The organism is Curtobacterium sp. JUb34, from assembly GCF_003755065.1.
Lineage (GTDB): Bacteria > Actinomycetota > Actinomycetes > Actinomycetales > Microbacteriaceae > Curtobacterium.
Window position 1 is genome coordinate 690673 of record NZ_RJVH01000002.1, and the last position, 112910, is coordinate 803582.

Annotated in this window: 110 protein-coding genes, 3 tRNA genes and 1 pseudogene (2 of these 114 only partly in view); 41 read left to right on the plus strand and 73 right to left on the minus strand. The window is 71.6% G+C overall.

The window, feature by feature from the left end; genetic code table 11:
* The 4 genes in view from EDF63_RS09735 to EDF63_RS09750 are tightly spaced (at most 52 nt apart) and all read left to right on the plus strand, a layout consistent with a single transcriptional unit that may run on beyond the window.
* Positions 1-94 carry the 3' portion of a carbohydrate ABC transporter permease gene (locus EDF63_RS09735; RefSeq protein ID WP_123312821.1) on the plus strand. Its footprint begins 851 nt before the window's first position, so only the last 94 of its 945 coding nucleotides appear in the window; the start codon falls outside the window, past its left edge; the stop codon is at positions 92-94.
* Positions 91-1482 (plus strand): ABC transporter substrate-binding protein, encoded by a 1392-nt coding sequence (locus EDF63_RS09740; RefSeq protein ID WP_185021359.1) that lies wholly within the window; start codon positions 91-93, stop codon positions 1480-1482. The genes EDF63_RS09735 and EDF63_RS09740 overlap by 4 nt, the downstream gene beginning before the upstream one ends.
* 43 nt (positions 1483-1525) lie before the next feature.
* Positions 1526-2542 carry a Gfo/Idh/MocA family protein gene (locus tag EDF63_RS09745; RefSeq protein WP_123312823.1) on the plus strand — a complete coding sequence of 339 codons (1017 nt, stop codon included), beginning with the start codon at positions 1526-1528 and terminating at the stop codon, positions 2540-2542.
* A 52-nt stretch (positions 2543-2594) separates the two neighbouring features.
* A complete protein-coding gene (locus EDF63_RS09750; protein WP_123312824.1) occupies positions 2595-3617 on the plus strand; it encodes a Gfo/Idh/MocA family protein in 1023 nt (340 codons plus the stop codon).
* A gap of 81 nt (positions 3618-3698) precedes the next feature.
* On the opposite strand, the gene EDF63_RS09755 is transcribed toward EDF63_RS09750, so the two are convergent.
* Positions 3699-4706: a transporter gene (locus EDF63_RS09755; protein WP_123312825.1), complete on the minus strand. Its 1008-nt coding sequence runs from the start codon at positions 4704-4706 to the stop codon at positions 3699-3701.
* A gap of 79 nt (positions 4707-4785) precedes the next feature.
* On the opposite strand from EDF63_RS09755, the gene EDF63_RS09760 reads away from it, so the two are divergent.
* Positions 4786-6012, plus strand: coding sequence for a cobalamin-independent methionine synthase II family protein (locus EDF63_RS09760; RefSeq protein ID WP_123312826.1), 1227 nt, complete (start codon positions 4786-4788; stop codon positions 6010-6012).
* A gap of 101 nt (positions 6013-6113) precedes the next feature.
* Here the strand turns inward: EDF63_RS09760 and EDF63_RS09765 are convergent, their stop codons facing one another.
* Positions 6114-7076 (minus strand): SDR family oxidoreductase, encoded by a 963-nt coding sequence (locus tag EDF63_RS09765; protein WP_123312827.1) that lies wholly within the window; start codon positions 7074-7076, stop codon positions 6114-6116.
* Between the two features lie 75 nt (positions 7077-7151).
* On the opposite strand from EDF63_RS09765, the gene EDF63_RS09770 reads away from it, so the two are divergent.
* Positions 7152-7415 (plus strand): hypothetical protein, encoded by a 264-nt coding sequence (locus EDF63_RS09770; RefSeq protein WP_123312828.1) that lies wholly within the window; start codon positions 7152-7154, stop codon positions 7413-7415.
* A 29-nt stretch (positions 7416-7444) separates the two neighbouring features.
* Here the strand turns inward: EDF63_RS09770 and EDF63_RS09775 are convergent, their stop codons facing one another.
* Positions 7445-7648 carry a hypothetical protein gene (locus EDF63_RS09775; RefSeq protein ID WP_123312829.1) on the minus strand — a complete coding sequence of 68 codons (204 nt, stop codon included), beginning with the start codon at positions 7646-7648 and terminating at the stop codon, positions 7445-7447.
* Positions 7649-7792: 144 nt separating this feature from the next.
* Here EDF63_RS09775 and EDF63_RS09780 point away from each other — a divergent pair, with 144 nt between their 5' ends.
* Positions 7793-8794, plus strand: a complete 1002-nt coding sequence (locus tag EDF63_RS09780) for an alpha/beta fold hydrolase (protein ID WP_123312830.1) — start codon at positions 7793-7795, stop codon at positions 8792-8794.
* Here the strand turns inward: EDF63_RS09780 and EDF63_RS09785 are convergent.
* Positions 8788-9042, minus strand: a complete 255-nt coding sequence (locus EDF63_RS09785) for a Rho termination factor N-terminal domain-containing protein (RefSeq protein WP_123312831.1) — start codon at positions 9040-9042, stop codon at positions 8788-8790. The genes EDF63_RS09780 and EDF63_RS09785 overlap by 7 nt on opposite strands.
* Before the next feature lie 52 nt (positions 9043-9094).
* Complete coding sequence (locus tag EDF63_RS09790; RefSeq protein ID WP_123312832.1) at positions 9095-9433, minus strand: DUF3140 domain-containing protein; 339 nt, start codon at positions 9431-9433, stop codon at positions 9095-9097.
* A 108-nt stretch (positions 9434-9541) separates the two neighbouring features.
* Here EDF63_RS09790 and EDF63_RS09795 point away from each other — a divergent pair, with 108 nt between their 5' ends.
* From EDF63_RS09795 to EDF63_RS09805, 3 genes are all read left to right on the plus strand, one after another.
* The gene (locus EDF63_RS09795) at positions 9542-10441 is read left to right on the plus strand and encodes an SDR family oxidoreductase (protein WP_123312833.1); all 900 of its coding nucleotides are present in this window, start codon (positions 9542-9544) and stop codon (positions 10439-10441) included.
* 100 nt (positions 10442-10541) lie between these two features.
* Positions 10542-10679, plus strand: a complete 138-nt coding sequence (locus tag EDF63_RS18655; RefSeq protein WP_185021360.1) for a hypothetical protein — start codon at positions 10542-10544, stop codon at positions 10677-10679.
* A gap of 42 nt (positions 10680-10721) precedes the next feature.
* Complete coding sequence (locus tag EDF63_RS09805; protein WP_123312835.1) at positions 10722-11687, plus strand: isoprenylcysteine carboxylmethyltransferase family protein; 966 nt, start codon at positions 10722-10724, stop codon at positions 11685-11687.
* Here the strand turns inward: EDF63_RS09805 and EDF63_RS09810 are convergent.
* The 3 genes from EDF63_RS09810 to EDF63_RS09820 all read right to left on the minus strand — a co-directional run bounded on the left by EDF63_RS09810 (position 11668) and on the right by EDF63_RS09820 (position 13875).
* Positions 11668-12084 (minus strand): VOC family protein, encoded by a 417-nt coding sequence (locus tag EDF63_RS09810; RefSeq protein WP_123313136.1) that lies wholly within the window; start codon positions 12082-12084, stop codon positions 11668-11670. The two genes, EDF63_RS09805 and EDF63_RS09810, sit on opposite strands and share 20 nt — an antisense overlap.
* Positions 12085-12233: 149 nt before the next feature.
* Entirely contained in the window at positions 12234-12815 is a 582-nt protein-coding gene (locus EDF63_RS09815; protein ID WP_123312836.1) for a DapH/DapD/GlmU-related protein, read from the minus strand.
* Positions 12816-12939: 124 nt separating this feature from the next.
* The gene (locus EDF63_RS09820; RefSeq protein ID WP_123312837.1) at positions 12940-13875 is read right to left on the minus strand and encodes an AraC family transcriptional regulator; all 936 of its coding nucleotides are present in this window, start codon (positions 13873-13875) and stop codon (positions 12940-12942) included.
* A 104-nt stretch (positions 13876-13979) separates the two neighbouring features.
* On the opposite strand from EDF63_RS09820, the gene EDF63_RS09825 reads away from it, so the two are divergent.
* Positions 13980-14312: a hypothetical protein gene (locus EDF63_RS09825; RefSeq protein WP_123312838.1), complete on the plus strand. Its 333-nt coding sequence runs from the start codon at positions 13980-13982 to the stop codon at positions 14310-14312.
* Positions 14313-14335: 23 nt separating this feature from the next.
* Here the strand turns inward: EDF63_RS09825 and EDF63_RS09830 are convergent, their stop codons facing one another.
* Entirely contained in the window at positions 14336-14650 is a 315-nt protein-coding gene (locus EDF63_RS09830; protein WP_123312839.1) for a hypothetical protein, read from the minus strand.
* A 207-nt stretch (positions 14651-14857) separates the two neighbouring features.
* Here EDF63_RS09830 and EDF63_RS09835 point away from each other — a divergent pair, with 207 nt between their 5' ends.
* Positions 14858-15694, plus strand: a complete 837-nt coding sequence (locus EDF63_RS09835) for an alpha/beta fold hydrolase (RefSeq protein ID WP_123312840.1) — start codon at positions 14858-14860, stop codon at positions 15692-15694.
* Between the two features lie 83 nt (positions 15695-15777).
* On the opposite strand, the gene EDF63_RS09840 is transcribed toward EDF63_RS09835, so the two are convergent.
* From EDF63_RS09840 to EDF63_RS09870, 7 genes are read right to left on the minus strand one after another with little or no spacing between them, the layout of a single operon-like run.
* Positions 15778-17394, minus strand: coding sequence for an ABC transporter ATP-binding protein (locus EDF63_RS09840; protein ID WP_185021361.1), 1617 nt, complete (start codon positions 17392-17394; stop codon positions 15778-15780).
* On the minus strand, positions 17391-18287 hold the full coding sequence (locus EDF63_RS09845) for an ABC transporter permease (protein WP_123312842.1): 897 nt from the start codon (positions 18285-18287) through the stop codon (positions 17391-17393). Before EDF63_RS09845 ends, EDF63_RS09840 begins: the two co-directional genes overlap by 4 nt.
* Positions 18284-19267 carry an ABC transporter permease gene (locus EDF63_RS09850; protein WP_123312843.1) on the minus strand — a complete coding sequence of 328 codons (984 nt, stop codon included), beginning with the start codon at positions 19265-19267 and terminating at the stop codon, positions 18284-18286. The genes EDF63_RS09845 and EDF63_RS09850 overlap by 4 nt, the downstream gene beginning before the upstream one ends.
* Entirely contained in the window at positions 19264-20826 is a 1563-nt protein-coding gene (locus tag EDF63_RS09855; protein WP_123312844.1) for an ABC transporter substrate-binding protein, read from the minus strand. Before EDF63_RS09855 ends, EDF63_RS09850 begins: the two co-directional genes overlap by 4 nt.
* 56 nt (positions 20827-20882) lie before the next feature.
* Positions 20883-22205: an NtaA/DmoA family FMN-dependent monooxygenase gene (locus EDF63_RS09860; protein WP_123312845.1), complete on the minus strand. Its 1323-nt coding sequence runs from the start codon at positions 22203-22205 to the stop codon at positions 20883-20885.
* The gene (locus tag EDF63_RS09865; RefSeq protein WP_123312846.1) at positions 22202-23578 is read right to left on the minus strand and encodes an LLM class flavin-dependent oxidoreductase; all 1377 of its coding nucleotides are present in this window, start codon (positions 23576-23578) and stop codon (positions 22202-22204) included. The genes EDF63_RS09860 and EDF63_RS09865 overlap by 4 nt, the downstream gene beginning before the upstream one ends.
* Positions 23575-24615, minus strand: a complete 1041-nt coding sequence (locus EDF63_RS09870) for an LLM class flavin-dependent oxidoreductase (protein WP_185021362.1) — start codon at positions 24613-24615, stop codon at positions 23575-23577. The genes EDF63_RS09865 and EDF63_RS09870 overlap by 4 nt, the downstream gene beginning before the upstream one ends.
* A gap of 235 nt (positions 24616-24850) precedes the next feature.
* On the opposite strand from EDF63_RS09870, the gene EDF63_RS09875 reads away from it, so the two are divergent.
* Both EDF63_RS09875 and EDF63_RS09880 read left to right on the plus strand, forming a co-directional pair.
* Positions 24851-25858, plus strand: coding sequence for a helix-turn-helix transcriptional regulator (locus tag EDF63_RS09875; protein WP_123312848.1), 1008 nt, complete (start codon positions 24851-24853; stop codon positions 25856-25858).
* Between the two features lie 76 nt (positions 25859-25934).
* On the plus strand, positions 25935-26438 hold the full coding sequence (locus tag EDF63_RS09880) for a hypothetical protein (RefSeq protein WP_123312849.1): 504 nt from the start codon (positions 25935-25937) through the stop codon (positions 26436-26438).
* 107 nt (positions 26439-26545) lie between these two features.
* Here EDF63_RS09880 and EDF63_RS09885 read toward each other — a convergent pair whose 3' ends face one another.
* The gene (locus EDF63_RS09885) at positions 26546-26893 is read right to left on the minus strand and encodes an ASCH domain-containing protein (RefSeq protein WP_260233044.1); all 348 of its coding nucleotides are present in this window, start codon (positions 26891-26893) and stop codon (positions 26546-26548) included.
* 28 nt (positions 26894-26921) lie between these two features.
* Here EDF63_RS09885 and EDF63_RS18660 point away from each other — a divergent pair, with 28 nt between their 5' ends.
* Both EDF63_RS18660 and EDF63_RS09890 read left to right on the plus strand, forming a co-directional pair.
* Positions 26922-27077: a hypothetical protein gene (locus tag EDF63_RS18660; protein ID WP_185021363.1), complete on the plus strand. Its 156-nt coding sequence runs from the start codon at positions 26922-26924 to the stop codon at positions 27075-27077.
* 56 nt (positions 27078-27133) lie between these two features.
* Complete coding sequence (locus EDF63_RS09890) at positions 27134-28300, plus strand: N(5)-(carboxyethyl)ornithine synthase (RefSeq protein ID WP_123312851.1); 1167 nt, start codon at positions 27134-27136, stop codon at positions 28298-28300.
* A gap of 94 nt (positions 28301-28394) precedes the next feature.
* Here EDF63_RS09890 and EDF63_RS09895 read toward each other — a convergent pair whose 3' ends face one another.
* Positions 28395-28973, minus strand: coding sequence for a TetR/AcrR family transcriptional regulator (locus EDF63_RS09895; RefSeq protein WP_123292596.1), 579 nt, complete (start codon positions 28971-28973; stop codon positions 28395-28397).
* An 81-nt stretch (positions 28974-29054) separates the two neighbouring features.
* On the opposite strand from EDF63_RS09895, the gene EDF63_RS09900 reads away from it, so the two are divergent.
* Positions 29055-29936, plus strand: coding sequence for an NAD-dependent epimerase/dehydratase family protein (locus tag EDF63_RS09900; RefSeq protein ID WP_123312852.1), 882 nt, complete (start codon positions 29055-29057; stop codon positions 29934-29936).
* A 138-nt stretch (positions 29937-30074) separates the two neighbouring features.
* On the opposite strand, the gene EDF63_RS09905 is transcribed toward EDF63_RS09900, so the two are convergent.
* From EDF63_RS09905 to EDF63_RS09915, 3 genes are all read right to left on the minus strand, one after another.
* Positions 30075-30623 (minus strand): hypothetical protein, encoded by a 549-nt coding sequence (locus EDF63_RS09905; protein WP_123312853.1) that lies wholly within the window; start codon positions 30621-30623, stop codon positions 30075-30077.
* 4 nt (positions 30624-30627) lie between these two features.
* Positions 30628-30825 carry a hypothetical protein gene (locus EDF63_RS09910; protein ID WP_123312854.1) on the minus strand — a complete coding sequence of 66 codons (198 nt, stop codon included), beginning with the start codon at positions 30823-30825 and terminating at the stop codon, positions 30628-30630.
* Between the two features lie 26 nt (positions 30826-30851).
* Positions 30852-30924, minus strand: a tRNA-Val gene (locus EDF63_RS09915).
* Positions 30925-31035: 111 nt separating this feature from the next.
* Here EDF63_RS09915 and EDF63_RS09920 point away from each other — a divergent pair.
* Together EDF63_RS09920 and EDF63_RS09925 are read left to right on the plus strand one after the other, a co-directional pair.
* On the plus strand, positions 31036-31680 hold the full coding sequence (locus EDF63_RS09920; protein ID WP_123312855.1) for a SatD family protein: 645 nt from the start codon (positions 31036-31038) through the stop codon (positions 31678-31680).
* The gene (locus EDF63_RS09925) at positions 31680-32537 is read left to right on the plus strand and encodes a hypothetical protein (RefSeq protein WP_123312856.1); all 858 of its coding nucleotides are present in this window, start codon (positions 31680-31682) and stop codon (positions 32535-32537) included. Before EDF63_RS09920 ends, EDF63_RS09925 begins: the two co-directional genes overlap by 1 nt.
* 174 nt (positions 32538-32711) lie before the next feature.
* Here the strand turns inward: EDF63_RS09925 and EDF63_RS09930 are convergent, their stop codons facing one another.
* On the minus strand, positions 32712-33467 hold the full coding sequence (locus EDF63_RS09930; protein WP_148061763.1) for a hypothetical protein: 756 nt from the start codon (positions 33465-33467) through the stop codon (positions 32712-32714).
* Positions 33468-33850: 383 nt separating this feature from the next.
* On the opposite strand from EDF63_RS09930, the gene EDF63_RS09935 reads away from it, so the two are divergent.
* From EDF63_RS09935 to EDF63_RS09945, 3 genes are read left to right on the plus strand one after another with little or no spacing between them, the layout of a single operon-like run.
* Positions 33851-34378: a hypothetical protein gene (locus EDF63_RS09935; RefSeq protein WP_148061764.1), complete on the plus strand. Its 528-nt coding sequence runs from the start codon at positions 33851-33853 to the stop codon at positions 34376-34378.
* 35 nt (positions 34379-34413) lie between these two features.
* Positions 34414-35394, plus strand: coding sequence for an aldo/keto reductase (locus tag EDF63_RS09940; protein ID WP_123312859.1), 981 nt, complete (start codon positions 34414-34416; stop codon positions 35392-35394).
* On the plus strand, positions 35391-35942 hold the full coding sequence (locus EDF63_RS09945; protein WP_123312860.1) for a hypothetical protein: 552 nt from the start codon (positions 35391-35393) through the stop codon (positions 35940-35942). Before EDF63_RS09940 ends, EDF63_RS09945 begins: the two co-directional genes overlap by 4 nt.
* 33 nt (positions 35943-35975) lie before the next feature.
* Here the strand turns inward: EDF63_RS09945 and EDF63_RS09950 are convergent, their stop codons facing one another.
* Both EDF63_RS09950 and EDF63_RS09955 read right to left on the minus strand, forming a co-directional pair.
* Positions 35976-37550 carry a CoF synthetase gene (locus tag EDF63_RS09950; protein ID WP_260233045.1) on the minus strand — a complete coding sequence of 525 codons (1575 nt, stop codon included), beginning with the start codon at positions 37548-37550 and terminating at the stop codon, positions 35976-35978.
* Positions 37547-38596, minus strand: coding sequence for a hypothetical protein (locus EDF63_RS09955; RefSeq protein ID WP_123312861.1), 1050 nt, complete (start codon positions 38594-38596; stop codon positions 37547-37549). Before EDF63_RS09955 ends, EDF63_RS09950 begins: the two co-directional genes overlap by 4 nt.
* 103 nt (positions 38597-38699) lie before the next feature.
* Here EDF63_RS09955 and EDF63_RS09960 point away from each other — a divergent pair, with 103 nt between their 5' ends.
* The 5 genes from EDF63_RS09960 (at position 38700) to EDF63_RS09980 (ending at position 43184) form a co-directional block, all read left to right on the plus strand.
* A complete protein-coding gene (locus EDF63_RS09960) occupies positions 38700-39077 on the plus strand; it encodes a holo-ACP synthase (RefSeq protein ID WP_123312862.1) in 378 nt (125 codons plus the stop codon).
* 99 nt (positions 39078-39176) lie between these two features.
* The gene (locus EDF63_RS09965; protein WP_123312863.1) at positions 39177-39464 is read left to right on the plus strand and encodes an acyl carrier protein; all 288 of its coding nucleotides are present in this window, start codon (positions 39177-39179) and stop codon (positions 39462-39464) included.
* Complete coding sequence (locus EDF63_RS09970) at positions 39461-40636, plus strand: acyl-CoA dehydrogenase family protein (RefSeq protein WP_221180546.1); 1176 nt, start codon at positions 39461-39463, stop codon at positions 40634-40636. Before EDF63_RS09965 ends, EDF63_RS09970 begins: the two co-directional genes overlap by 4 nt.
* Complete coding sequence (locus EDF63_RS09975) at positions 40633-41601, plus strand: amino acid--[acyl-carrier-protein] ligase (protein WP_123312864.1); 969 nt, start codon at positions 40633-40635, stop codon at positions 41599-41601. The genes EDF63_RS09970 and EDF63_RS09975 overlap by 4 nt, the downstream gene beginning before the upstream one ends.
* Positions 41598-43184, plus strand: a complete 1587-nt coding sequence (locus tag EDF63_RS09980; protein ID WP_123312865.1) for an alpha/beta hydrolase — start codon at positions 41598-41600, stop codon at positions 43182-43184. The genes EDF63_RS09975 and EDF63_RS09980 overlap by 4 nt, the downstream gene beginning before the upstream one ends.
* A 13-nt stretch (positions 43185-43197) precedes the next feature.
* Here the strand turns inward: EDF63_RS09980 and EDF63_RS09985 are convergent, their stop codons facing one another.
* Together EDF63_RS09985 and EDF63_RS09990 are read right to left on the minus strand one after the other, a co-directional pair.
* Complete coding sequence (locus EDF63_RS09985; protein WP_185021364.1) at positions 43198-44124, minus strand: alpha/beta fold hydrolase; 927 nt, start codon at positions 44122-44124, stop codon at positions 43198-43200.
* Positions 44125-44177: 53 nt separating this feature from the next.
* Positions 44178-44666, minus strand: a complete 489-nt coding sequence (locus tag EDF63_RS09990) for a peroxiredoxin (protein WP_111085695.1) — start codon at positions 44664-44666, stop codon at positions 44178-44180.
* Positions 44667-44908: 242 nt separating this feature from the next.
* On the opposite strand from EDF63_RS09990, the gene aceE reads away from it, so the two are divergent.
* From aceE to EDF63_RS10020, 6 genes are all read left to right on the plus strand, one after another.
* Entirely contained in the window at positions 44909-47653 is a 2745-nt protein-coding gene (gene aceE / locus EDF63_RS09995; RefSeq protein WP_123312867.1) for a pyruvate dehydrogenase (acetyl-transferring), homodimeric type, read from the plus strand.
* Positions 47654-47690: 37 nt separating this feature from the next.
* Positions 47691-48905, plus strand: a complete 1215-nt coding sequence (locus EDF63_RS10000) for a CdaR family transcriptional regulator (RefSeq protein ID WP_111085717.1) — start codon at positions 47691-47693, stop codon at positions 48903-48905.
* A gap of 78 nt (positions 48906-48983) precedes the next feature.
* Positions 48984-49925 carry an ACP S-malonyltransferase gene (locus tag EDF63_RS10005; protein ID WP_123312868.1) on the plus strand — a complete coding sequence of 314 codons (942 nt, stop codon included), beginning with the start codon at positions 48984-48986 and terminating at the stop codon, positions 49923-49925.
* Positions 49922-50926 (plus strand): beta-ketoacyl-ACP synthase III, encoded by a 1005-nt coding sequence (locus EDF63_RS10010; RefSeq protein WP_123312869.1) that lies wholly within the window; start codon positions 49922-49924, stop codon positions 50924-50926. Before EDF63_RS10005 ends, EDF63_RS10010 begins: the two co-directional genes overlap by 4 nt.
* 111 nt (positions 50927-51037) lie before the next feature.
* Positions 51038-51286 carry an acyl carrier protein gene (locus EDF63_RS10015; protein WP_017886710.1) on the plus strand — a complete coding sequence of 83 codons (249 nt, stop codon included), beginning with the start codon at positions 51038-51040 and terminating at the stop codon, positions 51284-51286.
* A gap of 83 nt (positions 51287-51369) precedes the next feature.
* Positions 51370-52614: a beta-ketoacyl synthase gene (locus EDF63_RS10020; protein ID WP_123312870.1), complete on the plus strand. Its 1245-nt coding sequence runs from the start codon at positions 51370-51372 to the stop codon at positions 52612-52614.
* Positions 52615-52701: 87 nt separating this feature from the next.
* Here the strand turns inward: EDF63_RS10020 and EDF63_RS10025 are convergent, their stop codons facing one another.
* From EDF63_RS10025 to EDF63_RS10050, 6 genes are all read right to left on the minus strand, one after another.
* Complete coding sequence (locus tag EDF63_RS10025) at positions 52702-53202, minus strand: DUF3145 domain-containing protein (protein ID WP_260233046.1); 501 nt, start codon at positions 53200-53202, stop codon at positions 52702-52704.
* Between the two features lie 170 nt (positions 53203-53372).
* Positions 53373-54197, minus strand: a complete 825-nt coding sequence (locus EDF63_RS10030; RefSeq protein ID WP_123312872.1) for a DUF1684 domain-containing protein — start codon at positions 54195-54197, stop codon at positions 53373-53375.
* Positions 54194-55267 (minus strand): AI-2E family transporter, encoded by a 1074-nt coding sequence (locus EDF63_RS10035; RefSeq protein ID WP_311316883.1) that lies wholly within the window; start codon positions 55265-55267, stop codon positions 54194-54196. The genes EDF63_RS10030 and EDF63_RS10035 overlap by 4 nt, the downstream gene beginning before the upstream one ends.
* Before the next feature lie 61 nt (positions 55268-55328).
* Positions 55329-55403, minus strand: a tRNA-Ile gene (locus tag EDF63_RS10040).
* A 10-nt stretch (positions 55404-55413) separates the two neighbouring features.
* Entirely contained in the window at positions 55414-56625 is a 1212-nt protein-coding gene (locus EDF63_RS10045) for a glycosyltransferase (RefSeq protein WP_123312873.1), read from the minus strand.
* Positions 56626-56770: 145 nt separating this feature from the next.
* Positions 56771-57685, minus strand: a complete 915-nt coding sequence (locus tag EDF63_RS10050; RefSeq protein ID WP_185021365.1) for a DMT family transporter — start codon at positions 57683-57685, stop codon at positions 56771-56773.
* Between the two features lie 39 nt (positions 57686-57724).
* Here EDF63_RS10050 and def point away from each other — a divergent pair, with 39 nt between their 5' ends.
* A complete protein-coding gene (gene def / locus EDF63_RS10055) occupies positions 57725-58300 on the plus strand; it encodes a peptide deformylase (protein ID WP_123312874.1) in 576 nt (191 codons plus the stop codon).
* 17 nt (positions 58301-58317) lie between these two features.
* Here the strand turns inward: def and EDF63_RS10060 are convergent, their stop codons facing one another.
* Positions 58318-58806 carry a hypothetical protein gene (locus EDF63_RS10060; RefSeq protein ID WP_123312875.1) on the minus strand — a complete coding sequence of 163 codons (489 nt, stop codon included), beginning with the start codon at positions 58804-58806 and terminating at the stop codon, positions 58318-58320.
* A gap of 141 nt (positions 58807-58947) precedes the next feature.
* On the opposite strand from EDF63_RS10060, the gene EDF63_RS10065 reads away from it, so the two are divergent.
* Positions 58948-60366, plus strand: a complete 1419-nt coding sequence (locus EDF63_RS10065) for a glycosyltransferase family 39 protein (RefSeq protein ID WP_148061765.1) — start codon at positions 58948-58950, stop codon at positions 60364-60366.
* A gap of 101 nt (positions 60367-60467) precedes the next feature.
* Here EDF63_RS10065 and EDF63_RS10070 read toward each other — a convergent pair.
* The 10 genes from EDF63_RS10070 to dusB form a co-directional block, all read right to left on the minus strand.
* Positions 60468-60540, minus strand: a tRNA-Asn gene (locus EDF63_RS10070).
* Between the two features lie 126 nt (positions 60541-60666).
* On the minus strand, positions 60667-61668 hold the full coding sequence (locus EDF63_RS10075; RefSeq protein WP_260233047.1) for a D-isomer specific 2-hydroxyacid dehydrogenase family protein: 1002 nt from the start codon (positions 61666-61668) through the stop codon (positions 60667-60669).
* A complete protein-coding gene (locus EDF63_RS10080) occupies positions 61665-62594 on the minus strand; it encodes an ATP-binding cassette domain-containing protein (protein WP_123312877.1) in 930 nt (309 codons plus the stop codon). The genes EDF63_RS10075 and EDF63_RS10080 overlap by 4 nt, the downstream gene beginning before the upstream one ends.
* A 148-nt stretch (positions 62595-62742) precedes the next feature.
* Positions 62743-64419, minus strand: coding sequence for an ABC transporter ATP-binding protein (locus tag EDF63_RS10085; protein WP_123312878.1), 1677 nt, complete (start codon positions 64417-64419; stop codon positions 62743-62745).
* On the minus strand, positions 64416-65420 hold the full coding sequence (locus EDF63_RS10090) for an ABC transporter permease (protein WP_123312879.1): 1005 nt from the start codon (positions 65418-65420) through the stop codon (positions 64416-64418). The genes EDF63_RS10085 and EDF63_RS10090 overlap by 4 nt, the downstream gene beginning before the upstream one ends.
* A gap of 2 nt (positions 65421-65422) precedes the next feature.
* Complete coding sequence (locus tag EDF63_RS10095; RefSeq protein WP_123313142.1) at positions 65423-66499, minus strand: ABC transporter permease; 1077 nt, start codon at positions 66497-66499, stop codon at positions 65423-65425.
* Between the two features lie 116 nt (positions 66500-66615).
* A complete protein-coding gene (locus EDF63_RS10100; RefSeq protein ID WP_123312880.1) occupies positions 66616-68247 on the minus strand; it encodes an ABC transporter substrate-binding protein in 1632 nt (543 codons plus the stop codon).
* Between the two features lie 825 nt (positions 68248-69072).
* Positions 69073-70986 carry a DNA primase gene (gene dnaG, locus EDF63_RS10105; RefSeq protein WP_123312881.1) on the minus strand — a complete coding sequence of 638 codons (1914 nt, stop codon included), beginning with the start codon at positions 70984-70986 and terminating at the stop codon, positions 69073-69075.
* Between the two features lie 112 nt (positions 70987-71098).
* Complete coding sequence (locus tag EDF63_RS10110) at positions 71099-72412, minus strand: deoxyguanosinetriphosphate triphosphohydrolase (RefSeq protein ID WP_123312882.1); 1314 nt, start codon at positions 72410-72412, stop codon at positions 71099-71101.
* Positions 72409-73563: a tRNA dihydrouridine synthase DusB gene (dusB, locus tag EDF63_RS10115; RefSeq protein WP_123312883.1), complete on the minus strand. Its 1155-nt coding sequence runs from the start codon at positions 73561-73563 to the stop codon at positions 72409-72411. The genes EDF63_RS10110 and dusB overlap by 4 nt, the downstream gene beginning before the upstream one ends.
* 47 nt (positions 73564-73610) lie before the next feature.
* Between dusB and EDF63_RS10120 the strand changes: the two genes are divergently transcribed.
* On the plus strand, positions 73611-74096 hold the full coding sequence (locus tag EDF63_RS10120; protein ID WP_123312884.1) for an aminoacyl-tRNA deacylase: 486 nt from the start codon (positions 73611-73613) through the stop codon (positions 74094-74096).
* A gap of 134 nt (positions 74097-74230) precedes the next feature.
* Here EDF63_RS10120 and EDF63_RS10125 read toward each other — a convergent pair whose 3' ends face one another.
* The 4 genes from EDF63_RS10125 to EDF63_RS10140 all read right to left on the minus strand — a co-directional run bounded on the left by EDF63_RS10125 (position 74231) and on the right by EDF63_RS10140 (position 77835).
* Positions 74231-74440, minus strand: a complete 210-nt coding sequence (locus EDF63_RS10125) for a hypothetical protein (protein WP_123312885.1) — start codon at positions 74438-74440, stop codon at positions 74231-74233.
* Complete coding sequence (locus tag EDF63_RS10130; RefSeq protein WP_123312886.1) at positions 74437-75171, minus strand: DsbA family protein; 735 nt, start codon at positions 75169-75171, stop codon at positions 74437-74439. The genes EDF63_RS10125 and EDF63_RS10130 overlap by 4 nt, the downstream gene beginning before the upstream one ends.
* Positions 75172-75286: 115 nt before the next feature.
* Complete coding sequence (locus EDF63_RS10135) at positions 75287-76672, minus strand: glycine--tRNA ligase (RefSeq protein WP_123312887.1); 1386 nt, start codon at positions 76670-76672, stop codon at positions 75287-75289.
* Positions 76673-76779: 107 nt separating this feature from the next.
* Positions 76780-77835 (minus strand): aminotransferase class V-fold PLP-dependent enzyme, encoded by a 1056-nt coding sequence (locus EDF63_RS10140; protein WP_123312888.1) that lies wholly within the window; start codon positions 77833-77835, stop codon positions 76780-76782.
* 70 nt (positions 77836-77905) lie between these two features.
* Between EDF63_RS10140 and EDF63_RS10145 the strand changes: the two genes are divergently transcribed.
* Complete coding sequence (locus EDF63_RS10145; RefSeq protein ID WP_123312889.1) at positions 77906-78871, plus strand: LysR family transcriptional regulator; 966 nt, start codon at positions 77906-77908, stop codon at positions 78869-78871.
* Positions 78872-78879: 8 nt separating this feature from the next.
* On the opposite strand, the gene EDF63_RS10150 is transcribed toward EDF63_RS10145, so the two are convergent.
* From EDF63_RS10150 to hrcA, 15 genes are all read right to left on the minus strand, one after another.
* The gene (locus EDF63_RS10150; protein WP_123312890.1) at positions 78880-79677 is read right to left on the minus strand and encodes an isoprenyl transferase; all 798 of its coding nucleotides are present in this window, start codon (positions 79675-79677) and stop codon (positions 78880-78882) included.
* On the minus strand, positions 79674-80537 hold the full coding sequence (gene recO / locus EDF63_RS10155) for a DNA repair protein RecO (protein ID WP_123312891.1): 864 nt from the start codon (positions 80535-80537) through the stop codon (positions 79674-79676). The genes EDF63_RS10150 and recO overlap by 4 nt, the downstream gene beginning before the upstream one ends.
* A 191-nt stretch (positions 80538-80728) precedes the next feature.
* Positions 80729-82504, minus strand: a complete 1776-nt coding sequence (leuA, locus tag EDF63_RS10160; RefSeq protein ID WP_123312892.1) for a 2-isopropylmalate synthase — start codon at positions 82502-82504, stop codon at positions 80729-80731.
* Between the two features lie 397 nt (positions 82505-82901).
* Positions 82902-84302, minus strand: coding sequence for an ABC transporter permease (locus tag EDF63_RS10165; protein ID WP_123312893.1), 1401 nt, complete (start codon positions 84300-84302; stop codon positions 82902-82904).
* The gene (locus EDF63_RS10170; protein ID WP_123312894.1) at positions 84299-85051 is read right to left on the minus strand and encodes an ABC transporter ATP-binding protein; all 753 of its coding nucleotides are present in this window, start codon (positions 85049-85051) and stop codon (positions 84299-84301) included. Before EDF63_RS10170 ends, EDF63_RS10165 begins: the two co-directional genes overlap by 4 nt.
* Positions 85052-85162: 111 nt before the next feature.
* Entirely contained in the window at positions 85163-85852 is a 690-nt protein-coding gene (locus tag EDF63_RS10175) for a response regulator transcription factor (RefSeq protein ID WP_123312895.1), read from the minus strand.
* Positions 85849-87111, minus strand: a complete 1263-nt coding sequence (locus EDF63_RS10180; protein WP_260233048.1) for a sensor histidine kinase — start codon at positions 87109-87111, stop codon at positions 85849-85851. Before EDF63_RS10180 ends, EDF63_RS10175 begins: the two co-directional genes overlap by 4 nt.
* A gap of 67 nt (positions 87112-87178) precedes the next feature.
* Complete coding sequence (era, locus tag EDF63_RS10185; protein ID WP_123312896.1) at positions 87179-88117, minus strand: GTPase Era; 939 nt, start codon at positions 88115-88117, stop codon at positions 87179-87181.
* Positions 88114-89433, minus strand: a complete 1320-nt coding sequence (locus EDF63_RS10190) for a hemolysin family protein (protein WP_123312897.1) — start codon at positions 89431-89433, stop codon at positions 88114-88116. Before EDF63_RS10190 ends, era begins: the two co-directional genes overlap by 4 nt.
* Positions 89434-89436: 3 nt before the next feature.
* Positions 89437-89898, minus strand: a complete 462-nt coding sequence (gene ybeY, locus EDF63_RS10195; RefSeq protein WP_123312898.1) for an rRNA maturation RNase YbeY — start codon at positions 89896-89898, stop codon at positions 89437-89439.
* Positions 89895-90956, minus strand: a complete 1062-nt coding sequence (locus tag EDF63_RS10200; protein WP_228510585.1) for a PhoH family protein — start codon at positions 90954-90956, stop codon at positions 89895-89897. The genes ybeY and EDF63_RS10200 overlap by 4 nt, the downstream gene beginning before the upstream one ends.
* Positions 90957-91026: 70 nt before the next feature.
* Positions 91027-91380 (minus strand): histidine triad nucleotide-binding protein, encoded by a 354-nt coding sequence (locus tag EDF63_RS10205; protein ID WP_123312900.1) that lies wholly within the window; start codon positions 91378-91380, stop codon positions 91027-91029.
* Positions 91381-91420: 40 nt separating this feature from the next.
* Positions 91421-92158 (minus strand): 16S rRNA (uracil(1498)-N(3))-methyltransferase, encoded by a 738-nt coding sequence (locus EDF63_RS10210; RefSeq protein WP_123312901.1) that lies wholly within the window; start codon positions 92156-92158, stop codon positions 91421-91423.
* The gene (gene dnaJ / locus EDF63_RS10215; protein ID WP_123312902.1) at positions 92158-93270 is read right to left on the minus strand and encodes a molecular chaperone DnaJ; all 1113 of its coding nucleotides are present in this window, start codon (positions 93268-93270) and stop codon (positions 92158-92160) included. Before dnaJ ends, EDF63_RS10210 begins: the two co-directional genes overlap by 1 nt.
* Before the next feature lie 49 nt (positions 93271-93319).
* Positions 93320-94342, minus strand: a complete 1023-nt coding sequence (gene hrcA / locus EDF63_RS10220) for a heat-inducible transcriptional repressor HrcA (RefSeq protein ID WP_123312903.1) — start codon at positions 94340-94342, stop codon at positions 93320-93322.
* An 88-nt stretch (positions 94343-94430) separates the two neighbouring features.
* Between hrcA and EDF63_RS10225 the strand changes: the two genes are divergently transcribed.
* Positions 94431-94838 (plus strand): DUF4870 domain-containing protein, encoded by a 408-nt coding sequence (locus tag EDF63_RS10225; RefSeq protein WP_311316884.1) that lies wholly within the window; start codon positions 94431-94433, stop codon positions 94836-94838.
* Positions 94839-94865: 27 nt separating this feature from the next.
* On the opposite strand, the gene hemW is transcribed toward EDF63_RS10225, so the two are convergent.
* The gene (gene hemW, locus EDF63_RS10230; protein WP_123312904.1) at positions 94866-96107 is read right to left on the minus strand and encodes a radical SAM family heme chaperone HemW; all 1242 of its coding nucleotides are present in this window, start codon (positions 96105-96107) and stop codon (positions 94866-94868) included.
* Between the two features lie 29 nt (positions 96108-96136).
* On the opposite strand from hemW, the gene EDF63_RS10235 reads away from it, so the two are divergent.
* The gene (locus tag EDF63_RS10235; RefSeq protein WP_185021366.1) at positions 96137-96829 is read left to right on the plus strand and encodes an HAD family hydrolase; all 693 of its coding nucleotides are present in this window, start codon (positions 96137-96139) and stop codon (positions 96827-96829) included.
* Between the two features lie 86 nt (positions 96830-96915).
* Here the strand turns inward: EDF63_RS10235 and EDF63_RS10240 are convergent, their stop codons facing one another.
* Positions 96916-97563 (minus strand): DUF1990 family protein, encoded by a 648-nt coding sequence (locus tag EDF63_RS10240; RefSeq protein WP_123312906.1) that lies wholly within the window; start codon positions 97561-97563, stop codon positions 96916-96918.
* A 113-nt stretch (positions 97564-97676) separates the two neighbouring features.
* On the opposite strand from EDF63_RS10240, the gene EDF63_RS10245 reads away from it, so the two are divergent.
* Positions 97677-98168 (plus strand): hypothetical protein, encoded by a 492-nt coding sequence (locus EDF63_RS10245; RefSeq protein WP_123312907.1) that lies wholly within the window; start codon positions 97677-97679, stop codon positions 98166-98168.
* A gap of 27 nt (positions 98169-98195) precedes the next feature.
* On the opposite strand, the gene lepA is transcribed toward EDF63_RS10245, so the two are convergent.
* Positions 98196-100043, minus strand: coding sequence for a translation elongation factor 4 (lepA, locus tag EDF63_RS10250; RefSeq protein ID WP_123312908.1), 1848 nt, complete (start codon positions 100041-100043; stop codon positions 98196-98198).
* A 278-nt stretch (positions 100044-100321) separates the two neighbouring features.
* On the minus strand, positions 100322-101488 hold the full coding sequence (locus tag EDF63_RS10255) for a pyridoxal phosphate-dependent aminotransferase (RefSeq protein ID WP_123312909.1): 1167 nt from the start codon (positions 101486-101488) through the stop codon (positions 100322-100324).
* A gap of 200 nt (positions 101489-101688) precedes the next feature.
* On the opposite strand from EDF63_RS10255, the gene rpsT reads away from it, so the two are divergent.
* On the plus strand, positions 101689-101949 hold the full coding sequence (gene rpsT / locus EDF63_RS10260; RefSeq protein ID WP_123312910.1) for a 30S ribosomal protein S20: 261 nt from the start codon (positions 101689-101691) through the stop codon (positions 101947-101949).
* 221 nt (positions 101950-102170) lie between these two features.
* On the opposite strand, the gene holA is transcribed toward rpsT, so the two are convergent.
* The 7 genes and pseudogenes from holA to cydB form a co-directional block, all read right to left on the minus strand.
* Positions 102171-103190 carry a DNA polymerase III subunit delta gene (holA, locus tag EDF63_RS10265; RefSeq protein ID WP_123312911.1) on the minus strand — a complete coding sequence of 340 codons (1020 nt, stop codon included), beginning with the start codon at positions 103188-103190 and terminating at the stop codon, positions 102171-102173.
* A gap of 346 nt (positions 103191-103536) precedes the next feature.
* A pseudogene (locus EDF63_RS19115) lies at positions 103537-105591 on the minus strand (ComEC/Rec2 family competence protein); the annotation flags it as partial.
* 15 nt (positions 105592-105606) lie between these two features.
* Positions 105607-106401: a ComEA family DNA-binding protein gene (locus EDF63_RS10275; RefSeq protein ID WP_123312912.1), complete on the minus strand. Its 795-nt coding sequence runs from the start codon at positions 106399-106401 to the stop codon at positions 105607-105609.
* A 129-nt stretch (positions 106402-106530) separates the two neighbouring features.
* Positions 106531-109071, minus strand: coding sequence for a leucine--tRNA ligase (gene leuS / locus EDF63_RS10280; RefSeq protein WP_123312913.1), 2541 nt, complete (start codon positions 109069-109071; stop codon positions 106531-106533).
* Positions 109072-109121: 50 nt separating this feature from the next.
* Complete coding sequence (gene cydC / locus EDF63_RS10285; RefSeq protein WP_260233050.1) at positions 109122-110864, minus strand: thiol reductant ABC exporter subunit CydC; 1743 nt, start codon at positions 110862-110864, stop codon at positions 109122-109124.
* Complete coding sequence (gene cydD, locus EDF63_RS10290; protein WP_123312914.1) at positions 110861-112549, minus strand: thiol reductant ABC exporter subunit CydD; 1689 nt, start codon at positions 112547-112549, stop codon at positions 110861-110863. The genes cydC and cydD overlap by 4 nt, the downstream gene beginning before the upstream one ends.
* A gap of 10 nt (positions 112550-112559) precedes the next feature.
* Positions 112560-112910: the final stretch of a cytochrome d ubiquinol oxidase subunit II gene (gene cydB, locus EDF63_RS10295; RefSeq protein WP_123312915.1), read on the minus strand. Its footprint extends 654 nt past the window's final position; only the last 351 of its 1005 coding nucleotides appear in the window; its start codon lies beyond the right edge, outside the window; it ends in the stop codon at positions 112560-112562.

Genomic DNA, 112910 nt, shown 5'->3' on the forward strand with positions numbered 1-112910 from the left:
GGCATCGGTGCTCATCATCCTGCCGCTCGTGGTCCTGTTCTTCGTGTTCCAGCGGACGTTCATCAAGGGCGTCCAGATCGGGAGCTTCAAGTGAGCAGCGCATTCGACCGTCGAACGTTCCTCCGCGGTGCCGCGGCCACCGGCGGGGCCGGCGCGCTCGCACTGCTCGCCGCCTCGTGCGCGAGTGGCTCCGGGGCGCGCAGCAACCCGAACCAGGTCACCATCTGGGGCGTCACGGGCACCTTCGTGCCGTTCCAGACGAAGGTGATCAAGGACTTCAACGAGGTCCACCCCGAGGTCGACGTGAAGGTGAACGTCGTGCCGTCGCAGGGCACCGGCGACGCCACGAGCATCATCACGGCCGTGCGCGGCGGCACCGCCCCCGACCTGTGGCTCCTCGACCGGTTCAGTGCGGCGCAGTACGCGGCGATCGGGCTCATCGAACCGATCGACGACATGATCGAGGAGTTCGAGGACCAGCCGAAGGACGAGTTCCTGGCGCAGTGGCTCGGGTTCACGATCGGCGAGGTCAGCTACCAGGGCAAGACCTACGGCCTCCCCCACGACACCGACGCCCGCGGCATGTTCGTGAACCGGAAGATGCTCACCGGCGCCGGGATCGACCCGGACGAGTTCGACTGGGAGCACAACGGTCCGGTGAGCATGGACCGGATGTGGGACGTCAGCGAACGCCTCACGAAGAAGTCCGGCGGGAACTACACGCACGTCGGACTGCTCCCCTGGTACGGCGAAGGCTGGCCGTTCACGTGGGGGCTCGGCCTGGGCGCCTCGTACTTCGACCAGCAGGACTCGAAGATGACGATGGACTCGGCGAGCGTCCGGAGCATCTTCGAGTTCTACGAGGACTGGGCGAAGCGCTACGGCTACAAGGACGCCGACACCTTCATCGCGACCTACGAGCCGACCGGGCACCCGCCGGGACAGACCGCGTTCATGGCGGACCGGATGGCGTTCATGGTCAGCGTCCCGTCGACGATCCAGACCTTCGACAACTACGGCCCGAAGGACCTCGACTGGGGCACCGCGTACCTGCCGACCCAGCAGGACGGCGGCGACAAGTACACCTGGTCCGGCGGCTTCGCGCTGTGCGTGCCGAAGGGCTCGAAGAAGAACAAGGCCGTGTGGGAGCTCATGAAGTACTTCACGAGCAAGCAGGGTCAGGAGACCTACATGGTGCCGGCCACGAGCGTGCCGTCGAACATCGCAGCGCTCGAGGACCCGAAGGGCTCGGCGAAGTCGATCCGCTTCTTCACCGAGTCGATCGGCGCGTCCACCTGCCGCCCGCCGCTGCCCGTCGGCGGCGCGTGGTGGGACTCCCTCGCCGACGCGCGGTCGAGCGTCCTGCTCGGCACCGCGAGTCCGCAGGAGGCCGTCGAGCGTGCGCAGAACCGCGTCGACCCGATGATGCAGACGTACTCGCCGTTCACGCTGCCGAAGGACTACGACACGGTCCGGATCTGAGCAGGAACGCACCGCCCGTCACCACGAGAGGAACCACCGACACATGCCCTCCACCCCCTTGCGCGTCGCCGTCCTCGGCTTCTGGCACGTCCACGCCGGCGACTACGCGCAGCAGACCGTCGACCACCCCGGCACCGAGCTCGTGGCCGTGTGGGACGACGACGCCGAGCGCGGCCGGGCCGGCGCCGAACGGTTCGGTGTCGAGTTCACCGACGACCTCGACGCCCTGCTCGCCCGACCGGACGTCGACGCCGTCACGATCACGACCTCGACCGACGTCCACCGCGACGTCATCGTGCGCGCCGCCGCGGCCGGCAAGCACGTCTTCACCGAGAAGCTCCTCGCCCCCACCGTCGAGGAGTGCGAGGCGGTCATCGCCGCCTGCGACACGGCCCGCGTCGCCCTCGTCGTCTCACTCCCGCGGCTCTACCACGGGTACACCGCCGCGATCCTGCGCGAGCTCGATGCGGGTCGCCTCGGCGACGTCACGTCCTCCCGCGTCCGGCTCTCGCACGACGGTGCCGTCGCACCGTGGCTGCCGGAGCGCTTCTTCGACCCGGCGACGGCGGTCGGCGGCGCCCTCACCGACCTCGGCTGCCACCCCGTGTACCTGACCCAGCTGTTCCTCGGCGCACGGCCGGACAGCGTCGCGGCCGTCTACCGTTCGGTCACCGGCCGGGCGGTCGAGGACCACGCCGTGGTCACCGTCGGCTACCCCTCGCAGGCGATCGGCGTGATCGAGGCCGGCTTCGTCGCCGGCACCCCGTTCACGATCGACGTGGCCGGCACGCGGGGGTGGCTCGCCTACTCCGACGTGGAGGCCCGGCTCACCGCCGGCGGACCGGCCTACGGCGACGAGACGGTCACCCTCGAGGTCCCCGCCGACACCCAGGACGCGTTCGGACAGTGGGTGGACCACGTGGCCGCCGGCACGCGTGCCGACGACAACCTCGCCCGCGCCGTCGAGCTCACCCGCCTGGTGGTCGCCGCGAACGACGCCGCGGGCCATCCCGCGGGCCACGCCGCGGGGCACGCCGCCCCCGTCGGCGCATCCGTCTGACGGCCCCAGCAGTCCAGCAGTGCAACGCCACGAACCCACCACAGGAGTCACCATGTCCAGCGACATCATCCGCGTCGGCCTGATCGGCGGCGGGGGCATCGCCACGTTCCACATCAGCGGGTACGCCCAGCACCCGGAGCTGATCCGGGTCGCCGCGGTCGCCGACGCGTTCGCGGCCACGGCCGAGGAGCGCGGCGCCGAGCTCGGCGTCCCCTGCTTCACCGACTACCTCGAGATGCTCGAGCAGGCGGACATCGACGCCGTGGACATCTGCCTGCCGCACCACCTGCACCGCGACGCGATCGTCGCCGCCGCGAAGGCCGGCAAGCACGTGCTGTGCGAGAAGCCGCTGTGCCTGAGCCCCGACGAGGCCGCCGACGTGCAGCGTGCGGTGTCGGAGTCCGGCATCACCCTGATGTGCGCGCACAACCAGCTGTTCATGCCAGCGGTCGCGAAGGCCAAGGAGCTCATCGACGGCGGCGCGCTCGGCACGGTGTACGAGGTCCGCACCACCGACTCGTTCCGCAACGAGTTCGACCCGTCGAACATGGGGTGGCGTGCGCACGCGTCGACGAGCGGCGGCGGTGAGCTCATCGACACGGGCTACCATCCGAGCTACCTGCTCATGCACCTGGCCGGCGGCGTCCCGGTGCAGGCCACCGCGATGCTGTCCACGCACCGACTCGCCTTCATGGAGGGCGAGGACTCGGCACAGGCCCTGTTCCGCTTCGACAACGGCGCCGTGGGGCAGCTCGTGACGAGCTGGGCGTACGACCCGGCCGCCGGCACCGAGCGGTTCAGCGTCGTCGGCGAGCACGGCTCCCTGACGAGCGACGGCACCACGCTGCGGTGGGACCTGCGGGACGGCGCGAGCGAGTCGGTCACCTTCGACGAGGTCGACACCTTCGCGGCCGAGATCGGCGCGTTCGGGGCGTGCCTGCGTGACGGCACGCGGCCGATCCACTCCGAGCGGGAGGGCATCGCGGTGCTCGGCATGATCCTGGCGGCGTACGAGGGCGCCCGGACGGGCACGATCGCCCCGGTCCTGACGGCGGACGAGACCGTCAGCGCCTGACTGGCGCGGATCGGCCCCGGACGACATCCTCGACGTCACACGACGTCGAGGATGTCGTTCCGTGTCTCGGGGCTTCGCGCGTCAGCTCGTCGCCGGTGCCGCGTCCTCGTCGTCGGCGGCGTGCAGCACCGACTCCGCCTGCCCGAGCAGGTGGCGCGCGGCCAGGTTCAGTGACCGCACCCCGACCACGGCGACGAGCAGGGTCAGCAGCACGAGCAGTACGGTCGTGGGCACCCAGGCCACCGGCAGGTCGAGCACCCGGAACCACTCGATCGCCGCCGTCGCGACCGCCGCCGCCGGGAACACGAAGGACCAGAACCCGAGCGAGAACCCCAGCCGGACGTACCGGGGCAGCAGGGCGAGCTGCACGAGGAGCATGAGGACGCCGAGGCCGGCGATCGCCTGCACGGGCAGGGTGAGGGCGTCGTCGGTGAGCGCGAACAGGGAAACGGTCGCCACCGCGGGCGGGGCCACGAGGATCGCCATGGTGGGGACGAGCGGGTCGGGCAGTGCCGGACGGAACGACAGCCGGATGAGCAGCAGCCCGGTCATCACGCCCCAGAAGAACACGCCGACGCCGAAGCAGGCCCACGACGACCAGCCGACTCCGACCTCGTGGGTGGCGACGGCGGCCACGAGGGCGGCGGCGACGGTCGGCAGCAGGTAGCCGCCGTGCACGGCCTCGAGGCTGAGGCGCCCCTCGAACCACGTGCTCAGCAACCACGCCGCGAACCCGGCGGCGACCGTCACCGCGAGCAGCACGAGGACCTGCCCGCCGAGCTCCCAGAAGCGAGCGAGGTCGACACCGAGGAGCATCGCGGTCGCGGGGACCAGCGCCGCGATCGGCCCCTGCGCGGGGTGGCGGAGCTGGTCGACCAGGCGTTCCTCGACGCGGACGCCCCGCAGGACGTGCGCGCCGAGCAACCACACCCACGCCACCGCCGCGACCGCCCAGAACACCTGCGGGACGACGGCCGGTAGTCCGAGCACGGGTGCTGCGTACGACCAGGTCTCCGCGAAGCCGGCGAGGCCGAACGGTGCGGCGAGGGTGTTGAGCGGGATGCGGGAGGTCGGGCGCGCGCTGGGCATAGGGGTCCCATTCTCCCCGGACCGCGTCGCGTCGCGTAACGCCCCGGCCACCGTGACGCCCCCGTGGCACATTGGGCCCATGCCCTTCGAGAACACCGACCACGTCCAGGCCACCACGGCCGGCTCGCTCCCCCGCACGCCGGAGCTCATCGCCGCGAACGCCGCCCGCCTCGTGGGCGCGGACGGCTTCACGCTCGAGACCACCGACGAGGTCCGTCAGCTGACGAGCGCGGCGGTCGACGACGTCGTCGCACGCCAGACCGCCCTCGGCATCACGCAGCCGGGCGACGGCGAGTTCGGCAAGGCGATGTCGAACGGCGTCGACTACGGCGCGTGGTGGGGGTACTCGTTCCAGCGGGTCAGCGGCCTCTCGCTCACCGAGGAGAACGTCTTCACGCAGGAGCCGGTCCGCTCGAGCCCGGGCAACGTGCAGCTCACGAGCTTCCCGGACCGCCGCGACTGGACGATCTTCCGCGACGCCTACACCGACCCGGAGTCGGGCATCGGCACCGGCAAGAACGCCACCGCGTTCCCCACCACGACCGGCCCGATCACCTACACCGGGCACGACGCCGCGCGCGCCGACGCCGCCAACCTCACGCACGCGGTCGCGGCCGCCGGTGCCGACAACGGGTTCATCACGGCCCTCTCGCCCGGTTCGGCAGCCCGGGTCGCGAACGAGTACTACGCGACGGACGAGGAGCACATCTGGGCCTGGGCCGACGCCCTGCGCGAGGAGTACCGGATCATCCTCGACGCCGGTCTCGTGCTGCAGATCGACGACCCGTCGATCGCCGAGAACTGGGACCAGATCAACCCCGAGCCGAGCCTGGAGGACTACCGCGCCTTCACCCGCATCCGCGTCGAGGCGCTCAACCACGCGCTCAGGGGCCTCGACACCAGCCGCGTCCGCTTCCACCTGTGCTGGGGCTCCTGGCACGGCCCGCACACCACCGACATCGAGCTCCGCCACATCGTCGACCTGATGCTCGACATCGACGCCGGCGCCTACTCGTTCGAGGCCGCGAACGCCCGCCACGAGCACGAGTGGACCGTCTGGCAGGACGTCACCCTGCCCGACGGCAAGGTCATCGTGCCGGGTGTCGTCGGCCACGCCACGAACGTCGTCGAGCACCCCGATCTCGTCGAGCAGCGCATCGAACGCTTCGCCTCGGTCGTCGGGCGCGAGCGCGTCATCGCCGGCACCGACTGCGGGCTCGGCGGCCGCATCCACCCGCAGATCGCCGCGGCCAAGCTCGAGTCCCTCGGCGAGGGTGCCCGGCGTGCGAGCGCGAAGCTGTTCTAGCCGCCCGTTCCTTCCCAGAACGGCTGCAGTACCGAGCGAGATCGGGCGTACTTGCCGAGAAGAACACGGCAGGTACGCCCGGTTTCGGCAGGTACGCCCGTCTACCGGCGCGCGCGGCCGAGCACGACCGCGCCGACCGCAGCAGCCGCGCCGAGCCACACGAGGGGGCGTGTGACGCGTCGCCGCTTGGCGACCCAACCGCCGTTCGTGGCGTTGTCGGCGTCCGCCGGGGCGTAGAGGTTGCCGTCGGTCGGCGCGGCCTTCCCGCGCAGCGCGAAGGTCTCGACCATGGGCTTCGTGATCTTGTGGAACAGGCCCGGGAACACGTACTGCAGCGGCACGAGCGACGCCTGGATCCGGCCGACGAAGCGGTACCGCTTCGGGTGCGTGGCGGCGGTGACGACGGCACGACCCGCGCGTTCGACCGACACCGTCGGCGGCAGCGGGTGCGAGTTCTTGCCGGTGTAGTTGGCGCCGTTCTGGTAGATCGGGGTGTCGATCGTCGACGGCAGCAGCGCGGTGAAGTGGATGCCGGTGCCGGCGAACTCGTCACCGAGGACGTCGATCAGGCCGAGCGCCGCGTGCTTGCTCGTCACGTAGGCCGACTGGTACGGCGCGGAGAGCAGCGACTGGATCGAGCCGACGAGCACGTACGTGCCCTTCCCGCGCTGCTTCCAGTGCGGCAGCAGGTGGGTCACGGCGTTGAGGTGCCCGTACAGGTTGGTGTCGACGACGCGCTTGAAGGCCTCGGTGGGGGTCTGTTCGAACAGGCCGTAGACGAACAGGGCGGCGTTGCCGACGAAGACGTCGATGCGGCCGTGCCGACTCGTCACCGTGCCGATGAGGTCCTTGACCTGGTGCTCGTCGGCGACGTCCGTGGGGATCGCCACCGCGTCGGCGCCGAGGACCCGGCACTCCGCGGCGGCGGCCTCCAGGGAGTCGTGGCCGCGTGCGGCGAGCACGAGCGTCGCGCCCTGCCGGGCGAACTCGTGCGCTGCGGCCCTCCCGATGCCGCTCGATGCTCCGGTGACGACGACGATCTTCCCGCGGTACCGATGTCCCATGCGTCCTTGGTACGCGCCGCTGGTCCGTTCCCGCACAGACGCGCCGTACCCCTGCACCCGGTGCGAGGATGGAGCATGCGCAAGGACGACCTGACCGTCGACGAAGCCACGGTCATCGCCGAACACGCCCGGTCCGGTGCCCTCGAGCTGGACGACCCCGAGGTCCGCAGGGTCGTCGAGCAGGCCAACCGCGTGCTCGTCCGTGCACAGATGTGGGGCGAGGAGCGGAGCCCGAAGCTCCGTCGCCGCCGCCGCTTCATCGCGATCGGCGCGCTCGTGATGGTGCTCGTCTGGGTGGCCGGACTGTTGGTGCCGCTCGCACTGCGGTTCGGGGTGTAGCCGGAGCCGACCTCGCGTCGCCGTTCGGCTCAGCGGCCGGCGCGGGCGTTCCGGGCGAGGAGCCAGAGGTACGTGCTGTGCCCGACGAGCGCCAGGCCGAAGAAGATCGCGGCGACGGCGTAGACGCGGTCGAGCTTGCCCTGCCCGATCACGAGCATCACGACGCAGAACGCCACGGCGATCGCGAGCACGCCGACCTGCACGGTCGACCAGATCCGTCGGAAGCGCGGCATGCCCGTCTCGTTCACCCGGCCATTCTCCCCCATGCCGGGCCTGCTGTGCGGTCGACCGACGTCGGCCCGCGGTACGACACGGTCGTCGCGCGCCGGTACCGTGCTCCGATGCGCCGCGGTCCGAGCCGGACCTAGCGTGCAGGCATGGACACGCACCACCCCACGGCCACCCCCACCAGCACCCCGGCCCGACCTGCGCGCCGACGCCGCCGCCGCCCGTTGAGGATCATCGGGTTCTCGCTCGTCGGGCTCGTGGGCCTCGGCGCCCTGACGCTCGGCGGCACGGCCACCTACGACGCGATCGCGACCGCAGCCGAGCGGGACGACATCCGCCCGTACGGCGAACTCGTCCCCGTCACCGGCGGCCGGGTGAACGTCGCCGTCACCGGGTCCGGGGCGTCGACCGTCGTGCTGCTGCCCGGCTTCGGCACGGCGTCCCCCGTCATCGACTTCGCCCCGCTCGTCGACCGGCTGCAGGACACCCACCGGGTGGTCGTGGTCGAGCCGCTCGGGTACGGCCTGAGCGACGGCACCGACCGACCACGGACCAGCGCGAACATCGTCGACGAGGTGCACCAGGCGCTGTCGACGCTCGGCATCGACCGGTACGTGCTCGCCGGGCACTCGGTCGCCGGGATCTACGCGCTCGAGTACACGAACGCGTACCCGGACGAGGTGCAGGCGTTCGTCGGCATCGACAGCAGTGTGCCGACGCAGCCCGGCATCGACGAGGCCGTCGGGTCCGGCCTGTTCCGCTTCGTGAAGGCCACCGGGCTCGCCCGCGTGCTCACCTCCGTGTCCGGCGACGCGAACGCCGGGCTGCCCTACACCGACGCGCAGAAGGAGCAGATGACCCTGCTGTCACACCGCACCAGCATGCGCGCGACGTACCTGGACGAGTACGAGCACCTCGGCGCGAACTTCCGGCACGCCCGCAGCCTCGCGTTCCCCGCCGATCTGCCGGTCCGCCTGTTCGTCGTGGGCGACGACCCGGAGGTGCCGGGGTGGGAGCGTCTGCACCGTGAGCAGGCGGCGTCGGTGGCCGACGGCCAGGTCGTCCTGCTCGACGGCGGGCACTACCTGCACCACACGCACGCAGTGGAGATCGCCGAGGGCATCGACGCGGTCGCCGACCTCGGTCAGTGACCCCGGAGCGCCTCGACGAGCTCGGCCTTGCGCTTCGACGAGTACCCGGTCAGGCCGAGCTCCTTCGCCCGCTTCCGGAGGTCGGCGACGGTCCAGTCGTCGTAGGAGCCGGACTCGCCGCCCTTCTTCCCGACTGCCTTCTCGCCGCGGGCCGCTGCGGCGTTGCTGATCCGCGCGGCCTTCTCCTTGGAGTTGCCCTCCTTGCGGAGCTCCTCGTACATGTCCGGCTTCTTGAGTTGGTTCGGCATGGGACGTCACGGTACGCGCACCGGCCCGGCGTCGTTCCGAGCCGGCGGCGGCTCAGCGCTTCTCGGGGTCGTGACCCCAGTTCATCAGGGACCACCGCCACGGGGTGTCGTGCACGTCGCCGTCCGGCCGCTGCTCCGAGTGCCGGGCGACGTAGCCGATCACCTTCCGCATGTGGGCGTGGTCGTCGTCGGTCCGGTCCGCCTTGTGCTTCTCGAGGATCCGGATGACGTGCCGCCCGCTCTCGTGCCCGGTCGACTCGCCGCCCCCAGGGGGCTTCTGCCCGACGTGCTTCGACTCGTCGGTGTCGAGCCACTCGCGGAGCTCCGACGGGGTCATGTTCACCGCGTCGGCGAAGTCGCGCTCGGTCTGCTGGTCGTCGTCGTCGCTCATCCCCCGAGGCAACGCCCCGGCCCTGGACGAGTGCGCAGGACGGACGGCGCTCCGGCTTCCCCCAGCGCCGACGGGTTCGGTGGTCACGAGCCAGCAGGAAGGAACCCCATGCCCACCGACCAGTACGAGCACGGCGACCCGCGCACCCGCTACCCCGATGTCCAGCCGGAGCCGCAGACCCAGGACGAGCCGGGCCTCCAGTCCGCCATGGACCCGGTCCCCGACCTGGGCGAGACGAGCTACCGGGGCACCGGTCGGCTCGCCGGCCGGAAGGCCCTGATCACCGGCGGTGACTCCGGCATCGGCGGCGCCGTCGCGATCGCGTTCGCCCGCGAGGGCGCCGACGTCGCGATCGCCTACCTGCCGGAGGAACAGTCCGACGCCGACCACGTCCTCGAGCAGATCCGTGCCACCGGACGCACCGCCGTCGCGATCCCCGGCGACCTGCGCGACAAGGCGTACGCGCAGGAGCTCGTCGACCAGGCCGTCGCCGGACTCGGCGGTCTCGACGCCCTCGTGAGCGTCGCCGGCAAGCAGCGGTGGCAGCCCGACGTGCTCGACATCACGGACGACCAGTTCGAGGCGACCTTCGACGTGAACGTCTTCGGGCTGTTCCGCCTCGTGAAGGCGGCACTGCCGCACCTGCAGCCCGGTGCGACGATCACCACGACGGCCTCGATGGAGGCGTACAAGCCGGCGCCCGACCGGCTCGACTACGCGGCGTCGAAGGGCGCGATCAACAACCTGTCGAAGGGGCTGTCCCAGCTGCTCGTCGAGCGCGGCATCCGCGTGAACGTCGTCGCTCCCGGGCCGACGTGGACCGTCCTGCAGCCGAGCGGCGGCGTCGACCCGTCGACGTTGCCGGAGTTCGGCAGCAGCGAGTCGCCGATGGGTCGCGCCGGGCAGCCGGCCGAACTCGCCCCGGCCTACGTCTTCCTGGCGTCGGACGAGTCGAGCTACGTGGTCGGCGAGACGCTCAACGTGAACGGCGGCATGGTCACGCCCTGACCGGCACCGCTCGCCGACGACACGGCAGCGGGTGGGAATGGATCGGACCCGCCCGCTGTCGGACTCTGCACCGATCACGAAGACCACGAAGGAGCACACCATGAGCCTCGAACCCCACAAGGGCGCAGCGATCGTCGACGAGCGCACCTGCACGCCGAAGCCCGTCCTGACCAAGCTGCACGACACCCGCACTCCGGCGTTCGGCCGGTGGCTCGGGCAGATCAACCGCCAGGACTGAGGCGCCGCCCGGCGCACCGCGTCGCCCTGCTAGCGTGCAGACGTGTCCCGGGGCCGGCTCTACTTCGCACTGCAGGCCCTCGGTGGCGCGGTCTGGTGGATCAGCGTCGCGACCGTCCCGGGCATCCGGACGCTCACCCTCGGCTCGCTCGACCCGGTCGCCGTCGCGGCCGTCGACGTCCCGCTGTTCGTCGTCGCGTCGGCGATCGCGGCGTCGTCGACCAGTGCCCTCGGCCGGGCCGCCGCGATCGTCGCCACCGGCTGGACGGCGGTCGTCCTCGCGGCACTCGCCGTCTGGGCCACCGTCACCGGTGAGGCCGGCTGGGGAGTCCTGGTCATGACCGCGGCCACCGTCGGCTCCGGGCTGGCCCTCGCGCTCGTCCTGCTCGGCCGGGTGCCGACCGAGTGGCTGACGTCCGGTCCGCTGCGGTTCCGCACCGCCGACCCGGGTGCCGCGACGTCGCGGCACGTGGTCGCGACGACCGTGCAGATCGTCGTCTTCTGGGGACTCTTCCTCGGCGTGTTCCCCGTGGTCATCGCCGCGGCCGAGCACCGCTGGCGGCTGCACCCGGCGCTGCCCGAACCGGTCGTCGTCACGCTGCTCGTGATCGGGCTCGTCGTCCTCGCGCTCGCCAGCGCGCTCGGCATCGCGTCGGCGGCGGCGATGTCGACGAAGGGCGCGGGGACGCCGCTGCCGTCCGCCAGCGCGAACCGGCTGGTCGTCGCCGGCCCGTACCGGTCGGTCCGCAACCCGATGGCGCTCGCCGGCATCACGCAGGGCGTCGCCGTCGGCCTGCTGCTCGGGTCGTGGATGGTCGTCGTCTACGCGCTCGCCGGCTCGATCGTGTGGAACTGCGTCGTCCGACCGCTCGAGGAGGCCGACCTCGAGGTCCGCTTCGGCGACGACTTCCGCCGCTACGCCGCGCGCGTCCGGTGCTGGGTGCCGCGGTGGCCGATCGCCGCGAGCGTGGGCGGCGTGCCCGTCGCCGTCAGCTCGTCGACCCGCTGATGTTCACGAGCCACGTGACCCGGAACCGGTCGGTGAGCATCCCGAACGTGTCGCCCCACGGCGCCTTCGTCAGCGGTTCGATGATCGTCGCCCCGTCGGCGAGCCCGTTCCAGTAGCGGGTCAGCGCCTCGTCGTCGTCGCCGCTGAGCGACAGCGAGATGCTGCTCTCCGACGGCGTCTCCATGCCGGTCGGCGCGTCCGAGGCCATCAGCAGCAGGCCGTTCTCGCCCTCGAGCTGCCCGTGCATGACCTTGTCGGCATCGGCTGGGTCCTGGCTCATGCCGGCCTCGCCGAAGGTGCCGATCGTGAGCTGGCCGTGGAACACCGAGTGGTAGAAGTCGAGGGCCTCGCGGGCTCCCGCGCGGAAGCCGAGGTACGGGTTGAGACGCACGGACATGGTGGACTCCTCACGACGGGCGGGCGTCGTCGCCCGCTGCGCGCCCATCGTCGCAGACGCGACGTGCCCGCGGAAGGGCACGTCGCCGTGGACGGGCGTGCGATGCGGCCTGGAGGCCCGTGGCGGGGCCGCCCCGCGCCTCCAGGCCGTCAGGCGGTCGCGGTGCGGTCCGTGGCCGGGTCCGCACCGGCCAGGTCGCGGATGCGCTTCGCCGGCACGCCGGCGTAGACGCCGTGCGCCAGCAGGCGCCCGGTGACGACCGCGCCGGCCGCGACGACCACGTCGTGCTCGATGTGCGCGCCGGGCAGGATCGTGGCACGGCCGCCGATCCACACGCGGTCCTCGATGACGACCGGCCGGCCGGTCGCGGTGTCGCTCCACCGGCCGTCGGCATCGATCGCGTGGTGGCTCGTCATGATGAGGACCTGCATGCCGATCGCGGCGTTCGCACCGATGGTGACGGGGGCGATGGCCTCGATGGTCGTGCCGCGGTTGAAGTAGACGCCGCGCGCGACCGACAGGTTGCGCGGGTCGCCGGTCAGTGAGAACCCGGGACCGGGAGCCGACTCGGCACGGGCGCCTGCGGCGTTCAGCAGCAGCCGTCGCACCACCCGCGGCAGGAACGGCGAGCCGAGCAGGGCGGTGAGGAGGACGTGCTCCCGGGCGTGCGCGGCGTCCTCGCGGAGGCGTCGGGAGAACGTGGAGGGGACGGGGACGGCTGGCGTGGTCATGCGGCCTCCTGGGTTCGACGGGGGGGGGGTGCGATGTCGCACAGCCGAAACGTAGGCGGTGCCGGGCGACCCGACAACGGACACCGAGGCGGTTGCGTGATCCTTGCGGTAACGCCCCGGCCCGCTACTCCCGCGCCGCCAGCGCCGTCTGCCGCGGCAGCTCCCCGAACTCCTGCCGGTAGCTGCCGGCGAACCGCCCCAGGTGCGCGAACCCCGTCGCCCGGGCGATCTCGGCGACGCTGCGGTCGTCGCCGGCCTCGAGCTGCTCGCGGGCGAGCAGGAGGCGGATCCGGCGCAGGTACATCGTCGGCGTGATGCCGTGGTGCCGCTGGAACGCGGCCTGGACACCGCGCACGCTCAGGCCCGCGGCCTCGGCGACGTCGTTGACCGTGATCTGCTCGGTCGCGTGGTCGAGCAGGAACGTCTCGGCGCGGGCGAAGCGGGCGGTCGAGGCCATCACCGGCTCGTGCTGCCCCACCGGCCAGTGCGGGATCGCGGTCAGCAGCCCACCGGCGGCGAACCGGGCGAGCTCGCGCTCACGTTCCACCGGCACGTCGGCCGGGCCCTGCAGCACCTCCTGCGCGACCGACCGGACCATCAGCCACCACGCGGCCAGCGGCGCGCCCTCGGGCACGTGACGCGGACGGAACTCCAGCGGACCCGGTGCCCAGTCGCCACGCTCGGCAGCGACCTGCTCGACGATCGTCCGGTCGATGCGCAGCACGTCGTGCTGGACGTCCACCCACCGGAACCGCTGGGGGTCCTGCCGGTAGAGCACCGGGCGGCCGACCTTGACGGGGTTGTCGTCGACGACCGCGGAGCCGGACTTCACCCAGACGATCATCATCGCCCGTCCGGGCTCGACCGCGCCGCTCAGGGTGCCCGTGCACCGCGTCGACTCGAGCGACAGCAGGGCGGTCCCCCGCACGCGTTCCTCGAAGGCGAACCCCTCGCCGGTGCCCTCGACGGTGAGGCCGTGGGTCACGTGGGTCACCGAGAGTGCCTCGGCCGCGACCGACGGCTCGTCTGTCCTGATCTGCCGCTGCGTGCGGTGCATCATCTCGGGCACAGGACGATCCTCGCGACATGTCGGCATCCGCGCAACGCACGACGCGCCGGGTTCCTCGGAAGACAGCCAGCAACCGCGCGTTTGACTGGTGGGCCATGAAGTACATCCAGTACGACCGCTCGACGATCCTGACCAGCGACGACGTCGCCGATGCCGTGATCGAGTACGCCGCGGCGCTCGCCGGCGGCAACCGAGCCGACGCCATCGCGATCCCGGCGGTGGCGGAGGACGGCACCATGACCACGACGAAGATGCTCATCGGCCCGTCGAGCGAGATCGTCGTCGCCGATGCGGACGAGGACGAGCTCGAGGTCGAGAACGGCGAGTTCGTCGCCCGTCTGCGTGCGGCAGCGGGCACGTTCGAGCACCCGGAGACGATTCACGCGGACACCCGCTCCGACCTGACGGGCGAAACGCCGGTCGCCTGACCGCAGCACGGTCGTCGCGACGCTCATCGGCCGAGGTCGGTCGGGAACCTGCTGGCGTCCACGGCGAGGACCGCCTCGGTCCGTCGGCGCATCTCCGCCAGGAAGGCCCCGCCCTCGGGCTCCAGGTCGTCGTCCGGCGCCGGCTCCAGGGCGACCGCCACCGCCGGTGCGAGGAGCAACTCCACGGTGTTGGCGGCGCCGAACTCGTCGGTCGTCGGGACCGACACGACGTCGCTCAACCGGCTCTGGTGCAGGGCGGCCGCGTACCGGATCACCGCGTCGGCGACCGCGTCACCGGTCAGGACCCGGACGGCCCCCGCGTAGTTGACGTACTTCATCGGTGCTCCCTCGTGACGAGGGGCACCCGCCGAGGTGACGGTTCCCTGATCCTGCTGGACAGTAGGCCGTGGTCGCCGCGCGCGTCACAGACAGCGACGCCGGCGACGGCGCCGAGGGGTCTGTCCGCTCCGCGCTGTCGCTCGGGATCCCGCTGGTAGCAACGTGGTGCGTGCCGCCACCCGTGCGGCGCGGGAAGGAAGCGACTCTTGACCGAGATCACCGCCCACCACGGGCTCTTCAAGGACACGAACCTGCACGTCGACGACACCGGCGGTTCCGGCCGCACCGTCGTCCTGATCCACGGCTGGCCGCTGTCCGGCGAGTCCTGGAGCAAGCAGGTCCCGGCGTTCGTCGACGCCGGCTACCGCGTCGTCACCTACGACCGTCGCGGCTTCGGTCGCAGCGACAAGCCGAAGACCGGCTACGACTACGACCACCTCACCGAGGACCTGCACACGATCCTCACCGAGCTCGACCTGCAGGACGTCACCCTCGTCGGCTTCTCGATGGGCGGCGGCGAGGTCGCCCGCTACTTCTCGAAGTACGGCACCGAGCGGCTGCACAGCGTCGTCTTCGCCTCGGCCGTGCCGCCGTACCTGCTGCAGACGTCGGACAACCCGGACGGCCCGCTGCCGAAGGAGCAGGCGGCCCAGATGACCGCGGGCCTGACGAAGGACGAGGACGCGTTCTACGACCAGTTCACGACCGACTTCTTCTCGGTGGACGGCACCCTGGTCGTCTCCGAGGAGGACCGGCAGCAGGCGCTCACGCTCGCGAAGCAGGCGTCGAAGACCGCCGCGCTCGAGGCGATGGCGTCCTTCGCGAACACCGACTTCCGTGACGACCTGCCGAAGGTCACCGTGCCGACGCTCGTCATCCACGGTGACGGCGACGCGACCGTGCCGTTCGACGGCTCGGGTGCCCGCACGCACGCCGCGATCGCCGGCTCCGAGCTGCACGTCGTCGCCGGCGGCCCGCACGGCGTCAACGTCAGCCACCCGGACGAGTGGAACCGCGTGGTGCTGGAGTTCCTCGCGAAGTAGCGCGGAGACAGGGCGGACGGGAGGCCCGTGGCGGGTCCGCCACGGGTCCGCCGTCCGCCCTGTGCGCAGGTCCAGGGCCCCACTCAGGCCGCGGGAGCCACCAGACCGGCGCGCCGGCGCAGGTCGAGCGCGGCCGCGACGAGCTCGCGGGTGCGCGGGTGCGCGCCCGCGTCGAACAGCCGCTCCGCGGGGCCCACGTCGACGACACGACCGCCGTCGAAGACCGCGATGCGGTCGGCGACCCGGCGCACGACGGCGAGGTCGTGCGAGATGAACACGCAGGTCGTGCCGGTGGTGCGCTGCAGGTCGAGCACCAGGTCGAGGATCCGCGCCTGCACCGAGACGTCGAGCGCGGACGTGGGTTCGTCGCACACCACGAGCGGCACCGGTCCGGCGAACGCCCGGGCAATGGCGACGCGCTGCTTCTGCCCGCCGGACAGCTGGGCCGGCCGGCGGTCGAGGACGTCGGCGGGCAGCCCGACCCGCGCCGCGAGCTGCTCGGCGGTGCCGTCGCCGTGCAGCAGCCGGATCGCCCGTCCCAGCACCTGTCGGACCGTCCGTCGCGGGTTGAGCGAGGCGTCCGCGTTCTGGAACACGACCTGCACGGGTGGGGTACCGGTCGGCGTCCGGTCGCCCGCGTCCAGTGTGATCGTGCCGTCGTGTCGGACCAGTCCGGCGAGGGCTCGGCCGAAGGTCGTCTTGCCGGAGCCGGACTCCCCCACGACGCCCAGCACCTCACCGCGGCGCAGCTCGAGGTCGATGCCGTCGAGGGCGACCGCGCCGTCGTACTCCTTGCGGAGGCCCCTGATCGTCGCGAGGACGTCGTGCTGCGCGGTCTCGGCGGTCGTCCCCGTTTTGCCCGCCGTTCCCGCCTTGCCCGTCGTGATGTCGGGCAGGGCGTCGACGAGCTGCTTCGTGTACGGCTCCGCGGGGTGGAGCAGCACCTGGGTCGCGGTGCCCTCCTCGACGAGCACCCCGTGGCGGAGCACCCCGACCCGGCCGCAGTGCGCCGCGACCAGCGGCAGGTTGTGGCTGATGAGCAGGGTCGCGAAGCCGATCTCGGTCCGGAGCTCGTCGATGAGCGCCATGATGCCCGCCTCGACCGAGCTGTCCAGGCCGGTCGTCGGTTCGTCGAGCACGAGCAGGCGCGGACGGGCCACCAGGGCCATCGCGATCGCGACGCGCTGCTGCTGACCGCCGGACAGCTCGTGCGGGTACCGCACCCCGATCGTCGTCGGTGACGGCAGCCCGACCCGCGTGAACGCTTCGACCGTCGCGGTGTCCGCAGCCGCGCGGCCGGAGCCCGTGGCGCGCAGGACCTCGGCGACCTGGCGTCCGACCGTCATCGTCGGGTTGAGGGCGAGGCCGGGTTCCTGGTGGACGACCGCCACGACGTCGCGCCGGAACCGCCGGAGCCGCTCACCGCGCAGGGACGCGACGTCGACGCCGTCGACGACCAGCGCCGACGACCCGACGGCGGCGTCCGGGCCGAGCGACGCCGTCAGCGTGCCGGCCACGGTGCTCTTGCCGGAGCCGGACTCGCCCACGAGCCCGTACGAGCCACCGGGCTCGATCACGAACGCGACGTCGTCGACCACCCGGGTGCCGCGGTACGACACGGTGAGCCCCTCGACGCGGACCAGTGCGTCGGTCGTGCCGGTGGTCCGGGGCTGCTCGCTCGTGCCGGTCTGCTCGGTCACTCGGAGACCTCCTTGAGGTTGTCGGCGATCAGGTTCGCGGACACGACGATCGACGCCACGGCGACGCCCGGGAACACGACCGTCCACCACGCGGCCTGCAGGTAGGCGCGGTTCGCGTTGATGTCGAGCCCCCAGTCGGCGGCCGGTGGTTGCGAACCGAGCCCGAGGAACGACAGCGACGCGGTGATGAAGATCGCGGCACCGAGGCTCAGGACCGCCTGGATCACGAAGACCCCGATCACGTTCGGCAGCAGCTCCGTGACCATCGCCCGGACGGCGCTCTCGCCCTGCAGCCGTGCGGCCTGGACGTAGGACTTGCCCATCTCGACGAGCACCGCGGCCCGGACGATCCGCGCGATGCCCGGCGCGAAGAGCACGCCGACGATGAGGACGAGCCCGGGCGTCGACACCCCGAACGCACCGACGAGCACGACCAGGAAGATCAGGCTGGGCAACGCGAGCAGCACGTCGAAGAACCGCATCAGGGCGGTGTCGACCCACCCGCGGTGGTAGCCGGCGAGCAGGCCCAGGGTGCCGCCGACGACGGTCGCCAGCGCCGCGCCGAACGGGCCGATGACGAGCGCCGGCCGGGCCCCGGCGGCGACGCGGGCGAAGACGTCACGGCCGAGCGAGTCGGTGCCGAACCAGTGCGCAGCGCTCGGCGCCTGCAGGAGCTCGCCGGTGCGGGCGAAGGGCTGCAGGCCGAGCAGGTGCCAGCCCACGGCCAGGACGACCCACCAGAGCAGGATCGCCACGGAGACCAGGAACGTGGGACGCCGGAGGAGTCCGCGCCACCCGCGGCGGGTGACCCGTGCGGTGCCCGTGGTGGTCGACGCCGACGGACGACCGGCGAGGGCGTCGGTCTCGACGGCACCGGGGACGACGGCGGTCATGCGGTGGCCGCCCGTTCGAAGCGGATCCGGGGATCGACCACCACGAACAGCAGGTCGGTGAGCAGGAGCGCGCCGAGCGAGAGCGCCCCGGCGAGCATCACCCCGCTCTCGAGCAGCAGGGCGTCCTTGCGCTCGGCGGCCGACACGAGCAGCGCGCCGAGGCCCGGGTAGGAGAACAGGGTCTCGACGATGACGCTGCCGCCGAGCAGGGTGCCGAGGTAGATGCCGAGCACCGAGAACGTCGGGATGAGCGCGTTGCGGACGACGTGCCGGCGGACGACCTGGCCGGTGGTCAGGCCCTTGAGCACGGCGGTGCGGTGGAACTGCGACCGGATCGTCTCGATCGTCCCCGCACGCACCATCCGGGTCAGGACGGCGAGGTACGCCAGGGCGAGCACCACGGCGGGCAGCGTGAGCACCCGGAGCCGCTCGCCGAACCCGGCGTCGAGCGCACCGGACGCCTGCACGGGCACCACCCGCAGCCAGACCGCGAAGACGAGCAGCAGCACGATCCCGACGACGAACTCCGGCACCGCCGAGATCGTCAGCAGCCCGACCGTGACGGCACGGTCGGAGCGGCGACCCTGCCGGTACGCCTGCACGGCACCGAGCGTGATCGCGACCGGCACCATGATGACGAACGCGTACGCGCCGAGCAGCAGGGAGTTGCCGAGACGGCCGAGCACCAGGTCGCGGACCGGCTCGGAGTAGACGAAGCTCGTGCCCCAGTCCCCCGTGACGAACCCGGCGATCCAGTGCAGGTACCGGCTGACGAGGGACCCGTCGAGCCCGTGGTCGACGTTCCACGCGCGCACCTGCGCCGCCGTCGCGTACTGCCCGAGGGCGTTCCGGCCCGGGTCCCCCGGCACGACCTGGACGAGCCAGAACGTCAGGACGGAGACCACGACCAGGACGAGCGGGATCTGGACGACCCGTTGCCCGACCAGGGTCAGCAGACGACGGCGGCGCGCGGTGCTCATGACGCGGTGACCCCGATGCCCCGGAAGTCGAACCCGCCCGGAAAGTCCTGCCCCGACCGGAAGGTGCCCGTGACGCGCTTCTGCAGCAGGATGCTGCTCGACGCGAACGCGGGGACGATCACGGGCAGGTCGGTCCACTCGATCTCGGCGATCTGGTTCGCCAGGTCCTGCCGCTCCGACTCGTCGGTCGTCGACTCGTACCGGTCGGTCAGCTGCTCGAGCTCCGGGCTCGAGTACTTCGAGGCGTTCCAGACGGCGCCGTCGCGGTAGATCAGGTCGACGTACTGCGCGGGCAGGCGCTGCGCCCAGTTGGTGATCGTCACCGGGGCGTTCAGCCACGGGGTGTCGTCGCCGTCGGCGTAGTACTGCGCGCTCGTCAGCACCTTGAGGGTGACGTCGAACCCGCCGACCGCCTCGAGCTGCTGCTGCACCACCTGGGCGAGGGCCTTCTCGGCGTCGAGCGTCGTGATCTCGAAGGAGACCGTCGTGCCGCCGAGCAGGTCCGCGACCTTGGCCTTGTCCTGCTCGCGCTGCTCGAGTCCCTTCGGTTGGATCGCCGAACTCGGGAAGAACGTGGTGTCGTTGCCGACCTCGGCTGCGCCGCCGTAGACCGTCTTGACGATCTCCTCGCGGTCGAGCGCGAGGGCCAAGGCCTCACGGACCTTCGGGTCGTCGAAGGGCGCCTTGGTGACGTCGAGGAAGATGCCGTCGAACTTGTTGAAGTACGGCTCGGTCTCGGTGTAGTCCGAGGCCTGCAGCGTCGACGTCGCGGTGGGGCTGGCGGCGATCTGGTCGATCTCCCCGCTCTGGAACGCGAGCAGCTGGGCCTGGTCGTCGGCGTAGAACTTCACGTCGACCTGCTGCAGCTCCACGTCCTTCGCGTCCCAGTAGTCAGGGTTCTTCGTGAACGTGGCGCCCTGGCCGGCCGAGTACTTCGTCAGCACGAACTGTCCGGCGCCGACGGGCTGCTTGGCCCAGTTCGCGCCGGCGTCGAAGCCGGCCGGCTGGATGGTCGTGTTCGAGCCCGTGAGCAGGTAGGGGAAGTCGGCGTACGGCTTGGCGAGGGTGAAGTCGATGGTCGAGGCACCGTCGGCGGCGACCGACTGCAGGATGCCGTCGAAGCTCGACTTGCCGGGCGACTGGCTGTCCTTGCCGATGATCGAGTCGAACGTCGCGACGACGTCCTTGCTCGTGAGCGCGGCACCGTCGGAGAACTGCAGGTCGTCGCGGAGCTGCACCGTCCAGGTGCGTCCGTCGGACGACGCCTTCCACGAGTCGGCCAGACGACCTTCGAGCTTGCCCTTCGCGTCCTGGCTGAGCAGGCCCTCGGACGCCAACCCCACGATGAACATCGCGTTGTAGTCCGAGGTGGTGAGCGGGTTGATCGTGCTGTCGGGCTCCTGGAGTCCGAGCGTGTAGGTGCCGGTGTCCGAGGACGATCCGGGCGAGGGGTCGCCGCCGGACGAGCACGCGGCGAGCGTGAGGGCGAGGGCGGACGCGGTGGCCGCGAGGGCGAGGCGCTTGAGGCGACGCCGCCGCGACGTGAGGTCGACGGTCACGGATGACTCCTAGGGGTTCGGGTTGCAGGGGTGCGGTGCTGGGAGGGGTGGTGCGGTCAGCGGTGCGCGCGGTCCGGCACCCGGGGGTGTCCGAAGCGCTCGCGCAGGGTGAGGTCGTCGTACGCCGTGGCGGTCCGGCCGCGGCGCTGCAGTTCCGGCACGACGTGGTCGACGAACCGGTCGATCCCGCCGGGCAGGTACGGGAACTGCACGATGAAGCCGTCGGCGCCACCGTCGTCGGTGAGCTCCTCGAACCGGTCGGCGATCTCCGGTCCGGTTCCCGCCAGCAGGCTGCGGCGGTACGACCACGCGTAGACGTCGCGGGGCGTCGCGGGGCCGTCGGCGAGGAGCCGGTCGACCGCGGGCTTCGGCGAGCGGGTCTCGTTCGAGGTGTCGAACTCCTCGGCGTAGTCGAACGGCACGTCGACGTCGCGGCCGGACAGGTCCTGCCCGATCTGGTGCGACACGTCCTCGAGGATGAGGGCGTCCGGCGTCAGGGCGAGGATCGCGTCCGCCTCGGCTCGGGCGTCGGCGGCGGTCTCCCCCACGACCGGCATCACCGACGGCATGATCTTCACCGCGTCGGCGGAGCGGCCGTGCCGGACGGCGCGGGCGCGCAGGTCGTCGACGAAGCGTCGGACGTCCGCGGTGGAGCCACCACGGGTGAACACCGCGTCGGCCGTGTCCGCGGCGAGTTCCAGCCCGGACTCGGACCCGCCGGCCTGGAACAGCAGCGGGTGGCCCTGCGGCGGCCGCGCGATGTTGAGCGGCCCGCGCACCCGGAAGAACTCGCCCTCGTGGTCGAGACGGTGCAGGCCGTCGCGGCGCGCGAAGACCCCGGACGCCGGGTCGGCGACGATCGCGTCGTCGTCCCAGCTGTCCAGCAGACCGTTGACGACGTCGACGAACTCGCGACCGCGCTCGTACCGCCGGGAGTGGTCGATGTGGGCGTCACCGCCGAAGTTGCGGGCCTCTTCGTCGTAACGACTCGTGACGAGGTTCCACGCGGCTCGCCCACCGCTGAGGTGGTCGAGCGAGGCGAGGGTCCTGGCCACGTGGTACGGCTCGTTGTACGTCGTCGACACGGTCGCGGCGAGGCCGATCCGCGACGTCACCTGGGACAGCGCGGCGAGCAGCGTGAACGGTTCGGGCCGCAGCGCACCGTAGTGGTCGACGCCCGACGGGTACCGGTCCCAGAAGTACAGGCCGTCGGCGAGGAAGAGCGTGTCGAACACCCCGCGCTCGGCGGTCTGCGCGATGTGCCGGTGGTGCCGGATGCTCAGGTGCTCGGCGGGACGCGAGGACGGGTGCCGCCACCCGGTGACGTGCGCGCCTCCCGGGTGGAAGGCGAAGGCGCCCAGCAGGATGCGGTCGCTCATGCGGACGCCTCCTGGTCGACTGTCGCTGGCGCGGGCACGGCTGCCGAACCGTCGTACCGGCTCGCCGGTCGCGCCAGCCCGAGGTGCTCCCGCAGGGTGTCGCCGCGGTACGCGCGGTCGTACACGCCACGACGTTCGAGCTCCGGCACCACCTGGTCGACGAACCGGTCGACGCTCACCGGGATCGACGAGAACGCGAGCATGTAGCCGTCGGCGGCGTCCTGCGCGTAGCGCTCGGTCAGCCAGTCGGCGATCTGCTCGGGCGTGCCCGGCAGGAACCGACGGCGCAGGATCGTCCGGTAGACCTCGCGCAGCGTGGTGGCCTCGGCGGCGATGCGGCGGATCGACTCGTAGACGGACTTCGACTGGTTGATCGCCGTCTCGTCGAAGACGTGCTCGAACGGTGCGTCGAGCGGCCGGTCGGACAGGTCGGTCTGCAGGTAGTGGGACAGCAGGTCGAGCGAGACGCGGTCCGGTGTCAGCTCCTCGATCTCGTCGAGCTGCCGCAGCGCGTCGGCCTCGGTGTCGCCGATCACCGGCGACACCGCCGGCAGGATCAGCATCGACGACGCGTCACGTCCGTGCTCGACGGCGCGGCGCTTGTAGTCGGCGTACAGGGCCTGTGCGTCGGCGAGGTCGTCCTGCCAGAGGGTGAAGACGCCCTCGGCCTTCGCACCGGCCAGCGCACGGCCGGCCTCGGATGCCCCGGCCTGGAACAGCACCGGGTGGGCCTGCGGCGGCCGGGCGATGTTGAGCGGCCCGCGTACGCGGAAGAACTCGCCCTCGTGGTCGAGCACGTGCAGTCCGTCGCGCTTCGCGAAGTACCCGGACTCCTGGTCGTACAGGAACGCGTCGTCGTCCCAGCTGTCCCAGAGGCCCTGCACGACGTCGACGAACTCGGCACCCCGGCGGTAGCGGACGGCGTGGTCGAGGTTCGCGTCGCGACCGAAGTTCCAGGCCTCTTCGTCCGAGGCGCTCGTCACGAGGTTCCAGGCGGCCCGGCCCTCGCTCAGGTGGTCGATCGACGCCAGCTTCCGAGCCACGTGGTACGGCTCGTTGTAGGTGGTCGAGACCGTCGCGGCGAGCCCGATGTGCTCGGTCCGCTGCGACAGGGCACCGAGCAGGGTGAAGGGCTCGGTGCGGATGTTCACGGCGTGGTCGATGCCCGACGCGAAGCGGTCCCAGACGTACAGCTCGTCGGCGATGAACAGCGTCGCGAACCCACCGCGCTCGAGCGTCTGCGCGAACCGCACGTAGTACTCGACGTCCAGGTAGGCGTCCGGTTCGCTGCCCGGCAGGCGCCAGCTCGTGACGTGCTCGCCGCCGGGGTAGAAGACCATCCCGCCGAGCACCAGGCCGCCGTCGCGGGTCATGCCGTCACCGCCTCGTGGGCCAGGACGGCGCCGAGCTGCGGGGCCACCTGTTCGGCGAACAGCGCGAGGGCGTCCGTCCGTGCACCGACGTCGGAGTAGCCGTCGTCGACCTGCACGTTGAGCTGCGTCGCGTACCGGGAGTACGGCTTCGACGCGATCGACTCGGCGATGTCGTCGGCCGTGCCGTAGTGCAGGTTGAGCGACGCGGCCTTCTCGGCCAGGGTCGTCGCCGGCGGCAGGAACGACTCGCCCCACGCGTACTTCGCCTCGATGCCCGCACGCGCCTCGCGCAGCGCGGTGTCGCGGTCCGCGGCCGGGTAGATCGCCGTCGAGAGTGCGACCCGGGGAACAGCGTCGTCCGGCAGCGCGGCGTGGTAGGCGTCCGCGGTGACCTCGGCCGGCACGGTCTGCGTGGTGCCGATCAGCACCCCGTGCCCCCGACGGGCGGCGACGGTGGCGCTCTCGGCGCTGAGCGTGGCGTCCCAGATCCGGTCGAGCAGCCCGCTGCCGTCCGGGTTCAGGCGTGCGGTCCCCGTGCCGAGTGACGCACCACGCAGCGCGTCGAGCAGCCGTGCGAGCTGCTCGTCGAACGCGGCACGACGGGTGTCGTGGTCGGCCCCGACCAGACCGGGCGCGAAGACGTCGAGGGTCTCCGGGCCGCCACCGTTCGCGACGCCGAGTTCCACGCGTCCGTCGCTGATCGCGTCGAGGACGGCGGCGTCCTCCGCGACCCGGACCGGGTCCTCATGCGGCAGCGTGACCGCTCCGAGCCCGAGGCGCAGGGTGGACGTCCGCTCGGCGAGGGCCGCGAAGAACACGAACGGTGACGGCAGTCCGCCGCGCGCCGGTGCGTCGTCGTGTCGGAAGTGGAACTGGCGGACCCAGGCCCCGTCGTACCCGAGGCGTTCCGCCGCGGTGAAGAGCTCGAGCTCCTCGCGGTAGGCCCGGGTCGCCGGCGGCGCCTCGGTGCCGTGCGAGAACACCGCGATCCGCAACGGCACCGTGGCCGCGCGGGCGGTGCGTTCGACGTGCGTCATGCAACACTCCCTCGTCAGTGGAGCGATGCAAACACGAGCGAGCGACGCGCACGAGCGTCGACGTAACGGGGCGCAGTGATTCGTCACGGAACGTAGGAGAGCGCGCGCAGCGCGGAACAGGAGCATCATCGCCGCCCTTGTGCCCGGAGCAGGACCGACGTAGCTTGGCGGCAGCTGCCCCGGACCCCGGTCGCCGGAACTCCTGTGTTCCTCGAGCCGATCAGGGAGCGTCACCGTGTCGCAGCAATCCGTCGACGAGACGTCATCCGCGAACGTCACCGAATCGACCCTTTCCACAGCGGCCGCACCGGTCCGCCTGGAGGCCTCGGCGTCCTCGCCCGAGCAGGCCCTCGAGCAGTTGCCGGGCCTCGTCACGGGCACCTCCTGGCAGACCCGTCCGACCACCGGGGCGTACTCGTTCCGGTACCTGGCCGTCGGTGACGGCAACGTGACGCTGCGCCGGTCGCAGATGCGCGGCTACGTCCGCGGCACCGTGGCCCCCGACGACGCGTACATCGTCGTCCTGGTGCTCGGCGGCGTCGTCACGCTCGACCTCCTGCGTGGCGGCGGGCCGGTCGACAACGGCGTGCCGGCGCTGATGCCCACCGAACGACGCGCCGTGGTCGAGGCCAGCAACCACGACGCCGTCATGGTGCACCTCACCCGCGCGTTCGTGCGGTCCGTCGCCGAGGAGCGCCACGGCCTGCCCTCCGGCGGCCTGCACCTCGACGAGCGTGCTGTCCCCGCAGCGGACGCCGTCGTGCGCTGGCGGCAGGTCCTCGAGTCCGCTCGTCGGGTCCTCGCGGCACAGGGTGTGGCCTCCACCGCGTGGTCGGACGCCACCCGGGCCGTCGCCGTGGCCTTCCTCGCCCTGTACCCGCCGAAGACCGCCGGGCCGTCGAGCGCCCTGTGGGCCCCGCGGAACGCCCGGATCCGGCGAGCGGTCGACCACGTGCACGAGCACGCGGCGGAACCGATCGCCGTGTCGGACCTCGCCGCCGTGTCGGGCTTGAGCGTCCGTGCCGTGCAGGAGTCGTTCCAGCGGCTGTTCGGGATGCCGCCCTCGACCTACGTCCGGTCCGTGCGTCTCCAGCGCGTCCGAGGCGACCTGCTGCGGCTCGACTCGACGTCCACCTCGGTGAGCGAAGTCGCCCGCCGCTGGGGCTTCGCGCACCTCGGCCGGTTCTCGGCGGAGTACACGAGCCGCTACGGCGAGTACCCGAAGGCCACGCTGCACCGGTGACGGTCGGGTCGGCACCCCGCCGACCGTCGCGGACACCTGGGTCGCCGCGCACCCGTGCTCGCCTACCGTCACGTCCATGTCCACGCGAACGAAGACCGCCACGGCGCTGTTCGGTGCCGCCACCATCGCCCTCCTGCTCACCGCCTGCGACCCCGGCGGCGCCCAGAACCCGAACCCCGTCGGGCAGCTGCCCGGTTCCGAGGAGAAGTCGCAGGCGGCCGAGTGCGACCTCGCCTCGGGTGCCGCGGTCGACCTGATCGCGGACGCCGTCGGCCCGGACGACACGATCACCGCCGCCAACATCCAGAAGGGCGACGGCGGCTGGTACCTCGGTGCGACGATCATGCCGAAGGGCGACGACGACACGAACGAGGACGACGAGGAGGACGCCGTGTCGGTCTGGGCGAGCACCGCCGACCCGACCGCAGACGACTTCGACGGCCCGCTCTACGCCGTCAACGACACCGCGCAGGACGCGGTGTCGGACACCGCCGCGACCGCCGCGCCGAGCTCGTTCAGTGACGACTCGCAGCTCGCGCAGCAGGTCGAGAACTGCGTCGACGGCGAGACCGACGGCTGACGCCACCACGCGCCCTGGGCGCGACCCAGGGCGGACGGGAGGCACGGGGCGGGCCCGCACCGCGCCTCCCGTCCGTCAGGTCGTGGCGTCCACCGCCCTGGCGGACGTCACGCAGGCGGTGTCGCGTCGAGCGCGATGACCGCAACCTGGACCACCGCGTCGTCCGGCATGTCCGGGTAGTAGTTGGCGCGCAGCTGCCGAGCGAAGTCGGCCATGTCGGTGTCGGCCGGCTGGTGCGCGGCGCGAGGGGTGAGCTCCGCCAGGCGGTGGTCGGTCACCTCGGTGACCTGGCCGGCCAACGGCGTCGCCGAGGGGTGCTCGTCGAAGACGAACACCCCGGGGCCGGTGCGGACGTCCTCCTGCCAGCGCACCGTCGTGACCTTGTCGCCGCGCTGGACGGCGTCGTGGTGCTTCTGGTGGAAGTGGATCGTCTGTGGTGCTGCGGTGGGAGACACCGCTCCAGTCTTGCGACATCCTGGCCTCATGACGAACCGATCGCCGTCGGGGCTCCGCGCGGTCGGGTTCGACCTCGACGGGACGCTGTTCGACCACCGGACCGTCGAGCGTTCGAGGCCCTGTCCGCCGAACTCGGGGATGGAGACCCTGGTGCTCACGGCGCTCGCCGACCGCCGCGGGTGACGTGGCCGCCCGGCCGCCCGGCCGCTCGGTGGCGGCACGCGGCCGTAGAGTGCACCATGACCCAAACACCGGCAGCATCGCCGCTGCTGCACCTCGGGGTGCTGGCCGAGTCGCGGAAACCCGACGAACGCCGCCTCCCGATCCATCCCGCCCACTTCGAGCGCATCGACCCCGACCTGCGCGCGAACATCATCCTGGAACGCGGGTACGGTCGCCGCTTCGGCGTCACGGACGACCAGCTCGAACCCCTGGTCGGCGCCATGGCGGACCGAGACGAGCTCATCGCCGCGTCGGACGTCGTGCTGCTGCCCAAGCCCCAGGTGTCCGACCTCGAGGACCTGCGGGACGGACAGGTCCTGTGGGGCTGGCCGCACTGCGTGCAGGACCCCGCCCTCACCCAGGTCGCGATCGACAAGCGCCTGACCCTCATCGCGTGGGAGTCGATGAACCACTGGCGGTCGGACGGCGGGTTCAGCCTGCACGTGTTCCACAAGAACAACGAGCTCGCGGGCTACTGCTCCGTCATCCACGCCCTGCAGCTCTGTGGTTCCACCGGGGACTACGGCCGCCGGCTCACCGCGGTCGTGATCGGCTTCGGGGCCACCGCCCGCGGTGCCGTCACCGCGCTGAACGCCCACGGGATCCACGACGTCCGCGTCCTGACCAACCGCGACATCGCGGCCGTGGGGTCGCCGATCCCCTCCGTCGACATGCTGCAGATCAGCCAGGACGACCACGACCCCAGCGGCAACACGGTGAAGACCGAGGACGGTCCGGTGCCGCTGGCGCCGTACCTGGCCGAGAACGACATCGTCGTGAACTGCACGCTCCAGGACCCGAACGCCCCACTCACGTACCTGCGCACCGAGGACCTGGGCGTGTTCCGTCCGGGCAGCCTCATCGTCGACGTCTCGATCGACGTGGGGATGGGGTTCGAGTGGGCGCAGGCGACGACCTTCGGGGAACCGATGATCACCGTCGGCGAGAGCACGAACTACTACGCCGTCGACCACAGCCCGTCGCTGCTCTGGAACTCGACGACGTGGGAGATCAGCGAGGCGCTCATGCCGTTCCTCCGACCGGTGATGGAGGGCCCGTCGTCGTGGGCCGAATCGGACACGATCCGACGCGCCGTCGAGATCGAGGACGGCCACGTGCGCAACCCGGCGATCCTCGCGTTCCAGGGGCGCTCGGACGAGTACCCGCACGTGGTGGCCGGCTGACGCGGGCGCTGAGGGCTGGTCGGCGCTGACCCGATGCGGAACGACGAGGTCGACGTCGTGCGACAACGGCGTCGTCGTACCGCGTCGGCGGTGCTCACCGGAGCGCCGCAGCAGCCTCCCGCAGCTCGGCGAACGCTGCGAGCGCATGACCCGCGAGTCCGTCGTCATCAGCGCGTGCCGCACCGGCCCACCGGTCGAACCCCTGCTTGAAGGCGAGCACGCCCATCTCGCTCGCGAGCCGGGCCGTCGGTTCCGCGACCCCGCGCTCGATGAGCGCATCGGTCATCGCGGCGGCCATACCGACGCTCTTCAGGGCGTCGCGCTCCTGGAGCTCGGCGCTCGCGGCGACCGCGGCCTTGAGTCGCGGACCCAGCTCGCGGTTCATCGGACCCATCTCGCCCGATGCACGTTCGAGCCCAGCAGCGACGGCGTCGAGCGGTGAACGTTCGGGCGCTGCGTCGGTGATCCCCTCGGACAACAAGCGGCTCAACGTCTCCTGCCCGGCGACGAGTAGTTCGCGCTTGTCCGGGAAGTGTCGGAAGAAGGTGCTCTTCGTGACCCCCGCTCGCTCGGCGATCTGCGTCACGGTCGTCTCGTCGTACCCCTGCTCGGAGAACAGGTCGACGGCGGCCAGGACCAGCCGTTCCCGAGCTCCCGGTTCCCATCGCGCCATGGGAGCATCCTACGGGACGGGACAATTGTCTCATCACGGGTGTACGGTGACGAGACACTTGTCCCATCACTGGAGGATCCCATGCGCGTCTTCATCACCGGCGGCACCGGCACCATCGGAACGGCCGTCGTCGCCGAACTCATCGCCGCAGGCCACAGCGTCACTGCGCTCGCCCGCTCGGAACGCTCGGCCGCAGCCCTCACCGCGGCGGGCGCCGAACCGGTCCGGGGCGGTCTCAGCGACCTCGACGTCCTCCGTGCCGGTGCGCGCGCCGCCGACGGCGTCGTCAGCCTCGCGTTCTCGAACGACTTCAGCTCGCCGGAAGCCCTGACCCGGGGCATCGCCGAGGAAGCGGATGCGATGGCCGTACTCGGCGAGGAACTCGTCGGCTCCGACGGCCCGTTCGTCGTCGTGTCCGGCACGCCGTGGGTCCCGGGCAGGGCGTCGACCGAGGCCGACCCCCTGCCCCTCGAGGGACCGGTCGCCGGTCGCGCCCGATCGGTGCTCGCCGCGCTCGACCTGGCCGAGCGGGGCGTGCGGGTGTCCGCGATCCGGTTGCCGCGCACCGTGCATGCCGACGGCGCGGGCGGCTTCGCGGGCATCCTCACCGAGACGGCCCGAGGCAGCGGTGTGGCCGGGTACCCCGGAGACGGCGAACAGCGCTGGCCCGCCGTGCACGCGCGGGACGCTGCCGTCCTCTTCCGACTGGCTCTGGAGGTCGCACCGGCCGGCACGGTCTGGCACGCCGTGGCCGACGAGGGCGACCGGGTGCGCGACCTCGCCGAGGTGATCGGCCGACGGCTCGGACTGCCGGTCGAACGCGTCGCAGACGAGACATTCGGGGCGTTCGCCCCGATCTTCGTGATGGACCAGCCGGCGTCGAGCGAGCACACGCGTCGCACGCTCGCTTGGGAGCCGGTCCACGAATCGCTGCTGGCAGACCTGGAACACGTCGAGCGCTGACGTCGTGGCCTGGGCGCGATGTCAGGGACGGACGGGAGGCGCGGTGCAGGCCCGCACCGCGCCTCCCGTCCGCCGTCGGCGCGCGTGACCCGCCCCGCGTCCGTCGGGCGGACCGGTGCGGTCGGTCAGGCGGCGCGGTCAGTCGCCGGGCGCCGACACCCAGACGTTGGGAGCGAGCTCCCGCAGCGGGTCCGCCCCGACGCTGGTGTACCCGTCGGACACCAGGAGAGTCTGGTGCTCCTGCTCGTCGATCATGCTCGTGACGACGGATGCCCGATGGATGTCCTGCCTCCCCCCGCACACCGAGTAGTTCGCAGCACTGTCGGGGTCGCCGTCCCACGCGATCAGGCACGCTCCACCGTCGGCAACGGCAGCGATCCAGTAGGCCGTGCCGTCGTGCTCGACGGCGAACCGCGCGCTGTTCGGGACCATGTCGTCAGGAGTCGTCGTCAGGTCCGCGGGCAACGCGTCCCGCGCAGCGATGGGCTTGCGCAGGATCGAGAAGAAATCGGACGCGTCGCTCGCCGTGTCCGACACGGTCGACGGCGTCGTGTCCGGGCGGTGCGTACTCGACGACGGATGCGGAGCAGCGTCGCCGTCCGAGCAACCCGTGAGCACGACGACCGAAGCGACCGTGATCGCAGCGACCGCGCCGAGCAACCGCAGGGTTCGTGGTGCACCGATCACCGGGTCAGTTCCCCCACACGAGGAACGCGATGACCCCGCCGATCAGGACCGCGCCGATCGGGACGAGGTACACCCAGTCGTGACGGATCGGACCCTGTCCGGGCTGGTGGTCGCGCTGGAACGGTGCGACCGGGTTCCCACTCGTTCCCGGCAGGAAGTCGACAGAGTGCTGTCGGACCGGTTCGTGTCGTCGGCTGTTCATCGGACCCCCCGTGATCGCTTCTGCGGTGGGCTCTGGCGGGCTCGAACCGCCGACCACTTCGGTGTAAACGAAGTGCTCTACCAACTGAGCTAAGAGCCCGCGACTCGATCCTAGAGGTCGATCCCCCGTATCGTGGCGCTGGACAGCCCGGCCGCGAACCAGTTCAGTGCTCGGCTTCATTTCGCCGATAGTAAGCCGTACACTTAACCCATGTCGGACGAGCCCATCTACGCCGTGATCCTCGACCTCGTCGACTCACGCACGCTCGAGGACCGCCCCGCCGCGCAGCGCGACGTCGAGCGAGCGTTCCGCGAGACGACCGACGTCACCCCGGTGGACCCGGTGCACGCGACCGTCGGCGACGAGTTCCAGGTGATCTACGCAACGCTCACCGACGCGCTCGTCGCCAGCACCGCGGCAATGCTCGCGCTGCCATCGACGGTGCAGGTCCGACTCGGGATGGGTCGCGGGACGGTGCGCACGGTGGGGTCCGGCACGAGCGGTCCGCTCCAGGACGGCCCGGCGTGGTGGTCCGCCCGCGACGCCATCAACGAGACGCACCGCCGCGAAGACGGCCGGACGTCCTTCCTCCGGTCGTGGTTCCACGCGTCCGACGACCGCCACGGCACCGAGGAGCGACTCGTGAACGCCTACTTCCTCAGCCGCGACCACGTCGTGGCCCGCCTGACACCACGGGCCCGACGCATCGCGCTCGGACTCGTCCAGGGCCGGACCCAGGCGCAGATCGCCGCGACCGAGGGGATCACCCCGTCCGCGGTCTCCCAGTCGGTGCAGAAGTCGGGCGTGGCCGCGATCGTCGAGGGTCTCCGGGTCCTCGCGGGACAGGAACGCTGATGCTCGCCGGGATCCTCCTCGCACTCATCGGGCTGGGCGACGTCGTCCGGGCACGCACCGGTACTGACGCGCACCGACCGCGCACGCTGACCACCATCGCTATCGTCGTGCTCTGGGCCGGGGTGTCCGCTGTGGCCTGGCTCGGTCTCGGTGTCCCCGTGTGGAGCGTCCTCGTCACGGTGGTGCTCGCAGCGGCGTGGATCGCCACGACCGCGCCGGTCCGAGCCGGTGGCGGGACCGCGGACGGCGACCGTGGCGAACCGACGGCCCGGGGGCTGCTGCGAGGGTCCGGGTCCTGGCCCGCGGTCCTGCTCGCCGTCGCCGTCGCCGTGCTGCTGCTCTGGGGGCCACTGCCCGACGGCACGGGCTTCGTGGTCGACTGGCACGACGGCTCGGGCCTGGCGTTCGTCGACGCCGTTCCGCTCGCCGCCGTCGTGGGCGGTGTCGGCTCGGCGCTGTTCCTCGTCGACTCCGCGAACGTGGTCGTCGCCCAGGCACTCCCGCCGGGACTCCAGCGCGGAGCCGTCACGGGCGCCGAGGCCGATGACCTCCGCCGCCGGTTCGGGCGACGCCGACGCTCCGACGCCGACGCCGAACAGTCCGGGGACAGCACGGTGCGTCTCAAGGGCGGTCGCCTGATCGGCCCGATCGAACGACTGCTGCTGGCCGGGTTCGCGGTGGCGGGGGCCTTCCCGGTGGTCGCTGCGCTGATCGCGGCCAAGGGCATCGTCCGGTTCCCCGAGATCCGCCGAGAGACGACCGGCTACCAGGCGGAGTACTTCCTGATCGGCAGCCTGGTGAGCTGGGCGATGGCCTTCGCCGCCGCCGGCATGTGCTGGCTCCTGGCGCACAGCTGACCCGCGCGGAGCCCGTCGGCCCGCCCGTCCCCGTCCCCCGTCCCCCGAGGTTCCGAAATCTCGGCATCTCGCGGCCCGGAGCACGTCAGTGTGGAACCTCGGCGACGAACGCACGGCGAGTTGCGGAACCTCGGCGCAGCGAGTCCACCCGCACCGCGCCGCTTCGGAGACGCGTCAGGCCGCGCGGCGGGCCCGACCCTCGACCTGGCGTTGGACGAAGGCCTGTCGGAGTCGCTCGAACAACACTGCTGGACGTCCGGTGTCCGCGGATGTTGCGTGGATGACGATCCAGCCGTTCACCGCGAAGCCGTTCGACCGGCGCTGATCGTGCTGGAAGGTCCGGCGGTCACGGTGGTGATCGCCGTCGTACTCGAGGGCGATCCGGAGCGTCGGCCACGCGAGGTCTGCTCGGCCGAGGAAGGAACCGTGGTCGTCCACGACGTCGACGTTCACCTCGGGCTCCGGGAACCCCGCATCGACCACTCCGAGTCGGAGACGGGTCTCCATGGGCGACTCGACTCCGGTCCGCACCCTGTCGAGTGCGGTTCGTGCTCGTCGTGCCGAGCGACTTCCGGGGACGATCGCGGCCGCCAGTCCGTCGATGGTGGCGAGCCCGCTCGGACCGACGAGGTGGTCACCCAGGACGACGAGTTCGACGACGGTGAGCAGTGACGCCGACTCGAACCACGCGCGCGCTGGCGGGCTGACCGGGATGCCCCGGACGAGATCCGGCCGGAAGCCCTCGATACGCGTGCGGTGCGGGACGACCTGGGGGCGGCGCATGATCGGCGCGGTCCCGATCGCCGTCACGTGCACGAGTTCGTCGTCGAGCCGTGACGGGAGCGGCGCTCCCCAGAGCCGAGCGGCCGTGGTGTGGCTGACGAACTGGTCGCTCCGGAGGACGACGGCGATCGCTTCCACGACCGTCACGGGGACGTCCGCTCGGACGCGGACGCCGTGGACCGGAGCCCTGAGGTCGCGGCGGGTCAGCCGCGATGGGCTCGCTCCGGCCGCCAGCGCCTCTCGCACCGGGAACGGCCTCGGCGAGTGGTCGACGCGTGCTCGATTCCCCATGACGAGAGCATCGCGCACCAGGTGCCGGGCCCGACCACGGTCGGACGCATCTGTGGAGAACGACGCGGGACGGGCCTCCAGTCCGAACCAGAAGGACGTGGCGAGGTTCCACGACATGCCGCGCGATGACCGCCGAGGTGCCGATCCCGGGCGAACAGCGGCCCGAGATGCCGAGATTTCGGAACCTCGGGGCGCACCCGCCCCGGGGAACCTCGGCAACGGCGCGTACCCTCTCCCTCGTGAACGGTGCCGGTGTCCTCGACGAATCCGGGCGGCTGCGGCTCCTCGGCTCCGGGGTGACGGGTGCGGCGTTCGCGGTCGTCCTCGTCATGCTCGTGTTGTCGTCGTGGACCGAGACGACCACCACCGTCCTGGTCTCCGTCGGCATCCCGTCCGCGGTGGCAGGTGCCGCGATCGCCGTGTACCTGCAGTTGCGCGCCTGGCGTGCCGAGGGCGGGTACGAGCGCTCGATCGCGGTGCGCGAGTGGATCGCCGACGGTCAGGTGCCGTACGGCGTCCCAGCGGAACTGTGGATCCCGCTGGTCCAGGCGCAGGCCGACCGCGAGGGAGCCGGCTGGGGCAAGGTCGTCCTCGGCACGCTGTGGATCGCGATGACGTGGTCGATGCGCGACCAGCACGACGCCCTCATCACGACGATGTTGATCCTGCTCTGGGCCGGCATGGTCCTGTGGGCGGCCGTCTGGGTCATCCCCCGCGCTCGGGCGGCCCGTGCGCTGCTCCGCCGCGGGGTCTCCACCATCGGCTGAACGACCGCGCGAACCCGCTGACTACGATCGGCGCCATGCAGAGTCGCACCCTCGGCCGAACCGGCCGCGAAGTCTCCCCCATCGGTCTCGGTACGTGGCAATTCGGCGGTGACTGGGGTCCGGTGAGCGAAGCGGACGCGAACGCCGTGATGGACGCCTCGGTCGAGTCCGGTGTCACACTCTTCGACACCGCCGACGTGTACGGCGACGGTCGCAGCGAGCAGCTCATCGGTGCGTGGCGTGCGTCCAACCCCGACGTGCCGCTGACGGTCACGACGAAGATGGGCCGCCGCGCCGAGCAGGTCCCGTCGAACTACGTGGCGGCGAACTTCCGCGAGTGGGTGGACCGCTCGCGCACGAACCTGCGGCAGGACACGCTCGACCTGGTGCAGCTGCACTGCCCGCCGTCCGAGGTCATCGGCGACGACGCCGTGTACGACGCCCTCGACGCGCTGGTCGCGGACGGCTCGGTCGCCGCCTACGGCGTCAGTGTCGAGACGGCCGACCAGGCGTTGGCCGCGATCGCCCGGCCCGGCGTCGCGAGCGTCCAGATCATCCTCAACGCGTTCCGGCTCAAGCCGCTGGACCGCGTGCTGCCGGCGGCCCTGGAGGCAGGCGTCGGCATCCTCGCGCGCGTCCCGTTGGCCTCGGGGTTGCTGTCCGGCAAGTACACGACGGAGACGTCGTTCGCCGAGGGCGACCACCGCAACTACAACCGGCACGGCGAGGCCTTCGACCAGGGCGAGACGTTCAGCGGTGTGGACTACGACGACGGCGTGAGCGCGGCGCAGACCTTCGCGGCGTCCCTGCCCGACGCCGTCTCCGTGCCGCAGGCGGCGCTGGCGTGGGTCATCGCGCAGGACGGCGTGACCGCCGCGATCCCCGGAGCACGGAACCCGGAGCAGGCGCGCTCGAACGCGGCCGCCGGTGACCTGCCGCCGATCGAGGGCCTCGACGCCACGGTGCACGACCTGTACGACACGTGGTTCCGCGCCACGGTCCACGACCGCTGGTGAGGACCCGCGTCGTCGCGGTCGCGGTGGCCGCACTCCTGCTGCTGTCGGGCTGTGCCGCGCCGGGGGCGGGGACGTCGCGCGACGCTCCACCCTGGCCGCGGCCGACCGACCTGTCCGCCCGTGCCGACGTGGCGGCCTTGCGGAACGTGTGGGGTGAGCGCCTCGCCGAGCACGTCCACACCCACCTGACGATCCTGGACGGCGACGACCCGGTGACGGTCCCCGCGAACATCGGGCACTCGGACCGGGGGAAGTTCGCCGCCGAGATCCACACGCACGACACCTCGGGCATCGTGCACGTCGAGTCCCCCACCGAGCAGACCTTCACGCTCGGCCAGTTCTTCGACGAGTGGGGTGTCTCGCTCGGTCCGGAGCACGTCGGCGGCCTGCGTGGCGAGCTCACCGTGTGGGTGGACGGCCACCGCCGGATCGGCAACCCGCGTTCGATCGAGCTGACGAACCGGCGCGAGGTCGTCCTCATCGTGACGACGATCGGCGAGGTCCCACACCTGCCCGCCTCCTTCGACTGGCCACCGCAGTACGGCTAGCGAGCACCGGCCCGCCCCGCGCGGCGAGCCCGCTCAGGCCTCCTTCGGCGCGACCCAGGCCAGGTCGAGCTCCCACTGGTCCACCGAACCGGCGGGCAGCTGCCAGACGTACTCGTTCTTGAGCTTCTTGCCGTCCTCGCGGAACGGCCCCGTCCGGTACGGGTAGAACGCCACCGTCGGCAGGGTGCCGGGCGGCGCCGTCCGGATCGCGTTCGAGAAGTCCTTGTTCAACCGCCGCAGCTCGGTGATGACCGCGGAGCGAGCACTGTCCGAGTCGAACCCCGCCGCCCCGGACGCGAGCTGGAACGCGATGTGCAGCTGTCGGTCGCCCCGGTCGTCCTCGTAGCTGATCAGCCGGTGGTTCTCGACGGCCTCGAGCAGCTCCGGGTCGTCGTAGACCACGTCGCGCACGACGTCGGGCGCGACGACCGCACCGTTGTAGTCGACGGACAGGTCGGAGCGGCCGTAGTGGAACAGCAGGGGCAGGTCGAGCTCGGCGGCGTCGGCGAGCTCGTCGAAGCCGTGTGCGCGCAGCGTCCGGCGCAGCGACCGCATCCGCACGACGTGCCCGCGGTCGTGGATGTTGTACCGGATCCGTGGACTGATGTTCTCGGACCGGGTGATGGTGACGACGAGTTCGCCGAGGTCGTTCGTCTCGATCAGGTACCCGAACGGGTTGAACTGGAACACCATCGGCAGCACGCCGTACTCGGCCTGCTTCGTCAACGCGGCGGACAGCTCGGATGACGCTGCGATCGCCCGGCGCAGCTGCACGCTGAACGGCGTCTCGATGCCGAGGTTGATCTCGAGGTCGCTCGCCCCGTAGGAACCGAGGACGGCCTGCGCGTACTGCTCGATGTGGGCGCGCATGTTCTCGCTGATGCCCTCGCCACCGAACGCCGCGACGATCGTGTACTCGCTCCAGTCGAGCCGGTCGTCCTCGAACAGCGCCTTCAGGAAGGGCGGGTAGCTGCAGATGACGTAGGTGAAGTCGGTACCGAACTCGCGCATCGTCTGCACGATCTTGTCGCGGTCCGGCCCGATCGACTTGATCATCGACGACTCGGTGAGCGACGCCGTCACGTTCATGCCCGTGGCCCACGCCCCGAGCGAGAATGCGTTGAGCACGAACGGCTGCTTCGGCAGGTCCTTCGCGGTGCGCGAGAACCCGAGTTGCAGCAGTTGCCGGGTGGCCTGCCGTTCGTCGGGACCGCGGACCCAGCTGGTCGGCGTGCCGCTCGACCCGCTCGACTCGTCGACGACCACGCCGCGCCGTGGCAGCCGTCCGTCGACGCAGCGCTCGGGGATGCTCCACCGTCTGACGTAGGAGTCCTTGTCCATCTCGGGCAGGCCCGAGATCGCCGCGGCGATCCCGCCACGCGTGTCGAGCCGGGAGGCCCGTCCCGCCTCCGCCAGGAACGCCCCGTAGGCGGGTACCCGCTTCGCAGCCCGCTCCACGGTCCGCCAGGCACGCCAGCGTCCGAGGGTCCAGCGGAGCGGCTCGATGCCCGGCGTGAGCAGGAGCTTGTGGGTGCCGACGCGGGGCATGAACAGCGCCACGAAGGTCTCGACGACCCACACGACCGTGAAGACCGCCGCGCGCTTCACCGTGCACCCCCGAGCGTCATGGCGGCCGCGGGTCTGCGGTGCGCCAGGGGCGGTGGATCGCTGTGCCCGAATCGGAACAGCATCCAGGCCATCCGGCCGTCGGACTCGTCGACGCCGGCGCGTTCGACGAAGGCGGCGTGCGACCGCGGGTTCGTGATCACGGTGCCGAACGGGTGCAGGGCGATCCCCCGCGCGCTGAACTCGAGCCAGATCCGCATGAACACCCGGCCGGCCTCGACGTAGTCGGCCGGCGTGCGGAAGGGCCCCTCGAGCCACCCGAGCTGCCGGACGCCGCGCATCGTCGACAGGTACACGCGCTTGAATACCCCACCGACACCGGGTGCTTCCCACAGCCCACGGTGCTCCATCGCGAACCGCAGGACCGGTCCGGGCATGAGCATCGTCTCCGCCGACAGCCCGTCGCCGGTGGTCACCGCCTGCCGCTTCGAGAACCGCAGCCAGTGCAGGATCTCGTCGTGCACGGCGTCGTGCTGCAGGTCGTCGAACAGGGTCTCCTGGTTGACCCGGACGATCTCGTCGACGGTCGCCCGGTCGGACGTGGTGCGGAACCGCTGCCCGGCGGCCGACGCGATGGCGGACGCGGCGTCCACGGCGGCGTCGTCCACCAGGGTCGCGTCGTAGGGCCTGCGCGAGGTGCGCCGTGCCAGGAAGACGGCCAGGGCCTCCCGGTCGTCCGCGGTGACCGCCCGCGGACGCAGGCGCACCGTGCCCAACCGGTGCAGGTGGTCGTCCGCCGCCCCGGAGTCGCCGGCGTCGAGCCGGCCGAAGTCCATCTCGGCGTGGTCGAGCCGCTCCTGCACGGCGAAGCCGTGCGCTCGGGCCACGACCTCGAGCCCGGCCAGGAACACCCCGGCGCAGACGTGCCCGAACGGGATGCCGAACGACTCCGCCGGCAACCCCCGCCGCAGGTCGTAGAAGACGATCGCGGTGCGGTCGTCCTCGACGCGCACGACGATCGGTTGCGAGTTGTGCGGCGACGGGTAGTGTCGCGCGTCCTCGATGATGCCGGTCCACGGTGATGCCATCGGTTCCCCCTCGGTGGTCTCTCGCACCGATCATACGAACCGCCCCCGACGCCCATGCCGTTGCGGGCATGCGGCACCGCCGCGACCTGCGTAGCCTGCAGCCATGAGCACGATCCGGACCGGGACCGACCTCGCCGCGGTCGAGGACGTGGTGGCGGGCATCTCGGCGCACGGCGAGCGCTACCTGGACCGGCTCTTCACCGTCCGGGAGCGCACCGACGCGGGCGACGACCCGGAGCGCCTGGCCGCCCGGTTCGCGGGCAAGGAGGCCGTGGTGAAGCTCCTCCGCCCCGCACCGGACCAGGCGATCCCGCTGCGCGAGGTGGCGATCGTCCTCGACGACCACGGCGCGCCGACGGTGGAGCTGACCGGGACCGCCGCCGCCCTGGCCGATGCGATCGGGTGCGGCGCGATCGCGGTGTCCCTCGCGCACGAGCGGGGTCTGGCCGTCGCGACGGCGGTGGCGCTCTCCGACCGCTGACGTCCGCCTGTGCCGCGGCACAGGCGGTGCGGATCGCGTGCGGTTTCCCGCACCCGCACGGCGGTTTCCCGAGGCCCGGTTCTCCTTATGGTTGCCAGCATGGACCAGGAACACCAGCACTCGAGCACGACCGCGACGCTGCTCGACCCCACGATCGAACAGGCCGTGCGCCGCGCACTCGCCGACCACGGGCGCCTGACCGTGGACGCACAGGACGTCGCCTCGATCGCCGACCTGTACGCGCTCGGGCTGTCGTCGCACGCCACCGTGAACGTCATGCTCGCGGTCGAGTCCGAGCTCGACGTCGAGTTCCCCGACTCGGTCCTGAACCGCTCCACCTTCGCCACCGTCGAGTCGATCGTCGCCGCTGCGGAGCTCGCCTCGTGACCCTGACCCTGCCGACGACACCGGTCGTCGACCGCTTCGCCGAGCGCGCCGCCGCCGTGGCTGCGGTCGCCGCCCAGTTCGCGGACGAGGTCGACCGCGACGCCCGCCCGCCGCGCGAGGCCATCGCGGCCATGCGCGAGTACGGGCTGCTCGCCGCCGCCGTTCCCACGGAGCACGGTGGCGAGGGCGCATCCGTGTCCGAGCTCTCGGCGATCGCCACCGAGCTCGGCCGGGCCTGCGCCGCCACCGGCATGGTCTTCGCGATGCACCAGGGCCAGGTCATGGCGCTCTGGCGGCACGGCGGCGACGGTGCCGGCGTGCTCGACACGATCGCCGCGGTCCGGGACGGCGCGCTCGTCGCCTCGGCCACCACGGAGCGCGGGGTCGGCGGCGACGCCCGCCGTTCGACCTGCTCGATCGAGGCCACCGACGACGGCCGCATCCGCCTGCGCAAGGACGCGCCGGTGATCTCGTACGCGACCGAGGCCGACGCGGTGTTCGTCACCGCCCGCCGCGACCCGGACGCCCCGGCCTCCGACCAGCGCCTGCTCATCTGCCGGACCGACTCGATGGTGCTCTCGCAGACCTCGACCTGGGACACGATGGGCCTGCGCGGGACCTGCAGCAACGGCTGGATCCTCGACACCGAGACCACCGTCGATCGGGTGTTCCGCGACGACTACGCGGCGATCTCGGCGCAGACGGTCCTGCCGGTCTCGCACGTGCTCTGGGCCTCGGTCTGGCTCGGCATCGCCGCCTCGGCGAGCGAGCGCGCCCGGACCGCGGTCCGCAAGCAGGCGCGTGCAGCGATCGGGACGACCCCGCCCGGAGCGCTCCGGCTCGCCGAGCTCCTGGTCGACCTGCAGGCCCTCGCCGACTCCGTCCGGCACGCCGCCGAGCGGTTCGACGCCGCGGCCGACGACCCCGAGGTGCTCGCCTCGAGCGCCTACGCCCTCGCGGCGAACGCCCTCAAGATCGGTGCGTCCGAACGCGTCACCGACATCGTCACCAAGGCGCTCCGCATCGTCGGGATCGCGGGCTACGCGGCCTCCGGCCCGATGAGCATCGCCCGACACCTCCGAGACGCCCACGGTGCCGCCGTCATGGTGAGCAACGACCGTCTCCTCAAGAACGACGCCGACCTGGCCCTCATGACGGGAGTGATCCTGTGACCCTCACGGACCCCACCACCAGCACGACCACCGCGACCAGCACCACCGCGCCGGACCTCGACGCCGCGCGGGCCGCCCTCCGTGCCCGCCTGCTCGCCGACCGCGTGCTCATCGACCTCGGCTCCCCCGGGCTGTACGGCCGGACCGGCGTGTTCGAGCGCGTGTACACGGCCGTCGACGACGCGGCCGTCCGCAGCCAGCAGGACCTCGACGCCGAGGTGCTGCGGTTCCCGCCGGTCGAGCCGCTCGCCGCGTTCGAGCGCACCGACTACATCGCGTCGTTCCCGGACCTCGCCGCGTCGATCTCCGGCTTCACCGGCGACGACCGCACGCACCGGGCACTGCTCGCCGCCCGCGAGCGCGGTGAGCGGTGGGAGGGCTTCCTCGAGCCCGCCGACCTCATGCTCACCCCCGCGGTCTGCCACCCGGTGTACGGCCTGGTCGGCGACACGATCCCGCAGGAGGGCCGCTGCTTCGACATCGTCGGCGACTCGTTCCGCCGCGAGCCGTCGCTCGACCCGATGCGCCTGCAGGCCTTCCACATGCACGAGTTCGTGCACATCGGCACGCCGGCGTCGGCCCAGCAGCACCGCGACGGCCGGATCCCGGTGATGCGCGAGCTGCTCGAGTCGTTCGGGCTCGAGATCGACGTGGTCCCAGCCAACGACCCCTTCTTCGGTCGCGTCGGGCAGATGCTCGCCCGCAACCAGGTCGAGCAGGCGCTGAAGTTCGAGTTCGTCACGCCCGTCTACGGCGACGACCACCCGACCACGGCGATCAGCTCGGCGAACCTGCACGAAGACCACTTCGGCACCTCGTTCGGTCTCCGCACCGCCGACGGCGAGGTCGCCCACAGCGCCTGCATCGCCTTCGGACTGGAGCGCATCACCATCGCCCTGTTCGCCGCACACGGCACGGACGTCGACGCCTGGCCGGCGTCGGTCCGCGCGGCGCTCGCGCTGTGACGACGCTGCACGGGTGGTCCGGTTCGCCGGCCGTCCGCGCCGCCGTGCAGCTGCCGCCCGCTGCGCGGGCCGGGGTCGTCATCTGCCCGCCGCTGGGGCAGGAGGGCGTCATCGCGTACCGCACGCTCCGCCTGCTCGCAGACCGCCTGGAGGCCCGTGGCATCGCCTCGGTGCGCTACGACCCGTCCGGACGTGGTGACGGCGCACCCGACACCGACCCCGACGCCCAGGTCCGGTCCGCGCGCCACGCGGCCGCCGTGCTCCGCACGTCCGGGGTCCGGCACGTCGCGTTCGTCGGGCTCGCCTCGGCAGCCCTCGTCGCCGCGACCGCCGCCGAGGAGACCGACGCCCTGCTCGTCTGGGACGCCCCGGCCTCGGGCCGCGGCTGGCTCCGCCGCCAGCGCGCGCTGGCGACCATCACCATCGGCTCCGAGCGGTTCGTGGACGGCGTCGAGAGCCTGATCGGCATCGAGGTCGAACCGGACGAAGCGGCAGCGCTCTCCGCCCTGGCGTTCGCGCCGCGCACCGGTCCGACCGTGGCGCTCGTGCGACCGGAGACCCGTGCCCCGAAGACCCTCGGGCCCGTCGAGACCGTCGAGGTGCCCGGCAGTGCCGAGCTGCTCGACGGCACGAGCATCCACGCGCGGATCCCCGGAGCCGCCGTGGACGCCGCCGTCACCTGGCTCGACGTCTGGGCCCCCGCGGCGTCGGGACCGGTCGTGCCGCCCGTGCTCGACGAGGTCCTGGACGTCGACGGCCGGGTGTCCGAGCGCATCGTCCGCCTCGGTCCGGACGAACTGTTCGCCGTCGAGACCGTCTCGTCCGCACAGCACCACGACGCTCCCCTGGTGGTCCTGCACAACGGTGCCGCCGAGCACCGGGTCGGAGCCACCGACTACCAGGTCGACCTCGCCCGGGCGCTCGCCCGTGACGGTGCCCGCGTCGTCCGGGTCGACCGCCGGGCCACCGGTGAGAGCTCCACCGTGCGCGACGACGAACGCAGCTTCCTCTTCGCCCAGGAGTGGGTCGAGGACCAGTCCGCCGTCGTCGCCGACCTCGGCACCCCGTCGGACCGCCTGGTGCTCGTCGGCATGTGCGCCGGCGCCTGGCTCGCCGGTCGGTCCGTCGACGAGGCACCCCGCCTGGTCGTCGAGATCAGCCCGAACGACTACCGCCGGCAGCCGGCCGCCCCCGGCAGCTACGAGGACGCCGTGCGGGCGATCGACGCCCCCTCGTCCGGTCGCCTGTGGGTCCGCCAGCGGTACAACGCCGTCGTGCCGAAGGCCCTGCGCGAGTGGATCGCCCGGCGGGACCGCGTCGGCGGCGTCGTCGAGCACGTCCGACCGCTCGTGGAGCACGGCACCGACGTCGTCGTGATCGCCGCTCCGGACGACGCCGCCCTGTTCGACCGGCTCGGCGGCCAGAAGGCCTTGCGCCGCTACGGCGGGGTCGGCCGGCGCGGCTCGGTGTCGATCGTGCGGGTCGAGGACGGCGACCATTCGCTGTTCTCCCCCGTGATGCGCCGAGCCGTCCGCGCCGAGGTGCGTTCCCGCGTCGCGGCGACGTTCCCCGTCCCCGCCTGATCGTCCGGAGGGGTCAGGTGAGCCCGAACTCGCGCGCCACGGCGTCCGGGTGCTCGACGTGGGCGAAGTGCCCGCAGTCGTCGAGCAGCACCGTGCGGAGCTGCGGCACGAGCTCCCGCACGGCCTCGAGGTCCGAGACGCGCGCGAACACGTCGTCGCGCCCGGCGATCGCGGCGACCGGGCAGGCGATGTCGCGCCAGCGACCGAGGTCGTAGCCGGCCGCGGTCCGTGCCGCGTCCGTGAACCGGGTCGGCCGGAGCTCCTGGACGAAGGCGTCGAGCACGCTGCGGTCGAGGCGTCGCACGTGCGTGAACACCGGAGCAGCGAGCAGCGGCAGCAGCCCGACACGGGACAACGCTCGGAGCACCGGCCGCGCGGCTTCGCCGGTGATCGACAGCCCCGCACGCAGCAGCGTGAACGCCGGCAGCGTCCGGAGCGCCCGGACAGGGTGCCGTGCGGCGTCCGCCGTCGCGACGGTCGTGCCGGACACCAGGGCCACCGACCGCACGCGCAGGGGCGCCACGACCGCCAGGTGCATCCCGACGAACGCGCCCATCGAGTGCCCGAGGACGTCCACCGTCGCGATCCCGAGCGCGTCCAGCACCGTGGTCAGCGACCCGGCGACGTCGTCGAGGTCGAACGGGTGTGCCGGTGCCGGGGACGATCCCCACCCCGGCAGGTCGACGACCACGAGTCCCCGGTCGCCGACGCCGTCGGCAGCGGTCAGCAACGGGGTCCAGGTCGACCAGGATCCCGCGACGCCGTGCAGCAGCAGGAGCGGGTCGGGGCCGGGCCGGTGGTGCACCACGACGGGTCCGGCGGGCGTCGGGACCTCGGTGCGCCGGAGGTGCCACGTGGCGGGCGTGGGCGACACCGGGTACGGGGCGTAGGCCTCGGTGGTGACCACACGGTCACGTGCGTCCGTGTCGATGGCGTGCACCGGGCCTCCTGTCCGCTGTCGACGCGGATGCGTCGCAGGAGGGGTTCGGAACGCTAGCCGACCGGGACGGGTGCGGTGCAGGCGGCGAGCCGGTCGAGGGCTGCCTTGTACTCCGCGACGTCGCGCTGCAGGCCGGGCTCGGTGATGATCGAGGCCTTGATGCGGCCCTGCACGTCGATCACGAAGGTCGCGCGGGTGGCGAAGCCCTTGTGCTCGAGGAAGACGCCGTACTCCTTCGAGACCGCGCCGTGCGGCCAGAAGTCGGCGAGGAGCTCGAAGTCGTAGCCGTTGAGCTCGGCGAACGACCGGAGCGTCGCCTTGGAGTCGACCGAGATGCCGATCAGCTCGACGCGCTGGTCCTGGAACATCGCGACGTTGTCCTGCAGGGCGCAGAGCTCGTTCGTGCAGTTCGACGAGAACGCCAGCGGGAAGAAGACGAGTGCGACCGGGCGGTTGCCGCGGAAGTCGCTGAGTCGGACGTGCTCACCGAACTGGTTCGGGAGCTCGAAGTCCGGCGCGAGAGAGCCGATCTCGAGAGCCATCGGTACGTGTGCTTCTTCCTCGGGTGTGGGGTGTGCCCGTCGGGTCCGTGCGCACGCGGGTCGCGTGTGCACGATCGGCCATGCTACGCCGACGACACGCGAAAGCAAGCACCCGTCCACCTGCACGGCACCATCAGCATCCGAGTCGGTGCTGGGGCCTAGAGTGGACGGGGCCCCATCCGGTCGCGACCCGACCACCGGAGCCACCATGTCCACCACCACGAGAACGAACGAGGTCAAGGGTGACGGTGAACGACCAGGACCCGTACAGCACCGGGGCGAACGACCAGGACCCGCAGGAGACCGCCGAATGGCGTGAGTCCCTAGACGGATTGGTCCAGACCCACGGACACCAGCGCGGTCGCGAGATCATGCTGAGCCTGCTCAAGCGGTCCAAGGAACTGCACCTCGGTGTGCCGATGGTCCCGACGACGGACTACGTGAACACCATCGCGCCGGAGAACGAACCCGAGTTCCCCGGCGACGAGGAACTGGAGCGCCGGTACCGCCGGTGGATCCGCTGGAACGCGGCCATCACGGTGCACCGCGCGCAGCGTCCGGGCATCAGCGTCGGCGGCCACATCTCGACGTACGCGTCGAGTGCCGCGCTGTACGAGGTGGGCTACAACCACTTCTTCCGTGCGCAGGACCACGCGTCCGGCGGCGACCAGGTCTTCTTCCAGGGCCACGCCTCCCCCGGCATGTACGCCCGCGCCTACATGGAAGGGCGTCTCGGCGAGGACCAGCTCGACGGGTTCCGTCAGGAGAAGTCCCACGCCGGCGGCGGCCTGTCGTCGTACCCGCACCCGCGCCTCATGCCGCACTTCTGGCAGTTCCCGACCGTGTCGATGGGCATCGGCCCGATCAACGCGATCTACCAGGCGCAGCAGGCCAAGTACCTGACCAACCGCGGCATCAAGGACGCCTCCGACCAGCAGGTCTGGGCCTTCCTCGGCGACGGCGAGATGGACGAGGTCGAGTCGCGCGGACAGCTCCAGGTCGCCGCGAACGACGGTCTCGACAACCTGAACTTCGTCATCAACTGCAACCTGCAGCGGCTCGACGGTCCGGTGCGCGGCAACGGCAAGATCATCCAGGAGCTCGAGGCGTTCTTCCGCGGTGCTGGCTGGAACGTCATCAAGGTCGTCTGGGGGCGTGAGTGGGACGACCTGCTCGCCCGCGACACCGAGGGCGCACTGCTCAACCTGATGAACCAGACGCCGGACGGCGACTACCAGACGTACAAGGCGGAGAACGGCGCGTACGTCCGCGAGAACTTCTTCGGGCGCGACCCGAAGGCGCTCGAGCTCATCGAGGGCTACAGCGACGACCAGGTCTGGAACCTCAAGCGCGGTGGCCACGACTACCGCAAGGTCTACGCCGCGTTCAAGGCCGCGACCGAGCACAAGGGCCAGCCGACGGTCATCCTGGCGAAGACGGTCAAGGGCTACGGCCTCGGCCCGAGCTTCGAGGGGCGCAACGCGACCCACCAGATGAAGAAGCTCACGCTCGACAACCTCAAGCAGTTCCGCGACGAGATGCGCATCCCGGTCACCGACGCGCAGCTCGAGGAGAACCCCTACACGCCGCCGTACTACCACCCGGGCAACGACGACGAGGCGATCCAGTACATGCACGAGCGTCGTCAGGCGCTCGGCGGCTACGTGCCGGAGCGTCGCACGAAGCACACCTCGATCACCCTGCCCGAGGACTCGAAGTACCAGGTCGTGAAGAAGGGCTCCGGCAAGCAGGAGATCGCCACCACCATGGCGTTCGCCCGACTGCTGAAGGACCTGCTCCGCTCCCCGGACTTCGGCGACCGCGTCGTCCCGATCATCCCGGACGAAGCGCGCACGTTCGGCATGGACGCGTACTTCCCGTCGGCGAAGATCTACAACCCGAACGGCCAGCACTACACGTCGGTCGACCGGGAGCTCCTGCTGGCCTACAAGGAGAGCCCGCAGGGCCAGATCATCCACGTCGGCATCAACGAGGCGGGCGCCCTGGCGGCGTTCACCGCGGTGGGCACCTCGTACTCGACGCAGGGCGAGCCGCTCATCCCGGTCTACGTCTTCTACTCGATGTTCGGGTTCCAGCGCACCGGCGACGCGATCTGGGCGGCGGGCGACCAGATGGCCCGTGGCTTCATGATCGGCGCCACCGCCGGTCGCACGACCCTGACGGGTGAGGGCCTGCAACACGCCGACGGCCACTCGCTGCTCCTCGCGACGACGAACCCGGCCGTGGTGTCGTACGACCCCGCGTACGGGTACGAGATCGGGCACATCGTGCAGGCCGGCCTCGACCGGATGTACGGCACGAACGAGGACGGCTCGCCCAAGCACAGCGACCCGAACGTCATGTACTACCTGACGGTCTACAACGAGCCGATCGTCCAGCCGGCGGAGCCCGAGGGCGTCGACGTCGACGGGATCGTCAAGGGCATGTACCTGCTCAAGCCGAGCGAGCACGACGGCCCGAAGGCCCAGCTGCTCGCGTCCGGTGTGGCGGTGCCGTGGATCCTCGAGGCGCAGCAGCTCCTCGCCGAGGACTGGGGCATCTCCGCCGACGTCTGGAGCGTCACGAGCTGGGGTGAGCTGTACCGCGACGGTCTCGACGCGGAGCAGCACGCGTTCCTCAACCCGAACGAGTCGCCGCGCACGCCCTACGTCACCGAGCGCCTGCTCGCCACCGAGGGGCCGGTCGTCGCGGTCAGCGACTTCATGCACCAGGTGCAGGAGCAGATCCGTCCGTTCGTGCCGACCGACTACGCCACGCTCGGCGCCGACGGCTTCGGCTTCTCGGACACCCGTCCGGCCGCGCGCCGCTTCTTCCACATCGACGGCCCCTCGGTCGTCGTGCGGACGCTGCAGCAGCTCGCCCGCCAGGGCAAGGTCGACGGCGCACTCGTCCAGCAGGCGATCGACAAGTACCGCCTGCACGACGTGACCGCCGGCACCACGGGCAGCGCGGGCGGCGAGAGCTGATCAGCCGGTGACGCCAGTCCGACCGGACACCGAGGGCCTGTCCAAGGCCCAGAGCCAGGAGAGCGCGCGCGAGCGGGCGCTCTCCTGGCTCCGTCAGGTGTCCGGGGAACTCTCCACCGCCACCATCAAGCGGCTCGAGGACACCCTCCCCTGGTACAGCGAGATGCCACCGGGGCGCCGCTCCGCTGTCGGGCTCGTCGCCCAGGCGGGCATCACCTCGTTCATCAGCTGGCTCGAGGGCACCGCGTCGACGCCGTGGATCGCCGCAGCCGACGTCTTCGGATCGGCTCCGCGTGAACTCCTGCGCTCGGTGAGCCTGCAGCAGACCTTGCAGCTCATCCGCGTGGTCGTCACCGTGGTCGAGGAACGCGCCGCCGACGACGAGATGCTGCAGGAGGCGATCCTCAAGTACTCGCGCGACATCGCCTTCGCGGCGGCGGACGTCTACGCCCGCGCCGCCGAGGCCCGCGGGCTGTGGGACGCCCGACTCGAGGCGCTCGTGGTGGACTCGATCCTGTCGGGCGAGTACGACGACGAGCTCCCGTCCCGGATCGCGGCCCTCGGCTGGCACGGACACGGCGAAGTGGCAGTGCTCGTCGGCACGGCGCCGAAGCAGCTCGAGGTCGACCAGGTCCGCCGCACCGCCCGTCACATGGACGCCGACGTGCTCGTCGGGGTGCAGGGCTCGCGGCTCGTCGTGGTGATCGGCCGCTCCACCCCGCGGGACGACGTGCCCGAGGGCGAGGACCCGGTGTCGTTCACCGCCATCGCGCAGGCGCTCGAACCGCTGTTCGGCGAGGGCCACCTGGTCCTCGGCAACGAGGTCCCCGGGGTCGTCGACGCCTCCACCAGCGCGAAGGCGGCCCTCGCCGGGTTCGCCGTCGCACGCGCCTGGCGGGGCGTGCCGCGTCCGGCGCTGGCCGACGACCTGCTCCCCGAACGCGCCCTGGCCGGCGATCCGCTCGCCCGGTCAGCCCTGGTGCAGCGCATCTACGTGCCGTTGAAGGACCAGTCCACCGAACTCCTGCAGACCCTGTGGTGCTACCTGGACACCGGGCGGTCGCTCGAGGCCACGGCGCGCGAGCTCTTCGTGCACCCGAACACCGTCCGCTACCGCCTGCGCCGCGTCGCGGACATCATCGGGTGGGACGCCACGCACGCGCGGGACGCCCTGATCGTGCAGTCCGCCCTGATCCTCGGCGCCATGTCGGAATCGGCCACGGGTCGACGCCGGATCACCCCGCGCCGGTAGGGAACCGACAATGTCACGCGGGGTTTCGTGTGGGAAGCCCACACGGGCCCCGCGGTGCATGAGCGACAGGATTGTCCGGTGATCGTCGTCGTCGCGCCCGGACAGGGCTCCCAGACCCCCGGCTTCCTCGCCCCCTGGCTCGAGGACGCCGCCGTTCGTGAACGTGTCGGGCAGTGGTCCGAGTCGATCGGGGTGGACCTCGCCGCGCACGGCACCACGTCGGACGCCGACACCATCAAGGACACCGCGCTCGCACAGCCGCTCATCGTCGCCGCCGGTCTCGTCACCGCCGACGCCCTGCTCGCCGACGGCCGCCGTGCGCTGGTCGGCGGGGTCGCCGGACACTCGGTCGGCGAGTTCACCGCCGCCGCGGTCGCCGGGATCCTCGAACCGACCGACGCCGTCTCGCTGGTCGCCGAGCGCGGCCGGGCCATGGCGGACGCCGCTGCGCTCGAGCCGACGTCGATGGCCGCCGTCCTCGGTGGCGACGCCGACGCCGTCGCGGCCGCACTGCAGCAGCACGGACTCGTCCCCGCGAACCACAACGGTGGCGGCCAGACCGTCGTCGCCGGCGCCGCCGACGCCATCGCCGCGCTCGTCGCCGACCCGCCCGCAAAGGCCCGCGTGATCCCGCTCGCGGTCGCCGGCGCGTTCCACACCCGGTACATGGCCCCCGCCGTCGAGCGGGTCGCCCCGGTCGCCGCCGCCGCCACGGTGCAGGACCCGACCCTGCCGATCTGGACGAACGCCGACGGCTTCCGGGTCGACGACGGTCGCCGGTTCGTCGACCTGATGGTCCAGCAGATCGCGAACCCCGTGCACTGGGACGCGGTGATGGAGTCCTTCGCCGCCGCCGGCGTGACCGGCATCATCGAGCTCGCACCGGCCGGTGCCCTCGTCGGCCTGGCGAAGCGCGGCCTGCGCGGCACGCCGTCCGTCGCCATCAAGACCCCCGAGGACCTGCCCGCAGCGATAGACCTGCTGCAGCGCGCGGGCCAGGAAGCAGACGCATCCGCATGACCGAACGCCCCGCACTCTCCCAGCGCCGCGGCCACGAGTTCACCCGCATCCTGGCGTTCGGCGCCGCCCGCGGTGAGAACGTCGTGCCGAACGACGACCTCGTCGGCCCGATCGACTCGTCCGACGAGTGGATCCGCCAGCGCACCGGCATCATCACCCGCAAGCGCGCCGGCAAGGACGTCGAGGCCGTCGACCTCGCCGAGACCGCCGCGCGCGAGGCGATCGAGAAGGCCGGCATCGAGCCGTCGCAGATCGGCGTCGTCCTGGTCAGCACCGTGACGCACACCGTCGCGACGCCGTCGATGGCGTCGCTGCTGGCCGAGCGGATCGGCGCCACCCCCGCGGCCGCGTACGACATCAGCGCCGCCTGCGCCGGGTACGCCTACGGCATCGCCCAGGCCGACTCGTTCATCAAGTCCGGACTCGCCGACCACGTCCTGGTCGTCGGGGCCGAGAAGCTCAGCGACGTGGTCGACCCGACCGACCGTTCGATCTCGTTCCTGCTCGGTGACGGCGCCGGCGCGGCCGTCGTCGGCCCGAGCGACTTCCCCGGCATCGCCCCCACCATCTGGGGTTCCGACGGCTCCAAGTGGGACGCCATCGGCATGACCGCGACCTACAACGAGTGGGAGGCCGGCGCACCCCGCCCGACCATGCGCCAGGCGGGCCAGACGGTCTTCCGCTGGGCCGTGTGGGAGATGGTCAAGGTGGCCCGCGAAGCCCTCGAGACCGCCGGCGTCCGGCCCGAGGACCTCGCCGCGTTCGTGCCGCACCAGGCGAACATCCGCATCATCGACGAGTTCGCGAAGCAGCTCGGCCTGCCCGAGTCCGTCACGATCGCCCGCGACATCACCACCACCGGCAACACCTCCGCCGCGAGCATCCCGCTCGCCACGCACCGCCTGCTCGAGGAACACCCCGAGCTGTCCGGCGGGCTCGCGCTGCAGATCGGCTTCGGTGCCGGACTCGTGTTCGGCGCGCAGGTCGTCGTGCTCCCCTGAACCCACCCGGCCGCGCACCCGCGCGACCACCCCGACCAGCCTCCGGGCGCGAGCACGCTGCGTGCCCTAGGCTGGTCCACGGTCAAACGACACCCCCTCAAGGAGAAACTCATGGCCCTGTCCAACGAAGAAGTCCTCGCCGGCCTGGCCGAGCTGATCAACGACGAGACCGGTATCGCCACCGACACCGTCGCCGCCGACAAGTCCTTCACGGATGACCTCGACATCGACTCCATCTCGATGATGACCATCGTGGTCAACGCCGAGGAGAAGTTCGACGTGAAGATCCCGGACGAAGAGGTCAAGAACCTCAAGACCGTGGGCAACGCGGTCGACTACATCGTCAAGGCCCAGGCCTGACACGAGCTTCCTGAGCGCCGCGGCCAGCGGTCACCGTCGGCCGCGGCGCTCATCTTGTTCCCCAACGAAAGAACCGTCGTTCCATGACCAAGAAGACCGTCGTCGTCACCGGGATCGGTGCGATCTCACCCCTCGCCGCGACTGCCCCGGAAACGTGGGACGCGCTGCTCGCCGGCAAGTCCGGCATCACCCGCATCGAGGACCCGCGCTACGCCGAGCTCGAGCTCCCCGTGGAGTTCGCCGGCCAGGCGCGCCGGTTCCTCACCGACCAGCTCACCCGCCCCGAGTCGAAGCGCCTGGACCCGTCCTCGCAGCTGTCGCTCGTCGCGGCGCGTGAGGCGTGGGCCGACGCCGGCATCGACGCCGAGTCCGTCGTCCCCGAGCGCCTCATCGTCGACTGGGCGACCGGCATCGGCGGCGTGAACACCCTGCTCGACGCCTGGGACACCCTGCGCGAGAAGGGTCCGCGTCGGGTCCTGCCGATGACGGTCCCGATGCTCATGGCGAACGGCCCGGCCGCCGCCATCGAGATGGAGTTCGGCGCCCGTGGCGGCGCCCGCACCTACCTGTCGGCCTGCGCCTCGTCGACCGAGTCCCTGGCCGAGGCCTACCGCCACGTCGCCGACGGGGACGCCGACATCGTCATCACCGGTGGCGCCGAGGCCGCCCTGCACCCGCTGCCGCTGGCGGCGTTCGCGGCGATGCAGGCCCTGTCCCGCCGCAACGACTCCCCCGAGACCGCGTCGCGTCCGTACGACGTCACGCGTGACGGTTTCGTGCTCGGTGACGGCGCAGCGGCGCTCATCCTCGAGTCGAAGGAGCACGCCGAGGCCCGCGGGGCGACGATCTACGCCGAGGTCGCCGGAGCCGGCATCACCTCGGACGCGTTCCACATCACGGCACCGGACCCCGAGGGCAGCGCTGCCGCCCGTGCGGTCCTGCAGGCGCTCGACCACGCCGGCGCCAGCCGCGAGGACGTGGTGCACGTCAACGCGCACGCCACCTCGACGCCGGTCGGCGACGTCGCCGAGTACCACGCGATGCGTCGCGTCTTCGGCGACCACCTCGACGACATCGTCGTGTCGGCGACCAAGGCGTCGACGGGTCACCTGCTCGGCGGTGCCGGTGCGATCGAGGCCGCGTTCACGGTCCTCGCCCTGCACAACCGCGTCGCACCGCCCACGATCAACCTGCACGACCAGGACCCGGAGATCGTCATGGACGTCGCGCGCGAGCCGCGTGCGCTGCCCGACGGCGACCTGCTCGCGGTGAGCAACTCGTTCGGCTTCGGCGGCCACAACGCCGTGGTCGCGTTCCGCAGCGTCTGATCCGTCGCACCCTGCCAGGAGGCCCGTCCCGCATCGTCGGGGCGGGCTTCCGTCATCCCGTGGCACCGTCCAGTGCCGGACAGCGCGTCAGCCGACGCGGTGCAGCCAGACGACGGGATTGCCCTCGGCCGCGTGGCGGAAGGGCTCGAGCTCGTCGTCCCACGCCTGGCCCAGGGCGAGTCGGAGCTCGCGGTGGAGTTCGAGCGCGTTGCTGCCCGCGACCTCCATGGCGTAGCGGACGCGGTCCTCGGGGATGACCATGTTGCCCGTGACGTCGGTCTGCGCGTAGAACACCCCGAGGTCGGGGGTGTGCATCCAGCGGCCGCCGTCGGACTCGGTCGTCGGCTCCTCGGTGACCTCGTAGCGCAAGTGCTCCCAGCCGCGCAGCGCGGAGGCGATCGCGGCACCGGCACCCACCGCACCGGTCCACGTGAACTCGGTCCGACGTGCTCCGCCCTGTGCCGGCTGGTCGAGCCACGAGAAGTTCACGGCGCGGTTCATCGCGCGACCTGCTGCCCATTCGACGTGCGGGCAGAGCGCGCGGGGTGAGGAGTGCACGTAGAGCACTCCTGTCGTCGTTCCGTTCACGGTTCCTCCGATACGTCAGGTGCGACTTCCCCATCGACCTGGTGCGGAGGATCCGAGCGGCTGCGAGCCATGGAACCATTCGGTATGCGATTGTGATGTCCCGACAGGACACGCCCATTATGCAGCGTTCCGGCTGGGAACGGCAAGGACCTCGCCGGGTGCGATCCGGTTCAGTGCAGGACGGTGCCCGCGGCGTCGACGGGGTGCCGCTCCCCCGCCGTGATCGGCACGCTGACGCGGTTCTCCTCGGGCGGGATCGGGCAGGCGAACTGGTACGAGAACGCGCACGGCGGCAGCACCAGCAGGTTCCAGTCGAGCGCGACCGTGCCCGCGGCGCCCGGGTCGTCGAGGTACAGGAACCGGCCCATCGAGTACGTGCTGCCGGAGTCGTCCTCGGGCAGGGCGCTCGTGGCGTCCTGCACGATGAGCTGCAGCCGGGGCGCACCCCGGAACGCTGCCGACCGGACCGCGACGAACCGGACCGTGGTACCGCCGACGGTCGTCTCGATGTGCCCGGAGACCGGCAGGGCGTCGCCGGCGGCGTCGAGGACACTGCCACGGGCCTCCCGGTCGGCACCGGGACCATCCCCCAGCGGGACGTACGTGCCGGACCGCACCCAGTCGTCGGACCGGTCGAACCGGGCGATCCGCGCGAACCGCTGGATCGGCTCCGCGGCCGGGTCCCAGACGCGCAGCGTCGAACCGGACACGGTGCCCGCGAAGCCCTCGGGGAACACGACGACGGACGGCACCACGGCGGTGTCACCGGCGACGAGGACGGTGCCGCCCACCGGCACTTCGTCCACGACGACGCCGTCGGCAGCGGCAGCCGTCACGGTGAGGCCGCCGGCCGTCGGCGCCCAGGTGCCCGGCACCGGCCACACCGGCTGCGGGTGGTCGACGCGCTGGGCGTTCACGAGCGCGAGCGGACCCCGGGGGCCGCGCGCCCAGCGATCGCGTTCGGCGACGTGGGCGGCGAAGGCGGCGTCGATCACGCCAGCTCCTGGCGCGGGTAGATGACCTTCTGCACGATGATGATGACCGACGCGGCAACGGGCAGGGCGACCAGGGCACCGAGCACGCCGCCGATCGTGCCGCCGGCCACCGCGGCGATGACCACGAGGGCACCGGGCACCTGCACGGCACGCGACATGATGCGCGGCGAGATCAGGTAGGCCTCGACCTGCATGTAGACGAGGTAGTAGATCGCCGCGGCGAGGGCGGTCGCGGGCGACGCGAACAGGCAGAGCAGCGAGATCACGACCGCGGCGCCGAGGGTGCCGACGAGCGGGATGAGTGACCCGAGGAACGCGAACGACGCCAGCAGCACCGGCAGCGGTGCACCGATGATGAGCAGGAACACCAGGCTCAGGATGCCGTTGATGAGCGCCTGCGACACCTGCCCGACGACGTACCGACCGACCGCCTGGGTGATCTGCTCGCTGACGTCGATGAAGTTCTCGCGGCGGGACGCCGGCACGAACCGGTACGCCGCACGCTTCATCCCCCGCATCGACGCGAGGAAGTAGAGCATCAGGATGAGGACGATGAGGACGCCGGTGAGCCCGGAAAGGATGCCGCTGCCGACCGCCAGGATCCCGCCGCCGACGCTCAGCAGGTTGCCCGGGTTCTCGACGAACGACTGCACGGACTCGAGGGCGTGGTCGATGTCGAACGACCCGGCGAACTGCTTCGACAGGTCCTGCACCCACTGCTGCTTCGAGATGTCGTCGACGACCTCGGGGAAGTTCTGGATCAGGTTCGTCGCCTGCTCGACCAGGATCGGGACGACCGCGAACACGACGGCGGCGAACACCCCGAGGACGCCCACCACGACGATCGTGATCGCCGCCCACCGCGGGATGATCCGCTCGAGGAACGACACGAGCGGGTCGATGCCCAGCGCGAGGAACAACGCGACCCCGATGTAGACGAGGACGGTGCTGAGCTCGCCGATGATGGTGCCGGCGAGCAGGGCGACGAGCACACCGATGGCACCCATGAACCCGATGCGGAAGGCGTTGACGCGCACGCCGGTGCCACCACGGGTCACCTCGAACGTCACGTTGGGCGTCGGGCTGTGGTCCTCTTGCTGCGACGTGTCGCGCTTTCTCGGCAGGTGCACGTAGGGCGGGCGGGACTTGAACCCGCGAATCGTTCGGTTATGAGCCGACTGCCTTGACCAGCTTGGCTACCGCCCCTCGACGACCCTCAGGCCACCGGTTCCCCACGATACAGCGCCTCGAACGTCGAGAGCGTGCGGTTGATGTCGTGTGCCTCGATCATGGCCGTACTGCGCTGCCGCATCGCCGTGTACTCCGCTTCGGGGGCCGTGAGCACGGCCTCGAGCTTGGCGGCGAGGTCGTGCTCGTCGCCCGGGACGAACAGGTACCCGTTGCCGTCGATCAGGTGGGGCAGGGCCATCGAGTCCGCGGCGACGACCGGCAGTCCGGACGCCATCGCCTCGAGCGAGGAGATGCTCTGGAGCTCGGCGGTCGAGGGCATCGCGAACACGGTGCCGTTCGTCAGGGCGGTGCGCTTGGCCTCGTCAGAGACGAACCCGAGGAAGCGGACGCGGTCCTCGAGCCCGAGCTCCTTCGCCAGGGCGGTCAGCTTCGGGATCATCTCGCCGTCGCCGACGATCGTCAGGGTCGCCGCCAGCGAACCGGGCAGCAGGGCCACGGCGCGGACCAGGACGTCGAGGTTCTTCTCCGGCGCGACCCGGCCGACGAACACGATGTCGTTGTTCGCCGGACGGCCCTCGCGCGCGACGTAGCGGGACGCGTCGATCCCGCACGAGATGGCGAGCACCCGCTGCCCGGCGATGGCCTTCCGCAGGTAGTCGGCGGCCAGGTTGGTCGGCGTCGTGATGGTGTCCGCGAGCCGGTAGGTCTTCGCGGCGTCGCTCCACGCGATCTTCAGCGCGATCGGCAGCGTCCACTTGCCGAACGGCGTGTACTCGAGCAGGTTCTCGGGCATGAAGTGGTTCGTCGCGACGACCCGGATGCCGCGCGCGTTCGCCTCGGGGACGATGCCGCGACCGATGACGACGTGCGACTGGATGTGCAGGACGTCCGGCTTGACGGCGTCGAGGATCGGGCCGGTCCACTTCCTGACGCTCCACGGCCACACGAAGCGCAGCCAGGCGTGCAGCGGCCACTTGTACGACTTCAGGCGGTGCACGACGAGGGTCACGCCCTGGTGCTCCTCGTCGAAGGTGCCGTACTGGCGGCTCGACGCCGGGGCGACGACGTGGACCTCGTGCCCGCGCTCGGCCAGGCCGACGGCGAGCTGCTCGGCGAAGGTGGCGGCGCCGTTGACGTCCGGCGGGAAGGTGTCCGCGGCGATCAGGACGCGCAAGGGTCGGTGTCCGCCCGTCGCACCCGTCGGTTCGGCGGTGGCGGTGGTGACGTCTCCTGACACGGCGGGCGTCGTCCTCTCGTGGGCGATTGCTGGTCGGACTGCGACGGTACCGCACCTGGTTCCGCTGCCGCGTCAGCCGCGCGGAGGACCCCGTGGTACCCCGGGGTGACCGGGTCGTCGCCACCGCACCGCGGTGCGACCGTGGTCAGGCGCGGGTCTGCGGGTGGTGCTTGGCGAGCAGGAACACCCCGGTGATGGCGATGCCGGCCGCGACCACGAACCCGGCGACCGCACCCCACGGCGCCCCGGACGCCTCGTCGAGGACGATGACGCCGATCCCGACCGCGACGATCGGGTCAATGACCGTCAACCCCGCGATCACCAGGTCGGCCGAGCCGCTCGAGTACGCGTTCTGCACGAAGTACCCGCCGAGCGACGCAGCCACGACCACCCCGACGATCGCCAGGACCGTCAACCAGTCGAACGTGCCGTTCACGAAGCGGTTCAGCACGACCTTCGCCAACGTCGCCACGAAGCCGTACAGCACGCCGGCGCCGACGATGTAGTAGAGCGCGCTCTTGTGCTTGGCCACGAGCCGGAACGACACGAGCACCAGGACGAGCACCACGGCCAGGATCACCAGGACGGTGACGAGCTGCTGGCGGGTGATGGCGCTCTCGTGCCCGACGAAGGCCGCGATGCCGACGAAGATCGCGACACCGATGATGCACGTCCACACCGCACGCCGCGCGCGACGCCCCAGCGGCACGCCCGACGACCGGGACGAGAACCACGTCGTGATCACGAGCGCGACGGCACCGAGGGGCTGCACCACGATCAGGGGCGCGAACGTGATGCTCACCAGCTGCAGGACGACCGCGATGCCGAGCATCAGCGTGCCGAGCACCCAGGAGCCGCTCGAGAGCAGGCCGACCACGTGCCGGACGCTCAGTCCCTTCGACTGCCGCCCGAGCCGTGCCTCGACCCGCTGCACGCCGCGACTCTGGAACTGCGCACCGAGGGACAGGAACACCGCACCGATGAGCGCGACCGGGATCATGAGCGCCTGGAACGGCGTGAGGTTGCTCACTGCGTCCGGCAGCTGGAGGTCCGTCGTCACGCGTCGAGGCTACCGTTCCGTGCCGGATAACCTGGGTGAATGGCCGTTCTCCCGATCCGCATCACCGGCGAACCCGTCCTGCACGAGCGTGCAGCCGAGGTCACCGAGTTCGACGACGACCTCCGTTCGCTCGTCGCCGACATGTTCGAGACCATGGACCTCGCCCCCGGCGTCGGGCTGGCCGGACCCCAGGTCGGCGTCGGCAAGCGCCTGTTCGTGTACTCGTACACCGACGACGACGAGGTGCTGCACCGAGGCGCCGCCGTGAACCCCGTCCTGTGGATCAGCCCGCCGGTCCCCGAGTCGGTCGACGAGCTCGACGAGGACGACGAGTCCGAGGGCTGCCTGTCCGTGCCGGGCGAGCGCTTTCCGCTCCGACGTTCCGGCAGCGCACTGCTCCGCGCGTTCGACGAGCACGGCGAACCCTTCGAGGTCCGGGCCGACGGTTGGCTCGCGCGCGTCTTCCAGCACGAGTACGACCACCTGGACGGCTGGCTCTACGCCGACCGCCTGGTGCACCCCTACGGCAAGCAGGTCGCGAAGGCGATCCGCAAGAACAGCTGGGGCGGCCCGGGCCAGTCGTGGCTGCCGGGTCGCGACCACCCCGAGGGCTGACGGCCAGGAGGCCCGGCTCAGCTCCGGTACGTCGACAGTGCGTCGCGCAGGTGGTCGGTCTCCGGGTGCCCGGGGCAGTACTGCAGGAGCCCTGCGGCGACGTGCGCGGCGCCGTCGTCGGCCACGGCCGACGTCCACGGGTCCGTGCCGGTCACGGCGCAGGTGCTCGCGAGCTCGACGAGCGTCGCGTCACCGCGGGCCGCGTCGACCGCGGCCTGCTGCTGCGCCGACGGCACCGAGCCCGTGAGCCGCTTCGCGGTGCACGAGGTCCGTTCGTCCTCCCACACCGCGGAGTACGTCGTGTAGGTCTCGGGGTCGCCGTCGTCGCACACGAACGCGAACACGACCGGCGAGGCACCCGACCCGAGCCCGGTCTCCGAACTCGTGGGTTCCTCGGACGAGTCGGTGTCCGGTCCGGCACCGCTGCACCCGACCAGCACCGGCGCGACCACGACCGCGAGCAGCACGCCGAGGAGCGCGGCGCGGGGCGGACGGGATCGGTGCACCTGTGAACGCTAACAGCAACTGCCCGGCAGGAGCCGCACGGCCGCTCCTGCGATGATGGTCGGGCACGCCCCGCCCTGGAGGTCCTCATCCCCCGCCTGCACTCCCGCCCCGTCCGCGTCGCCGCCCTCGTGGTCGTCGCCGTGGCTGCCCTGTTCGTCGCCGTCTGGCACCTCGGCCGCCCGACCATCGTCAACGACGAGTTCGTGTACCTGCGGGCGAGCTGGGCCTACGTGCACGGCAACTTCTCGCTCAACCTCGAACACCCACCGACGGCGAAGTACCTGTACGGCATCGCGCAGCTCGTCGTCGGGCAGGGACCGCTCGGGCCCCGCCTGGTCGCCGCGGCCGCGATGCTCGGCACCGGCGTGGTCCTGCTCGTCTGGTTGCGGCGCGAGGTCGGGTTCTGGACGGGGCTCCTCGCCGCCGGCGCGTGGTGGCTCACGCCGCGCGGGTCCGGCGCCAGCTGGGCCGAGGCCGGCTCGGTCATCGGCGCGCGGATCGACCGCTTCGCGATGCTGGAGCCCCTGATGGTCTTCTTCGCGGTCGCCTCGCTCGCAGCCGCCTGGACCTGGATGCGCACCGGCAACCGCTGGTGGATCGCGGCCGCGGGTGCGCTGCTCGCGATGTCGGTGACGTCGAAGGTCTCGACCGCGGTGCTCGTGCTCGCGATCGGCGCGTTGCCGCTGCTGTTCCGGCGCTGGCGCGACCTGGGCGTCGGTGCACTGTTCGGCGGCGTCGCGTTCGTGGTCGTGTTCGTGCTCCTGTACCTGCCGGTGGGGCTGTTCACCGCCATCGGGCACATGCTGAAGTTCCAGGCGCAGCAGAACGCGCACGGACACCCGACGACGATCCTCGGCACGATCTACCCCGCGGCCCCGTGGTGGGCGAACTTCGCGTTCCTGGCGGCCGGCACCGGCTGGTTGCTGCTCTCGGTGCTGCTCGTCGGCGTCGTCTGCGCGTTCGCGATCCGGCCGGACCGGCTCGTCGCGTACCTCGGCATCGCGCTCGGCGTCTTCCTCGTCTTCTACGTCATCGTCGCGAACGTCTCGCTCCCCTACTACTACGACGCGTGGATGCCGCTCGTCATCGCGCTCGCGGCGATCGGGTTCGCCCGGCTGGCCGCGGTGCGCCCGCCCGTCGGTCGCATCGTGGCCACGGTGCTCGTGGCGTCGTTGCTCGTGCCGGCGGTACGGCTCGGCGTCGCGGTGGCGCAGTCCCGTCCGAGCGGCATCGCCCTGCTCTCCGATGCGCTCCAGGTGCGCGGCAAGGACTCCGAGGGCGTGCTGTTCGCCCGGTTCAGCGCGAACACCTGGCGGATCTACCTGCCCGAGCGTGGCACGCAGAAGCCGCAGTACGGACCCTTCGACGCGATCGTCGTCGGGCACGACGACCGCCGCGCCATGCCGCACCAGGTCACGGAGTTCCTGTCCGAGTACGCCGACCAGCTCGACCACTTCCGGCTCGACTACCTCGACGTCTACGTGACCAAGACCGGCACGATCAACGACAACAACCGTGACGGCACGCTCCGCATCGAGCCGGACACCCACGCGTCCTGACCGGCGCGCCCGCACGACGGGCGGCCGTGGGCACCGCCCCCTGAAACACAAACGCCCCGGAAACGCAAACGGCCCGGATCCGTGAGGATCCGGGCCAGACGCTCCCCGAGTTGGACTCGAACCAACAACCTGCCGGTTAACAGCCGGCTGCTCTGCCAATTGAGCTATCGAGGATCACTGTCCGCTGGCGAATGTCGTGCGAACAACGGGTAACAGCATAGCAGCACCGTGGGGACACTCACCGCATCGGACACGCCGCCCGGGCGCGCCGCGACGCGGACCCCGGTGCAGCACTGTTCCTCAGTACCCGGCGACCGGGTCGACGACGCCGACGAACCCCTCGCCACTGCCGGCGAGGAACGCCGTGGTGTTGAGCCGCACCCGCTCGGCGAGCAGCGGCGCGACCATCTCCGGGGTGTCCGCCTGGTGCGGCGTGATGACCGCGCCGGGCTCCGACCACAGCGGGTGGCCGTCTGGCAGCGGCTCGGGGTCGGTGACGTCGAGCCCCGCGCCGGCGATCGCACCGGTGCGCAGGGCGTCGACCAGGGCGTCGGTGTCGACGAGTCCCCCGCGGGCGACGTTCACGAGCCGGGCAGACGGCTTCATGCTCGCGAACTGCTGCGCACCGAACAGCTTCGCGGTGCCCGAGGTCATGGCGGCCGCGATCATCACGACGTCGGCGACGGGCAGGACCGCGTCGAGCTGGTCGGTCGTGACGGTGCGGGAGGCGCCGTCCACCGGGTCGGCCGAGCGACGCACCACGGTGACGTCGACGTCGAACGGGGCGAGCAGGCGGATGTACTCGAGCGCGATCCCGCCCGCGCCGATGACGAGGACGTTGCGCCCGTACAGCGACACACCCTCGGGCTCGGTCGCCCACGAGGACGCGCGGGCGCGCTTCGGCAGCACCCGCAGCGTCCCGAGCGTCAGGGCCAGGGCGTGCTCGGCGACGGGTTCGGCGTACGCGCCCTTCGCCGAGGTGAAGAGCACGCGGTCACCGTGCTCCTGGATGAGGTGCGCGAAGGCGTCGACGCCGGCGAACGGCAGCTGCACCCAGCCGACACCCGGAGCGGCGTCGAGCGCGTCGGCGAGGCCGGACGGGTCGCGGGGGTCCAGCCAGATGAGCCCGCGGGTCTGGGCGTCGAGCGGCGCGACGGTCCCGCCGGCCTCGGTCACCGCGGTGACGTGCAGGTCGGTCGGTTCCGGCAGCACGGCGACGGGACCGGACTGCGGCGCGTCGATCGGCAACGGTGCGCCGGAGGTCGGGACGACGGCGCGGTGGCCTCGGGCGGCGGTGCTCACGGGTTCTCCTGTCGGTCCGTGCGGGGGCCGGTGCCGGCGGCGACCGGTCGGCGCGGCGCCGTCGAGCGGCGCGGGGCGGTGGGCGCCGGACGTCGCTTGACGCCGCGAGCCGCGGTCGCGGCCAGGGTCTTCACGTAGGGGTCGACGGGGTTGTCGAGGACCTCGTCGAAGGTGCCGAGGCCGACCAGCCGGGCGTCGGCCATCACGGCGACGCGGTCCGCCAGGGCACCGGCTTCGCGCAGGTCGCTGGACACCACGACGGCGGAGAACTGCCGGTTGCGCTGCAGGGTCGCCAGTGCCTCGAGCACCGACTGGCGCACGAGCACGTCGACGCCGCGGGCGGGCTCGTCGGCGACCAGGAGCTGCGGTTCCAGCACGAGGGCCCGCGCCAGGGCGACGCGCTGCCGCTGCCCGCTGGACAGTTCCCACGTGTTCAGGCGCATCACACCGAGCGGCAGGTGCACGGCGTCGACCAGTCGGGCGACGATCAAGCCGGCCTCCTTCCGGTCGAAGCGGCGGTCGCGCTGGTAGATCGGTTCGGCGATGGCCTCGCCGACGGTCAGGTCCGGGCTGAGCCGGTCGGCACCGTCCTGCGGCAGGTAGCCGATGCGTCCGCTCAACCGCTCGAGCTTGCGTGACGAACCGCGCAGACCGCGGGTCTTCTGGCCGAGGACGGTGAGTTCGCCCCCGACGATGTGGCGACGGAGCGCACCGTCGCCCTCGCCGTGCGACCCGAGCTGGCCCGCGATCGCGGCGGCGAAGGTCGACTTGCCGGACCCCGACTCCCCGAGCAGCGCGAGGATCTCGCCCTGCCGCACGGTCAGGCTGACCCCGTCGACCGCGCGGATCGGCTCGGACCCCCGTCCGCCCCGGTACTCGATCGACACGTCGTCCGCGACGACCGCCGGTCCGTTGACCGCGATCATGGGTCCCCTTCCACGCCGCCCCCTGGCGGCGGTTCGCGACGGACCGCGCTGGCAGGACCGTCGTGCGTACAGCTGTGGAGGCGACCGCCCAGGAGGCCCGGCGTGCGTCGACGACGCAGGTCGGGCCTCCTGGGCGGGTCACGTCGGGTCAGGACCCGGCGTTCTCCAGTTGCTCCAGCGTACGCCGTCGCTCGGCCTGCTCCGCAGGGTCCGGCACCGGGAGCGACGCCAGCAGGCGCTGCGTGTACGGGTGCTGCGGGGCGCCGAGGACCTGCGCCGTCGTGCCCACCTCGACCAGGTCACCGCGGTAGAGCACGGCGATCCGGTCGGACAGCGCGCCCACGACCGCCAGGTCGTGGCTGATGAACAGCGACGCGAAGCCCAGGTCCTGCTGGAGCTCGAGGAAGAGCTCCAGCACGCGGGCCTGCACCGACACGTCGAGCGCGCTCGTCGGCTCGTCGGCGATGAGCAGCTTCGGCCGGAGCGCGAGCGACCGGGCGAGCGAGGCGCGCTGACGCTGGCCGCCGGAGAGCTCGTGCGGGTAGCGGTCGCCGTACGCCTTCGGCAGCTGGACCGCCTCGAGGAGCTCGTCGACGCGCTGGCGGGCCGCACGGGGACTCGACACCTCCTTGTGGACGACCAGCGGCTCGGCGACGCACTCGGCGATCGTGAGCAGCGGGTTGAACGAGGTCGCCGGGTCCTGGAACACGAACCCGATGTCCTTCCGCAGGTGCTTGAAGTCCCGTTCGCGGTAGCCGAGCATCTCCGCACCGAGGACCTTCAGGGACCCGCCGGTGACCTTCGTCAGGCCGGCCATCGCGCGCCCGATCGTGGTCTTGCCGGAACCGGACTCCCCCACCAGCCCGAGGACCTCGCCGGGACGGATCGCCAGGTCGACGCCCTTCACGGCCTTGAACGCGGGCGAACCGAGGCGACCCGGGTACTCGATCTCGAGCCCCTTCGCCTCGACCAGCGGGGTGACGTCCTCGGTGATCGCGGCACGGCGGGCGGTGCCCGTCGACGCCTCGAGCCGGGGCACCGCGGCGAGGAGCCGCTTCGTGTAGTCGGCCTGCGGCCGCGCGAAGAGGTCCGTCGCCGACGCCTCCTCCACGATCTCGCCCTGGTACATCACGGCGACGCGGTCGGCCAGGTCGGCCACCACGCCCATGTTGTGGGTGATGATCACGATCGCCGTGCCGAACTCGTCGCGGCACCGGCGGAGCAGGTCGAGGATCTCGGCCTGCACCGTCACGTCGAGCGCCGTGGTCGGCTCGTCGGCGATGATGACGCTCGGCTCGAGCGCGAGCGCACTCGCGATGACCACACGCTGCTTCTGGCCACCGGAGAACTGGTGCGGGTAGTGGTCGACGCGGGTCTCGGGGTCGGGGATGCCGACGCGACCGAGGTAGTCGATCGCCTTCGCCCGTGCCTCCTTCTTCGACATCCCGCCGTGGGCGCGGAGCCCCTCGGCGATCTGCCACCCGACGGTGAACACCGGGTTGAGGGCCGTCGACGGCTCCTGGAAGACCATCGCCCCGGCGGTCCCCCGCAGGCTGCGGAGCTTCTGCGCGCCCACGCTCACCACGTCGGTGCCGTCGAGCAGCACCGCGCCGCCGAGCGTCGCCGTCTCCGGCATCAACCGGAGCATCGCGCGAGCGGTGACGGACTTGCCGGAGCCGGACTCGCCGACCAGGGCGAGGACCTCGCCGGGACGGACGTCGAGGCTGACGCCCTTGACCGCGTCGACGGCGCCACCGTCGGTGGCGAAGGTGACGGTCAGGTCGTCGACGACGACGACGGGTGCGTTCTCGGTGTCGGTCGTCATGCGCCCGCTCCATCCGCGGTGGCCGTGTTGCGCGCGTCGCGCGTGGACACCAGCTGCTTCAGCCGTCGGCGCGCACGCAGACGGGGGTCGGAGATGTCGTTGAGGCTCTCGCCGATGAACGTCACCCCGAGGACGAGCACCACGATCGCGACACCCGGGTAGACACCGGTCCACCAGACGCCGCTCGCGACGTCGGACAGCGCACGGCTCAGGTCGTAGCCCCACTCGGCGCCGGACGTCGGACCGATGCCGAACCCGAGGAAGCCGAGGCCGGCCAGGGTCAGGATCGCGTCGCTGGCGTTCAGCGTCAGGATGAGCGGCAGGGACCGCGTCGAGTTCCGCAGCACGTGCCGGATCATGATGCGCCACGGGTTCGTGCCCATCACGCGCGCCGACTCGACGAACGCGTCGTTCTTCAGGCGCACGGCCTCGGCACGGACCACCCGGAAGTACTGCGGCACGTAGACGACGGTGATCGAGATCGCCGCCGCGATGATGCCGCCCGAGTAGCTCGAGTTGCCGCCGGAGATCACGATCGACACGACGATCGCGAGCAGCAGCGAGGGGAAGGCGTAGATCGCGTCGGCGACCACGACCAGGACCCGGTCGAGCCAGCCGCCCAGGTAGCCGGAGACCAGGCCGAGCAGGACGCCGACGATGATCGACACGACGACCGCGACGATCACGACGAGGACCGCGGTGCGGGCGCCGTAGACGACCCGGCTGAACACGTCGAACCCGCCGACGGTGGTACCCCAGATGTGCTCGGCGCTCGGAGCGCCGGTGCGCGGGAAGCTCTCGCCGTCCGCGCCCTGCAGCTGGCCGAAGCCGTACGGGGCCAGGAGCGGCGCGAACACCGCGACGAGCAGGTACAGGGCGCAGATGACCACGCCGACGATGAGCATGGCGCGCTGCCAGCCGGTGCTCTTGCGGAGCTGGACCACCACGGGCAGCCGCTTCCAGAGCGGCTCGTGGCGGTCGACGAGGGTGGTGTCGGCCATCGTCAGAACCTCACTCTCGGGTCGATCAGGGCGGCGACGACGTCGACGATGAAGTTGGTCACCGCGACGATCACCGCCAGCATCGCGACGATGCCCTGCACCGCGACGAAGTCACGGGCCGACAGGTACTGGTTCAGCTCGAAGCCCAGGCCGCGCCACCCGAAGGTGGTCTCGGTCAGGACCGAACCGCCCAGCAGCATCGCGATCTGCAGGCCCATCACGGTGATGATCGGCACGAGCGCGGGGCGGAATGCATGGGTCCGGACCAGCCGCGACTCGCGGACACCGCGGGAGCGGGCCGCGTCGACGTACTCGGAGCCGAGCGACCCGATCATGTTCGCGCGCACCAGGCGCAGGAAGATGCCGGCGGTCAGCAGCCCGAGCGTCAGCGCCGGCAGGACCGCGTGCTGCAGCACGTCGCCGATGACGGCGGCGTTGCCGGTGCGGAGCGCGTCGATGATGTAGATGCCGCTCGCACCGGGGATGCCGTCCAGGATGAGCTCCACCCTGGTCGAGGCACGGTCGCCGAGCGGCAGCCAGCCGAGCCACACCGAGAAGACGAGCTTCAGCAGCAGGCCACCGAAGAACACCGGGGTCGCATAGGTCAGGATCGCGAGGGCGCGGAGCAGCACGTCGGGCCACTTGTCGCGCGTGTACGCGGCCAGCATGCCGAGCGGGATGCCGAGCACGAGCGCGACGACGAGGGCGTAGAACACCAGCTCGGCGGTCGCGCCGCCGTACTGCAGGATGATCTCGGTGATCGGCCGGTTGTCCGTCGACGCGTTGCCGAAGTCACCGCGCAGGATGTTGCCGAGGTACTCGAAGTACTGCACGAGCACGGGACGGTCGTACCCGGCGGCGTGCAGGCGTTCCTGCAGCTGCGTCGGGGTGAGTCGACCGCCGACCGACGCGGTGATCGGGTTCCCGATGACGCGCATCAGGAAGAAGACGAGCGTCACCAGGATGAAGACGGTCGGGATGATGAGGAGGAACCTGACGAGGATGTACCGGCCGAGTCCGCCGCCACTGCTCTTGGCACGACGTTGTGCCTGTGGCTTGGTCGGATCGGTGCCGTTCACGTCCTGGGTCGCCTCTGGGGTGCTCAGGGTCACGGGGAGGGGTGCCTTTCATGCCGGTGCGCAGGCCGCGGGCGTTCCTCGTGGGAACGCCCGCGGCCTGCGCGAGGGGCGTGGTGCTACTTGCTGAGGGTGGCGTACCGGAACTTGAACGAGGCGTCGAGGGTCAGGCCCTTGACGTCCTTGCCGGCGACGGCGACGGACTTGCCCTGCAGCAGGGGCAGCGTCGAGATCTGCGATGCCTCGCGCTCCTGGGCCTGCTCGATCAGGTCGGCACGCTTGTCCGGGTCGGACTCCGCCTGCTCCTTCGCGATGAGGTCCTGGATGACCGAGTCGTCGTAGTGGTTCTGGACGAAGTTCTCCTTGGTGAAGAACGGCGACAGGTAGTTGTCGGCGTCGGAGAAGTCCGGGAACCAACCGAGCTGGTACTCCGGGTACGCGTCCTTCGTGCGCTCCTGCGCGTAGGTCGTGTAGACCGTCGACTGGATGTTGACGGTGAACAGGCCCGAGTCCTCGAGCTGCGTCTTCAGCAGCGCGTACTCGTCGTCCGAGGCCGAACCGTAGTGGTCGGGCGCGTACTGGATGTCGAGCTGCACCTTGCCGGAGACACCGGCGTCGGCGAGGGTCTTCTTCGCCTTGTCGACGTCGGGGCCGCCGTCGCCGTCGCCGTACATGTCCTTGAACGGCTGGACCGCACCGGTGAGGCCGTCCGGCACCATCGAGTACAGCGGCGTGAAGGTGTCGTTGTAGACCTCCTTCGCCAGGGCGGCGCGGTCGACCACGTCAGCGGCGGCCTGGCGCACGGCGAGGGCCTTCGCCTCGTCGGCGTCGTCCTGACCGGTGCCGAACGGCTGCGTCTTGAAGTTGAAGACCACGTAGCGGATCTCGCCGCCGGGGCCGTCGGTGACCTTGAGGTCGTCGTCCTTGCGCAGGTCCGAGATGTCGGTCGGCGTCAGCGAGCGGTACGCCACGTCGACGTCGCCCTGCTGCACGGCGAGCTTGAGGTCGGTCTCCTTGGTGTAGTAGTTGGCCGTCACCTCGTCGGTCTTCGCCTTGCCGAGCAGGCCGTCGTACTTCGGGTTCGTCTTGTACTGGACCAGCTGGTTCTCCTTGTAGGAGCTGATCTGGTACTGCCCGGCGAACGCCTTGCCCTTGACGATGTCGTCGGCGCTGGTGAGCTTCGTCGCGCTGAAGACGTCCTCGTCGACGATCGGACCGGCGGGGCTCGAGAGCACCTGCGGCCAGGTCTGGTCGGCGTGGTCGAGGTTGAACACCACGGTCGTGTCGTCCGGGGTGTCGATGCTCTTGAGGTTGGCCAGCAGCGACTGCGGACCGTTCTCGTTGTTGATCTTCAGCTCACGGTCGAACGAGAACTTCACGTCGCTCGAGGTGAGCTTGTTGCCGTTCGCGAACTCGAGCCCGTCCTTGAGGGTGACCTCGTACGTGGTCGGGTTCGTGAACTCCGCCTTCGTCGCGATGTCCGGCTCGACGTCCGGGCTGCCGACGGGCGTGTTCATCAGGAACGGGAAGACCTGGTTCTGCACGGCGAAGGAGCCGTTGTCGTAGGAACCGGCCGGGTCGAGGGACGTGACCTTGTCCGTCGTCCCGATGCTCAGGCCGTTCAGCTCGGTGTCGCTCACGCTGCTGCTCGCGCAGCCGGTCAGCACCAGCGCCGTCGCTGCTGCTCCGGCGCCGAGCGCGATGCCGCGCCTGCCCCACGTGGCTGTGTGCTTCTTGAACACGGATGCCATGTTCGATGCCTCTCTTGAAGATGGGTGCAAGTGTCCTGACCGGCGGGTGGAACGTCTGTGTGCCCGGCCAGGAACGCTCATTGGTATCACCCTGTCACGGAACAGATCGAACCGGGAGCGATTTGTTTACACCGCTGTAATGCAAGCACCCGTCGCGTGATGCATCATTTGTGCGCATCGAACCGGCGCGCCGCACACGAAAGTTGCGCCGTGCAACGCGCCGCCCGAGCGCGCCCGGCCCCGCTCCCGGCGGGCCTCAGCCCCGCCTCCGGCCCCGCCTCAGCCCTGCCTCAGCCCGCCTCCGGCTCGCCCGAGGTTCCGAAATCTCGGCATGTCGACGCTCGCCCGGCACGGCATCGGAACCTCGGCGGAGCGCACGCGGCGTGTTGTGGAACCTCGGCACGCCGACCGGGAGGCCCGCCCCCAGCCCCCTTGCCTCCGCCGACCGGCCACGTCCCGCCCGCCCGCGCGCCCCGCCTGCGATCCCGCCTCGCCGCGCCCCCGCCCGGCCTCGCTCCAGGTTCCGAAATCTCGGCATGTCGACGCTCGTCCGGCCCGGCATCGGAACCTCGGCGGAGCGCACGCGGCGTGTTGTGGAACCTCGGCGCGCCGACCGGGAGGCCCGGCACACCTCCACCGCGACCGTCACCTCGCCGACATGGTCGCCCCGCACGGCCTCGGTCACGCTGTGCGGTCGCGTCACCGCGGCACTCGTGCTCACCGAGGTTCCACGAAGAGCCGCTCGAGTGCGGCCAGATGTGCAGATTTCGGAACCTGGACGAACCGCACACGGCTGGGCACCCGGGCACCCGGGCGGCCCGGGGGCTAGGACGCCTCGGCGTCGGCGCGCAACCGCATCCGCTGCGCGTCGATGTCCACGAGCTGCCGCTGGATCTCGGCGCGACGCTCGGCCTGCTCGTGCGGGTCCGCGCGCTGCAGCTGTCCGAGCAGCGAGGCCTTGCGGGCGAGCAGGTCCCGCTCGACCAGGGCGACGACGATGCTCCGGCAGTACGCGGCGAGGTCCTCGGCGTTCCGGGCAGGGATCGGCGCGAGGGCCAGTTCGTGCGTGAGGGTGCGCAACGGTGTCGGCACGTCGGCGAGCAACCGGTCGAGCCAGTCCTGCGCCCCGATGACGTCGACGTTGGCGACCACGGCGTCCCGCACGACCGCGAGCATCGGTGCCGAGAACGTGGCGGACGCGGCGAGCCCGAGCAGCGGCGCTCCGACGGAGGTCGGCTGCTGCACCATCGCCATCACGGCGTCACGCTCCATGCGGCTGATCGGGTCGTTCGGCAGCGAGCGGATCCCGGCGACGGGCTCCTCGACCACACCGGCCCCGTCGGTGGCGTGACCGGCGCGACCGTCGCGCCCCGGGCCTCCTGGCCGATCGTCCGTCGACCCCGCGCGCCGACGCGCGGTCTCGACCGCTCGGCGGACCTCGGGCATGTCCATGCCGAGCCACCCGGCGAGCTCACGGACGTAGCCCTGGGTGAGCGATCGGTCGCGGATGCCGGCGAGCACGGGGGCGGCGGCGCGGAGGGCACCGACGCGACCCTCGACCGTCTCGAGGTCGTGGCCCTCCAACGTGCGGCGGATCATGAACTCGAACATCGGACGCTTGTTGGTGATGAGGCGGCGGATGGCGTCGTCACCGCGGGCGAGCCGGAGGTCGCACGGGTCGAGGCCACCGGGCGCCACGGCGACGAAGGTCTGCGCGGCGAACCGCTGTTCCTCGGCGAAGGCGCGAGAGGCGGCTCGCTGCCCGGCCTCGTCCGGGTCGAACGTGAAGACGACCTCGCCGTTGGCGTTCGGGTCGGCACCGGCCAGGTCGCCGAGCATCGGGCGCAGCACCTTGATGTGGTCGACGCCGAACGAGGTGCCGCACGTGGCGACCGCGGTGGTGATGCCGGCGACGTGGCAGGCCATGACGTCGGTGTAGCCCTCGACGATCACGACCTGCTTCTGCTTCGAGATGTCGCGGCGGGCCAGGTCGAGCCCGTAGAGCACCTGGCTCTTGTGGTAGATCGGGGTCTCGGGCGTGTTGAGGTACTTCGGGCCCTTGTCGTCGTCGAGCAGGCGCCGGGCACCGAACCCGATCGTCGCCCCGGTGACGTCGCGGATGGGCCACATCAGGCGCCCGCGGAACCGGTCGTACGGCGACCGGTCACCCTGGCTGACGAGCCCGGCCGAGGTGAGTTCCTCGAGCGTGAAGCCCCGACCGCGCAGGTGGTCCTTGAGCATGTCGTACGACTTCGGCGCGAAGCCGACACCGAAGTGCTGCGCCGCCGAGGGGTCGAACCCGCGCTCCCCCAGGAACCGCCGTGCGGGGTCGGCCGCGGCGGTGGTGAGCTGCGCCGTGTAGTACTCGAGCGCGGCTTCGTTGGCGGCGATCAACCGGGCGCGGGTGTTGTAGTCGGTGCGCGGCCCGTCGCCCTCTTCGTAGTGCAGGGTGAAGCCGATCTTCGCTGCCATGCGCTCGACGGCCTCGGCGAAGGTGGTGTGGTCCTGCGCCATGATGAAGCTGAAGACGTCACCGTCCTCACCACAGCCGAAGCAGTGGTACCGGCCCACCTGGGGCCGGACGTGGAACGACGGGGAGCGTTCGTCGTGGAAGGGGCAGAGCCCCTTCATCGAGCCGACGCCCGCGTTCTTCAGCGTGACGTAGTCGCCGACGACGTCGGCGATGTTGACACGCGAGCGGACCTCGTCGATGTCGTTCCGCGCGATCCTGCCAGCCACCCTCTGATCCTAGTTCGTGGCACCGACCTCGGCCGACCGCGGCCCCGAGATGTGGACGAACCACCGAGCCCCCGCGCACACCGGGACGAGGACGAACCACCGAGGCCCCCGCTCACACCGGGATGTGGATCGATTCCCGCTCGCCGACCACCAACCGCCTGTGCCAGGCGATCGCGCCCTGGTCCGTCAGGCTGGCGACCTGGTCGACCACGGCACGGAGTCGTCCGTCGTCGTCGGTCGCCGCACGCCAGTCGGCCGCGAAGCCGGGTTCGAGGTCCGACGGCCCGGACGCCGCCAGGGCATCGAGCAGCTCCGTCAGGATCCGCCGCTGGTCCTCGTACACGGGCTGCCGGTCGCCCTGGGTCATCACGAACGCTGCGACGATGCCCTTGAGCACCGCGATCTCCCCGATGATCTCGGGCGGTGTCACGACCGAGGCCGCGAACCGGACGAGGGACCCGGAGGCGTAGGACTCGCGTGTCGCTGCCGTCGCCGTCCGCGCGAAGCGTCCGATCAGCTGCGAGGTCAGGTTCTTCAGGTGCGCCGCGTCGCGGCGGGAGCCGTCGTACGAGGTCATCCAGAGCGGCAGGGCCCGGAGGCGGTCGAACGCCTCGAGCAGTTCCTCGCGGCTCAGGTCGTCGCCCACCCACGCGTGCATCGCGGTGACGATGTCGTTCTCGCCGACGCGGTCACCGAGGGCCGCGACGTCGATGAACCCGGCGACGACGGCGTCTTCGAAGTCGTGCACCGAGTAGGCGATGTCGTCCGACAGGTCCATGACCTGCGCCTCGATGCACCGCTGGCGCCGCGGGGCCCCGGCGCGGAGCCACTCGAAGGCGTCGTGGTCGTCGTCGTAGAAGCCGAACTTGGTCCGGCCCGATGACGACTCGGAGACGCCCTGCGCCGCCGGCCACGGGTACTTGCAGCTGGCGTCGAGCGACGCCCGGGTCAGGTTCAGCCCGAACGGACGGTCCCCGCCCCCGGCAGCGCCGGCATCGGCGCCCGGCCGCAGCCCGTAGACCTTCGGTTCGAGCCGGGTGAGCAACCGCAGCGTCTGCGCGTTGCCCTCGAAGCCGCCGATGCCGGCGGCCCAGGCGTTGACGGCGGTCTCACCGTTGTGACCGAACGGCGGGTGGCCGATGTCGTGCGCCAGGCACGCGGTGTCCACCACGTCGGGGTCGAGGCCGAGCGAGTCCGCGAGTTCACGACCGACCTGTGCCACCTCGAGCGAGTGCGTCAGGCGGTTCCGGGCGAAGTCGAGTCCGGTCGTCGGGCTGAGCACCTGGGTCTTGGCGGCGAGGCGTCGGAGCGCACTCGAGTGCAGCAGCCGTGCGCGGTCGCGGGCGAAGTCCGACCGGCGGTTTCCGTGCTCTTCCGGCAGCCAGCGCTCGGCGTCGGCCGGACCGTACGAGGCGGTGGCGCTCATCCGCCGCTGTGGTGCAGCTCGGCGGCGGCGAGGACCTTGCGGAACTCGCTGTCGACGTCGCGGGACTCGAGCCAGCGGTCGGGCAGAGCGGTGCGCTTCGGGTTGCCGGAGCGGCCGCGGGGCCCCTCGGCGTCGGCCCCGGGGTACGGCGCGTCGTGGTCGAGCTGCCCGAGCAGGTCGTCGATCTCCTGCAGGCTCGACGCCATCGCGAGTCCGGACCGCACGTCGCTGCCGATCGGGTACCCCTTGAAGTACCAGGCCACGTGCTTGCGGATGTCGCGGCAGCCGTGCTCTTCGGACCCGAAGAACTCGACGAGCAGTTCGGCGTGCCGGCGGAAGCCGTCCGCGACCTCGCCGAGCGAGGGCATGTACCGGAGCCCCTCGCCGCGGAACGCCGCTGCCAGGTCGCCGAACAGCCACGGACGCCCGAGGCATCCGCGCCCGACGACGACGCCGTCGGCGCCCGTCTCGTCGACCATGCGCAGGGCGTCGGCTGCGGACCAGATGTCCCCGTTGCCGAGGATCGGGATGTCCGTGACGGCTTCCTTCAGCGTCGCGATCGCGGACCAGTCGGCGTGACCGGAGTAGTGCTCGTTCGCCGTGCGCGCGTGCAGCGAGACGGCGGCGACGCCGGCGTCCCGCGCGATGCGTGCGGCGTCCAGGTAGGTGAGGTGGTCCTCGTCGATGCCCTTGCGCATCTTCACGGTGACGGGAACGTCGCCCGCCGCGCGGACGGTCTTCGTGACGAGTTCGCGGAACAGCTCGAGCTTCCAGGGCAGTGCCGCCCCGCCGCCCTTGCGGGTGACCTTGGGCACCGGGCAGCCGAAGTTCAGGTCGATGTGGTCGGCGCGGTCCTCGCCCACCAGGATCGACGCCGCCTCGGCCACGGTGTTCGGCTCGACGCCGTACAGCTGGATCGACCGCGGGGTCTCGGACTCGTGGTGCTGGATGAGCTGCATCGACACGGGGGTGCGTTCGACCAGCGCGCGCGAGGTGATCATCTCGCAGACGTACAGACCGGCGCCGTACTCGCGGCAGAGCCGGCGGTACGCCATGTTCGTGATGCCCGCCATCGGCGCGAGCACGACCGGCACGTCGACCTCGATCGGGCCGATGCGCAGAGGCCGTGCTGGGGCTTGTGTGATCGTCATACCTGCTCCATCCTCCCACGTCGGTGCGCGGCGGTAGCGTTCTCCACATGACGATCGACGCCAGCACCCGGTTCGACACCGACGCAGCGGCCCGCGGCCTCACGGTCGAGGTCGTCGAACGCCCCGCTGCGGACTCCCTGCAGCAGGCAGCCGAGCTGCTCGGCATCAACCCCGGCGACATCGTCAAGACGCTCGTCGTCAAGCGGCACGACGGCGGTTTCCTGCTCGCCCTCGTGCCGGGCGGTCGGAGCATCGCGTGGAAGAAGCTCCGGACCGTGGTCGGCGTGAACAAGCTCTCGATGCCCGACGCGGCGACCGCGCTCCAGGCGTCCGGCTACGAGCGCGGCACCATCACCCCGATCGGCGCCACGGGTGACCTGCCGGTGTACGCCGACGAGCGCATCGTCGGACGCCGGGTCGCTCTGGGCGCCGGACGCCACGGCGCGAGCGCCTTCGTCGACGCGGACGCACTCGTCGCCGCGTACGGCGCGACCGTCGCCGACATCACCGACGAGGAACCGCAGCGCGACTGATCGCGTCGGCAGCAGCGCGACGCGCAACCGACCGATCGCGCCCCCGCACAGCCGTTGCGCCCCGCAGAGTCGGGGCGCAACGACCGCACGGGGGCGCGGGACCACCAGCGCGCGACGCGCGACTGACGGAGTCGTCAGTCCGGCACCTCGGACCAGTCACCCTCGGCGCCGGCGAACGAGCCGGCGTCGATCAGGCACGAATCACCGTCGCAGACCGGCGCCCCGCCGGGCGTGACCAGCGTGAGCAGGCCGGGGCGCGCCTCCAGACCGGAAATCGCATCCGGGACCGACGGGGCGGACGGGAGGCCCGCCCCACCCCCGACGGTGAGCGTCGCGCCCGTCATCGGGTCGCCGCCACGTCGGCGCTCGCGTCGTCCGCAGCGCGTTCGGTCGCCGAGGCGACCTCGTCGGGCGTCGTCCCGCGCAGCGCGACGACCTGCGTCAGCACCTGCTCGAACGCAGCCGGGTCCTGCGCGCCGGAGACGCCGTACTTGCCGTCGATGACGAAGAAGGGGACGCCGTTGATGCCGAAGGCCTGCGCCTGGGCCTGGTCGGCGCGGACGGCGGCGAGCTGTGCGTCGTCGCGGAGCGTCGCGAGGACCTCGTCGCGGTCGAGCCCGATCTCGGCGGCCAGGTCGGCCAGCGTCGCCTCGTCGCCGACGTGCTCGCCGCGTTCGAAGTAGGCGGTGAACAGGCGCTCGACCATGTCGAGCTGCTTGCCGTGCTGCTTGGCGAGGTGGATGACCTGGTGCGCCTTCACCGTGTTGGTGTGGTGCATGGCCTCGAAGTCGTAGTCGAGCCCGACGCTCGCGGCGATGCCGGTGACCTGGTCGAGCATCTGCTGCGCCTGCTCGACGGGCATGCCCTTGTGGTTCGACAGGAACTCGGCCTCGGTGCCCTCGAAGTCGACGGGGGTGTCCGGGCTCAGCTCGAAGGAGTGGTACTCGACCTCGACCGGCAGGGAGTCCGACGAGGCGCCGAACGCGGCCACGCCGGCCTCGAACTTGCGCTTGCCGATGTAGCACCAGGGGCAGGCGATGTCCGACCAGACATCGACCTTCACGGAGTCGTTCATGCTGATGCCAACGCGCGGCGTGCGCCCGCATTCCCGCAGAACCTGGTTCCGGACACCGCACCGTGGATCTTCGTGGTGCTGTGCCCGGAACCTGGTTCCGACGCCCGCGAAACCCCTACGCGCCGAGCAGCCGCTGTGCCAGGTAGCCCTGCAGCTGGTCCAACGCCACCCGCTCCTGCGCCATCGTGTCGCGCTCGCGCACGGTCACGGCCTTGTCCTCGAGCGTGTCGAAGTCGACCGTGATGCAGAACGGCGTGCCGATCTCGTCGTGGCGACGGTAGCGGCGGCCGATCGCGCCGGCGTCGTCGAAGTCCACGTTCCAGTTCTTGCGCAGGTCGTCTGCCAGGCCGCGGGCGACGGGCGAGAGCTGCTCGTTGCGCGACAGCGGCAGCACCGCGGCCTTGACGGGCGCCAGACGCGGGTCGAGGCGCAGCACGGTGCGCTTGTCGACGCCGCCCTTCGCGTTCGGGGCTTCGTCCTCGTGGTACGAGTCGAGCAGGAACGCCATGAGCGCACGGGTCAGGCCGAACGACGGCTCGATGACGTACGGCACGTACTTCTCGTTGGCGGCCTGGTCGAAGAACCGGAGGTCCTGGCCGGACGACTCGATGTGGTTGTTGAGGTCGAAGTCGGTACGGTTCGCGACGCCCATGAGCTCGCCCCACTCCGAACCGGTGAAGCCGAAGCGGTACTCGATGTCGGCGGTGGCGTCCGAGTAGTGCGCCCGCTCGCCGTCCGGCACGTCGAAGCGCCGGAGGTTCTCCGGGTCGATGCCGAGGTCGGTGTAGAACGCGACGGAGTCGGCGATCCACTGCTCGTAGTGCTCGCCCGCCTCGGCCGGCGGCACGAAGTACTCGATCTCCATCTGCTCGAACTCGCGCGTGCGGAAGATGAAGTTGCCGGGCGTGATCTCGTTGCGGAACGCCTTGCCGACCTGGCCGATGCCGAACGGGGGCTTCATGCGGCTGGTCGTGACGACCTGCGCGAAGTCGACGAAGATGCCCTGCGCGGTCTCGGGGCGCAGGAAGTTCAGGCCTTCCTCCGACTCGACCGGGCCGAGGTAGGTCTTGAGCATGCCGGAGAACTCGCGGGGCTCGGTCCACTCGCCGCGGGTACCGCAGTTCGGGCAGGCGATCTCCGCCATGCCGCCCTCGGGGTCGCGGCCCTTCTTGGCCACGAACGCCTCGGTCAGGTGGTCCGCACGGAACCGGTGGTGGCAGTGCAGGCACTCGACCAGCGGGTCGGTGAAGGTCGCGACGTGGCCGGAGGCCTCCCACACCTTGCGGGGCAGGATGACGGCCGAGTCCAGGCCGACCATGTCCCCGCGGCCGCGGACGAACCGCTGCCACCACTGGCGCTTGATGTTCTCCTTGAGCTCCACACCGAGGGGCCCGTAGTCCCACGCGGAGCGGGAGCCTCCGTAGATCTCACCCGACTGGAAGACGAAGCCGCGGCGCTTGGCCAGGGCGATGACGCTGTCGAGACGGGAGGGCTGTGCCAAAGGGTGCTCCAGAGGTCGCCGAGCTGGGTGCTCGGTGCGGAAACGGTCCGGGCAAGACTACCGGCGTTCGTCGGCCGGGAGGCCCGCCCCGCGTCCGCTGTCCGCGCTCACCTTCCCGACGCGCCCGGCCCCACCCCGCCCAGCGCGGCGACGACGTCGGTCACGTCCGCCTCGTCGTTCCACAGGTGGAACGCGATCCGCAGTCGCCCGGCACGTCCGGAGGCGGTGAGCCCCGCGGCGGTGAGGGCACGAAGGGCCGACCCGTCGGCGTCCGCGAACGTGACGATCGCCTGCCCGTCGCCCTGCCGAGGCGACCCGAGGGCGTCGCACAGCCGATCTGCGAGACCGGTGGCGTGCCTCCAGACCGCCTGCTGGTCGAGCGCGACCGCGTGCTCGAGCGCGGCCACGGCACCGGGCCACGCCTGCCAGGCCGGCGAGACGTCGAAGCGACGGGCGTCGTCGGCCAGGTGCATCGCGGGTCCGTAGCACGACGACCACACGTCCTCCCCCGCGTACCAGCCGGCCTGCACGGGGCGGAGCCGGCCGAGGGCGGTGTCGGAGAGTGTCATGAAGGCGACGCCGCGCGGCGCGCAGAGCCACTTGTAGGCGTGCGTGAGCGTCACGTCGAACGGTGCCGCGTCGACGGGCAGGACCCCGGCGGCCTGCGTGAGGTCGCAGAGGGTCAGGGCGCCGACGCGGCGGGCCGCGGCCACGACCGGGTCGGAGTCGGTGACCGCGCCCGTGGCGGACTGCACCGCGGACCACGCGACGAGGGCCGTGTCGGGCCCGACGGACGCGGCGAGCCGGTCGAGCGGGACGCTCCGGACCCGGACGCCGCGGTGCGCCTGGGCGAGGAACGGGAACACGACCGAGCTGAAGTCGCCGTCGGGGACGACCACCTCGGCACCGTCCGGCAGCGCGTCGGCGACGACCGCGGCCATCACCGAGGTCTGCGAGCCGGTCGCGACGCGGGACGCCGGGACCCCGACGAGCTCCGCGAAGAGCGAGCGTCCCTGTTCGACCAGTGCCCCGTAGTGGGCCGGCGACGTCTCGGCGCGGGACCACGCGTCGAGGTCGGCGCGCTGGGCCGCGAGGGTGCCGTGGGTCGGCAGACCGGCGGTGCACGCCGCGATGTAGCCGCGGCCGGCGGGGAAGGAGTCCATGCGGACAGCGTCCCGACTCGCTTCCCATCACACCAGGGCCGGTTCGTTGTGCCACCGATAACATGACGTGATGGACGAGATCGATCCCCAGTTGCTCCGGGTGCTCCGCGCCGTGGCCGACGGCGGGTCGATCACCCGTGCCGCCGCAGCGCTCGGGTCGAGCCAGCCGGCGGTCAGCCAGCTGCTCGCACGTGCCGAACAGCGGCTCGGGCACGCACTGGTCCTCCGCTCGGGTCAGGATGGTCGCGGCGGGCGCGGCGCCACGCTGACCGACGCCGGTCGGGTGCTCGCCGACCACGCGTTGCACGTGCAGGCCGCACTCACCGCCGCGCGCGAGGACCTGGACGCCGTCGGCGGGCTCAGCCGCGGTCGGGTGCGCCTCGCCGGGTTCCCGAGCGCCTCGTCGGCCCTCGTGCCCGCGGTGCTCGCGCGACTTGCGGCCACGGCGCCGGGCGTGACGACCTCGTACATCGAGGTCGAACCGCCCGAGGCGCTCGACCTGCTGCGGAGCGGCGAGGTCGACGTCGCCCTCACCTTCACCTACGTCGGCGACGAGGTCGGAGCCACCCCGGACCCCGGGCTCCTCACCCGGGCGCTGGGGCGCGACCCGCTCGCGCTGGTGACGCCGTCCGGGGCCGCGGGGCCCGGTGCTGCGGACTCCGGCGCAGCGGGTTCGGGTGCTGTCGACCTCGCGTCGCACCGCGATGCCCGCTGGATCGGCGGCTGCCCACGGTGCCGGGGACACCTGCTCGCCTCGTGCGCCACCGCCGGGTTCACGCCCGACATCGTGCTCGAGACCGACAACGCGGCGGCGGTCGTGGGGCTCGTCGCCGCCGGACTCGGGGTGGCGTTGCTCCCCCGGCTGGCACTCGCGACGACGGTGATCCCCGCCGAGGTCCGGGTCGATCCCGTCGACGACGACCTGGCTCGACGCGTCGAGGTCGTCGTGGCACGCGGGGCCGAGCGCGTCCCCAGCGTGCTGGCCGCGCTGGACGCCGTGCGGTCGGCGGCGCACCTGCTCGACGGGCCCGGCTGACGGTTCCGCTACGCGGTCGGGGCGTCGACCGCACCGCCGTAGCGCCGGTCGCGGCGTGCGTACTCCTCGATCGCGCCCCACAGGTCGGTGCGGCGGAAGTCCGGCCACAGGCGATCGAGGAACACCATCTCGGCGTACGCCGACTGCCAGAGCAGGAAGTTGCTCGTGCGCTGCTCCCCCGAACTGCGGAGGAACAGGTCGACGTCGGGCATCTCGGGCACGTACAGCCGCTTCGCCAGGGCCTTCTCGGTGACCTGGCTCGGCCTCAGGCGTCCAGCGGCGACCTCTTCGGCCATCCCCCGCACGGCGTCGACGATCTCGTTCCGGCCGCCGTAGTTGACGCACATCGTCAGGGTCAGCACGTCGTTGCCCGCGGTCATCTGCTCGGCGCGGTCGAGTTCGTCGATCACGCTCCGCCACAGCCGCGGACGCCGACCGGCCCACCGCACCTTGACGCCCCACTCGTTGAGCTGGTCGCGCCGTCGGCGGATGACGTCGCGGTTGAAGCCCATCAGGAACCGGACCTCTTCCGGGGAACGCTTCCAGTTCTCGGTCGAGAACGCGTACGCCGAGATGTGCTTGACGCCGATCTGGATGCCGCCGGCGACGACGTCCAGCAGCGAGGCCTCACCCGCCTTGTGCCCCTCGATCCGGGTGAGCCCACGGCCGTTCGCCCACCGGCCGTTGCCGTCCATCACGATGGCGACGTGGTCCGGCACGAACCGGGCCGGGATCGCCGGGGGCGTCTGGCCCGTCCAGTCGATCGGACGGAACGGCTCGGCGTCGTCGGGGCGGCGGGGGCTCATGCGGTGGGGGTTCCTTCGGCGGCGGGATCGAGGTCGGAGTCGGCGGGGTCCGGGACGGAGGGCGCCGGGGTGGAGGCGACCGCACGGGCCGTCGCCTCGGGCCCGTCGTGGGTCAGCGGCACCGGCAGCGGGTGCTCCGACCGGTCGACGTGCGGCAGGGACCGGAGCGATCGTTCCAGGTGCCACTGGGCGTAAGCCGCGACCACGCCGGAGGCCCGTGACCGCGTGCGCTCGTCGGTGGCGTCGACGCTCGCCCAGTCGCCGGCGAGCAGCGAGCCGAGCACCCCGAGGGTCGCCGGGTCGAGCCGCGGCGTGCCGGGAGGCGCAGCGCGATCGGCGACCACGCCGCCGAGCTGCACGACGAAGGCCGAGTGCGGCCCGGGCTCCCCGGTGACCGCACAGTCGCCGAACGAGGGCGCCCACCCCGCGATGCTCATCGCGCGGAGCAGGTAGGAGTCGAGCGTGGCGCTGGAGTGGTGCTCACCGCGGGACAACGACCGCAGCGCACCGACGAGCAACAGGTACTGCTGCAGGCCGGCGTCGGCCTCGCTCAGGCGGTCGGCGGTCTCGACCATCGCGCTGGCAGCCGTGTACGCGCCGTAGTCGGCGACGATCTGCGCGCCGTAGGCCCCGAGCGACTCGGCCTGCGTGACGATGTCGAGCGAGCGCCCCTCGTAGAACTGGGCGTCGACGACCATGAACGGCTCGAGGCGGCTGCCGAACTTCGACGCGGTCCGCCGCACGCCCTTGGCCACCGCTCGGATCTTGCCGTGCTGCCGGCTGAGCATGGTGACGATGCGGTCGGCTTCCCCGAGCTTGTGGGTGCGCAACACGACGCACTCGTCCCGGTACAGCGGCATGCCACCAGTATCCCCCGCCCCGCCGACACCGCGCCGCGCGGGTGCGGGGCGGGGCGTGCGCGGGTGCGGGGCGTGCACGGGGCTGGGCGGGGCGCGTACTTGGCGGAATCGGGCGTACATGGTCGAAAGAAACGACCAGGTACGCCCGATTCAACGTGCCATCGCGCGTGACGGGGGAAGTACCGCGCGTGTCAGGCGGAGACGAGCTCCGGCGAGTCGGCGCCGGTCGCGGCTCCCGCGCGGACCGCACGGTTCACCGCGGAGACGATCGCCTTGAGGGACGCCGTCGAGATGTCGGCGTCGATGCCCACACCCCAGAGGCGGACACCGTCGACGTCGAGCTCGACGTAGGACGCCGCCTTGGCGTCACCGGAGGCGCTCATCGTGTGCTCCGAGTAGTCGTACAGCGTGACCTGGACGCCCTGCTCGGCGAGGACCTTGAGGAAGGCGTCGATCGGACCGGTGCCCACGGCGTCGGCGGTGACGGATCCCTCGTCGACGCGGAGCGCGACCGACAGCGAGGTCGTGCCGTCGAAGTCGCTCGACGTCGCCGTCTTCGTGAGCTCGTAGCGACCCCACTTGTCGTCGTCGGTCGGTGCGGGCAGGTACTCGTCTTGGAACACGTCCCAGATGCGCTGCGACGAGAACTCGCCGCCCTCGGTGTCGGTGTGCCGCTGCACGACGCCGGAGAACTCGATCTGCAGCTTGCGGGGCAGGTCGAGGGCGTGGTCGGTCTTGAGCAGGTAGGCGACGCCGCCCTTGCCGGACTGCGAGTTGACGCGGATGACCGCCTCGTACGACCGGCCGATGTCCTTCGGGTCGACGGGCAGGTACGGCACCGCCCACTCGATCTCGTCGATGTCCTTGCCCGCCGCCGCCGCCTTGGCCTTCATCGCCTCGAAGCCCTTGTTGATGGCGTCCTGGTGCGAGCCACTGAACGCCGTGTAGACGAGGTCGCCCGCCCACGGCTGACGCTCCGGCACCGGCAGCTGGTTGCAGTACTCGACGGTGCGCTTCACCTGGTCGATGTCCGCGAACGAGATCTCCGGGTCGATGCCCTGCGTGAACAGGTTCATGCCCAGCGCGACCAGGTCGACGTTGCCGGTGCGCTCACCGTTGCCGAACAGGCAGCCCTCGATGCGGTCGGCGCCGGCCATGTAGCCGAGCTCCGCGGCTGCGACGGCGGTGCCGCGGTCGTTGTGCGGGTGCAGCGACAGGATGACGTCCTGACGGTGGGCCAGGTTGCGCGACATCCACTCGATCGAGTCGGCGTAGACGTTCGGCGTCGCCATCTCGACGGTCGCCGGCAGGTTGATGATGACCTTGCGGTCGGGGGTCGGCTCGAAGACCTCGAGCACGGCGTTGCAGATCTCCAGTGCGACCTCGAGCTCGGTGCCCGTGTAGGACTCCGGCGAGTACTCGTAGTAGACCGTCGTGTCGTGCTGCAGCGTCGCCTCGGCCGCCTTGCACAGCTTCGCACCGGCGACCGCGATGTCGACGACACCCTGCACGTCGGTGCGGAACACCACCTCGCGCTGCACGATCGACGTCGAGTTGTACAGGTGGACGATGGCCTGCTTCGCGCCGTCGATCGCCTCGTACGTGCGCTGGATGAGGTGCTCGCGCGCCTGGGTCAGCACCTGGATCGTGACGTCGTCGGGGATCGCGCCCTCGTCGATCAGCGACCGGACGAAGTCGAAGTCGGTCTGCGAGGCGCTCGGGAACCCGACCTCGATCTCCTTGTAGCCCATCCCGACGAGCAGGTCGAACATCGCGCGCTTGCGCTCGGCGTCCATCGGGTCGATGAGGGCCTGGTTGCCGTCACGCAGGTCGACGGCACACCAGCGCGGCGCCTTGTCGATGCGCTTCGTCGGCCAGGTGCGGTCAGGCAGGTCGACCGAGATCTGTTCGTGGAAGGGGACGTACTTGTGGATCGGCATCCCGGAGGGCTGCTGCGTGTTCTGCATCGTTCGTCGCTTTCGTGTGCTCTGGGTGAGGGCGGCCACGACGGACTCCGCGACGAGGTGGGCCGGTGTGTCAGGCCTCGTCGCGGCAGCGAAGGAGGAGGAGTGCCGAGTACATCGGGTCCACGGTAGCACCGGCCGCGACTCGTGTGACAGCGAGGGGCGTTCGAGTGGTCACGACATGCCGTCGGCCGGACGCCGAGGTTCCACGAACCGTCGCCGGCGGCCGTCCGGAGTCCACGATCGTGGAACCTCGGCGAACGCGAGCGGCGTGGCGGGGGGGCGTGGCGGGAGCGGCGTGCCGGCCGGGGCGGTGGAGGCACGGGACGACGGACGGGAGGCACGGTGCCAGCTGGCACCGTGCCTCCCGTCCGTCGCGTGGGCCGACCACGGCCGCTCGTCAGTCGACCGCGAGCGCTTCGGTCGGGGGCACGCGCATCGCGCGCCGCACCGGCGCGATCGTCGCGACGACCGCGAGCACGAGCGCCCCGACGACGACGATCCCGATGGTGAGCGGCGGCAGCACGGGCGTGACCGGGGTGCCCAGCGACCCGAGCAGCGTCTGCCCGCCGACCCAGCCGTAGAAGGTGCCGAGCACGAGCCCGGAGACGACGGCCGCGACGACCATCTGCACGGCTTCGGTCACGATCATCCGGCGGACCTGCGCCCCGGTGAGTCCGAGGACCCGCAGCAGCCCGAGCTCGCGGCGACGCTGCAGGACCCCGAGTGCGAGCGCGTTCACGACCCCGACGGCGGCGATCACGGCGGAGAACCCGACGATGACGCTGACGACGGCGTTCAGCTGCACGAAGAAGTCGCGCTGCGCCTGCACCATCTCGGTCGTCATCTGGCCCTGCCCCAGGTCCTCGAGCTGGGCCTCGAGCACGTGCTGCATGATGCCGAGCGCGACCGCGAAGGTGACGAGCAGGGTGACGCCGATCACGAGCCCGATCGTCGCCCGCGAGGACCGACCCGGCGCACGCATGGCGTTGCGGCCGGCGAGCAGGACGACGGGGTCGTGCGAGCCGATCCGGCCGATGAGCTGCAGGACGGGCGGCATCACGATCGTCGCCCCGACCGCGACGCCCGCGAAGGACATGAACCCGCCGAGTGCCGCCGGCAGCACCGCGATGGGCGAGCTCGCACTGACCGCGAGCCCGATGAGCATGAGCGCGGCGCCACCCGCCATGAGGACGATCGCCCAGACCTTGCGGGCGGTGCCGGAGCGGACGTCGTCGTGGCTCGGTTCGACGCTCGACGACAGCGCCTCGAGCGGGGTGACGGTCAGCACCCGGCGGGAGCCCGCGGCGAAGGCTCCCCACGTCGCCAGGACGACGGCGACGACCGGCAGCGCGAGTTCCCACGGCAGGAGCGTGTAGTCGGTGTCGGGCAGGAACCCGTTGCCGCGCAGGACGACCACGAACACCGCGGACAGTCCGGTGCCGACGACGGCGCCGATCAGTCCGCCGAGCACCCCGACGACCAGTCCGGTGCGGGTGATCCGGGCCCGGAGGGTCGCACCCGTGGCACCGACGAGACGCTGCAACGCGATGATGCGGGTCTGGCCGGCGATGAGGGTCGCGCAGGTGTTGGCGGTCACGATCGCACCGACGTACAGCGCGATCCCGAGGAACAGCCACCCGACGACGGACAGGATCGACTTGACCGGCCCGAGGTCGGCGAGCCCGGCGGCGCCGAGCGCCTCGGTCACGATGCCGGGGGCGATGACGAGTGCCGAGCCGAACGTCGTGCCGAGCGCCGCGACCAGCACGGTCGGGGCGAACGAGCGGACGCCGTTCACGCTGCTGCCTCCATCCCCAGCATCGTGGTGGAGATCGCGCCGGCGTCCATCGCCGGACGGTCGGCGACGACGCGGCCGTCGGCGAGGAACAGGATCCGGTCGGCGTTGGCGGCCGCGACGGGGTCGTGCGTCACCATGACGACGCTCTGCCCCCACTCCTGCACGGCGCCGCGCAGGATCGCGAGGACGTCACGGCCGGTGCGCGAGTCGAGGGCACCCGTCGGCTCGTCGGCGACGACGACTGCCGGCCGCGAGGCGAGCGCCCGGGCGATGGCGACGCGCTGCTGCTGCCCACCCGACAGCTGGTGCGGCCGGTGCGAGAGCCGGTTGCCGAGTCCGAGCTGGTCGACCAACCGGTCGATCCACGCGCTCTCGTCCTTCGACGGCTTGTGGCCGCCGAGCAGGAACGGCAGCCGGATGTTCTCGCTCACGTCGAGCGTCGGCACCAGGTTGAACGACTGGAACACGAACCCGAGCCGACGTCGACGGAGCTCGGTCAGGTCCTTGTCGCCGAGCCCGGTGATGTCGACACCGTCGATCTGGATGCGGCCGGCGGACACCGCGTCGAGGCCGGCGGCGACGTGCATGAGTGTCGACTTGCCGGACCCGGACGGCCCCATCACGGCGGTGAACTCCCCCGCGCCGATGTCGACGCTGACGTCGTCGAGCGCCGTCACCCGGCGCGCGGCGTCGCCGTAGTGCTTGGACACGTGGTCGAGTCGGATGATCGGAGCGTGGCTGGTGGTCATGCACCAACGATGACGGCCGGGAGGCCCGCCCCGCGTCCGTCGGGCGGCTCCTGTGGATGCACCGCTCGGCTCGACTTCCTGTGGACGGGTCATCCGATCGGATGACGTCCGTCAGTCGGCCTTGCTCACCAGCCCGTGCTCGTGCGCGAACACGACGAGGCGCACACGGTCGCGGAGTCCGAGCTTCGTCAGGACCCGCGAGATGTGGGTCTTCACGGTCGCCTCGCTGACGTACTCGTGCTGAGCGATCTCACTGTTGCTGAAGCCGCGGGCCGCCAGGTCGAAGATCTCGCGCTCACGCGGTGTGAGGTCGTCGAACGTCGCCGGCACGGTCGCGGCCTGCTCGACCGAGTCGTCGTACCGACGCAGGAGCTCGCGCGTCGCCGAGGCCGCGAAGACCGCGGTGCCGGCGTGCACGGTCCGCACGGCGGCGAGCAGGAACTCCGGGTCGGCGTCCTTCAGCACGAAGCCGCTCGCGCCGGCGCGGATGGCCTTCGCCGCGGCCTCGTCGAAGTCGAACGTGGTCAGGACGAGCACCTTGGCGCCGTCGGTCCCGGCCTGCTCGACGATGTGCGAGGTCGCCGTGATGCCGTCCATCACGGGCATGCGGACGTCCATCAGGACGACGTCCGGGCGGGCGCGGCGGACGAGTTCGACACCCTCGGCGCCGTCGCCCGCCTCGCCCACGAACTGCAGGTCGGGCTGGGAGTCGATGAGCATCCGGATGCCCGTGCGGAAGAGTGCCTGGTCGTCGACGAGGGCGACGCGGATCCGGCCGTCGGCCGGCGGGGTGGTGGTCATCGGGCGGTGCGCTCCTGCTCGGTCGGGCTGGCGGTCGGGCCGGCGGTCGGGGTGACACGGCCGCGGGGCATCTGTCCGCTGGCGGGGACCGCGGGCATCCGGACCGAGACCTCGAAGTCCGGACCGCGAACCCCTGCGGTCATCGTGCCGCCGGTCATGGTCGCACGCTCGCGCATCCCGACGAGGCCGTGGCCGGTGCCGGGACCCCGCGTGCCGTCGTCCGCGCGGCGATTCACGACCGCGATCTCGACGGTGTCCGGGCGGTAGGTCAGCGATGCGTGCACCGGGGTCCCCGGTTCACCGTGCTTGTACGCGTTCGTCAGGCTCTCCTGGACGATCCGGTACACCGCGAGCTGCGTCGTGGTGGGGAGACCGGCAGGGTCGCCCTCGCGCTCGACCCGGACGTCGAGGCCGACCTGCCGCATCTCGCCGATGAGCCGGTCGATGTCGTCGATCTCGGGTGTCGGGACGGTCCCCTGCTCGTGCCGCAGCGCGCCCAGGAGCTCGCGGACGTCGCCGAGCGCACGGCGGGCGGTCGTCGAGATGGTGCCGAGCGCCTGGTCGGCGACGGCGGGGTCGGCCTTCAGCGCGTAGCGGGCACCGTCCGCCTGGGCGATGACGACCGCGAGCGAGTGCGCGACGATGTCGTGCATGTCGCGGGCGATCCGCACACGTTCCTGTTCGACGGCGACGGCGCGGTCGGCGCGGGCGGCGTCGCGCTCGGCGAGCAGCTGGGCCTCGCGGCTCATGCTCGCCGACCGGCGGGTGCGCAGGACGAGGCCCGCCAACCACGGCAGCAGCAGGAGGAGCAGGACGACGGCGAAGTACGAGACCGTGACCTGCAGCGACTCCTGGAACGGGGTCGAGGCGGTCTCGATCGTCAGGCGGTTCCGGTAGTCGTCGACGCCGATGTAGAGCGCCGCGGTGACGGACCCGACGATGGCCGAGACGAGTCCCGCCAACCGGACCCGTCGGCTGCCGTAGGCACTCGTCGTGTAGAGCACCGCCGCGATGAACACGTTCGACAGGTCGGGCATCTGGCCCGTCAGCATCTCGAAGACCGCGAACACCCACGCGACCGCCAGGGCGAGTCCCGGTGACAGCCGTCGGAGCGCCAGCGCGGCGGTCATGCCGACGACGGTGACGACCGCGAGCGGGGTGTCCATCCCCCGGGCCGAGGTGATCAGCACGAGCGAGCCGAGCACCACGGCGATGACGACGTCGGTGATGACCTGCGCGCGCAGCATGGGACGGAACACGCGTCCACGGTACGGCGCTCGGGTCACCGGCGCGTCCCTCGCGTGGATGACACCCGGCGCCGGGAGCTCAGAACCCGAGGCGTCCGAGCTGCTTCGGGTCACGCTGCCACTCCTTGGCGACCTTCACGCGGATGTTGAGGTACACGTGCCGACCGCCGAGCAGCGACTCGATCTCGACGCGGGCACGGGAGCCGACGTCCTTCAGGCGCTCGCCCTTGTGGCCGATGACGATCGCCTTCTGGCTGTCGCGCTCGACGAACAGGTTCGCGAAGATGCGCAGGGGGCCGTCGGCGTCGTCGTCCTCGTCGGGCTCGACGATGTCCTCGATCACGACGGCGAGCGAGTGCGGCAGTTCGTCGCGGACTCCCTCGAGCGCGGCTTCGCGGATGAGTTCGCTGATGCGTTCCTCGTCCGTCTCCTCGGTCACGGCGGACGAGTCGTAGAGCTGGGGCGACTCCGGCAGCAGCGAGGTGATCTCACCGAGGAGGTCCTCGAGCTGCAGACCCTTCGTGCCCGACGTCGGGATGATCGAGTCCCAGTCACGGAGCCTCGAGACGGCCAGCAGCTGCTCCCCGACCTTGTCCTTCGAGGTGCGGTCGATCTTCGTGACGATCGCGACCTTCTTGGCTCGCGGGTACTGGTCGAGGGTGTCGTTGATGAAGCGGTCGCCCGGGCCGATCGGCTCGTTGGCGGGGACGCAGAACCCGATGACGTCGACGTCGCCGAGCGTGGACTGCACGAGGTCGTTGAGCCGCTCGCCGAGCAGGGTGCGCGGACGGTGCACGCCCGGAGTGTCGACGATGATGACCTGGCCGTCGGGACGGTGCACGATGCCGCGGATCGCACGGCGGGTGGTCTGCGGCTTCGACGAGGTGATCGCGACCTTCTGGCCCACCAGCGCGTTCGTCAGCGTCGACTTGCCGACGTTCGGGCGCCCGACGAACGAGACGAAGCCCGCACGGTAGGGCGTGCCCGAGGCGGTGGGGGTGGAGTCGGAGTCGGTCATGCGTGCGTGGTTCCCGTCGTGGTGGTGGCGTCGTCGAAGGCGTCCTCGACACCCGCGAGGGCATCGGTGCGCTCGGCGAGCACGGTGATGAGGTGGCGGCGCTTGCCCTCGACCCGGTCGGCCGTCAGGACGACGCCGGACACCGTGACGGTGTCGCCGGAGATCGCCAGGTGGCCGAGCTCCTTCGTGAGCAGGCCGCCCGCGGTGTCGACGTCGTCGTCGTCGAGCTCGATCCCGAACAGGTCGCCGAGCTCGTCGACGGGCAGTCGGGCGGAGATCCGCCAGACGCCGGGTTCGACCTCGACCCGGTCGACCACGGCGCGGTCGTACTCGTCGGAGATGTCCCCGACGAGTTCTTCGATGAGGTCCTCCATCGTGACGAGACCGGCGACGCCGCCGTACTCGTCGACGACCAGGACCAGGTGGTTCTTCGCGACCTGCATGTGCCGCAGGGTGTCGTCGGCGGCCTTCGACTCCGGCACGAACTCGGCCGGACGCAGCAGGCGCGTGACCCGCTCGCTGCCCGACCCCGGACGCTCGTACAGCGCCCGCGACACGTCGCGCAGGTACAGCACACCGAGCACGTCGTCGCTGTCCTTCCCGGTGACGGGCATGCGGGACACCCCGGCGGCCAGGAACTGCTCCATGCTGGCGGCGAGCGTGTCCGAGCCGTCGACGGTGAGCATGTCGGTGCGCGGCACCATCACCTCGCGCACGAGGGTGTCGCTGAACTCGAAGACCGAGTGGATGAGCTCGCGGTCCTCGTCCTCGAGCACGTTGCTCTCGGTGGCCTCGTCGACGAGCGACAGCAGTTGTTCTTCGCTCGACACCGTCGAGGCACTCCGGCCACGGCCCGGGGTCACGCGGTCACCGATGCGGACGAGCAGGCCGGCGAGCGGACCGAGCACGATCCGGACGGCACGGACCAGGCCGCCGGTGGACGCCAGCAGTCGCTCGGCGTGCGCCCGTCCGACGCTGCGCGGACTCGACCCGACGAGCACGAACGACACGGCCGTCATGATCGCGGCGGAGACGATGAGCGCCACCCACCAGCTGTCGAACGCCCGCACCAGGGCGATCGTGACGAGCACGGCCGCGGCGGTCTCGGCGAGGACGCGGAAGAAGTTGAGGGCGTTGACGTGCGCACCGACGTCGTCCGCGATCGCCTCGAGCGCACGACGCCGCTTGTTGCCGCGGGCGATCTCGTCGAGGTCGGCACGGGACACCACGGAGAGCGCGGCGTCGCTCGCGGCGAGGAGTCCGCCGAGCACGACGAGCCCGAGCGCCACCGCGAGCAGCCCGACGACGACGAGCATCGGCTACCGACCCCGGCGCTGGGCCGCGAAGGCCGTCAGGATCTCGCCCTGCAGCCCGAACATCTCGGCCTTCTCGTCCGGCTCGGCGTGGTCGAACCCGAGCAGGTGCAGGATGCCGTGGCAGGTGAGCAGCAGCATCTCGTCGGTGCTCGAGTGCCCGGCGGTCTTCGCCTGTTCCTCGGCCACCTGCGGGCAGAGCACGATGTCACCGAGCAGTCCGGCGGGCGTGGGGTCGTCCTCGGTACCCGGTCGGAGTTCGTCCATCGGGAAGCTCAGGACGTCGGTCGGGCCGGGCTCGTCCATCCACCGCACGTGCAGCTGCTCCATCGCGCCCTCGTCGACCAGGACGATGGCGAGTTCGGCGTCCGCGTGCACGTGCATCGCATCGAGGGCGAACGCGGCGAGGCGCTGGATCGCGGCCTCGTCCACCTCGACCCCGGACTCGTTGTTGAGCTCGATGCTCACCGGTTGCCTCCTCGGGCGTCGTTCTGGGGGTACGGGGGTCGCTGACGGTCCTGCGGCGGCCGCCCCCGGCGCTCGGCACGGTTGGCGCCGTCGGGGTTGCCGACCGGCGCGGTGCCACGGCCACCGGGACGGTGACCGGCCTGCTCGGCGAGGCGTTCCTCGTCGTAGACGGTGTAGGCGTCGACGATGCGGCCGACGAGCGTGTGCCGCACGACGTCCTCGCTGCCGAGCCGGGCGAAGTGGATGTCCTCGACCGTCTCGAGGATGCGCGTCACGAGCCGGAGCCCGGACACGTTGCCCGGCAGGTCGACCTGGGTGATGTCACCCGTGACGACCATCTTCGAGCCGAACCCGAGACGGGTCAGGAACATCTTCATCTGCTCGGGGGTCGTGTTCTGCGCCTCGTCGAGGACGACGAACGAGTCGTTGAGCGTCCGGCCGCGCATGTACGCGAGCGGCGCGACCTCGACCGTGCCCGCAGCGAGCAGCTTCGGGACCAGCTCGGGGTCCATCATCTCGTTCAGGGCGTCGTAGAGCGGCCGCAGGTACGGGTCGATCTTGTCGGTGAGCGTGCCCGGCAGGAACCCGAGCCGCTCGCCGGCCTCGACCGCTGGACGGGTCAGGATGATGCGGGTGACCTCGCGCCGCTGCAGGGCCTGCACGGCCTTCGCCATCGCCAGGTAGGTCTTGCCGGTGCCGGCGGGACCGATCCCGAACGTGATGGTGTGTTCGTCGATGGCGTCGACGTACGCGCGCTGCCCGTCGGTCTTCGGCCGGACGGACTTGCCGCGGCTCGACACGATCGGCGTGCCGAAGGTGTCGGACGGCTTGCGGTCGTCATCGAGGATGCGCGCCGACATCGGGATGTCCGAGGGGCCGATGTCCTGCCCGCGCTTGACCATGCCGACGAGTTCGTCGACGAGCGCCTTCGCCCGCGCGACCTCGCGTTCAGGTCCGGTGAGCGTGACCTCGTTGCCGCGGACGACGACCTTGACGCCCGGGTACTGCCGTTCGACGGTCTTCAGGAGCCGGTCCTGGGGACCGAGCAGCTGGACCATGGCGATGCCGTCGACCTGGAGGGCGACGGAGACGACCTGGTCGTCGTCGGTGGTGGGCTGTGCTGGTTCGTTAGCCGGCAAGGGTGCCTTCCTGCAGTTCACCTGCGAGTACGTGCGCGTGCACGTGGAACACGGTCTGACCGGCGGCTTCGCCGGTGTTGAAGACGAGACGGAACTGGCCGCCGGCGCGCTCGTCGGCGATGCGCTGCGCGGTGGCGACCAGGTGGGCGAGGAGGTCGGGGTCACCGGCCGCGAGTTGGGCGACGTTCGCGTACTGCTCGGTCTTGGGGATGACCAGCACGTGGACGGGTGCCTTCGGGGCGATGTCCTCGATCGCGATCACACGGTCGTCCTCGGCGACGACGGTCGCCGGGATCTCGCGCGCGATGATCTTGGTGAAGACGCTGGGCGTGCTGGTGCTCATGACTCCATCGTAGAACGCGGGACCGACCTCGGGCCTTCCCTCACCAGCGACCGAGTCCGGCCTGCAGGATCGCGAGTGCCGCGGGACCGGCGGTCGAGGTCCGCAGCACGCTGTCGCCGAGCCGGACCCTGATCGCTCCCGCGGCCTCGAGCCGGTCGAGCTCGGAGCCGTCGATGCCACCCTCCGGCCCCACCACGAGTGCGATCTCGTCGAGGTCCGCCGGCTGTTCCCAGGTCGCGAGCCGCACGGTCGCGGTGGGGTCGAGCACGAGCACCGCGGCACCGGCACCGAGCGCGGGCACGAGCTGCGCCGTCGTGACGAGCGGCCCGACCTCGGGCACCCGTGACCGGATCGCCTGCTTCGCGGCCTCGTGTGCGATGGCCGTCCAGCGCGATCGGCCCTTCTCGACCTTCGGACCCTCCCACCGGGAGACGCTGCGCGCGGCCGACCACGGCACGATCCGGTCCACGCCGATCTCCGTCGACGCCTGCACCGCCATCTCGTCGCGGCCGCCCTTGGCGAGGGCCTGCACGAGCGTCAGCGACGGGACCGGCAGCGGATCGACGGACAGCGACGCGACGGACAACACCAGCGAATCGCGGTCGACGGAGTCCACCGCACCGGACACGACGGTCCCCCGTCCGTCCGAGAGCCGCAGCGTCTCACCGACCCGCACGCGCGAGACGGTCACGGCGTGCCGCCCCTCTGCCCCGTCGAGCGTCACGGAGCCACCGACGGCGACCCCGTCGAGCGACTCCACGACGTAGAGCGATGCCATCAGAAGTTGAAGAAGCGGTCGCGGAGCTTGCCGAACATGCCCTGCTGGAACCGGGCGAGCTGCGGCGCCGAGGCCTTGTGCGACTTCGCGAGCTGCTCGACCAGCTGCCGCTCCTTGTGCGACAGCTTCGTCGGGGTGACGACCTGCACGCCGACCCGGAGGTCGCCGCGGCCGCTCCCGCGCAGCTTCGTGATGCCGCGGTCCTTGATGACCAGGACGTCGGCGCTCTGCACCCCGGGACGGATCTCGAGCTCGACGGGCCCGTCGAGTCCGTCGATCGTCGTGGTGGTGCCGAGCACGGCATCGGTCATCGCGACCTCGAGCGTGGCGAGCAGGTCGTCGCCGTCGCGGCTGAAGACGTCGTCGTGCCGCACCCGGATCTCCAGGTACAGGTCGCCGGAGGGGCCGCCAGCGGGGCCGACCTCGCCCTGGCCGGGCATCTGCAGGCGCAGGCCCGAGTCGACGCCGGCCGGGACGTCGACCGGAACCGTGCGACGGGCGCGGACGCGGCCCTGACCCTGGCAGGTCGGGCAGGGGCTCGGGATGACGGTGCCGTAGCCGCGGCAGGTGCCGCACGGGGCGCTCGTCACGACGTTGCCCAGGAGCGAGCGGACCTGGCGCTGGATGCTGCCGGAGCCGCCGCAGATGTCGCAGGTGCGCGGGCTCGTGCCGGGTGCGCAGCACGACCCGTGACAGGTCTCGCACAGGACGGCGGTGTCGACCTCGACGTCCTTGTGGGTCCCGAAGACGACCTCGTCGAGGTCGACGTCGATGCGGAGCAGGGCGTCCTGCCCCCGCTCGGCACGGCTGCGGGGACCGCTGCCCCGGCCACCGCCGCCACCGCCGCCGAAGAAGGCGTCGAAGATGTCGCTGAACCCGCCGGCGCCGCCACCGAAGGGGCTGTCGGCCTGTGGCCCGGCGTCGTACCGGCGCCGCTGCTCGGGGTCGCTCAGGACGTCGTACGCGTGCGTGACGTCCTTGAACCGCTCGGCGGCCTCGGGGGCCGGGTTCACGTCCGGGTGGAGCTCACGCGCCAGGCGGCGGTAGGCCTTCTTGATGTCGGCATCGGAGGCGTCTCGCTGGACGCCGAGGACGTCGTAGTGGTCTGCCACGTATCCCTCAGTCGGTTGTGTTCGGTCGGTCGGTCGGTGTTGCAGTCGATCAGTGTTCGCCCAGGAGCTTGGACAGGTACCGTGCGACGGCCCGGACGGCCGCCATGTTCGTGCCGTAGTCCATCCGGGTCGGTCCGAGGACGCCCAGGCGTGCCACCTCGCCGCCACCGGCGAGGTACCCGCCGGCGACGATGCTCGTCGCGTCGAGCCCGTACTCGGCGTTCTCGACGCCGATGCTGGCCGCCACCGCGATGTCGTCCACCTGCATCTCCCCGAACAACCGGAGCAGGGTGACTTGTTCCTCGATCGCTTCGAGCACCGGGAAGAGGCCGCCGGAGAAGTCCTGCTCGCTCTTCGCCAGGTTCGCGGCGCCGGCCATCAGCAGGCGGTCCTGTCGGTTCGCCGCGACCTGCTCGATGAGGGTCGCCACGACGACCCCGCCGAGGGTCTGGGCCTCGGGGCGGAGCTGTTGCGGCACCGCACGGAGCGCGGTGGGCACGTCCTGCAGCAGGAGCCCCACGGCCGCACCGTTCAGCACGGTGCGGAGTTCGGTCAGCAGCGGCTCGTCGAGCGCGACGTCGGTCTCGACGACGCGCTGCTCGACCCGGGCGGTGTCGGTGATGAGCACCACCATCAGCCGGGCGTCGCCGAGTCGCACGAGTTCGACGTGCTGCACCCGGGCGCGCACCATCGACGGGTACTGCACCAGGGCGACCTGGTTCGTGAGCTGGCTGAGCAGGCGCACGGTGCGGCCGAGGACCTCGTCGAGGTCGTTCGGGGCGCCGAGGAAGGTCTCGATGGCGTGCCGCTGGGCGCTCGTCAGCGGCCGGGCCGCGGCCAGGTGGTCGACGAAGAGGCGGTAGCCCTTGTCGGTCGGCACGCGACCGGACGAGGTGTGCGGGGCGACGATGAGCTGCTCGTCCTCGAGCAGGGCCATGTCGTTGCGGATCGTGGCGGCACTGACACCGAAGGCGTGCCGCTCGACGATCGTCTTCGAGCCGACCGGTTCGCGGGACGCCACGTAGTCGCGCACGATCGCCTTCAGGACCTCGAGGCTGCGTTCACTGACCACGAGCGCTCCTTCCTGGTCGATCTGGCACTCGGACGTGTCGACTGCTGATCCTACGCCCGCGTGACTGCACCCCCGATACGCTTCCGGCATGACCTACGGACAGCAGCCCGGTGGCCCGCAGAACCCGAACGGGCCCCAGTACCCGAGCGGGTACACCCCGCCGCAGCCGATGAGCCCGGAGGACCAGCGCCTCTGGGCAACGCTCACGCACATCGGCGGGATCTTCTTCAACTTCATCGCCCCGCTCGTGGCGTACCTGGTGCTCCGGGACCGCGGTGGCTTCATCCGCGAGCACACCCGGGTCGCGCTGAACTTCCACATCACCGTGGCGATCGCCTACGTCGCGTGCGGCATCCTGACCGTGGTGTTCATTGGAGCCCTGCTGCTCCCGATCGTGGCCGTCCTGACGATCGTCTTCGGCATCATGGCGGCCGTCGCGGCGAACCAGGGCCAGTTCTACCGCTACCCCCTGTCGATCGAGTTCATCAAGCAGTAGGGCCGGCAGGCGACCGGCGGACGCCGGTCAGTCGAGCAGTTCCCGCACCACCGCGTCGGCGAGCAGGCGGCCCTGCAGGGTCAGGTCGATCCGTCCCCGCACCGCGGCCGACCCGTCCACGAGACCCCGTGCGATGAGTCCCGCGACCCGGCCACGGGCCTCCTGGCGGATCTCGCTCGTCGCGAGCTCCCCGCGGACGCGGGCGGCGAGGAGCAGCCGCTCGACGTACCGGGTCTCGTCGTCGATGGTCTCGCGGCCGGCGGCCGGCGAATCGCCGGACAGCACCCGGTTCGCGTACGCGGCCGGGTGCTTGACGTTCCACCAGCGCGTGCCGGCGACGGCGGAGTGCGCGCCGGGGCCGACGCCCCACCAGTCGTGGCCCTTCCAGTAGGACAGGTTGTGGCGACTCGCGTGCGCGTCACCGCGCGCCCAGTTCGACACCTCGTACCAGGAGTAGCCGGCGTCCCCGAGCACCTGGTCGGCGAGCTCGTACATGTCGGCGGCCAGGTCGTCGTCGGGGGCGGGGAGCTCGCCGCGGGCCACCATGCGGCCCATCGCGGTGCCGTCCTCGACGATGAGCGAGTACGCCGACACGTGGTCGGGCTCGCAGGCGATCGCGGCGTCGAGCGACGTCCGCCAGTCGGCGAGGGACTCCCCCGGCGTCGAGTAGATGAGGTCGAGCGAAACGTCGAGGCCCTGCTGCTTCGCGAGGTCGACGACCACGGGCACGCGCAGCGGGTCGTGGGTGCGGTCCAGCGTCGCGAGCACGTGCGGCACCGCGGACTGCATGCCGTAGCTGATCCGGTTGAAGCCGCCCTCGCGCAGGGTCTGCAACGACGACGCGTCGACCGAGTCCGGGTTCGCCTCGGTCGTGACCTCGGCGCCGGGCAGGATCCCCCACGTGTCGTCGATGGCCCGCAGGATCATCGCCAGGTCGGACGCCGGCAACATGGTCGGGGTCCCGCCGCCGAAGAAGACCGTCGACACCGGCCGACGCGGCACGCCGGAGCGGTCGAGCACGGTCGCGGCCCACTCGATCTCCCGCACGGCGTGCCCGGCGTAGTCGTCGCGACGGACGCCGCGGAGCTCGGACGCCGTGTAGGTGTTGAAGTCGCAGTACCCGCAGCGCACGCGGCAGAACGGCACGTGCACGTACACGCCGAAGGGGACGTCGCCGGCAGCGGGAGCACCGTCGGACCCCGCCGCCGCCCACGGCGTGATCAGGCCGTCCGCGGGGGCTGGATCGGCGATCGGGAGAGCACTCGGCATGGGCTCCATTCTCCGTCATGATGGGAGTCATGGAGCACCATCCCGTCCCCACCACGGTCCTGTGGGACATCGACGGCACCCTCGTGATGAACGCGTCGTCCCCGGGCAACCTCTACCACCTCGCGCTCGAGCGGGCGGTCGGCCGCGACCTCACCCTGCGCGTCGGACACCAGCACGGTCGGACGGACGCCGGGCTCATCGCCGAGCACGTCCGTGCCCACGCGTTCGACGACACCATCATCCCGACGGTGAGCGGCCACCTGCGCGACCTCACCGCCGAGCGGCACGCCTCGGGTGACCACCGCTCGCCCGTCCCCGGCGCCACCGCGCTGCTCACCCGGTTCGCGGAGATCGGGTGGCGGAACGGCCTGCTCACCGGCAACTCGGAGTACCGCGCCCGCGTCAAGCTGGCCGGCGCCGGGTTCGACGATGGCCTGTTCGACTGGGACCACTCCTACTTCGGCGACACCGAGGTCGAGCGAGCCGACGTCACCACCCGTGCGGCGGCGGAACTCGCCGGCACCCGGGCCGTGATCGTCGGCGACACCCCGCGTGACGGCGAGGCCGCGGACGCCGCCGGCATCCCCTTCTTGGCGGTCGCCACCGGGGTGTTCGACGTCGAGGCCCTGCGGGCGACGAACGCGGTCACGGTCGCGCGGGACTGCCGGGTCGACGCCGGCCTGATCGAGGACGCCATCGCGGCGCTGCCGCCGTTGCGCTGACCACGCGCACACGCGCGCCGACGGGCACGCGCACGAACGGGCACGCACACGCCCAAGCGCGCACACGCACGCCCGCGCCCGGGCCGCTAGTCGCCCCGCAGCGCCGCCAGGTACTGCTCCGCCATCACCTTCTGCTGCCGACGCAGCAGCGGCGCGACGAACTGCCACTTCCGGCTCGACGGCTGCGAGAACTGCCGGATCTGCAACCACACGGAGCCGTCGGGCGTGCGTTCGACGACGAACGATTCCTCGCCGGACAGCGGGTGCCCCTCGAGCGTGCCGTACGCGAAGCCCTTGCGGTCGTGCTCGTCGATGATCGACACGACCCGAACCGGCGCCTGCACGGTCCGCCCGAAGGCGTGCATCGTGAGGGTCGCCGAGGTGCCCGCGGTCACCAGCGGAGTGCCGTCCGGCGCGAACTTCTCGACGCGTGGGGTGCCGATCGAGGCCGGCGCGATCGGGACGCCGTCGTCGTCGAAGGTCACCGGGTTGTACCGGACCTCGTCGTCGTCGGGCTGTTCCTCGACACGCACGCGGATCCCGCTGCGCTCCTGGATCTGCCACGTCAGGGCCTGCGTCACCGCGGTCTCGAACCGCTGGTCGCCGTGCCCGATCCGCGCACGCGACTCACTGGGGGTGAACCCCTCGGGCGGGTACGTCATGAGGTCCGACGCCTGGGTCGCCCCCACCGCGCCGTAGGTCAGGGCGGTCCGGTAGCTCCCGCGGATGCTCATGCCGCCAGCCTACTTGGGCCTGCCCCGTCGGATCGAACCGAGTGGTCGTCCGGTTCACGTGCACCCCGAACTGGAGGCCCGACCCGCGGCCGCCACGCCCCTATCGTTGCAGCGTGCCCCGCTCCACCCCCGCGCCCTGGCGGTCCGTCGACCGTCGGACCGCGACCCTCGCCGCGCTCACGTTCGTCGCCTTCGGCGCCGCCGCGCTCGCGCGTGTCCTGGTCGACGCGACGACCACCGGCATCGGCTCGTCCGCACGCTACGTCGCGGTGCCACCGGCACAGTGGGACGCCTTCGACACCGCGAACGCGATCGCGGCGGTCGGTGCGTGCTGCGCCGGAGCGGGGGTCCTGCTGTTCGGGGCCACCCTCGTGTCCGCGGTCCGGCGGCACCGGGCCACGCGGATGACGCAGTGGATCGGCGCCGTGACGGTCGTCCTGGCCCTCGGGGCCGTGGTGTCCGGCGTCGCGGCGACCCAGCAGACCGACTTCGGTGCGGCCGCCGGGCTGGTCATCCTGCGGACCGCACTGGCGGGACTGGCCGCTGCGAGCCTCCCGGCCCTCTGCCTGGCCGTGCTGCGGGCGCGGGCCGCACGGGCCCGTTGACCCGGTCGCTCCTTCTTCTTCTCGGCGCTACTTCTTCTTTTCCTCGACGTCGCCGGACAGCGCGGCGATGAAGGCCTCCTGCGGGACCTCGACCCGACCGATGGTCTTCATGCGCTTCTTGCCCTCCTTCTGCTTCTCGAGGAGCTTGCGCTTGCGGGTGATGTCACCGCCGTAGCACTTCGCCAGGACGTCTTTGCGCATCGCACGGATGCTCTCGCGGGCGATGATGCGGGCACCGATGGCGGCCTGGATCGGCACCTCGAACTGCTGGCGCGGGATGAGCTTGCGCAGCCGCTCGGTCATCAGGGTGCCGTAGGCGTACGCCTTGTCGCGGTGCACGATCGCGCTGAACGCGTCGACCTGGTCGCCCTGCAGCAGGATGTCGACCTTGACGAGGTCGGCCGCCTGGTCGCCGATGGGCTCGTAGTCGAGCGAGGCGTAGCCCTGCGTCTTGCTCTTCAGCTGGTCGAAGAAGTCGAACACGATCTCGCCGAGGGGCATCTCGTAGCGGATCTCGACGCGGTCCTCGCCGAGGTACTCCATGCCGAGCAGGGAGCCGCGGCGCAACTGGCACAGCTCCATGATCGCGCCGACGTAGTCCTTCGGGGCGAGGATCGCTGCGCGGACCATGGGTTCGCGGACCTCGACGATGCGGCCGCCGGGGAACTCGGACGGGTTCGTGACCTCGGTCACGGAGTTGTCCTCGTTCGTGACCTCGTAGATCACGCTGGGCGCGGTCGTGATGAGGTCGAGTCCGAACTCGCGCGAGAGCCGCTCGGTGATGATCTCGAGGTGGAGCAGCCCGAGGAACCCGCAGCGGAAGCCGAAGCCGAGCGCCACCGACGTCTCGGGTTCGTACACCAGTGCCGCGTCGGAGAGCTTGAGCTTGTCGAGCGCGTCACGCAGGTCGGGGTAGTCCGACCCGTCGATCGGGTACAGGCCCGAGAACACCATCGGCTTCGGGTCCGTGTAGCCGGGCAGGGCGTCGGTCGCGGGCTTCTGCGCGCTCGTGACCGTGTCGCCGACCTTGGACTGGCGGACGTCCTTGACGCCGGTGATGAGGTACCCGACCTCGCCGACGGAGAGCCCCTTCGTCGGGATCGGCTCGGGGCTCGACACCCCGATCTCGAGGATCTCGTGCGTCGACTTCGTCGACATCATCTGGACCTTCTCGCGCGGCTTGATCGAGCCGTCGATCATCCGGATGTACGTCACGACGCCGCGGTAGCTGTCGTAGACCGAGTCGAAGATCATCGCGCGGGGCGCGGCCTCGACGTCGCCGACGGGGGCCGGCACGCGGCGGACCACCAGGTCGAGGAGCTCGGGCACGCCGACACCGGTCTTGCCTGAGACGCGCAGGACGTCCTCGGGCTTGCCGCCGATGAGCTGCGCGAGCTCGGCTGCGTACTTCTCGGGTTCCGCTGCCGGCAGGTCGATCTTGTTGAGCACCGGGATGATCTCGAGGTCGTTCTCGAGCGCCAGGTACAGGTTGGCCAGCGTCTGTGCCTCGATGCCCTGGGCGGCGTCGACGAGCAGGATCGCGCCCTCGCACGCCGCCAGGGAACGGGAGACCTCGTACGAGAAGTCGACGTGCCCGGGGGTGTCGATCATGTTGAGCGCGAAGGTCTCACCGTCGAGTTCCCACGGCATGCGGACGGCCTGCGACTTGATCGTGATGCCGCGCTCGCGCTCGATGTCCATGCGGTCGAGGTACTGCGCGCGCATCGCGCGCTCCTCGACGACGCCGGTCATCTGCAGCATGCGGTCGGCCAGCGTGGACTTGCCGTGGTCGATGTGCGCGATGATGCAGAAGTTGCGGATCGCGCCGGCCGGGGTCGCGGCGGGCTCGAGCGGAGCGGATGCTTGTGGGCTCACGGTTCCTCAGGTGGGTCGGACGGTCGCAACAGTCTCCCACGCTTGCGTGCCGGCGTCGCGCAGCGCGGCTCGCACGGTGCGAGGTCGATGCGAGGTCGGTGCGAGTTCGTGCGTGCGTCGCACCGTGCGACGCCGTTCCGTCGTGCGGTGTTCCAGATTCCGTGCGAGGGGCGGGACCTCGCACGGAATCCGGAACCGGGCACGGAACGCGACCAGACCTCGCACGGTGCGATGCGTGGCGGACGCGAGGCGGGCCTCCCGTCCGCACGCTCCGAGCGTCAGACGCCTGCGTGCGCCGGAGCCGGCAGCGCGCCGAGGCCACGGCGGAGGTCGTCCGGCGTGGCCGCGAGGCAGACGCGGATCCAGCCCTCACCGGAGCGGCCGAAGGCGCTGCCCGGCGCGACCGCGACGGCCTCGCGCTGCAGGAGGCCGAGCGCCCACGCCGCGACGTCGCCGTCCGAGGCGTGCGACACGTCGATCCACAGGTAGAACGCGCCACGCGGGTCGAGGTACCGGATGCCGGCGGCGTCCAGCACCTGCTTCGCGACCTCGAGGTTCGCGCGGTAGTGCTCCCGGGCGTCGCGCACCGCGGAGTGGTCCCCCACGATCGCCGCCAGTGCCGCGTACTGGTCCGGTTCGGCGACGCAGCTGATCATCGCCTCCTGCGTCGTGCGCATCGTCGGCCCGAGGCCCTTCGGGGTGACGAGGTACCCGACACGGACACCCGTCATGGCGTACGTCTTGCTGAGCGAGAACGCGGAGAAGACCCGGTCGTCCTCGTCGAGCGCGGCCAGGCTGACGTGGCGGGTGCCGTAGGTGAAGTACTCGTAGACCTCGTCGCTGATCACCCAGAGGTCGTGGCGCTTCGCGACGGCCAGGAGCGCGCGGAGGGTGTCCTCGCCGAACACCGCGCCGAGCGGGTTCGACGGGGAGTTCACCACGAGCACGCGGGTCCGCTCGGTGATGCTCGCCTCGAGCGCCTCGAGGTCGGGTTCGAACCCGTGCTGCGGCTCGAGCCGGTACGGCACCGGCGTGGCCCCGAGGATGTGCGCGTTCATCGTGAAGGTCGTGTAACCCGGGTCCGGCACCAGGACCTCGTCGCCGGGGCTCAGCGTCAGCGTCATCGCCTGGAACAGCGCCTGGGTCGCGCCGATCGTCATCCAGATCTGTTCGAGGTCGGCGTCGATGCGGTTCTCGCGGCGGAGCTTGTCGCGGACCGCCTCGCGCAGGGGTGCGATGCCGCCGTTCGGCGTGTAGTCCGTGCGGTCCTCGGTCCAGGCGCGACGGGCGGCGTCGCCGATGTGCGGTGCCACCGGGACGTCCGGTTCGCCGATCACGAGCATCGTGACCGCGGTCCCGGCGGACTGCAGCAGCGCTGCCTGCTCGAAGACCCTCCGGATGCCGGAGGCGGGCACGGTGTCGATCCGAGGTGCGAGGGATGGCATGTCCGTCACCGTATCCGGTGCATGTTGCCGCGAGATCACGCCGATCCGGCGGTGTTTCGTGCTTTGGTGGCGGGCCGTTCGCCTGGTAATGTTGGTGGCTGGCTTGCGCGTTCCCCGCCCACGGGTGGAACGCGATGCGACCGAGGGCCCCTCTACCCCGCGGTCGCGCCCACCCGTACGAGACGAAGCAGGAGCTACACATGGCGAACATCAAGTCGCAGATCAAGCGCATCAAGACCAACCTCAAGGCCACCGAGCGCAACAAGGCCTACAAGTCGGAGCTCAAGACGTTCATCCGTCACACCAACGAGGCCGTTGCCGCTGGCGACAAGGACAAGGCCGTTGCCGCTCTGGCCACCGCGTCGAAGAAGCTCGACAAGGCCGTGAGCAAGGGTGTCATCCACCGCAACCAGGCCGCGAACCGCAAGTCGGCCATCGCGAAGAAGGTTGCATCGCTCTGATCTCCTGAGTGCTGCACGAAGGCCCCGCACCGTTCGGTGCGGGGCCTTCGTCGTGTGCGGGGGCTTCGGGGGGCGTGGGGCGTCGGGATGGCGGCGGCGGGCCGCACGCTTCGTGAGCAGAAATGGTCGGGTCGCAGGTCGGCACTCGACCATTTCTGCTCACCAAGTACGCGGGTGTGGGCGCGCGACGACCGCTCGGCGACCGGGAGGCGCGGGTCGCCTCAGCGCGCCTCGCCGCGTCGGGCGATGGTGCGGACCATGACCTCGAGCGCGTAGTGCGCGTCGCGCGAGCCGCCCTTCACCGCGGTGTCCGCCTCGGCGATGCTCGTGATCGCGTTCGCGAGTCCGGCTTCGGACCACCCGGCGACGTCACGCTGCGCGCGCTGCACCTGCCACGGCGCCATGCCGAGCGCCGACGCCGCCTGACCGCTCGGTCCGCGGAACGCGCTGACCTTCGCCATCGTGCGGATCTTGCTCGCGAACGCGGCGACGATCGGCACGGGCGCTTCGCCGGTGGCCAGTGCGTGCCGCAGCTCGACGATCGCCGGGGCGGAGCGTCCGGCCAGGGCGATGTCGGCCACCTTGAACGCGTTCGTCTCGACGCGACCGCCGTAGTACTTGTCGACGACCTTGTCGGTGATCTCCTGCGCCTCGTCCGCCAGGAGCTGCCGGCACGCGGCGGCGAGTTCGGCCAGGTCGTCGGCGAAGGCCACCACGAGGGTGCGGACCGCCGAGGGCGCGATCTTGCGTCGGGCGGCGCGGAACTCGGCGTTCACGAAGTCGATGCGGTCGGTCTCGCGCTTGAGTTCGTCGCACAGGACCTCGACGCCACCACCGACCCCGCTGCGGATCGTGTCGAGGAGCTTCTTGCCGCGCACGCCGCCGCCGTGCCGGAGCACCAGGGTGACGTCGTCGGCTGGAGCCTGCAGGTACGAGATGGTCTCGGTGATGAAGGCGTCGGTGCACTTCTCGACGTTGGTGACCCGCACGAGTCGCGGCTCGCCGAACAGCGAGGGGCTCGCGAGCGTCGCGAGCAGGCCGGGGGCGTACTGGTCGGCTTCGAGGTCGTGCACCTCGAGCGCCGGGTCCTCGCCCACGAGCAGGTCCTTGAGCACGCTGCTGGCCCGGTCCGCCAGGAACGCCTCGGGTCCGGTCACGAGCACGACGGGAGCCGGTCGGATCCCCGACCAGGGCACCTGGTCGATCTTCGCTGCGGCGCGCGCGGGCTTCTTGGCGGGCATGCGGTCCTTCCGGTGGTGCCGCCCCGGACGGTGCCGGTGCGACGAGTGCTCCGACGATCCTACGGGCGGCCGCCGACGGCGTGCGCTCCGTCCACACCCGCAGGTCGTCCGCGCCCGTCCGACCGACCACGACGGTGCCGAGTTCGTCGGTCCGGTACGCCGCGGTCCCCGCCGACGCGAGCATCGACAGCGCCGACCGTGTCGGGTGGCCGTACGTGTTGTCCGCGCCGACGCCGACGAGTCCGACACGGGCCGCGAGCTGTCGGTACAGCAGTGGGTCCTGGTCCGCCGAACCGTGGTGCGAGACCTTCACGACGTCGAGCGGGCCGGCGGGCAGCCCACCACCGGAACGGAGTCGACGCTGCGCGGTCTCGCCCAGGTCGCCGAGGAACACCCCGGACAGGCACGTGGAGCAGCCGTCGCCCGGCGGTGGTTCGGTCACGAGCACGATGCTGGCGTCGTTGCCGGCGTCCGGGTCGCCCGCACGCGGCCACACGACGCGCCAGCTGATCGGCCCGAGCACACCGGACACCCGGTCGTCGGCCCGCCGGACGTCGACGCCACCGCGCTGCAGGTCCCGCACGACGCGGGTGTCCGATGCACGACCGACGGGACCGACCAGTGCCGTGTCGACCATGCCCGCGACCTCGTCCACCGCACCGACGTGGTCGCGATCGAAGTGCGTGAGGACGAGCAGGTCGATCCGGCTGATCCGCAGCAGCTCGAGGCAGGCGCGCAGGCGCTCCGGGTCGTCCCCGGTGTCGATCAACGCCGTGCCCACGCCGCCGCGGACCAGCACGGCGTCCCCCTGTCCGACGTCGCACGCAGCGACCGCCCAGTCCCGCGGAACGGTGCCGCGCACGACCAGCACCGGGACCGCGACGGCGGCGACACCGACCACGACGACCACGCCCGCGACGAGCAGCAGGCGGTTCCTGACCGTCGGTGTGCTCAGCACGGCGACCGCGAGGCACGCGCTGACGAGCACCGCGCCGCCCACGCCGACCGTGCCGACCGGCCACGGAGCCGACGCGTACGGCAGTCCTGCGGCGCCGTGGGCGATGCCACCGACCGCCGATGCGGGCACCCAGGCGACGGTTGCGAGTACCGACCCGCCCCACGGCCAGACCGGTGCGAGCAGACACGCACCGAGGCCGACGACGGTGACGATCGGCGCCAGGGGCTCGGCCAGCAGGTTCGCCGGCACCGCGTAGGTCGGCAGCGCCGCCGACAGCGGGATCGTCACGGGCCAGCACGCGACCTGCGCCGCCACCGGCACCGCCAGTGACACGGCGATCGGGGTCCACAGCCGTCGGGCGAACAGCGTTGTGAGCGGTGGTCCGAGCACCACGATGCCGGACGTGGCGAGCACGGACAGCGCGAACCCGAACGATCGCGCGAACCAGGGGTCCACCACGAGCATGCCGATCGCGGCCAGTGCGACGAGCGGCACACCGCGCACGGGGCGGCCGGACAGGTGCACGACCAGCACGACGACCGCCATCACCGTGGCCCGGACGATCGACGGGTCGGGCCGGACGAGCACCACGAAGGCGAGCAGGACGGCGACGGCCGACGCCGCCCGGATGCCACGGGGAGCACCGCAGAGCCGCCCGACCACCACCACCAGGCCGACCACCACGGCGCAGTTCGACCCGGACACCGCGGTCAGGTGGGTCAGCGCCGAGGTCTCCATGGCCGCCTCGGTCTCCGGGTCGAGGCCGGAGCGGTCACCGATCGCCAGGCCGCGGAGGAGCGCGGCCCCCGGCTCGGGCAGACCGGCCGTCGCGCGGACGAAGGCCTGGCGAGCGGCGTCGGTCGCTCCGAGCAGTCCGCCGGGAGGCTCAGTGGTCGGCGCACCCCGGACGAAGAGCACGAACGCGGTCGCGGCTCCGGGGGCGTCGGGTTCGAGGGTCCCGGTACCGGTCACCCGCGTGCCAGCGGCCAGCACCCTGTCGTGGTCGTCACCCGTCGGCACGAGCCGGACCGGTGCCCGGAGCGCGCCCAGGGTGTCGGCGCGCTCGAGCGTCGCGACCACGGATCGGTCACCCGGGCCCAGGTCGCGCGACAGGACCGCGTCGAACGGGACGGCACCCGAGCCGGAGGCGAGAGCCCGGAGCGGCTCCGGTGCACGGCGGGTCTCCCCCACGGTGACCGAGACCGCCAGCAGCGCGGTCAGCCCTGCTGCGAGGAGCACCGGGCCGGCGCAGGCCGAAGCCATCCGCCGACGACGGCCGGCCACGAGCGCGCTCCCTCCGGCCAGCACGGCGGCCACGGCAGCGACGACGGGAGCCGCTCCCGGTCCCCCGACGAGCACGGCCGTGGCGATCCAGGCCGTCGCGACCGGCGCCGCCACCCGCAGGTCCGCCGCGCTGGGCCGCAGCTGCACGGGTACGGGCATCGTGACCGGCACCGCTCACACCCGCACACGGTCGCGGAGCTCGGCGAACCGGACGTCGCCGATGCCGCTGACGTCGAGCAGGTCCTCGACCGCGGTGAACCGACCGTGTTCGTCGCGCCAGGCCAGGATCCGGCCGGCCAACCCCGGACCGATGCCGGGCAGGGTCTCGAGCGCGGCCTGGTCGGCACTGTTCAGGTCGACGACGGCGGCACCGCCGGCTCCCCCCGCACCCGCGCCGTCGTCCGCGCTCCCGCCGCCCCCGGTCGCTGCGGCCGCGCCACCGTCCACCGGATCGAGCGCCGACGGGACCTCGTCCTCGCCCACCCGCGGCACGTACAACCGCTCCCCGTCGGTCAGCACCCGGGCCAGGTTCAACCGGGCGAGGTCGGCGTCCGCCGTCGCCCCGCCGGCCCGCTCGATCGCGTCGGTGACCCGGCTCGACGGCGGCAGGCGCACCACACCGTCGCGCTCGACCGCCCCGAGCACGTGCACCACGACACGCGCCGTGCCCGTGGTGGCCGTCCCCTCACCGGCTGCCGGGCCTGCGGCCGACGCACCGGCGTCCGGCGCACCGGCGGTCGGCGACACGGTCGGAGCCCCGTTGACCACGACCCCGCCCGCACCGGCACCACCGCGCCCGAACAGCGACCCGGCCAGGACCACCACGAGCGCGACCGCCACGACGACCCCGGCCAGCACCACCGCGGCCCGCGGCGACAGCGCCAGACGTGACCACGGCACGCGTCCCGACGACGGCGCGCCGTGCGGTGACCGGGGCTCCGGCGACGAGGGCGACGAGGGCGACGACATGCCCCGAACGCTACGGAGCCCGGCCGATCGGCCGGGCTCCGGAGTGCTGGTCTGTGGACAGGCGCGCCGGCCGCCCACCCTGTGGACAGCGAGACGCCCGCCCTGTGGACGGCCGTCGACGCCCTCCGACTACCCCTTGATCGCGATGTTCACGAGCTTCGGCGCCCGCACGATGACCTTCACGATCTCGCGGTCACCGATGTAGCGCTGCACGTTCGCCGAGTTCCGCGCGAGTGCCTCGAGCTCCGACGGCTCGATCGACTTCGACACCTCGAACGAGTCGCGCACCTTGCCGTTGACCTGCACGACGGCCGTCAGGGTCTCCTGCACGAGCAGCGTCGGGTCGGCCTTCCGCCAGCCGTGCAGCGCGACGGTGGCCTCGTACCCGAGCTGCTCCCACATCTCCTCGCCGGTGTACGGCGCGAACACGGCGAGGCCGAGCGTGACCGTCTCGACCGCTTCGCGCACGGCGGGGTCGGCGGCACCGGGGCCGCTGTCGATCGCCTTGCGGGTCACGTTCACCAGGTCCATGAGCCGCGCGATCACGACGTTGAACTTGAACGACTCCATCAGGCCGGGGGCATCGGCCAGGAACCGGTGCGTCACCTGGCGCAGGGCGCGGTCACCCTCGGCCCAGACGACGTCCGGAGTCGACGTGACGTCGGTCGCCAGCCGGTAGGCGCGAGCCAGGAAGCGCGCCGAGGCGGACGGGGAGACGTCCTCCCAGTTGATGTCGTCCTCCGGCGGCCCGGCGAAGCCCATCACCAGACGGATCGCGTCGACGCCGTTCGCGTCGAGCTCGTCCCCGAGCGAGACGCCACCCTTGGACTTCGACATCTTCGAGCCGCCGGACAGCACCATGCCCTGGTTGAGCAGCGCCGAGAACGGCTCGGTGAAGTCGAGGTAGCCGAGGTCGAACAGCACCTTGGTGACGAAGCGTGCGTACAGCAGGTGCAGGATGGCGTGCTCGATCCCGCCGATGTACTGGTCGACCGGCGCCCACTTGCGGGCGATCGCGGGGTCGAACGCCTGGGTGTCGTCGTTCGCCGCCAGGAAGCGCAGGAAGTACCACGACGAGTCGACGAAGGTGTCCATCGTGTCGGTGTCACGGAGCGCGGGCGTCCCGTCGACCGGGTTCGGCACGTTGACCCAGTCGGTCGCGCCGCCGAGCGGCGAGGTGCCCTTCGGCTTGAGGTCGAGCCCCTCGGTGTCGGGCAGTCGCACCGGCAGCTGGTCGAGCGGGACGGGGTGCTCGCTGCCGTCGGCACCGTGGATGATCGGGATCGGCGTGCCCCAGAAGCGCTGGCGCGAGATGAGCCAGTCGCGCAGGCGGTAGGTCTTGGCGGCGCGACCGGTCCCGCGCTCCTCGAGCAGCGAGATCGCAGCGGTGATCGCGTGCTGCTTCGACATGCCGTCGAGCGGCCCGGAGTTGATCATCCGACCCTGCCCCGTCAGGGCCTCGCCCGTCGTGGCCGGGTTGCGGTCGGGCAGCTCGGTGTCCTCGGTGATCACCGGGATCGCACCGGTGACGGCGGCGTTGGTGTCGACGACGACCTTCACCGGCAGGTCGAACGCCCGCGCGAAGTCGAGGTCGCGCTGGTCGTGCGCCGGGACGGCCATGACCGCGCCGTGCCCGTAGTCGGCGAGCACGTAGTCGGCGGCCCAGATCGGCAGGCGCTCACCCGTGAGCGGGTGGATCGCGAAGCGGCCGAGCGGCACACCGGTCTTCGGCCGGTCGGCGTTCTGCCGGTCGATCTCCGAGGTCTTCTGGGTGGCGACGAGGTACGAATCGAACGCAGCCCGGACGTCGTCCGGAGCAGACGAGACGAGCTCGGCCGCCAGGTCGGAGTCCGGCGCGACGACCAGGAACGTCACGCCGTGGATGGTGTCGGGTCGCGTCGTGAAGACCGTGACGGGCTCGTCCCGGCCCTCGATGACGAAGTCGACGTCGGCACCGACCGAGCGACCGATCCAGTTCCGCTGCTGCGCGATGACCTTGGCGGGCCACCGGCCCTCGAGCTGGTTGAGGTCGTCGAGCAGGCGGTCGGCGTACTCCGTGATCTTGAAGTACCACTGCGTGAGCTTCTTCTTGACGACGACGGCGCCGGAGCGGTCCGAGGTGCCGTCCGGCAGGACCTGCTCGTTCGCGAGCACGGTCTGGTCCACCGGGTCCCAGTTGACCCAGCTGTCCTTGCGGTACGCCAGGCCCTTCTCGTACATCTTCAGGAACAGCCACTGGTTCCACTTGTAGTACTCGGGATCCGAGGTGTGGATCTCGGTGCTCCAGTCGAACGACGGCGCGTAGCGCTTGAAGGACGCCTTCTGCTGCGCGATGTTCGCGTAGGTCCAGTCCTTCGGGTCCACCCCGCGCTTGATCGCGGCGTTCTCGGCGGGCAGGCCGAACGAGTCCCAGCCGATGGGATGCAGGACGTTGAAGCCCTGCTGACGCCAGTAGCGCGCCACGAAGTCGCCGAGCGCCCAGTTCTCGGCGTGCCCCATGTGGAGGTCGCCGGACGGGTACGGGAACATCTCGAGGATGTACTTGCGCGGACGGGTGTCGTCGAGGTCGGTGGTGAAGAGCCCGAGCTCTTCCCAGCGGGGCTGCCACTTCTCCTGGATACGACGGAAGTCGTAGGCGTTCGGGTCCTCGGCGTGCTGCTCGGTGGTCACGGTCGTCAACGATACAAGCCGGGAGGCCCGTCCCGCGTCCGCCAGTCGGCTCACCCGGCGAGCAGGCGCCCGTCCCGCATCCGCAGGGTGCGGTCGACCAGGTCCGTGCTGACCGGCACGTGCGACACGATCACGATCGTGCGGCCCGCTGCGCGGGCCGTCGTCACGAGGTCGCGCAGGACGGCGTCGCCGAGGTCCGGGTCGATGTCCGCCGTGGGTTCGTCGAGCACCAGCACCGGGAACGCGTGCAGGAGGGCGCGGGCCAGGGCGAGGCGGTGCGCCTGGCCGCCGGACACCAGACCGCCGCGCTCCCCCACCGACGCGTCGAGCCCACCGCGACGCCCGACCCACTCGCCGAGGCCCACCCGGTCGAGCACCGCGAGCAGCTCGTCGTCGGTGGCGGTCTCGCGGGCGAACAGCAGGTTCTGCCGCACGGACTGGTCGAAGACGAACGGGTCCTGCTCGATGAGCCCGATGCGGGCACGGACGACGTCGGGGTGCATGTCCTTCGCCGAGATCCCGTCGAGCGTGTACGAGCCCCGGTGGTCGACGAACCGGACGAGCGCGTCGACGAGGGTGGACTTCCCCGCGCCGCTCGGCCCCTCGAGCACGACGACCTCGCCGGGCCGCAGGTCGAGCGAGACCCCGTCGACCGCGGGTGCCGTGGCTCCCGGCCACTGCACGGTCAGGTCGCGCAGCGCCACGGTGACCGGTCCGGACACCGCCAGTTGGGCGGGGTCGGCGTCCTGCTCGGGTTCCGGCACGATGCCCGCGGGCACCTCGGCCGGGACGACCTGCTCGACCCGCTCGGCGGCGGCACGCACCCGGCGGAGCGTGAGGACGGCGAGCGGTACGCCCCCGATGACCTCGAACAGGGCGAGCGGCACGAACACCGTCAGCGCCCAGAGCGGACCGTCGAGCGCCCTGGCCACCACGGCGGGTGCGCCGACGGCCAGGATCCCGATGACCGCCGCGCCGCCGAGCAGCCCGACCAGGGCGCCGACGAGCGACTCGACCGTGCCGCGACGACGCACCGCTCGGGTGACGTCGGCGTCGAGACGGGCGATGTGCGCCAGGCGCTCGTCGAGGGTGCCGTAGGCGGCGAAGACGTCGAGCGTCCGGACGGTGTCGAGCACGAGGTCGGCGACCCGGCCGCGGTCCGCCGCGGTCTCGCGATCGGAGCGCTCGGCGATCGAGCGTGTCACGACCGACCCGAGCAGCGCCGCGACCGCCAGGGCCAGCACGAGCACGAGGGCGGCCGGCACCGACACGAACGCCACGGCGACGACGGACAGCACGGCGACGACCCCGGCGGACACCAGCGGTCCGACGACGCGGATGGGCAGGTCCTGCAGCCGGTCCGTGTCGGTGACCAGTCGGGTCATCAGGTCGCCGCGGCCGGTGCTCCCCAGCCCCGCCGGCGCGACCGAGGCGAGCCGCCGGTACATCTCGGTCCGCACCACCGCGAGCTGCCGGAAGGACGCGTCGTGCCCGGCGAGCCGGTCGACGTAGCGCAGCGCCGCCCGGCCGAGGGCGAACGCCCGCACGCCGACCATCACGAGGGTCAGGTACAGGATCGGCGGGTGCTCGGCGGCACGGGTGATGAGGTAGCCGCTCGCGGCGAGGAGCGCCACGGCGCAGACCGCGCTGAGCGCGCCGGCGGCGACGGCCTTCGCCCATCCCGACCCGTGCGGCAACGCGAGGCGCAGGACGGAGCCCCCACGGGCCTCCCGGGACAGCGCCCGCTGCCGGGACGACACCCGCTGCCGGGACGACACCCGCTGCCGGCTCACGCGCGCGCCCCCGTCCGGACGGTGACCGAGCCGCCGGTGCCGATGTCGAGGCGGACGTCGGCCGCGGCGACGACCGCCGGTCGGTGGCTGGCGACCACGACGACTGCTCCGTCGGCTGCGAGGCCGCGGATCGCGGCGACGACACGGGCCTCGGCCTCGGCGTCGAGCGCCGACGTGGGCTCGTCGAGCAGCACCAACGGCGTGCCGACGCGGCGGGCGCGGTACAGCGCGCGCGCGACGGCGACGCGCTGCGCCTGCCCGCCGGACAGGCCGCTGCCCCCGGCGCCGATCGGGAGGCCCGGGTCGACCTCCAGCCCGGCGTCGCGCAACGCGGTCCGCACGTCCGCGGCGTCGGGGGTCGCGCTGAGCGCGACGTTCTCGGCGACGGTCCCACGCACGAGGCGGGGGCGCTGGTCGGCCCAGGTCGTGCGCTCGGTGGCGGTCGTACCGGCGGTACCGGGCACGACGACGGTGCCGTCGTGCGGCAGGACGCCGCGGAGCGCGGCGATCACGCTCGACTTGCCCGAGCCGCTCGGCCCGGCGAGGACGACGACGGTGCCGGGACCGGCGTGCAGGTCGAGCGGGCCGATCACCACGTCCGGCCGGCGGACGGTCAGTCCGTGCACGGCCAACGCCGTCGCAGCCGTGGCGGCCGCCGCGGTGTCCGCGCCCGCGGCCTGCCTGCCGACGGTGTCCGGCCCGTCGTTCGCCGCGGGGTCCGTGTCGTCGGCGAGGACGTCGAGGACCGCTGCCGATGCATCGACGCCGTCCTGGGCGGCGTGGAAGTCCGCGCCGACCTGACGGATGGGGGCGAACGCCTCGGGAGCGAGGACCAGGACGAACATCGCCGCCCCGAGCCCGAGCGAGCCGTCGACCAACCGGATGCCGATCGACACCGCGACGAGGGCGACGGACAGGCTCGCGGCGAGCTCGAGGGCGAACCCGCTCACGAAGGACAGCCGGAGCACCCCGAGCGTGCCGCGACGGTACTCGTCCGTGACGGCACCGATGCGGCCGACCTGGCGGCGGGCACGACCGAAGACCTTGAGCGTGGACAGGCCCTCGACGGCCTCGAGGAAGGCGCCGCCGAGCTTCGCGAGGGCATCGGACTGCTTCCGCTGCAACGCCTGGGTCGCGAGCCCGATCAGGATCATGAACACCGGGATGACCGGCAGGGCGAACAGGATGATCAGCCCGCTCGTCAGGTCACCGAGGCCGATCGCGACCAGCAGCAGCGGCGTGGCGATCGCGGTCAGTGCGAGCTGCGGCAGGTAGCGGCCGAAGTAGGCGTCGAGCGCGTCGAGCCCCGGCCCCAGGGTGGTGGCGAACCCCGCGCTCGAGCGGCCCGCCAGCCAGGACGGACCACGCTCGGCCGCGCGGGCGAGCACCGTCGTGCGCATCTCGCTCTTCACCTTCGCCGCGGCGCGTGCCGCGAGGTCGTCGGTCGCCCACGCCGCCACCGCACGGAGCACGAAGGCTCCGCCGAGCAGTGCGAGGGCCTGCCCGAGGGCGTCCGGGACACGGCCGACGTGAACCGCGTCGATGCCGAGCGTCACGGCGGCGGCGATCCCCCACGCGATCGCGATGGTCGCGACCGTGCGGAGGACGCCGGTGCCGGCGGCCGCGACGATGAAGCCGCGCGCCGTCCGCGACAGGCGCAGGAGTCGCGGGTCGAGCGGCTTCACCGTCGCCTGCCTAGTGCGCGGCCTGGGTGACCTGGGCCCGCGAGACACGCTTGCGGAACACCCAGTAGGTCCAGGCCTGGTAGGCGAACACGAGGGGGACGAAGATCAGCGCCACCCAGCTCATCACCGTCAGCGTGTACGAGCCGCTCGAGGCGTTGTACACGTTCAGGCTGTTCGCCGGGTCGTTGGTGGCGGGCATGACGTCCGGGAAGATCGCCGTGAACATGGCGAGCACGATCGCGGCGATGGTGACGGCCATCAGCGTGAACGCACGGCCTTCCTTGCCCCAGGCGTTGCAGAGCACGGCCAGGACCAGCGCGAGCGCCGCGACCACGGAGAGCACGAGCGAGGCCGGGGTCGC

Bases quoted from the DNA above. Each gene is read 5' to 3' on its own strand.
- EDF63_RS09745 (WP_123312823.1), top strand. From the start codon at position 1,526: ATGCCCTCCACCCCCTTGCGCGTCGCCGTCCTCGGCTTCTGGCACGTC.
- EDF63_RS09750 (WP_123312824.1), top strand. From the start codon at position 2,595: ATGTCCAGCGACATCATCCGCGTCGGCCTGATCGGCGGCGGGGGCATC.
- EDF63_RS09755 (WP_123312825.1), bottom strand. From the start codon at position 4,706: ATGCCCAGCGCGCGCCCGACCTCCCGCATCCCGCTCAACACCCTCGCC.
- EDF63_RS09760 (WP_123312826.1), top strand. From the start codon at position 4,786: ATGCCCTTCGAGAACACCGACCACGTCCAGGCCACCACGGCCGGCTCG.
- EDF63_RS09765 (WP_123312827.1), bottom strand. From the start codon at position 7,076: ATGGGACATCGGTACCGCGGGAAGATCGTCGTCGTCACCGGAGCATCG.
- EDF63_RS09770 (WP_123312828.1), top strand. From the start codon at position 7,152: ATGCGCAAGGACGACCTGACCGTCGACGAAGCCACGGTCATCGCCGAA.
- EDF63_RS09775 (WP_123312829.1), bottom strand. From the start codon at position 7,648: ATGCCGCGCTTCCGACGGATCTGGTCGACCGTGCAGGTCGGCGTGCTC.
- EDF63_RS09780 (WP_123312830.1), top strand. From the start codon at position 7,793: ATGGACACGCACCACCCCACGGCCACCCCCACCAGCACCCCGGCCCGA.
- EDF63_RS09785 (WP_123312831.1), bottom strand. From the start codon at position 9,042: ATGCCGAACCAACTCAAGAAGCCGGACATGTACGAGGAGCTCCGCAAG.
- EDF63_RS09790 (WP_123312832.1), bottom strand. From the start codon at position 9,433: ATGAGCGACGACGACGACCAGCAGACCGAGCGCGACTTCGCCGACGCG.
- EDF63_RS09795 (WP_123312833.1), top strand. From the start codon at position 9,542: ATGCCCACCGACCAGTACGAGCACGGCGACCCGCGCACCCGCTACCCC.
- EDF63_RS18655 (WP_185021360.1), top strand. From the start codon at position 10,542: ATGAGCCTCGAACCCCACAAGGGCGCAGCGATCGTCGACGAGCGCACC.
- EDF63_RS09810 (WP_123313136.1), bottom strand. From the start codon at position 12,084: ATGTCCGTGCGTCTCAACCCGTACCTCGGCTTCCGCGCGGGAGCCCGC.
- EDF63_RS09815 (WP_123312836.1), bottom strand. From the start codon at position 12,815: ATGACCACGCCAGCCGTCCCCGTCCCCTCCACGTTCTCCCGACGCCTC.
- EDF63_RS09820 (WP_123312837.1), bottom strand. From the start codon at position 13,875: ATGATGCACCGCACGCAGCGGCAGATCAGGACAGACGAGCCGTCGGTC.
- EDF63_RS09825 (WP_123312838.1), top strand. From the start codon at position 13,980: ATGAAGTACATCCAGTACGACCGCTCGACGATCCTGACCAGCGACGAC.
- EDF63_RS09830 (WP_123312839.1), bottom strand. From the start codon at position 14,650: ATGAAGTACGTCAACTACGCGGGGGCCGTCCGGGTCCTGACCGGTGAC.
- EDF63_RS09845 (WP_123312842.1), bottom strand. From the start codon at position 18,287: ATGACCGCCGTCGTCCCCGGTGCCGTCGAGACCGACGCCCTCGCCGGT.
- EDF63_RS09850 (WP_123312843.1), bottom strand. From the start codon at position 19,267: ATGAGCACCGCGCGCCGCCGTCGTCTGCTGACCCTGGTCGGGCAACGG.
- EDF63_RS09860 (WP_123312845.1), bottom strand. From the start codon at position 22,205: ATGAGCGACCGCATCCTGCTGGGCGCCTTCGCCTTCCACCCGGGAGGC.
- EDF63_RS09865 (WP_123312846.1), bottom strand. From the start codon at position 23,578: ATGACCCGCGACGGCGGCCTGGTGCTCGGCGGGATGGTCTTCTACCCC.
- EDF63_RS09870 (WP_185021362.1), bottom strand. From the start codon at position 24,615: ATGACGCACGTCGAACGCACCGCCCGCGCGGCCACGGTGCCGTTGCGG.
- EDF63_RS09880 (WP_123312849.1), top strand. From the start codon at position 25,935: ATGTCCACGCGAACGAAGACCGCCACGGCGCTGTTCGGTGCCGCCACC.
- EDF63_RS18660 (WP_185021363.1), top strand. From the start codon at position 26,922: ATGACGAACCGATCGCCGTCGGGGCTCCGCGCGGTCGGGTTCGACCTC.
- EDF63_RS09890 (WP_123312851.1), top strand. From the start codon at position 27,134: ATGACCCAAACACCGGCAGCATCGCCGCTGCTGCACCTCGGGGTGCTG.
- EDF63_RS09895 (WP_123292596.1), bottom strand. From the start codon at position 28,973: ATGGCGCGATGGGAACCGGGAGCTCGGGAACGGCTGGTCCTGGCCGCC.
- EDF63_RS09900 (WP_123312852.1), top strand. From the start codon at position 29,055: ATGCGCGTCTTCATCACCGGCGGCACCGGCACCATCGGAACGGCCGTC.
- EDF63_RS09910 (WP_123312854.1), bottom strand. From the start codon at position 30,825: ATGAACAGCCGACGACACGAACCGGTCCGACAGCACTCTGTCGACTTC.
- EDF63_RS09920 (WP_123312855.1), top strand. From the start codon at position 31,036: ATGTCGGACGAGCCCATCTACGCCGTGATCCTCGACCTCGTCGACTCA.
- EDF63_RS09925 (WP_123312856.1), top strand. From the start codon at position 31,680: ATGCTCGCCGGGATCCTCCTCGCACTCATCGGGCTGGGCGACGTCGTC.
- EDF63_RS09940 (WP_123312859.1), top strand. From the start codon at position 34,414: ATGCAGAGTCGCACCCTCGGCCGAACCGGCCGCGAAGTCTCCCCCATC.
- EDF63_RS09955 (WP_123312861.1), bottom strand. From the start codon at position 38,596: ATGGCATCACCGTGGACCGGCATCATCGAGGACGCGCGACACTACCCG.
- EDF63_RS09960 (WP_123312862.1), top strand. From the start codon at position 38,700: ATGAGCACGATCCGGACCGGGACCGACCTCGCCGCGGTCGAGGACGTG.
- EDF63_RS09965 (WP_123312863.1), top strand. From the start codon at position 39,177: ATGGACCAGGAACACCAGCACTCGAGCACGACCGCGACGCTGCTCGAC.
- EDF63_RS09990 (WP_111085695.1), bottom strand. From the start codon at position 44,666: ATGGCTCTCGAGATCGGCTCTCTCGCGCCGGACTTCGAGCTCCCGAAC.
- EDF63_RS10010 (WP_123312869.1), top strand. From the start codon at position 49,922: ATGACCGAACGCCCCGCACTCTCCCAGCGCCGCGGCCACGAGTTCACC.
- EDF63_RS10015 (WP_017886710.1), top strand. From the start codon at position 51,038: ATGGCCCTGTCCAACGAAGAAGTCCTCGCCGGCCTGGCCGAGCTGATC.
- EDF63_RS10020 (WP_123312870.1), top strand. From the start codon at position 51,370: ATGACCAAGAAGACCGTCGTCGTCACCGGGATCGGTGCGATCTCACCC.
- def (WP_123312874.1), top strand. From the start codon at position 57,725: ATGGCCGTTCTCCCGATCCGCATCACCGGCGAACCCGTCCTGCACGAG.
- EDF63_RS10080 (WP_123312877.1), bottom strand. From the start codon at position 62,594: ATGATCGCGGTCAACGGACCGGCGGTCGTCGCGGACGACGTGTCGATC.
- EDF63_RS10085 (WP_123312878.1), bottom strand. From the start codon at position 64,419: ATGACGACCGACACCGAGAACGCACCCGTCGTCGTCGTCGACGACCTG.
- EDF63_RS10090 (WP_123312879.1), bottom strand. From the start codon at position 65,420: ATGGCCGACACCACCCTCGTCGACCGCCACGAGCCGCTCTGGAAGCGG.
- EDF63_RS10100 (WP_123312880.1), bottom strand. From the start codon at position 68,247: ATGGCATCCGTGTTCAAGAAGCACACAGCCACGTGGGGCAGGCGCGGC.
- EDF63_RS10110 (WP_123312882.1), bottom strand. From the start codon at position 72,412: ATGAGCGCCACCGCCTCGTACGGTCCGGCCGACGCCGAGCGCTGGCTG.
- dusB (WP_123312883.1), bottom strand. From the start codon at position 73,563: ATGACGATCACACAAGCCCCAGCACGGCCTCTGCGCATCGGCCCGATC.
- EDF63_RS10120 (WP_123312884.1), top strand. From the start codon at position 73,611: ATGACGATCGACGCCAGCACCCGGTTCGACACCGACGCAGCGGCCCGC.
- EDF63_RS10125 (WP_123312885.1), bottom strand. From the start codon at position 74,440: ATGACGGGCGCGACGCTCACCGTCGGGGGTGGGGCGGGCCTCCCGTCC.
- EDF63_RS10130 (WP_123312886.1), bottom strand. From the start codon at position 75,171: ATGAACGACTCCGTGAAGGTCGATGTCTGGTCGGACATCGCCTGCCCC.
- EDF63_RS10140 (WP_123312888.1), bottom strand. From the start codon at position 77,835: ATGGACTCCTTCCCCGCCGGCCGCGGCTACATCGCGGCGTGCACCGCC.
- EDF63_RS10145 (WP_123312889.1), top strand. From the start codon at position 77,906: ATGGACGAGATCGATCCCCAGTTGCTCCGGGTGCTCCGCGCCGTGGCC.
- EDF63_RS10150 (WP_123312890.1), bottom strand. From the start codon at position 79,677: ATGAGCCCCCGCCGCCCCGACGACGCCGAGCCGTTCCGTCCGATCGAC.
- recO (WP_123312891.1), bottom strand. From the start codon at position 80,537: ATGCCGCTGTACCGGGACGAGTGCGTCGTGTTGCGCACCCACAAGCTC.
- leuA (WP_123312892.1), bottom strand. From the start codon at position 82,504: ATGCAGAACACGCAGCAGCCCTCCGGGATGCCGATCCACAAGTACGTC.
- EDF63_RS10170 (WP_123312894.1), bottom strand. From the start codon at position 85,051: ATGACCACCAGCCACGCTCCGATCATCCGACTCGACCACGTGTCCAAG.
- EDF63_RS10175 (WP_123312895.1), bottom strand. From the start codon at position 85,852: ATGACCACCACCCCGCCGGCCGACGGCCGGATCCGCGTCGCCCTCGTC.
- era (WP_123312896.1), bottom strand. From the start codon at position 88,117: ATGACCGACTCCGACTCCACCCCCACCGCCTCGGGCACGCCCTACCGT.
- EDF63_RS10190 (WP_123312897.1), bottom strand. From the start codon at position 89,433: ATGCTCGTCGTCGTCGGGCTGCTCGCGGTGGCGCTCGGGCTCGTCGTG.
- EDF63_RS10200 (WP_228510585.1), bottom strand. From the start codon at position 90,956: ATGGTCCAGCTGCTCGGTCCCCAGGACCGGCTCCTGAAGACCGTCGAA.
- EDF63_RS10205 (WP_123312900.1), bottom strand. From the start codon at position 91,380: ATGAGCACCAGCACGCCCAGCGTCTTCACCAAGATCATCGCGCGCGAG.
- EDF63_RS10210 (WP_123312901.1), bottom strand. From the start codon at position 92,158: ATGGCATCGCTCTACGTCGTGGAGTCGCTCGACGGGGTCGCCGTCGGT.
- EDF63_RS10225 (WP_311316884.1), top strand. From the start codon at position 94,431: ATGACCTACGGACAGCAGCCCGGTGGCCCGCAGAACCCGAACGGGCCC.
- hemW (WP_123312904.1), bottom strand. From the start codon at position 96,107: ATGCCGAGTGCTCTCCCGATCGCCGATCCAGCCCCCGCGGACGGCCTG.
- EDF63_RS10235 (WP_185021366.1), top strand. From the start codon at position 96,137: ATGGAGCACCATCCCGTCCCCACCACGGTCCTGTGGGACATCGACGGC.
- EDF63_RS10240 (WP_123312906.1), bottom strand. From the start codon at position 97,563: ATGAGCATCCGCGGGAGCTACCGGACCGCCCTGACCTACGGCGCGGTG.
- EDF63_RS10255 (WP_123312909.1), bottom strand. From the start codon at position 101,488: ATGCCATCCCTCGCACCTCGGATCGACACCGTGCCCGCCTCCGGCATC.
- rpsT (WP_123312910.1), top strand. From the start codon at position 101,689: ATGGCGAACATCAAGTCGCAGATCAAGCGCATCAAGACCAACCTCAAG.
- holA (WP_123312911.1), bottom strand. From the start codon at position 103,190: ATGCCCGCCAAGAAGCCCGCGCGCGCCGCAGCGAAGATCGACCAGGTG.
- EDF63_RS10275 (WP_123312912.1), bottom strand. From the start codon at position 106,401: ATGTCGTCGCCCTCGTCGCCCTCGTCGCCGGAGCCCCGGTCACCGCAC.